Origin of the sequence: Aeromonas sp. QDB39 (assembly GCF_027707585.1) — a bacterium.
GTDB classification, from domain to species: domain Bacteria; phylum Pseudomonadota; class Gammaproteobacteria; order Enterobacterales; family Aeromonadaceae; genus Aeromonas; species Aeromonas hydrophila.
The window spans coordinates 1-115,343 of record NZ_JAPCIV010000015.1; the positions used below are offsets into that span (position 1 = coordinate 1).

Consider the following 115,343-nt stretch of genomic DNA (forward strand, 5'->3'; position numbering starts at 1 on the left):
TAGCGACTAATCAGATCGCACAAACTGGACTGAGTTCCCTTCCTCCGGTGATCTACTATTCGGAACAGCTATTTAGAATCCTCCCGTCTGAATCATCAAGCCGATTTATTTCTCCCTTATCCGTTTGCACGCGCCGGCGGCACCGGCACAAGGCTTTACACAGTAATGACCATGGTCCCTTGCCCCGTCGCCCTGCGGCGGGAATGGGCAACTGTTGCCGCCATCATGGGGATCGCCCTGCGTGACGCATTCGGCCAGGGAAGATCAACGCGGCCTGACCCTACATCAAAAACGAAAAAGGAGTATCGCCATGAGTGGTACCATCATCAAGTCAGCCAGAAATACCGCCAATGCACCGCAGGATCTGAGCCCCAGCACCCAGAGCGTGGCGTTTTCCCACTACAACAATATCTCCGCCCAGCTGCCGGTCGACCCGAAAACGGGCGCGCTGGTCGCAGGGGATATCAAGGCGCAGGCCAGACAGTGCCTCACCAATATCAAGGCCATCGTCGAGAGCATCGATCATGTGATGGATGACGTGGTCAAAATCACGGTATTTCTCAAAGAGATTGCCGATCTCGACGCGGTCAACGCCGTCTATGGCGAGTTCTTCCCCCACCTGCTGCCGACCCGCACCGTGCTGGCGGTGGCTGGTCTGCCGCTCGGCGCCGCCGTGCAGATGGACGCGCTCATCTCCAACGGTGAAGGCACCTTCCCGCAGGCCCCCTGCCCGCTGCTGAAGCTCTCTCGCAACAGCGACAAGGCGCCGCAGGATCCGCTCTCGACCCATACCGTCGCCTTCTCCCACTACAACAATATCGGTGCCCAGCTGCCGGTCGATGCCGCGTCGGGCCAGCTGGTCGCCGGTGGCATCCAGCAGCAGGCTGGCCAGTGCCTGCGCAACATCAAGCACGTGCTGGAGAGCATCGATGTACCGTTTGACGATATCGTCAAGGTCACCGTCTATCTGACCAGCCTGGCCGATCTGGACGCCGTCAACGAGGTCTACACCACCTTCTTCCCGGACTCCGCCATTGCCCGTGCCGTCGCCTACCTGCCGGCGCGCAGCGTGATCGTGGCCTCCGCCCTGCCGCTCGGCGCCCGGGTGCAGATGGATGCGGTCATCTCCCACGGTGACGGCACCCCGCCGCAGCTGGTGGAAGACAGACACAATCTGGTGATCAGCGCCCGCAATACCGACAAGGCACCGCGCAGCCCGCTGCACACCCAGACCGTCGCCTTCTCCCACTACAACCACATCGCCGGCCAGCTGCCGGTTGATCTGGCCACCGGCAAGATCCTGACCGGTTGTGTCAAGGAGCAGACCGCCCAGTGCCTCGGCCATATCAAGACCATCGTCGAAAGCATCGGCCACGTGATGGACGATATCGTCAAGGTCAATATCCAGGTGAAGAACATCGCGGATCTGGCGGAGGTGGATGCCATCTACACCAAATACTTCCCGGCCTACCTGCCCGCCCGCACCGTGATTGGCGTGAGCGAGCTGCCCGCCGGCGCCCTGGTGCAGATTGATGCGGTGATGTCCAACGCAGAAAGCACCCCGCCGCAGGCATAAGACATGCCCTGAATAATAAAAAGAGACCGGCTAATGGCCGGTCTCTTTTTTGGTAACAGGAAGGGATATTATTTTTATGGCATCGACGCAGATGCGCCAACGTTCGATGACGCTTCGCTAATCGAACCTGCGGGCCAATAACACGCTATCGAATATGTTGCTTCAGTTCAGCTTCCCACTGTTTGAACAATGTAAAGTCACCCTCGGCTCGACTCTTGGCAGCCGTGAACCATTGCACCCCAACCTCATCAGAATGCCTGAACTCCAACCGAAACTCATACTTGGTACTTATCACCAGTGCCAGACATGCACCAATCAAAAATGCGATAGCAGGAAGAATCCACGTAATAACCTGACCTTGTGCATCCGTTGGCACAAATATGAACAGTAGACTGGAAGCAATGGCCCCCAACATAATCATATTGAGTATTTTGTCTTTCCAGGAAAGGACCCGAACCTGTACGTTCGATATTCTTCCCAGATCGTAGCTGTCCTTATTTACTTGTAGTTTCTGTGCTGACTGATTGATGACAATGGAACAAGACATGGGAAACTCCATTTCAGATATACGTCACATGACATTTTTATAATCAAGAACTCTTCATGAAAAACTGACCACCATCCCGACAACCCTGCTGCATGACACCAAGCAGCCAGCAACCATCAAATAGCCCGACGTTGCCAACCAGGCTTGTTCAATGGACGCTACCGAATATTGGTTTATGCCTTGTAATGACAGGGGTAAGCCGCCCAGCATGGTATCGTATGACGCCAAACTTGAAAGCAAATTCAAAAGAAAAAGCGAGATTGATCAAGTAATCGATCTGAATACCTCCCGTATCGGCTCACACGCTATTTCGTCATACCCAAGCAGCCATAAAAAACGCCCTCCATCTTGCGATGGAGGGCGTTTTGTTGTTCCGACTATTGGGCCAGAGTGGCCCAATGATCAGCTATTACAGGGATTCAGCAGTCTCAACCACGTTTTCCACGGTAAAGCCGAATTCCTTGAACAGCAGCTCGGCCGGTGCAGACTCACCGAAGGTGGTCATACCGATGATCTTGCCGCCAAAGCCCACGTACTTGTACCAGTAGTCGGCGATGCCGGCTTCGATGGCCACACGCTTGGTGACGGAGGCCGGCAGGACGGACTCTTTGTACTCGGCAGACTGGGCGTCGAACACGTCGGTGGCCGGCATGGAGACCACGCGCACGGCACGGCCCTTGGCAGTCAGCTGCTCATAGGCGGCCACGGCCAGTTCCACTTCGGAACCGGTGGCGATCAGGATCAGCTCAGGCTTGCCAGCGCAATCCTTCAGCACATAGCCACCCTTGGCGGTATCGGCCAGTTGTTGGGCGCTGCGGTCCATCTGGGCCAGGTTCTGACGAGAGAAGATCAGCGCAGTCGGGCCGTCGGTACGCTCGATGGCGTGCTTCCAGGCGATGGCGGATTCAACCTGGTCACACGGGCGCCAAGTGCTCATGTTCGGGGTCAGACGCAGGGAAGCGATCTGCTCGACCGGCTGGTGAGTCGGGCCATCTTCACCCAGACCGATGGAGTCGTGGGTATAAACGAAGATGGCGCGCTGCTTCATCAGGGCGGCCATGCGCAGGGCATTGCGGGCGTATTCCATAAACATCAGGAAGGTGGCGCCGTAGGGGATGAAACCACCGTGCAGGGCGATACCGTTCATGATGGCGGACATGCCGAACTCGCGTACACCGTAGTGGATGTAGTTGCCGGAGGCATCGTCGTTGGTCAGGGACTTGGAACCGGACCACATGGTCAGGTTGGACGGCGCCAGGTCGGCAGAACCACCCATGAACTCCGGCAGCAGCTTGCCAAAGGCTTCCAGCGAGTTCTGGGAGGCTTTGCGGGTCGCGATCTTGGCCGGGTTGGCTTGCAGGGTTTCGATGATCTTGGCGGATTCAGCGGCCCAGTTGGCCGGCAGTTCGCCAGCGGTACGGCGCTTGAATTCGGCAGCCAGGGTCGGGTGAGCGGCTTCATAGGCGGCGAACTTGGCAGCCCAGTCGGCTTCCAGTTTGGCGCCCTTCTCCTGACCGTTCCACTCGGCAGCGATGTCGGACGGGATAACGAACGGCGCGTGGTCCCACTTCAGGAAGGCACGGGCGGCGGCGATCTCGTCATTGCCCAGCGGTGAGCCGTGGCAGTCGTGGGAGCCGGACTTGTTCGGGGAACCGTAACCGATGATGGTGCGGCAGCAGATCAGGGTCGGCTTGCCGGTCTCGGCCTTGGCGGCTTCGATGGCAGCGTTGATCGCTTCCGGGCTGTGGCCGTCAACGGCGGCAATCACGTGCCAGCCGTAGGCTTCGAAGCGCTTGACGGTGTCATCGGTGAACCAGCCTTCCACGTGACCGTCGATGGAGATGCCGTTGTCATCCCAGAACGCGATCAGTTTGCCCAGTTGCAGGGTACCGGCCAGGGAGCAGGCTTCGTGGGAGATACCTTCCATCAGGCAGCCGTCGCCCATGAAGGCGTAGGTGTAGTGGTCGACGATGTCGTGACCCGGCTGGTTGAACTGCTCGGCCATGGCCTTCTCGGCGATCGCCATGCCGACGGCATTGGTGATGCCCTGACCCAGCGGACCGGTCGTGGTTTCAACGCCCGGCGCGTAACCGTACTCCGGGTGACCCGGGGTGCGAGAGTGCAGCTGGCGGAAGTTTTTCAGATCATCGATGGAGAGGTCATAACCGGAGAGGTGCAGCAGGGAGTACAGCAGCATGGAGCCGTGGCCGTTGGAGAGAATGAAACGGTCGCGGTCGGCCCACTTGGGGTTGTTCGGGTTATGTTTGAGGTGGCTGCGCCACAACACTTCGGCGATATCCGCCATTCCCATGGGGGCGCCCGGGTGACCGGAGTTGGCTTTTTGAACGGCATCCATACTCAATGCGCGAATGGCATTGGCAAGCTCTTTACGAGAAGGCATCTGTATCTCCTGCGATTGCTTCATTTGATGGCCAAGATTAAGGCGCGTTATTGTCCCAGCAGGGGGCGCGGCGTGCAAATATTATCTGGGCGAATAAAGTGGCTTTGGGAGCTCAATCGCTTTTCTTGACAGGGCAAACGATTGAGCCGTAACCGCTTTACACCCCAAATGGGGTAAAGCGCGGATCTTGTTCGGCCAGGGGGCGGTAAAACCAAAATAGTGCTGGCAATCGAGGGGGGCGCTAACTAAAATGGACGTCCAGATGTAGATACCTCTACAATCATCCTATCATCACCCGGTTATTGCTGCGGCGATAACCCCAGACAAGCTGAGAATCCCATCATGGCAAAGCTGTTTACTTCCGAGTCGGTCTCCGAAGGCCATCCCGACAAGATTGCGGACCAGATCTCCGATGCGGTCCTGGACGCCATCCTCAAGCAAGACACCAAGGCCCGTGTCGCCTGCGAGACCCTGGTCAAGACCGGCATGGTCATGGTGGCCGGTGAAGTAACCACCACCGCCTGGGTAGACATCGAGCAGATCGTGCGCGACACCGTGCGCGACATCGGCTACACCCACTCCGACATGGGCTTCGACGCCGACTCCTGCGCCGTGCTGAACGCCATCGGCAAGCAGTCCCCGGACATCAACCAGGGCGTTGACCGCAGCGATCCGCTGGAACAGGGCGCGGGCGACCAGGGCCTGATGTTCGGCTACGCCACCAACGAAACCGACGTGCTGATGCCGGCCCCCATCACCTACTCTCACCTGCTGGTGAAGCGTCAGGCTGAAGTGCGCAAGAACGGCACCCTGCCGTGGCTGCGTCCGGATGCCAAGAGCCAGCTGACCTTCGCCTACGACGACGCCGGCAAGATCATCGGTGTGGACGCCGTGGTGCTCTCTACCCAGCACGCCGAATCCATCAGCCACAAGGATCTGGTGGAAGCGGTGCGCGAAGAGATCATCAAGCCGGTACTGCCGGCCGAGTGGGTCAACAAGGACACCAAATACTTCATCAACCCGACCGGCCGTTTCGTCATCGGCGGCCCGATGGGTGACTGCGGTCTGACCGGTCGCAAGATCATCGTCGACACCTACGGCGGCATGGCCCGTCACGGTGGTGGCGCCTTCTCCGGCAAGGATCCGTCCAAGGTTGACCGCTCCGCTGCCTACGCCGCCCGCTACGTGGCCAAGAACATCGTCGCCGCCGGTCTGGCCGATCGCTGTGAAATCCAGATCTCCTACGCCATCGGCGTGGCCGAACCGACCTCCATCAGCGTCGAAACCTTCGGCACTGCCAAGGTTGCCGAGGATCTGCTGGTCAAGCTGGTACGCGAGCACTTCGAGCTGCGTCCGTACGGCCTGATCCAGATGCTGGATCTGAAGCGCCCGATCTACCAGGCCACTGCCGCCTACGGTCACTTCGGTCGCAACGAGTTCCCGTGGGAGCAGACCGACAAGGCCGAACAGCTGCGTTCCGCCGCCGGTCTGTAAGCGTCACGCTTGTGGTATAAAGGGGAGCCGGGCTCCCCTTTTGCTTGTCCGCCATTTGCCGAGAACCCGATGTCCCTCACCGCCACCCGCCTCGATCCCGCCCTGCACCAGCAGTTGCTCGCCCGTGTCGACGCCTGTTTTGTGCAGGCCGAAGCGCGCCTTGGCCGCCCCTTTCCCCGCCCGCAAGTTCATTGCAACATGCGCGGTCGGGCGGCGGGATCGGCGCGGCTGCAAACCTGGGAGCTGCGCTTCAACCCGGCCCTCTACCAGGCCAACCAGCAGGCGTTTCTGGTCGAGGTGGTGCCCCACGAGGTGGCCCACCTGCTGGTTTATGCCCTGTGGGGCGAAGGGCGTGGCAGATCGCGGGTGCTGCCCCACGGCCGCCAGTGGCAATCGGTGATGCGGGAGGTGTTCGGCCTTGAGCCCAGAACCACCCACAGCTTCGATCTGGCGGTCCTGGCGCAGCCGACCATCCCCTATCGCTGCCTCTGCCAGCAGCATCAGCTGTCGGTGCGTCGCCACAACAAGGTGGTGCGCGGCGAGGCCCGCTACCACTGCCGCCGCTGCAAGCAACCGCTGGAGCGGGTTGGCTCGTCGCAGTAAGCCAGCCGGTGTCGCGCCCCTGTGCTAGGGTGCCTCTCTGATTTTTCCGCCAACCATCTCATTGCCAAGGATCACCATGTTTCGTCCCCTGCTCTCTCTCGCCCTGACCCTGCTGGTCAGTCTGCCCCTGCATGCCCAGACCTTTCGCGCCGCCAAACAGGATCTGAACCGCCTCTATCAGGATCACCCGGTCACCTTCTATTGCGGCTGCAAGATTGACTATCAGGGCAAGAAAATGAGCCCGGATCTGGCCAGCTGCGGCTATGAGCCGCGCAAGCAGCCCAAGCGCGCCGCCCGCATCGAGTGGGAGCACGTGGTGCCGGCCTGGGAGTTCGGCCACCAGCTGCAGTGCTGGCAGCAGGGCGGTCGCAAGAATTGCGGCAAGAGCGACGAGTTCAACCAGATGGAAGGGGACATGCACAACCTCTTCCCCGCCATCGGCGAGGTGAACGGCGATCGCGCCAACTTCCGCTTCTCCGACTGGAATGGCACCCCGGATCAGTACGGCCAGTGCCGGATGCTGGTGGACTTCAAAAATCGCCAGGTGCAGCCGCCCAAGGGGCTGGTACGCGGCCAGATCGCCCGCGCCTACCTCTACATGAGCCAGCAGTATGGGCTGCGTCTGGCGGCGCAACAGCGTAAACTGTTCGAAGCCTGGGACAGGCAGTACCCGGCCGACGGCTGGGAGTGCGAGCGCAACCGCCGCATTGGCAAGCTGCAGGGCAATACCAACCCCTTTATTGAAAAGCAGTGCCGATAACCCCATCTATGGGCACAAGGGATTTAAACCCCCTCTTCTTGAACCAGAGACTGACACTGAGCCATGCGCATTCCACGTATCTATGAACCGGCCGCCCTGCAGGTGGGCCAGACCCTCGCCCTGTCGGAAGACGGTGCCAACCACATCGGCCGGGTGCTGCGCATGCAGCCGGGTCAGCAGCTCGAGCTGTTCAACGGCGACGGCAACCAGTACCCCGCCACCATCGCCAATGTGGGCAAGAAGTCGGTGGAAGTGACCATCGACAGTTGCGACACCCGCTCGGTGGAATCCCCGCTGGCCATCCACCTCGGTCAGGTGATCAGCCGCGGCGACAAGATGGACTTCACTATCCAGAAATCGGTGGAGCTGGGCGTCACCTGCATCACCCCGCTCTTCTCCGAGCGCTGCGGCGTCAAGCTGCCGGCCGATCGGCTGGAGAAAAAACGCGAGCAGTGGCAGAAGGTGGTGATCAGCGCCTGCGAGCAGTGCGGCCGCAATACCGTGCCCGAGGTGCGCATGCCGATGGAGCTCGACGCCTGGCTGGCGGAAGAGACCAACGAACTCAAGCTCAACCTGCACCCGCGCGCCCCTTACAGCATCAACACCCTGCCCATCCCTGAGCACGGCGTGCGCCTGCTGATCGGCCCGGAAGGGGGCTTGTCGAGCGACGAGATCGCCCGTACCGTGCAGGAAGATTTCAAAGAGATGCTGCTGGGGCCGCGGGTGCTGCGCACCGAAACCGCCGCCCTGACGGCGATTACTGCGCTGCAGTGCCGCTTTGGCGATCTCGCTTGATACCATGGGCCGCATCGAGCAGCCGCACGGCAACCTCGATGCAGCCGCAAGCGGCCGATTACGCTGCGCTAATCGACCCTACAACCCCCTCGAGCCATTAAGAAGGAACAGCGGATGACCATTAAACTCGGCATCGTGATGGACCCCATCTCGGCCATCAACATCAAGAAGGACTCCAGCTTCGCCATGCTCGAAGAGGCGCAAAAGCGCGGCTACGAGCTGTTCTATCTGGAGATGAAAGACCTCTACATGGAGGCCGGTCGTGCCTTCGGCACCATGCGTCCGCTCACCGTCAAATATGACTATGCCGACTGGTACACGCTGGGCGAGGTGGTGGATCAGCCGCTCTCCAGCCTGGACGTGATCCTGATGCGCAAGGATCCCCCCTTCGACACCGAGTTCATCTACGCCACCTATATGCTGGAGCGGGCCGAGGATGAAGGCTGCCTCATCGTCAACAAGCCGCAGAGCCTGCGCGACGCCAACGAGAAGCTCTACACCGCCTGGTTTGCCGAGCACACTCCGACCACGCTCGTCACTCGCAGAGCCGACAAGCTGCGCGCCTTCCACGCCAAGCACAAGGACGTGATCCTCAAGCCGCTGGACGGCATGGGCGGCGCCTCCATCTTCCGCATGAAGGAGGATGACGCCAACGTCGGCGTCATCATCGAGACCCTCACCGAGCACGGCAGCCAGTACTGCATGGCGCAGACCTATCTGCCCGCCATCAAGGATGGTGACAAGCGGGTGCTGGTGGTAGACGGTGAGCCGGTGCCCTACTGCCTGGCTCGCATCCCGGCCCAGGGGGAGACCCGTGGCAACCTGGCGGCCGGTGGCCGTGGCGAAGCGCGTCCCTTGAGCGAAGCCGACTGGGCCATCGCCCGCGCGGTGGGCCCGACGCTGAAAGAGAAGGGGCTTATCTTCGTCGGCCTCGACATCATCGGTGATCGGCTGACCGAGATTAACGTCACCAGCCCGACCTGCATCCGCGAGATTGAAGCGGCCTTCGACGTGCATATCACCGGCATGCTGATGGATGCCATCGAGCGCCGGCTGGCCAAGGCTTGAGCGGCCCCAGCCCTGCTACGACCACAGGCGATAAACAACAGAGGCGGCCCCGGGGCCGCCTCTTTTCTATCCTGTTTTTTTCCATCCTGCCTTTGCTCTTTCCTGCCTCTCCCCGTCAGCAGCGGAACTGCCCCACCTTCACCTTGAGTTCGCTGGAGAGCTGTTCCAGCTCGTGGCAACTCTGGTTCAACTGGGAGGCGGCCTGTGTCGATTCGCTGGCGATGTGGGCGATATTGACCACATTGCGGCTGATGTCCTCGGCCACCTTGCTCTGCTCCTCCGCCGCCGTGGCGATGTGGGTATTCATCTCGTTGATCACGTTGACCGAACTGACTATCTCGCCAAGCGCCTGACCGCAGGCCAGCACGGTGCGGTTGGACTGTTCCACCTGATCCAGTCCCAGCTCCATGCTGGACGCCGCCTGAGTGGCCCCCTGCTGCAACTTGACGATGGTCTTGCCGATCTCCTCGGTGGAGCGCTGGGTACGCTGGGCCAGGGTGCGCACCTCGTCGGCCACCACCGCAAACCCCCGCCCCTGATCGCCAGCCCGCGCCGCCTCGATGGCGGCGTTGAGCGCCAGCAGGTTGGTCTGCTCGGCGATGCCGCGAATGGCATCCATCACGCTGCTGATATTGCGGCTGTCATCGGCCAGCTGGGTGATCATGGCGGCGGTGTTCTGGATCTGGGACGACAGCCCCGACATGCACTGGATGGCGTCCGCCACTATCTGGTGACCGTGACGGGCACTCCCGTCGGCATGGCGCGCCGCATCGGCAGCGTTGTTGGAGCTGTTGGCCACTTCCGCCACGGTCGCGCTCATCTGGTTCATGGCGGTCGCGGTCTGATCGGTCTCGGCCTGCTGCTGGGCGAAGCGCTGGCGGCTCTCGACGCCGATATGAGCCAGCTGGGCCGACTCCCTAGCGAGCTGCTCCGCCATGCCGTTGATCTGGGTGATGAGCTCGCGAAAATGGCAGATCACGTCGTTGAGGGAGTGGGCCAGCCCGCCCATCTCGTCCTTGCGCAGCACAGGTGCCAGCTTGCTCAGATCGAGATCCGTCTGCATGCCACGCAAGATCCCGCCCATGGCAGCCAGGGGCTGGCTGACGCTGCGCCCGGCCCACACCCCGAAGAACAGGATGCAGGCGCTGCCGACCACCAGCAGCAAGATAAACAGCCGGTTGAGCTGCACCCTGAGCCCGTTGAGCTCGGTCATGTTCTTCTCGGCCTCCTTCAGCTGGTACTCCACCAGGGCGCTGATCCCGTCGCTGACCGGGTCGATCACCCGATAGAGCGGCATGATATGGGCGGCCAGCTGACCCTGATTGCTCCCCTGCATGTCGGCCAGGATCTGCATCACCGTCTCAATCTCCCGGTCTGCCGCCGCAAACAGCCCCTGCATCTGGTCGGCTTCCCGCTGCTCCGTCTGGCTCATCGGCTGACTGCGGTAGCCCTGCCAGATGCGCTTGATCTCCTGCTGGGCGGCGCTCATGTCCGCGCGCGATCTGGCGGGGTCGAAGCCCCCCACATTGGCCTTGTTGGCTGCATCGATCACCTTGACCGCGTAGAGATCGGCGATCTGCTTGAGTTCCTTGAGCTGCACCACCTCCCCCTGATACATGCTGTTCATGCCAGCCATCAGCTGGGACATTGCCTGGACAGCCCCGATCACCAGCAGCACCAATGCCAGCAGGGGTACCACACAGCCCAGGATCAACTTCTGTCTGATCGAAATACCTTCCATGGTGTTATCTCCATCCTGACTGCGGCGGGGAACCGGCCCGCAAGCGGTAAAAAGCGGTTTTGCCCGCCTCGGCGAACTGCCATAATTGACCCAAATACCTTTGCAATATTTGGCCCATATGCAAACACTGCAAAATCACTTCCTGCTCGCCATGCCGAGCCTCTCCGATCCTTATTTCGAGCGTTCGCTGGTCTACCTGTGCGAACACAGCGAAGAGGGTGCCATGGGGCTGGTGGTCAACATCCCGGTGGACATGTCGCTGGATGCCATGCTGACCCAGCTCAAACTGGCGCCGCCCCCCAGCCCCGAGCTCAAGCAGCCGGTGCTGCAGGGAGGGCCGGTGCACGCCGACCGCGGCTTCGTGCTGCACAGCTTCCGACCCGGCTTCAATTCCACTCTGCAGGTGGGAGACGAGCTCATGGTCACCACTTCCAAGGATATATTGGAAACCCTCGGTACCGAGGAGGCCCCCGCCCACTGGCTGGTGGCACTCGGGTATGCCGGCTGGAGCGCCGGCCAGCTGGAGCAGGAGCTGGTCGACGGTGCCTGGCTGGTGATCCCGCCCAATCCGGATCTGGTGTTCAAGACCCCGATCCATCAGCGTTGGCAGCAGGCCGCCGCCAGCATAGGGGTCAACCCCATCCATCTATCCAGCGACATCGGCCACAGCTGATGCCGTTTGCCACGCATTTCGCGAGGCATTTTGAGGAATCAATGCAATGTCATCACGCAGTATCATGGGCTTTGACTACGGCACCAAAAGCATAGGGGTGGCCATCGGTCAGGAGCTTACCGGCACGGCCCAACCCCTGCGCGCCATCAAGGCCAACGACGGCATCCCCAACTGGGACGACATCGACAAGCTGCTCAAGGAGTGGCAACCGGATCTGCTGGTTGTCGGCCTGCCGCTCAACATGGACGGCACCGAACAGGAGATCACGGTACGGGCCCGCAAATTCGGCAACCGGCTGCACGGCCGCTTCGGCAAGCAGGTGGAGTTCAAGGACGAGCGGCTCACCACCACGGATGCGCGGGCGCGTCTGTTCGAGCGGGGGGGTTATCGGGCGCTGGAGAAAGGCAGCGTGGACGGAGTCTCCGCCCAGCTCATTCTGGAAGCCTGGATGGAAGAGCAGTACGGTTGACAGACGGGGGAGAGGCAGGTCAATCCTGCCCCTCCCCCATGCCTGCATCAGGCCTTGGCCTGTTGCGAGAGCAGATCCCCCCCTTCTTCACCCTGACCGGCATGCATCATGCGGTTGAGCCAGGGCACCATCAGCGCCATCACCACCGCCACCAGCAGGGTCACCAGCCCAATCTTGCCAAACACGTCCGTGTAGATGGGCAGGGTCTGCAGCGGATCGGTCACCCCTTGCGGCACGGCGGTAAAGGTCGCCACATAGCCCCCCAGCAAAGAGGCCATCGCCTGGGTCAGGAACCACATCCCGAGGATGAAGCCCATCAGCCGCTGCGGCACCAATGCCGCCACCATGGCCAGCCCCAGGGCGCTGATCATCAGCTCTCCCAGACTCTGGAACAGATAAATGAGCACCATGAACCAGGGTGAGGTGAGCCCCTGTGCATCGGCAAACCAGATGCCGGACGCCGCCGCGGTGAGAAAGCCGAGGGAGCAGAACAGCATGCCCAGGGTGAACTTGAGGGGCATGGTGAGATCCCGCCCCTTGCTGCCCAGCCGGGTATAGATCATCGCCAGCACCGGGCTGCCGACCACCACCCAGAAGGGGTTGAGCGCCTGGAAGCTGATGGGGTTGACGCTCATCCCCAGCATCTCGTGATGCATGTTGTTGATGGCAAAGAAGTTGAGCGAGGTCGGCATCTGGGCGTAGAGCACGTAGAACACCACGGCTTCCAGCATCAGCACGAAGGCCACGTACATCTTGTTGCGAGCCACCGCATCGAGCTTGAAGGCCTCGCGAAAGAAGAAGATCACCACGGCCAGGGTCACCGTCATCAGCACCATGTTGGCGATCACCACGTGGTGCATCAGCCAGGCGCAGAAGAAGACCAACGCCACCGACCCCAGCAAGACCAGCAGCAGCTTGCCGTAATCGAGCGGTAGATGGTCGGGTTCGGAGCCGATGTCCCTGACCATGTGACGACAGGCGAAGAAGGTCAGCAGCGCGATGACCAGACCCACCCCGCACAGGTTGTAGGTCACCGTATAGCCGTAGTGATCGGCGATGACCGGTGCCAGCGACAGCGAGATGAGCGAGCCGATGTTGATCGACATGTAGAACAGGGTGAAGGCCCCATCTAGCCGGGGATCGCCGCGCTCATAGCACTTGGCGAGCAGGCTGGCGGGGTTGGCCTTGAACAGGCAGTTGCCGACCGCGATGGTACCCAGTGCATAGAAGATGAGGTCGGGATTGTAGATGGACATGCCGGTCATGAAATAGCCGATGACCAACACGATGGCCCCCAGCACCATGGTGCGCTTGGTGCCCAGCACATGGTCGCCCACATAGCCGCCCACCGAGATGAGGCCATATACCAGTGCCGAGAAGGCACCGAAGGTGATGAACGACTGCTCCTGTGAGAATCCCAGTTGCTGGACGAAGAACACCGCCAGGATCCCCTGGACGCCGTAATAACCGAAGCGCTCCCAGAGTTCGACGAAGAAGATCATGAAAAAGGGTTTGGGCTGTTGCAACAACCCGGTCGGGGCCGATGGACGCATGCTAACCTACCTGTCTTGGTGTTTTTTATTGGTGTGATATGGGGCCGCCGCACGGATAAGTGTGCGCGGGCACCTCTGTCTGTGGTGATCACCACTGTGCTCGCAGCGGCGGATGGTCAGCTGGCAGGGCTGGGAATAAGCCGGATGGCTCCTGACACGATAAGGTGGGGATCGCACAATATTCCGCAGGCGTTTGGCAACGGGCTGGCAGCCGTTTGCACCCGTCATCGCACACCGGACACTCTCGCGACAATTGTAAAAGCCGAAAAATCGACAGATGGCATGATAAGACACTGCTATTAACGCAAACCAATAGCCGATCACACTTCACTTGTTGCAATAGGTGAAGTTTTCTAATGAAACCACATTAGTTTTATTGGTGCAAACGGATCTGTTTTCCCCGCGACCAACCCTGTGCATAAAAAAACGCCGGACTGGCCGGCGTTTTTCAACATGGTGTTGGCGACCCGTGGGCCATCCGCCAAGTGCGGCGGATCAGGGTGCCAGCTGGCTCAAAATGGCATGGGCCGCGCTGATCCTGGCCTCGTTGGGGTAGTTACGGTTGGCCAGCATGACGATGCCGATCCCTTTGGCGGGCACGAAGGCCACGTAGGCACCAAAGCCGTTGGTCGAGCCGGTCTTGTTGTAGAGTCGCGCCCCCCCCGTCTCTTGGGACGCGGCAACAGGTTTGACCGGGTTGGCATTGTAAATCACCGCCGAGGAGTTGCCCGCCAGCAGCGTCTGCTCGCTGACGGGATAGGCATAACTCTCCCAGCCCAGTCCCTGGGTCATCTCGCCGACCGAGTAGCGCCCTTGGTGGGTCAGAGAGATGGCCTGCTGCAACGCCTTGTCATCAACCCCGCTGATATTGGCCTTCACGAAGGCGAGCAGATCCGCCGAGCTGGTCTTGATGCCGTAGGCCTCGTCGGCCAGCATGCCGGGATTGACCCTGATGGGCTTGTCCTCTTTCGAATAGCCATAGGCATAACTCGCCATGGCCTGCTTCGGCACATCGAGATAGGTGTGGTGCATACCCAGTCCGGGTAGCAGGGTCTGCTCCATCAACTGGGCAAACGGCTGCTGCAGGCTGCTCGCCGCCAGATAGCCGAACAGACCGATACTGGGGTTGGAGTACTGGCGATGGCTGCCCGGCTGATAGGCCGGCGTCCACTGGCGATAGTAAGCCTGCATCTGTTCGACCGATTCCACCTCGTCGGGGAATTGCAGCGGCAGCCCGCCGGCACTGTAGGTGGCGAGCTCGGCCATGGTGATGCCATCAAAGGCGGAGCCCTTGAGCCAGGGCGCGTGCCGGCTCACCTTGTCATCCAGCCCAATCGCCCCCTTGACCACTGCGTAGGCACCAAGGGTGGCGGTATAGGTCTTGCTGACCGAGCCAATCTCGAACAGGGTCTGCTCGCTGACCTTCTTCCCGGCCGCCATATCGGCCAGCCCGTAGTTGAAGTAGTGGGCCTGCCCCCCCTTCAGCACGGCGACCGCCATGCCCGGGATCCTGTGCTGCTTGAGCATGGGGCGGATGGCGTCATCCACCACAGCGTTCAGCGGATCGACGGGGGCCGCCAGGGCGAGCGGGGCAAGCAGCAGGGTGCCGAGGGCCAGCAGTGGCAGGGATCTGGTCTGTTTCATGGCAAAAATCTCAGTATGTTCAGGAGCCGTCAGCCTAACCGACCTGCGTGTGCCGAGCATGAGCCTGGGTGAAGTCTGTGTGAAGTCGCCCACCAAATCATCCAGATTCAATGAGTTATCCATGACTTGCCCCTCTTGCCCGGCCACGGGCGTATAAGCTGTAGGGGCAGCATCACACAGGGAGGCGCACGTGCAGACACAACCACAGATAACCCGGCTGCTGACGGCACTGGAGCAGGTGATCCTCGGCAAGCCGTTGCAGCTCAAGATAGCGCTGGTGACCCTGCTGGCCCGCGGCCACCTGCTGATCGAGGATCTGCCCGGCATGGGCAAGACCACCCTGGCCCACGCCTTGGCGCAGGTGCTGGGGCTCGACTGCCGGCGGGTGCAGTTCACTGCCGATCTGCTGCCGGCCGACCTGCTGGGGCTGCAGATCTTTGACCCCCACCAGCAGCAGTTTCGCTTTCACCCGGGCCCCGTCTTTGCCCAGGTGCTGCTGGCGGACGAGATCAACCGTGCCAGCCCCAAGGTGCAGAGCGCCCTGCTGGAAGCCATGGCCGAGGGCAAGGTGAGCATAGAGGGAGAGAGCCACCCGCTGCCCTCCCCCTTCTTCGTCATCGCCACCCAGAACCCGGCGGATCAGGCGGGCACCTACCCCCTGCCGGAATCCCAGCTCGATCGCTTCGCGGTGCGCCTCTCCCTCGGTTTTCCCACGCAAGAAGCAGAGCGTCGACTGCTGCGCGGGGCCAGCCAGAGCGCGCCCCTCGAGCGGCAGCTGGACGCCGCCGAGCTGGCCGCCCTGCAGGCCGAGGCGGCGCAGATCCACCTCTCCGATGCCAGCCTCGACTACTTGCTGGCGCTGGTGCAGCAGAGCCGCTTCGACGCCGACCTGCCGCAACCGCTCTCGCCCCGCGCCGCCCAGACTCTGCTGGCGGTGAGCCGGGCCTGGGCGCTGGTGGCGGGCCGCCGCTTCGTCAGCGTGGAGGATGTGCAGGCTGTCTTCCCCTACGTGGCCGAGCACAGGCTCAGGGGGAGCTTTGGGGTGCAGCGCGGTGAAGCCTGCCCGCTGAGCCAGCGCCTGCTGGCCCGGGTCGATCCGGATCGCCCCTGATGAACTGGCGCCAGCACAGGGCCAGGTGGCAACAAGGCTGGCTGGCCCGGCGCATCCCGCCGGCCCGCCAGATCACCCTGCTGGGGCGCAGCCTGTTCATCCTGCCCACCCGGCTCGGCCTCTGGTATCTGCTGGTGATGCTGGCCATCTATCTGCTCGGCACCAACTACCAGAACAACCTGGTGTTGCTGGTGGCCTACGGCCTCGGCAGCCTGTTCATGGTCACCATGTGGCTCACCCACCGCAACCTGCTGGGGTTGTCTCTGCTGGGGGGGCCGGCCGTGCTGGGAGAGGCGGGCAGCACCCTGCCCATGCCCATCACGGTGCGCAGCGAACGGCCGCTGCAGGCTCTGCAATTCTCCCTCAATGAAGGGCGGCTCTGGCTGGCGCAGGTGGATGCGGTGCCGCAACCCCTGCTCCTGCCGGTGCTGGGCCCCCGGCGCGGACGCCTGCCGCTGGAGAGGCTGCGGGTGGAGAGTCGCTACCCCCTCGGCCTGTTTCGCTGCTGGACGCTGCTGGACCTGCAACTGGAGGGCTGGCTCGCGCCGGCCCCCGAGTACGGTCCCCTGTGCGGGGAGGCCGCGACCGATGCGGCGGGCAGCCGGGGGCAGCCCACCCCGGCCTCGATGGGGGACTTCGACATGCTGCGAGCCCACCAGAGCGGGGAGCCGCTGAGCCGGGTCGCCTGGAAGCAGCTCGCCCAGGGACGCGGCCTGCTGGTGAAGCAGTTCTGCGAGCCGGGGCAGGATGATACCCACCTCAGCCCACAGCGGGTCGGCGGCCGGGATCTGGAGCAGCGGCTGGCGGTGCTCGCCTGGTGGTGTGACGACTACGCCAAGCGGGGCATTCCCTTCAGCCTGACGCTGGCGGGCCAGACGCTCGGGCCGGACAGCGGGGCTAACTTTTTGCAGCGCTGCCGGCTGGCGCTGGCCCGCGTCGATGCCGTGGAGTCGCCGCAGGAGGTCAACCTCGATGCTGCTCGATAACCGGCGTCTGCTGCCGCTGCTCGCCCTGCTGCAACTACTGCTGATCCCGGCTCTCTGGCCCCAGCTGCAACTCTGGGTGGTGGCCGTTTCACTGCTCACCCTGGGCGTGCGGGCCATGATGCTGTGGCGGGGCTGGCGTCCGCCGCCCGCCGCCGCGCTGGCACTGCTGGCCATGCTGGGCGTGGCGCTGCTTGGCTGGCAGTGGCGCCAGCTCGGCACCCTGCCGGCCCTCATCAATCTGCTCTGGCTCGGCTACGGCCTCAAGCTCATCGAGGTCCGGCGAGAGCGGGATGTGGAGCAGGTGCTGCTGCTCGCCTTCTTTCTCGTCGCGCTGGCGCTGGTGCAACGGCAAAGCATGGGGTGGGCCTTGGCGATGATGGCTGCACTCTGGCTGGCGGTCACCACCCTGCTGGCAGCGGTGCAGCCCCTCGGCCAGCGGCTGTGGCGCCGTGCCGGGCTCATCCTGCTGCTGGCCATCCCCCTGCTGCTCACCCTGTTTCTGCTGCTGCCAAGGCTGGCACCGCTGTGGCAGATGCCGAGCAGCAGCCGCACCCTCTCCGGCCTCTCGGAAGAGGTGGCCCCCGGCGACATCAGCGAGCTGGTCAACTCCTCCGAGCTGGCCTTTCGCATCACCTTCGCCGCCGCGCCGCCCCCGCCGAAGGAGCGCTACTTCCCGCTGATGCGCCAGGAGCTGTTCGATGGCCGGCGCTGGTTGCTCAGCGAGCAGGTGCGCCGCTGGCAACAATCCCAATCCGTGCAGATGCTGCCGGCGGCCACCCCGGCGACCCCGCTGCCGGCCGGCAGCTATCAGGTGATCGCCGAGCCCCAACGCCTGCGCTGGACCCTGGCCCAGGCCAACCCCGAAGTGTTGAGCGGCCCGGTCACCTTGAGTCCCCTCACCACCCTCTATCGCCAGGATCGGGGGGATGGCCGCGTCAGCTACCGGGTCAGCACGGCCGCCATGACGCCACCTGCCGATGACGCTGCCCGTCACCTCAACCTGCAGCTGCCCACGGGCGGCAACCCCAAGGCCCGGGCCCATGCCCTGGTGCTCAAGGCTCGCCATCCGACGCCAGAGGCGCTGGCCACCGCCCTGCTGGACGAGTTTCGCCATGGCGACTTCTACTACACCCTGCAGCCGCCGCGGCTCGGACAAGAGGGGGTGGATGACTTTCTGTTCGAGAGCCGGCGCGGCTTTTGTGGTCACTACGCCACGGCCACCGCCTTCGTGCTGCGGGCGGCTGGCATCCCGGCCCGGCTGGTGACCGGCTACCTCGGTGGCGAGTGGAATCCGAGGGGCAACTACCTGGAGGTGCATCAGTTTGATGCCCACGCCTGGGTGGAGTATCTGGATGAGCAGAACCGCTGGCAGCGGCTCGATCCCACCGCCGCGGTGGCCCCTCAGCGTATCGAAGGGGGCATGCCGGCGGCCCTTGGCGGCGAGTTCGCCGCCGCTGACCCGCTCTCCCTGCAGCGCTATCGCAACTGGGCCCTGCTCAACCAGCTGCGCTGGTGGGGGGCCAATCTCGATTACCAATGGACCCGCTGGGTACTCAACTATGATGCCGCCAGCCTGTGGCAGCAGCTGGGACAACGCTGGCCGGTGCTGGCCGGCCATGCCCACTGGCTGATCCTGGCCGCCCTGCTGGGGGTGGCCAGCCTGGTGGGTGGCCTGCTGATCTGGCGCGGCCCTGCTCCGCTGCCCCTGCGGCTATGGCAGCCCCTGCGCCGGCGCGCCGCCCACCATGGCTGGCAGCCCTTGGCGGGGGAGAGTCTGGCCAGCTGGTGCGAGCGCCTCGCCGGCCTCAGACCTGCCTTGGCGCGGCCGCTGCAACAGGGTGCCTGGCTCTACCGGCGCTGGCGTTATGCCCCCTTGTCGACGGCGCAGCGCCAACGTACCTTGCGCCAGCTGCGGCGACGGCTGCGCCAGATCTGCCGGCACTGGGATGCCCGCCAGTGACGGCAGTGCAGCGGCGGCGCCAGATCTGCCAGCGCTGGGATGCCCACAGCTGACGGCGGTGCAAACAACGCCCAAACGAAAGGGGAGCCCGTGGCTCCCCTTGTTGTCAGACAACGGCGACAGCGAGGCTTATGCCTGCTTACTGTTTTGCGCCGGATTGTCCCAGATCCCCTCTTCCAGCTGGCTGCGGATCTCGGGGTACTTGTTGGCGTCGAAGGTGGGCACCTTGCCCAGCTTGAGCTGGTCGTTGTAGTCCCGCGCCAGCTTGATGGCCACCCCGGAGAGCAGCAGAATCGCCACCAGGTTGACGATGGCCATCAGCCCCATGGAGACGTCCGCCATGGCCCACACGGTCGGCAGCTCGCCCACCGAACCGAACATCACCATGCCCAGCACGAACATCCGGAACAGCATCAGGCCGCCCTTGTGGTTGTGCTCGAGGAACACCAGGTTGGTCTCGGCGTAGGAGTAGTTCGCCACGATGGAGGTGAAGGCGAAGAAGAAGATGGCCGCCGCGATGAAGATGTTGCCAGCGCCACCGATCTGGGAGGAGAGCGCCCGCTGGGTCAGCTCCACCCCGGTGATGCCGGAGCCCGGTTCAAACTGGCCGGACATCAGGATGATGGCGGCGGTACAGGTACAGATGACGATGGTGTCGAGGAACACCCCCAGCATCTGCACATAACCCTGGGAGGCCGGGTGCGGCGGATAGGGCGTCGCGGTCGCGGCGGCGTTGGGAGCGGAGCCCATACCGGCTTCGTTGGAGAAGAGGCCGCGCTTGATGCCGTTGATCATCGCCTGGGAGATGGCGTAGCCCAGCGCACCGGAACCGGCCTGCTCAAGACCGAAGGCAGACTTGATGATGAGGCTGAATACCCCCGGCAGCTCGCTGATGTTCATGGCCACCACGAACAGCGCCATCAGGATGTAGGCCAGCGCCATAAAGGGCACGACCAGCTCGGCGAAACGGGCGATGCCGCGAATGCCGCCGAAGATGATGAGGCCGGAGAGCACCACCAGCGCGAGACCGCTGACCCAGTCGGGGATGCCGAAGGCCACGTTCATCGCCAGGCTGATGGAGTTGGCTTGTACCGCGTTGAACACCAGACCGAACGCCAGGATCAGGCAGAGCGAGAACAACACCCCCATCCAGCGCATGCCGAGCCCCTTCTCCATGTAGTAGGCGGGGCCGCCACGGTAGTTGCCGTCCTCATCCTTGACCTTGTAGAGCTGGGCCAGGGTGCTCTCGACGAAGGCGGTCGCCATGCCGATGAAAGCGATCAGCCACATCCAGAAGATGGCACCCGGGCCACCCAGATAGATGGCCACCGCCACCCCGGCCAGATTGCCGGTACCCACACGGGCGGCAAGGCTGGTACAGAGGGCCTGGAAGGAGGAGATGCCGGCGTTGTCTGATTTGCGGCTGTTGCGCAAGACGGAGAACATGTGGCCGAAGTGGCGGATCTGGATAAAACCCAGGCGGAAGGTGAAGAAGATGCCGACGCCGATGAGCAGGTAGATGAGCACGGCTCCCCACATCAGGTCGTTAATCATTGCGATCAAGGTGTCCATATTTCTCTCGTTGTTATCACATCCATGGTCAGTCTGCGCTGACCCCTTGCTGTCTGTTTCTGAATTTGCGGTTCACTAAAGGGGCGGAATCTAGCATAGCGAGGGAGTTCAGAATAGTGATCGGGATCACTGCGGAAACAAAAAACGAGCGATCCAGTGCATTAAAGCTTCATTTAACTCGCAAAATTTCAACAAAACTGAGAATCCAATCAATCAGCCGACAAATTAGACCCAAAAGAGCACTTTTTGGCAATTATCTATATAGAGGTAGAGCAAGCAGAGAAGGGGGCAAACCATTACGCAAGCGTTTACCCATCCGGGCAACCAAAACCCCTTTGTTTCGCCAAACGTTTTACACGTAATAAAATTTCAAGAGGCTGATCGGACAATTTGTGTGATCGATGCCACAAAACCGATAATCAACCAAAAAAGTTGTTTTTGGCGGCCGCTAAATCCACTCCGGCAAAAAGGATAAAAGTCGTTTTTTATCAAACACTTTTTGCCACTCTTTCCCACTGCGGCCAGGGAGTGGCTGATAAGCATACAGCCCCCCCTATTGCAGGATGAGCCACATCCGTATTAATTAGGCAGGTAATGACGATGGGGCATACCCATCGCGCTTTTCTGAGCCTGAGTCGCCGGGATTTTGTAATTTTATTTCAGAACTGTCGTCTCACGCCCGCCACCCCCGAGCCAGCACCCTCCGCAGGAGAGTGCGCCCTCATAAAGAGATGATATTTGCCATGGCCGATAAATTAACCCAGCTGAAAGCCCTGACCACAGTTGTCGCCGACACCGGTGATATCGAAGCCATCAAGCGCTACCAGCCCATCGATGCCACCACCAACCCCTCTCTGGTGTTGAAGGCATCCGAGATCCCCGAATACGCAGCGCTGATCGAAGACGCCATCAACTGGGCCAAAGCCCAGAGCCAGGACAAGGCACAGCAAATCATCGACGCGGGCGACAAGCTGGCAGTCAACATTGGCCTGGAAGTGCTGAAAATCGTCCCGGGCCGCATCTCCACCGAAGTGGATGCCCGTCTCTCCTTCGATACCCAGGCCAGCATCGCCAAGGCCCGCAAACTGATCCGTCTCTACAACGAAGCCGGTATCAGCAACGATCGCATCCTGATCAAGCTGGCCTCCACCTGGGAAGGGATCCGTGCCGCCGAGGTGCTGGAGAAAGAGGGCATCCAGTGCAACCTGACCCTGCTGTTCTCCTTCGCCCAGGCCCGTGCCTGTGCCGAAGCCGGCGCCTTCCTGATCTCCCCGTTCGTCGGTCGCATCCTCGACTGGTACAAGGCCAAGCACAACCGTGACTACACCGCCAGCGAAGATCCGGGCGTGGTTTCCGTCACCTCCATCTATGACTACTACAAACAGCACGACTACCCGACCGTGGTCATGGGCGCCAGCTTCCGCAACACCGGCGAGATCCTGGAACTGGCCGGCTGCGACCGTCTGACCATTGGCCCGGCCCTGCTGGAAGAGCTGAGCAAAACCGAAGGCGCCGTGGTACGCAAGCTGAACTACACCGGCGAGCGCAAAGCCAAACCGGCTCCGATGACCGAAGCCGAATTCCGCTGGGAACTGAACCAGGACGCCATGGCCCACGAGAAGCTGGGCGAAGGCATCCGCACGTTTGCCATCGACCAGGGCAAGCTGGAAACCATGCTGGCCAGCCGCCTCTGATGAGAGCCGTCATGAGCCGATGAAAACCGGGTTCCCGCAAGGGAACCCGGTTTTTTTATGGGCGCCGGACCCTTGTCATGTGTTCGTCACGAAAACGTTTTATTTTCAATGCCGTTATGTTATACGGATGGTGAAAACGAGAATAACCAAGGAGGGAGCCATGGAAATGTTCAACTTCGAATATGACGATGTAGTTGAGCTCGGTTCACGTAGCCGCGGGACAACGGGAAAGAAACGTAAATGGCGTGAGATTGAGGCGTTGAAAGACAAGCACCGCCTGCAGAAGGAGCTGCAATCCATCGACATCGCCTACGAAGGTCTCTCAGACGAGATCGAACTGTAAAAACAAGGCCCCGGTTAACCGGGGCCTTGTTTTTTAAGAGAGTGTTTCCCCTCAGGAAGAGAGCGGCAGCGACAGGCGCTTGGCCAGTGCCTGAAAGTGCTGGCTGATCTCGGGCCCGAACAGCGGATCCCCGATGGCGCGGTTCTGCCAGATCTGTTCGAGGTGACGCCAGTCATCCTCGGTCAGCGAGTCGCGCAGATGGGGGAAGATGACCCCCTCCTCGTAGTTCATGTGCGCCTCCTGCAGCGCCACGAACTGCTCCAGCTTGGCGGTAAACTGATCGAGCGGGATCACCGCATCCATCAGGATCATCTCCACCATCTCCTTGAGTTCGGCACCGGCTTCCAGCAACTTGGCATGCTCGGCCTGCAGCCGGTTGGCGACGTCCCCCTCCACTACCCGGTACTTGAGGTAGTAGTCATAAATGATGTCTTCCTTCGGATGGTGATACTTGTCCGACACCTCCCTCAGGTAATCCACCACATCGCGGATCAGGAAATAGCTGACCCGCTGTTCGTCGCGAATGGCGGCGAGCTTGTGTTTGAGCAGATCCAGCAACCTGGCGATGTTGAGATGGTCCTTGTGCAGACTGGCTAGCATGGGCACTCCTTGCGCTGAAATGAGACGATCCTGTTTCGAGTATACGGTCATTTATCGCGCCAACTTTGCACTCAATCAAGTCATCTGCAGACAAAACAGCGGGTAACGCACAATGCCGCCCCCTGTTCATGCCCCCGCTCGTCAGCCACCGGGCCCCTCACTCGCAGACCGAGTGCCAGTTGATGGGGCTCATCCCCTGCTGACTCAGCAGCCGGTTGGTTTCGGAAAAGTGGCCGCAGCCGATGAAGCCGCGATGAGCAGAGAGCGGGCTGGGGTGCGGCGCGCTCAGCACATGATGACGCTGCCTGTCGATGAAGCGCCCCTTCTTCTGGGCATGGGCCCCCCACAGCAGGAAGACCACCCCCTGACAGCTGGCATTGATCTGCTCGATGACCCGGTCGGTGAAGGTCTCCCAGCCCAGATGGGCATGGGAGTGGGCCTGGCCCGCCTGGACCGTCAGCACGGTATTGAGCAGCAGCACCCCCTGCTTGGCCCAGGACTCCAGAAAGCCGTGACTGGGTGTGACAAAACCCGGCAGGTCCCGCTGCATCTCCTTGTAGATGTTGACCAGCGAGGGGGGCGTGCGCACCCCCGGCAACACCGAGAAGCAGAGACCGTGCGCCTGATTGGGGCCGTGATAGGGGTCCTGACCCAGGATCACCACCTTGACCTGATCCAGCTCGGTCAGCTTGAAGGCATTAAACACGTCGGTCGCCGGCGGATAGATCACCTTGCCCGCCTCCCGCTCACTCCTGACGGTCGCCAGGGTCGCCTTGAAATAGTCCTGCTCCTTCTCGGAGCCAATTACATCAGTCCAGGTCTGCACCCCAATCTCCTCATTGAATCTGTCCGGATGGACGCCCTGTAACCCTGTGCAGGGTCACACCGCCTGATGCGGGTCGGCGCGCCACCATCCTCGATGAATACGGCGGGTTTTGCGGCATGCGGCTTGGCCCATGCCGGGCCATGCGAGCCAGCACGCCACCATCCTCGCTGAATGCGGCAAGACATGGTGCTGGGCCAGTGCTGGCATCACCATGCCCTCATTAATGCGGCAAGGGGCTCAGGATAGGGGGCCAGCCCTCGGGACGCAACCTTGGTACCCTCTTCCGAGTCCCCTCGTCTCTATATGGCAACCGCATGGCAACGGTATGACAACCTCCCGCGCACCCAGCGCTCCCGGCCACTGTGGGCTGCGGGGTCACACTGACCGTGGCAATCGGCGGCTCGGCTGAGACAGCCTTATGCCAAGGCAACCTTGTATAGATGTGTGAGCAGCAGAGAGAGGGCAAACCTGGCCCCGCCACCTTCACCGCAGGCTTGGCCCTGATGCCCCCACAGAGAAGATGAGGTCGGCTCATGCATAGCACAAACCTTAAAACATGTAGTTAAATTACTAGATTTAATTAATAGAAGATGCATAATTTAGATATCTTACATAATCAGAAAAATGACCTCTTTTTGATTAATCTCAATAATTTAATCCCTTCCAGCTCGCGCAAACCGCGTATTTTTTGATTTAGATCAATTTTCGTAATATTACCATCGTGGTATATATGACCCAACAAAGTAAAGGTGTAAGGCAAGGGCCCTTTAAATCATCCCGGTGGTTTAAATACATCAGGGTAATTTCCTTACAGTTGAATCCGCTTTCCTATGAGGAGTCATACCATGATCAAGGGCATCCAAATCACCCAGTCTGCCAACGCCGCTCTGCTGAACTCGTTCTGGCTGCTGGACGAAGAGAAGCAACAGGCTCGTTGCATCTGCGCCAAAGGCGACACCTTCGCCGCCGATCAGGAAGTCAGCGTCTCTGACCTGGGCCAGTTCGAATACCGTGAACTGCCGGTACAAGCCGAGCCGGCTGTCGAAGGTGGCCAGCACCTGAACGTCAACGTCCTGCGTCGCGAGACCCTGGAAGACGCCATCGCCAACCCGGAAAAGTACCCGCAGCTGACCATCCGTGTCTCCGGTTACGCCGTGCGCTTCAACGCACTGACCCCGGAACAGCAGCGTGACGTGGTGACCCGTACCTTCACCCAGAGCCTGTAAGTCGCTCTGCAGCAACCGGTATCATGAAAAACGGCCCAAACGGGCCGTTTTTTTATGGCTTGCATTCACCCACCCGTGCTCGCCACCCGTGCTCGCCGCCCTTGCTCGACGGGCTGTCAGCGCACGGTGCGGGCATCGGCGGCTCAATGCTGATCCAGCTTGACGGCTTGTGGCGGGTTGCTCAGCGCCTCGTGCATCTGCTGCTCATCGAGCTGATCGCAGTAACGGGCCACCACCAGGGTTGCCACCCCGTTGCCGATGAGGTTGGTCAGGGCGCGGGCCTCCGACATGAAGCGATCGATGCCGAGGATCAACGCCAGCCCGGCCAACGGCAGGTGGCCCACCGCCGAGATGGTGGCCGCCAGCACGATGAAGCCACTGCCGGTCACCCCGGCGGCCCCCTTCGAGGAGATGAGCAGCACCACCAGCAAGGTGATCTGCTGGAACAGATCGAGCGGGGTGTTGGTGGCCTGGGCGATGAAGATAGCCGCCATGGTCAGATAGATGGAGGTGCCGTCCAGGTTGAAGGAGTAACCGGTCGGGATCACCAGCCCCACCACCGACTTCTTGCAGCCGAGCGCCTCCATCTTCACCAGCATGCGCGGCAATACGGATTCAGAAGAGGAAGTTCCCAGCACGATCAGCAGCTCTTCCCGGATATAGGAAATAAAGCGCAGGATGCTGAAGCCATTCGCTCTGGCAATACTGCCCAGCACCAGAAAAATAAACAGCAGGCAGGTCATATAGAAGCAGGCAATTAATTGTCCGAGCTGAACCAGCGAGCCAATACCATATTTTCCGATGGTAAAGGCCATCGCACCAAATGCTCCAACCGGTGCCAGCCGCATGATCATGTTGATGATCCCGAAAATAACCTGGGAGAAGCTGTCAATGACATTGAATATCACTTTTCCCTTCTCGCCGATATGGTGCAGGGAGAAGCCAAACAGCACCGCAAATAACAGCACTTGCAGAATATTGCCGCTGGCGAAGGCGCCGATCACGCTGCCCGGGATCACGTCCAGCAGGAAGGGGATGATGCCCTGTGCCTTGGCCTGCTCGGCATAGGCCGAGATGGCGCTGGCGTCCAGCGTGGCGGGGTCGACGTTCATGCCCACCCCCGGTTGCAGCAGGTTGACCACGCACAGCCCGATGATGAGGGCGATGGTGCTGACCACTTCAAAATAGAGCAGCGCGATGGCGCCGGTTTTACCCACCGCTTTCATGCTCTCCATGCCGGCAATACCGGTCACCACGGTGCAGAATATAACCGGGGCGATGATCATTTTGATTAATTTAACGAAACCATCCCCCAGCGGTTTCATGTCCGCACCGAGGTCGGGATATATATGCCCCAGAATGACCCCGAGGGTGATCGCTAACAACACCTGAAAATACAGGCTGCTGACTATTCTTTTCTGCATTCTTAACGTCCTGTCAATTTAATGAGATGTGTCATGGCAGAAATACGCATGCAGCAATCCGTGACGAAATAGTGTTATTTCGCCCGGTTCGTGCCGTTCCCTCATCACAACAGGGGCTACTTTCTCATGTTAAAAAAAGCAATTAATAGATATCAATCACACAACAGATTTAACAACATTAACACCACGGAAACCTGGCTGTATTTATTCTGTGATTGATTTATGCTGGTCAGAGAAATAAAAACAGGCCGCAAACAAAAATGCCCCGCAGTGCGGGGCATTTTTATTGGGCAAGCAAAGCCGGACTTAGATGGAAGTATCGAGCGGCTCGAAACCCTTGATGAGATCGTCGATGGCCTTCATCTGCTTGAGGAAGCCTTCCAGCTTCTCCAGCGGCAGCGCGCTCGGGCCGTCACAACGGGCAATCTTGGGGTCCGGGTGAGATTCAATGAACAGACCGGCCAGACCGACCGCCATGCCGGCACGGGCCAGCTCGGTCACCTGCTCGCGGCGGCCACCGGAGGCAGCGCCCATGGGGTCGCGGCACTGCAGGGAGTGGGTCACGTCGAAGATGACCGGATAGCCGCCGGTGCTCTTCTTCATCACGCCCAGCCCCAGCATGTCCACCACCAGGTTGTCATACCCGAAGTTGGCACCGCGTTCGCACAGGATCAGACGGTCGTTGCCGCACTCCTCGAACTTGTCGGTGATGTTCTTCATCTGGCTTGGGCTCAGGAACTGCGGCTTCTTGATGTTGATGACGTTGCCGGTGCGGGCCATGGCCTCCACCAGATCGGTCTGGCGCGCCAGGAAGGCGGGCAGCTGGATGACGTCAACCACCTCGGCCACCGGTTTGGCCTGATGGGGCTCGTGCAGATCGGAGATGACCGGCATGCCGAAGGTCGCTTTCAGCTCCTGGAAGATCTTCATCCCCTCTTCCAGACCCGGGCCGCGATAGGAGTGGATGGAGGAGCGGTTGGCCTTGTCCCAGCTCGCCTTGAACACGAACGGGATACCCAGCTTGGAGGTCACTTCCACGTACTTTTCGCACACAGCCATCGCCATGTCGCGCGATTCCAGCACGTTCATGCCGCCGAACAACACGAACGGTTTGTCGTTGGCGACGTCGATGCCATTGACCTTGATATTCTTCTGTTCCATCTCAGGCTTCCTTAGGTAAAAGGGCTTGCAGGGCTTGAATCCACATCCGGCCGCGCTGCCCAGGGCTGCGCGGCCTCGATACTCGTCAGTTGCATCTCCCAGGCCTTGCATGCAACGGCATGGGACTCTTCATTCGGCCCGGGCCTCGCCATGCAGCGGGGCCGTTGCCCGCCTCTCAGTGGAGGGGCTTGGGGCTCAGATCCAGCGCGGCCAGCTGGGCCTTGAGCACGTCGGCCACCGGATCGTCCGGGCACTGTTCAATAAAGTATTCAAAATCGTCGGCGGCAAAGCGCGGGCAGTCGAGCTGCTCGTAGATGAAGCCGCGATCCCGCGTCTCCAGCGGGTCGCCGGGCTTCATCCGCAGCAGCAGTTCGCTGCAGCGCAGCGCCTCGGTCATCCGGTCTTCCCGCAGCAGGGCGCCCTTGCTGACGTTGAGCAGTCGCTCGATGATCTCCCACTGGCCGGCAGGCTGCAGGTGATCCGAGCTGAGGGTAGCCAGATTGCCGAGGGCCCCGCGCAGCAGCAGCTCGATGTGGTGCAGGCTCAGCTCGTCACCGGTGAAGGGGTCCACATAAACCTCCCCCTCGCTGCCGGCAAAGCTCACCAGGAAGTGGCCGGGGAAGCAGATCCCCTCCACGTCCAGCCCGAGCTTGCGCCCCAGCTGAATGATGAGGATGCCAAGGCTGACCGGGATGCCCTGCTTGCGGGCCAGAACCTCGGCCAGATCGCAGTTGGCCACCGAGAAGTAGTCCTGCCAGTCGCCGTGAAACCCTAAGGTCTGGTAGAAGCCCTGCAGCAGCTGGCGGCGCACCTGGTCGCAATCCCCTTCCTCGATGGCCTCGTCCAGCCAGGCGTCGAGCCGGGCCAGCTCAGCCGTCCCGCGGCCGCTGATGCCATGGATCTCGTCACTCACCGACAGCGCCAGCTCGGCGATGTCATGGGCTTCGAAATCGGTCCATTCGTCTACGCGTATCATCGTCATCATCCTTAACCGAACAGGCTGGCCTGCTTGTAGACGGCCAGCTTGGCGATGAAGAAGACCCAGCCGAGGGCTCCCAGAAACGCAAACCAGCGGATGCCGTTACTGCGGGCCAGGCGCAGTGCCATCATGGCCAGAAAGGCCACCACCAGGATGGCGGTCAGCTTTTCGCTGAGCCAGGGGGTGGCGTTGTTGAGCGGGTTGAGATCCAGCACCATGCACAGCAGCACGCCGGAGAGCACCACCAGGCCGTTGAGCCAGCCGCTCAACCTGAGGGTGCGGGCGCTGGCGGCGCGGTTCGAGCCGGTCTGCAGCCAATAGAAGCGCAACATGAACATCAGCACGGCCAAGCCTATCAGCAGCAGGTGCAGATGTTTGATAGCAAAATACATAACGTGTCCTTGAACAAAGGCAGGCCCGGCCTGCCCGTCATCATCACTGAGCCAGCCGCCCCAGGGTCACCCGCTCGTTATCGCCGTAATCGCGCACGGTTTCCACCTGAAGGTAGCCCTGTTGCAGCAGGAGTTGACGCACCGCCTCTCCCTGTTGCCAGCCATGCTCCAGCAACAGCCAGCCACCCGGCAGCAGATGGGCCGGCGCGCCCGCCACGATCAGCCGGATATCCGCCAGTCCCTGCTCGTCCGCCACCAGGGCGGAGCGGGGTTCGAAGCGCACGTCCCCCTCATCGAGGTGCGGATCCGCCCCGTCGATGTAGGGTGGGTTGGAGACGATCATCGCAAAGCGCGGCGCCTTGCTTGACGAGGACGCGACCAGCGGCTCAAACCAGCTGCCGTCGCGCACCTCGATGGGCAGACCAAGGGCGGCGCTGTTGGCACGGGCCAGGGCTGCCGCTGCCGGCATCCTGTCCACCGCCCATACATCGGCATCCGGTCGCTCCGACTTGAGCGCCAGTGCAATGGCGCCGGTGCCAGTGCCCAGATCCAGCACGGCGCAGGGGCCTGCAGGCAGCCGCGCCAGCGCCTGCTCGACCAGCACCTCGGTGTCGGGGCGCGGGATCAGGGTCGCCGGACTCACCTTGAGCGGCAGCGACCAGAACTCCCGCTCGCCGATCAGGTGGGCGATGGGTTCGCCATTGAGACGGCGTTCGAGCCAGCCCTGCAGGGTCGCCTGCTGGGCGGCATCGAGCTCGCGCTCCGGCCAGGTCATCAGGTAGCTGCGCCGGCACTCCAGCAGATGGCAGAGCAGCGCATCGGCATCGGCGCGGGGGGATTCCCCCCCTGCCAGGGTCGCCATGATGTGGGCGCGAGCCTGCTGGATCTGCATCAGTTGCTCTCGGCCAGGGAGGCGAGCTGATCGGCCTGGTACTCCTGGATCATCGGGCTGATGACGCAGTCCAGGTCCCCTTCCATGATCTCGCCGAGGCGATAGAGGGTGAGGTTGATGCGGTGCTCGGAGAGACGCCCCTGCGGGTAGTTGTAGGTGCGGATACGCTCGGAGCGATCCCCCGACCCCACCAGGTTGCGGCGGGTGCTCTGCTCGGCGGCGCGGTGGCGCTCATCCTCGGCCGCCTGCAGACGGGCGGAGAGCACCGACATCGCCTTGGCGCGGTTCTTGTGCTGGGAGCGCTCATCCTGGCACTCCACCACCAGGCCGGTGGGCAGGTGGGTGATGCGGATGGCGGAGTCGGTCTTGTTGACGTGCTGACCACCGGCCCCGGAGGCGCGGAAAGTGTCGATCTTCAGCTCCGAAGGGTTGATCTCTATCTGCTCGGCTTCCGGCACTTCCGGCAGCACGGCAACGGTACAGGCGGAGGTGTGCACCCGGCCCTGGGATTCGGTTTCCGGCACCCGCTGCACCCGGTGACCACCGGATTCAAACTTGAGGCGACCGTAGACGTGCTCGCCCTCCACCTTGGCGATCACCTCCTTGTAGCCGCCATGCTCGCCGTCGTTGCAGCTGACGATGGAAACCCGCCAGCCCTGGCGCTCGGCGTAGCGCGAATACATGCGAAACAGATCGCCCGCAAAGATCGCCGCCTCGTCACCGCCGGCACCGGCGCGGATCTCCAGGTAGCAGTTGTTGTCATCCTTGGGGTCGCGCGGCAGCAGCATCACCTGCAGCGCCTGCTCCTGCTCCTCGAAGGTCGCCTTGGCCAGCGGCAGCTCCTCCTGCGCCATCTCGCGCAGGTCGGCATCATCCTCTTCCAGCATCTGGCGGGTGGCGTCCAGGTTCTCTTCGGCCTGGCGGAATTGCTGGAAAGCGTGAACGATATCTTCCAGCTGGGCATATTCCCGGGTCAGGGCGCGGTAGCGATCCTGATCCGCGGCCACGTCCGGCTCGCCGAGCATGGCCTGTACTTCTTCGTGGCGCTCGATGAGGCCTTCCAGCTTTCTGATCAGTGACGGGTTCATAAATCTTGTGTTCTCGATGGAGGACGGGACGACCGGCTGGTCGCCCCAAAACTATGACTCTTGTGACAACCCCAGCACCTGACGCAACTGGGCCAGCTGGTGGTGATCCCCCTGGGCGGCGGCATGGCGCAGGGCCTGGGTCGGTGCGTGGATCAACTTGTTGGTGAGGCGGTGGGCCAGCGCCTTGAGCGCCTGCTCGGCATTCTCGCCCTGCTGCAGGGCCAGCAAGGCGCGCTGCAGCTCTTCGTCGGCCACCTGTTGAGACTGGTGGCGGTAATCGCGGATGAGATCCACCGAGTGCTGGCTGCGATACCAGCCCATGAAGTCGTCGCGCTCTTCCTGCACGATGAGCTCGGCCTCGGCGGCGGCCCGTTTGCGGGTCTCGAGATTCTGCTCGATGATGCCCTGCAGGTCGTCCACCGTATAGAGATAGGCGTCCGACAGCTCGTCCACCTCAGCCTCGATGTCGCGGGGCACGGCGATGTCCACCAGGAACATGGGCTTGAAGCGGCGAGCCTTGAGCGCGCGCTCCACCATGCCCTTGCCGATGATGGGCAGGGGACTCGCGGTAGAGCTGATGACGATGTCCGCCTCGTGCAGGTAGTCCGGGATCTCTTCGAGCGTCATCACCTGGGCGCCGAACTCCTCGGCCAGCAGCTGGGCCCGCTGCAGGGTGCGGTTGGCCACCATCATCTGGGTGACGTTCTGCTCGCGCAGGTGACGGGCCACCAGTTCGATGGTCTCGCCGGCGCCGACCAGCAGCACCTTGGTCTGGGAGAGATCGGAGAAGATCCGCCGCCCCAGGCTCACTGCGGCAAAGGCCACCGACACGGCGCTGGCGCCGATCTCGGTATCGGTACGCACCCGCTTGGCCACCGAGAAGGATTTCTGGAACAGCCGCTCCAGCGACCCCTTCACCGCCTCGGACTGCTGGGCATGGGCATAGGATTGCTTGATCTGTCCCAGGATCTGCGGCTCTCCCAGCACCAGGGAGTCGAGCCCGCAGGCCACCCGCATCAGGTGACGGACCGCCTCCTCGTCCTGATGCTGGTAGATGGCGGAGACCACCTCGGCCGCATCCAGACCGTGGAAACGCTGCAGCCACTGCAACACCTGCTCGCCCTGCCCCTGCGCCAGGCTGCAGTAAAGCTCGGTGCGGTTGCAGGTCGAGACGATCACCGCCTCGCTTACACCGGGTTGGGCGACCAGCTCACGCAAGGCGCGATCGATGCAGTCCGGGCCGAAGGCGACCCGCTCCCGCAAGGCGACACTGGCGGTGTTGTGGTTGATTCCGAGGGCAAGCAAACTCATGAGTGGGCGTGGATCGTATCTGTGCGCTGGGAGTAAAGGCTGCCAATTGTACGAGAAAGGGTAAGTCTTTAAAAGCAATACGGCCGCCCCGTATACTGTGGCAAATCACCTTTTCTGGAGCATGACCTTGTTGTTGCGTCTTTTCACCCTTGGCTGCCTGCTGTTGCTGGCCGGTTGCGCCACTACCCAACCCCAGCGTGATCAGGTCAACTGGCAGCAGGAACGAACCCGCCTCGAGCAGCTCAGCCACTGGCAGCTGTCGGGCAAGATGGCCATCATCACTGCCCAGCAAAAGGGCAGCGCCCGGGTCAACTGGCAGCAGGATGGCGACGACTACCGCCTCAACCTCACCAGCCTGATCGGCACTCACATCCTCGAGCTCTCCCGCAGCAAGGGCGAGATCACCCTGATCGACAACGAGGGCAACCCGCACCAGAGCCAGGATGCCGAGACGCTCATCTATCAGCTCACCGGCTGGAACATTCCGGTGGCCGGGCTGCCGGAATGGATCAAGGGCCTGCCGGGTCAGGCCGAATTCGAGCTCAACCCCGACCGCAGTCTGGCCAGCGTGCGGGACGGTCAGTGGCAGATCGTCTATGGCGACTACCGGGATCAGGACGGCTACCGCCTGCCGCACCTGCTCACCATGACCGGCCAGGACAGTCGCCTCAAGCTGCAGATCAACCAGTGGACCATAACCCGCTGATGGCGGCCATCGACAAGGACTCCCCCATGAGCGCCATGCGCTGGCCGGCTCCGGCCAAACTGAATCTCTTTTTGCACGTCAACGGCCGTCGCCCGGACGGCTACCACGAGCTGCAGACCCTGTTCATCTTCCTCAACCACGGCGACTGGCTCGAGTTCGATGTGATCCCAGGAAGCGACAAGCTCACGTTGAGCCCGGCCATTCCCGGCGTGCCCGACGAACAGAACCTGATCATCCGCGCCGCCCGCCTGCTGCAGGCAAAACTGCCAAGCCCGCAGGGAGCCCATATCCGGCTGGAGAAGGTACTGCCCATGGGCGGCGGCATCGGCGGCGGTTCGTCGGACGCCGCCACTACCCTGGTCGCCCTCAACCACCTGTGGCGGGCCGGCTTGAGTGAAGACGAGCTGGCCGAGCTCGGTGTGCAGCTGGGCGCCGACGTGCCGGTATTCGTGCGCGGCAAGGCCGCCTTTGCCGAGGGGGTCGGTGAACGGTTGCAGCCGGTCGAGCTGCCGAGTGCCTGGTATCTGGTGCTCAAGCCCGATTGCCATGTGGCGACCGCCGCCGTGTTCCAGGATCCGGACCTGCCCAGAGATACCCCGAAAATGGCATTGCACAATCTGCTGGAAGGGGAGTGGAAAAACGATTGCGAATTGCTGGTGAAAAAGCGCCACCCCGAGGTTGCCAATGCGCTCGGCTGGTTGCTAGAATACGCGCCGTCAAGAATGACGGGCACAGGAGCCTGCGTCTTTGCTCAGTTTGAAGACGAAGTGGCTGCTCGGGAAGTGTTGGCAAAAGTGCCGAAAGGATGGGATGGGTTTGTCGCCAAGGGCGAGAACATATCACCACTCTTCGCTGCATTGCAACAAGTCAGTGATTGGGGTATCGCCAAGCGGTAAGGCAGCGGGTTTTGATCTCGCCATTCCTAGGTTCGAATCCTAGTACCCCAGCCATCTCCTGAACATCGAACAGGGTATATCGATTCACCTGCCGCAGCAGTCTTGCCGGGAGTGCACACTCCCCCTCGCCGGTTGCAGCACCCATCGTTACCCTCTCGTTGTCGGGAGGTCACTGGTCATCATGGATGACGGGGCGTCGACCAGCACGACGCTCAACCGACTTGCCGCATGCAACGTGGGCACCTGGCCTGAAAGCAGCCTATAGTGGTCTGACCCGTCAACTTGATAAATCGTTTGCCCCAAAACGATAAGGGTCTGAATAAGACTCCCCACATACTGGATGCAACCCCGAGGTTTCAAACCGTGCCTGACATGAAGCTGTTTGCTGGTAACGCAACGCCGGAACTAGCCCAGAAGATCGCAGATCGCCTGTTTATCAAACTCGGCAATGCTGCCGTAGGTCGCTTTAGCGACGGCGAGATCAGCGTACAGATCAACGAGAATGTACGTGGTGGCGATATCTTCATCATTCAATCCACCTGTGCCCCGACCAACGACAATTTGATGGAATTGATCGTGATGGTGGATGCTCTGCGTCGTGCTTCAGCTGGCCGTATTACTGCCGTTATCCCCTACTTTGGTTATGCCCGTCAGGACCGCCGCGTCCGCTCCGCCCGTGTTCCCATCACCGCCAAGGTCGTCGCCGACTTCCTCTCCAGCGTCGGTGTGGATCGCGTGCTGACCGTTGACCTGCATGCCGAACAAATCCAGGGCTTCTTCGACGTCCCGGTCGACAACGTGTTCGGCAGCCCGGTGCTGCTGGAAGACATGAAGTCCAAGAACCTCGAATCCCCCGTGGTCGTGTCGCCGGACATCGGCGGCGTGGTACGTGCCCGTGCCATCGCCAAGCTGCTGGACGATACCGACATCGCCATCATCGACAAGCGTCGTCCCCGCCCGAACGTCTCCCAGGTCATGCACCTGATCGGTGACGTGGCCGGCCGCGACTGCATCATCGTCGACGACATGATCGACACCGGCGGCACCCTGTGCAAAGCCGCAGAAGCCCTCAAGGAGCGCGGCGCCAAGCGTGTATTCGCCTACGCCACTCACCCGGTCTTCTCCGGTTCCGCCGTGGAGAACATCAAGAACTCCGTGATCGACGAACTGATCATCACCGACTCCATCCCGCTCACCGCGGAGATGAAGGCGGTCGACAAGGTCAAGCAGCTGACGCTCTCTTCCGTGCTGGCCGAAGCCATTCGCCGCATCAGCAACGAAGAGTCCATCTCTGCCATGTTTGAGCATTGATAGACCCTGTTGTGACAAAAACCGCCAGCTGGCGGTTTTTGTCTTTTTAGTCCCAGTTACACCCGGTACTGCCCTGCCCCGTCGCAGGTTAAGGATTGTTCCATGAATCGCTTGCGCCCGCTGCTGCTCCTTGCCTTCTGCAGCTTCCTGTTCGCCTGTCAGCCCGGCAATGAAGGCCAGCCCTTCGTGCTGACCCTGGCTCACATGAACGACACTCACTCCCAGTTTGACCCGGTCAACGCCGAGCTGAAGGGGCCCATCTTTGGCAAGCAGGGGGAAACCGACACCCTCTACACTCGCTTTGGCGGCTATCCGCGTCTGCTCACCATGGCGAAATCCTTCCAGGCCGATGCGCTGGCCAAGAACCAGCCGATCCTGCTGCTGCACGGCGGCGATGCCTGGCAGGGCAGCGGCTACTTCAAGCTCAACGAGGGGATGGCCAACGCCGAGCTGCTGAGCCAGTTCGGCCTCGACGCCATGGCTCTCGGCAACCACGAATTCGATCTCGACAACCAGAAGCTCGCCCGCTTCATCCAGGGGGTCAACTTCCCGGTGCTGGCCGCCAACCTGGATACCCGCGACGATCCGGATCTGCGCCATGCCGCCAATCTCAAGCCGTTCGTCATCTACGCCTTCGACGGCAACCAGAAGAGCCCGGTCAGCGATCTCAACAACCTGCCCCAGGGCAAACAGCTGGTCGCCGTGATGGGGCTGGTGCTGGAGGACATGGCCAACATCTCCCCCAACGTCGGCAAGCTACGCTTTGGCAACGAAATCACCTCGGCCCAGGCGACGGTGGACCTGCTGCGCCAGCACGGCATCAACCAGATCGTGGCGCTCACCCACATCGGCAACCAGCGGGATCTGGCGCTGGCCGCCAAGGTGAACGGCATTGACGCCATCGTCGGCGGTCACTCCCACAGCCTGCTCGGCGATTTTCGCAACATCGGCTGGGGCAACACCGGCGAGTACGCGGCGCTTGTCACCAACCCGGACGGGGTCGGCATGACCTGCGTGGTGCAGGCCGGCTCCTATGCCCAGGCCATCGGACTGGCTCAGGTGAGCTTCGATGCCCAGGGCCGGGTCATCGCCTGCAAGGGCCAGAACCAGCTGCTGGCCAGCCGCGACTTCTTCGCCGATCCCGCTCGCAAGCAGGCACTGGACGAACCCCGCAGCAAGCAGGCAGCCAAGTTCATCGACGCCCAGCCCAACCTGGTGACCGTGGATGAGGATCCCCGCCTGCGCGGCATCATCGACAGCCACTACAAGCCCGCCCTCGAGCAGGCCTTCGGCCCCGTCATCGCCACCCTGCCAGCCGCCCTGCAAAATGCCCGTCGTCCCGGCGACAACGGCAGCGACAGCCATGGCTCCGACGTCGCCCCGCTGGTGGCCGAGGGTCAGTACTACTGGGCCAATACCCCGGCGGTGCAGGCGCTGACCGGCGGCTCGGTCCACTTCGCCCTGCTGGCGGTGGGCGGCGTACGCGCCGATCTGCCGGCCGGCGAGCTGCGCGAAGGGGATGCGGCGCTCACCCTGCTGCCGTTCAAGAACCAGCTTTCGGTGCTCACTCTGACCGGCGCCGACGTGCGCGCCCTGTTGACCGAGACCATCACCGCCACCCTGCCCGCCAGCGCCCACGCCGGCAAGTTCCCCTACGGCGGTCACCTGCGCTACACCTTCACCGAGACCACGCCGGGCAAGCGCGGCGCCCTGACCCAGCTGCAGTGGCAGGACGCTGACGGCCAGTGGCAGGATCTAGTGGATGCGACGCGCTACCGGGTGGTGATGAACGCCTACAGCGCCAACGGCAACGACGGCTGGCAGGCGCTGGCCCGCGCCCAGGCACAGCACGCCGAGCGCCAGGATCTCGCCTGGCAGGATGGCAAATTGACGGCGTTCCCGGTCGAGCGGGTGGAGCAGAGCGGCGATCAGCTCAGCGCCCGCTATGCCGCCGGCCATCAGCTTGACTGCAAGGCAAGCGGCATGGATTGCGGCACCGACGCCGCCTCCTTCGTGCAGTATGTGCGCGAACAGCGCCCGACCCTGACGGCGCTGGCGGAAGAGACGGTCACCCTGGTGCGGGCCGCCCAGTAAGTCGGCTCTGCCACCGGCAAGCCACACCACGGGCCCCACGCAGGGGCCCGTTTTGCTGCCGTTGGCCACCGGTTCTCCCGCTTTTCCCCGGCACTGGCCGAGCTTTGGTTGAGTGATCGCCAGTCGGCGGCTAGAATATTGCGTCCCATTGCCCTGGGCAGTCGGCCCATTGCAAGCAGCGAGTGAAGAAATCAAGCGTGACAAGCCAAATCAAACTGATCGTGGGTCTGGGCAATCCCGGCCCGGAATATGCCAAGACCCGCCACAACGCCGGGGCCTGGTATGTGGAGCAACTGGCACGCTGGCACAACGTCAGCCTGCGCGAAGAGCCCAAGTTCTTCGGCCACACCGCCCGCATCCAGGTGGATGGCCAGGATGTGCGCCTGCTCATCCCGAGCACCTACATGAACCTCTCCGGCAAGGCGGTGGCCGCGCTGGCCCGCTTCTACCAGATCGAGCCGGAAGCCATGCTGGTGGCCCACGATGAGCTGGACCTGCCCCCCGGCATCGCCAAATTCAAGCAGGGCGGCGGCCACGGTGGCCACAACGGCCTCAAGGACATCATTGCCAGGATGGGCAACAACAATAATTTCTTCCGGCTGCGGCTGGGGATAGGTCACCCGGGCGCCAAGGAGCTGGTCGCCGGTTTCGTGCTGACCAAGGCCCCCAGCAGCGAACAGAACCTGATCGACGCCGCACTGGACGAGTCCCTGCGCGCCACCGACATTCTGTTCAAGCAGGACATGACCAAGGCCATGAATCGTTTACATAGCTTCAAGGCCGAGAAAGTCTGAATACAGATGCCTGACACGCGTCAGGATCGAACAATATGACGGGTTCGCTCAAGAACCTGTTCATGCTCTGTAACGAGAGGTTGTCAGCAAGGTAAAGCGCAGCGCAGGAACCGGAGCGTATAGTCATACGTGAGCGCTCTTGGTTTCACATAAGCGAGCAGCACATGAGCCTTGATCACAGCCTCGCAGCAAGAGCGTGGACAGGTTCTGCGGCCCTCACACAGCATCCATCAAGTAAGGTAACAATCCATGGGTTTTAAATGCGGTATCGTGGGCCTGCCCAATGTAGGCAAATCCACCCTGTTCAACGCGCTGACCAAGGCCGGCATCGAAGCCGCCAACTTCCCGTTCTGCACCATCGAGCCGAACACCGGCGTGGTACCGATGCCGGATCCCCGCCTCGATCAGCTGGCGGCCATCATCAATCCGCAGCGCGTTGTGCCGACCACCATGGAATTCGTGGACATCGCCGGCCTGGTGGCCGGTGCCTCCAAGGGCGAAGGCCTGGGCAACCAGTTCCTGGCCAACATCCGTGAAACCGAGGCTATCGGTCACGTGGTGCGCTGCTTTGATGACGAGAACATCGTCCACGTCGCCGGCAAGGTCTCCCCGGCCGACGACATCGAGGTGATCAACACCGAGCTGGCCCTCTCCGACCTGGATGCCTGCGAGCGCGCCATCAACCGCCAGTCCAAGCGCGCCAAGGGCGGCGACAAGGATGCCAAGCTGGAAGTGGAAGTGCTGGAGAAGATCAAGGTGGCGCTGGAAAACGGCCAGATGATCCGCGGCATGAAGCTGGACAAGGATGAGCTGGCCGCCGTCAGCCACCTCAACTTCTTGACCCTGAAACCCACCATGTACATCGCCAACGTGGCGGAAGATGGCTTCGAGAACAACCCCTACCTCGACAAGGTGCGCGAAATCGCCGCCGCCGAGAACGCGGTTGTGGTGGTCGTCTGCTGCGCCATCGAGGCTGACATCGCCGAGCTGGACGATGCCGACCGCGCCGAGTTCATGGCTGACCTTGGCATCGAAGAGCCGGGCCTGAACCGGGTGATCCGCTCAGGCTACGAGCTGCTCAAGCTGCAGACCTACTTCACCGCCGGTGTGAAAGAGGTGCGTGCCTGGACCATCCCGGTCGGCGCCACCGCTCCGCAGGCGGCCGGCAAGATCCACACCGACTTCGAAAAAGGCTTTATTCGTGCCCAAACCATCGCCTTCGAAGACTTTATCACCTACAAGGGTGAGCAAGGTGCCAAGGAAGCGGGCAAGATGCGCGCCGAAGGGAAAGAGTACATCGTCAAAGACGGCGATATCATGAACTTCCTGTTCAACGTCTAATCCCATGAGAGGCCAGCATTTGCTGGCCTCTTTTTTAACTGGCCAAGGCTCGTATCTGCTGGCAAATGTCGTAAAAAAAACCAGATTGTTGGGCTTTTGCACGACAGCGACCAATAACTCGCCAAACGCACCCAAATTCGGTTTTTCAAACAAAAAAAGGGTTGACGCCCCAGAGCCAGATACGCATAATTCGGCCCGCACAGTGACGAGGCAACGAGGCACTGGAAGCAAGGTTGGCTATGTAGCTCAGTTGGTTAGAGCATCGCACTCATAATGCGGGGGTCACAGGTTCGAATCCCGTCATAGCCACCATCTCTAGTTGGGGTATCGCCAAGCGGTAAGGCAGCGGGTTTTGATCTCGCCATCCCTAGGTTCGAATCCTAGTACCCCAGCCATTATTTCAGTTGTCGGCATTCAAGTGTCGGTGACAGGTCAAGGGAAGCAGTGATGGGTGTTGAACTCGTCAGTGTGCCCAGGTTCAAATCCTGGTATCCCGGCCACTGTTAAAAGATGTTTGATAGACTCTGTCAGGCATCGCAGTTGGGGCATCGCCAAGCGGTAAGGCAGCGGGTTTTGATCTCGCCATACCTAGGTTCGAATCCTAGTGCCCCAGCCATTTTTAAAAAGATGTTTGATAGACTCTGTCAGGCATCGCTGTTGGGGTATCGCCAAGCGGTAAGGCAGCGGGTTTTGATCTCGCCATCCCTAGGTTCGAATCCTAGTACCCCAGCCATTATTCTGTTCTCTTCCACATCGTGGTTGACAACAAACGGCTATGTAGCTCAGTTGGTTAGAGCATCGCACTCATAATGCGGGGGTCACAGGTTCGAATCCCGTCATAGCCACCATTTTTGAAAACGTTCCTTCAATCATCTGATTGCAAAGAACACTGTTGGGGCATCGCCAAGCGGTAAGGCAGCGGGTTTTGATCTCGCCATACCTAGGTTCGAATCCTAGTGCCCCAGCCATTTTTGCTTGTATTCGACGCGAGTCGTGCACAAGACGGCTATGTAGCTCAGTTGGTTAGAGCATCGCACTCATAATGCGGGGGTCACAGGTTCGAATCCCGTCATAGCCACCATTACTCCTGCGGAAGTGGCGAAATTGGTAGACGCACCAGATTTAGGTTCTGGCGCCCTAGGCGTGAGAGTTCGAGTCTCTCCTTCCGCACCATCAAAAGCAGTACCAAACAGACCAGCTCAGGCTGGTTTTTTTGTATTCGGCGTTTACCGTTTTCCTCCCCCTCTCCATCTCATCGCTCACCTGCACCCCTGCCATGTATCAACGGCTGCGCCTTGTGCTCTCCTCTACGACGGCGCTGATGCCCGGCTCCCGGTTTATACATCCCTTTTCATGTCAGAGCACAGCGGGCAATAAAAAGGCGGCCCGCAGGCCGCCATGTCGTTTGCTGTCGTCAGAACGGGAAGAACCAGGGAATGGTGATGACGCTCACCACCATCACCAGCAGGGTGAATGGCACGCCGATGCGCACGAAGTCCACGAACCGGTAGTTGCCGGGGCCCAGCACCAGGGTGTTGACCGGCGAGGAGACGGGCGTCATGAAGGCCGCCGAGGCGGCGATGGCGATGGTCATGGCGAACGGATAGGGGGAGATCCCCATCTGCTGCGCCGTACCCAGCGCAATCGGCGCCATCAGCACCGCCGTCGCAGTGTTGGAGATGAACAGCCCAATGATGGCGCACAGAGCGAACAGACTGGCCAGCATCACCCGTGGCCCCATCTCCCCTACCGCCGAGATCAGCGCGCCGACGATGAGATCCACCCCGCCGGTCTTTTGCAGCGCCAGCGCGAAGGGCAGCATGCCGACGATGAGGATCAGGGTCGGCCAGTGGATGGACTTGTAGGCGCTCTCCATGTCGATACAGCGGAATTTGCCCATCAGCAGGCAGGCGATCAGCGCCGCGATCACGTTGGGCACCGGATCGGTCACCATCAGGGCGATCATCACCCCGAGGCAGATGAGGGCGTGAATGGCCTGGCTGCGGGCCGGCGCCATCTCGTCCACCTCGGCCGGCAGCCCCAGCAGCAGGAAGTCGCGGCTGTGGGTCTGCAGCAGGCGGATCAGGCTCCAGTTGCCCACCACCAGCAGGGTATCCCCCAACTGCAGCGCCTCGTCCACCAGCTTGCCGCCAAGCGCCTCGCCGGTGCGGCGAATGCCCACCACGTTGAGGCCATAGTGGGAGCGAAACGCCACCTCACGGATGCTCTTGCCGAGCAGGCGGGATTCGGGGATGAGCGACACCTCCGCCATGCCCACCTCCCGCGCTTGGTCGGAGAAGTATTCGCCGCGCAGGATCATGGGCTCGAGTCGCGCCTCGCTGCAGAACTCGCGCACGTCCACCTCGGGGTCGGACATGTCGATGAGCAGCACGTCCTTGGCCTGGAACTCGGTCACCCCGGAGACGGTGACCATCACCCGCCGGAATTTACGCCAGCGCTCCACCCCGATGACGTTGGCACCGTAGCGGGCCCGCAGTTGCAGCTCGTCCAGGGTCTGGCCGATCAGCGGTGAATCGGGCCGGATCGCCAGCCGGCGCGCCCGGCCGGCCAGCCGATAGTCGCGAATGAGATCGCGCATGGTGCTGCGGCCGATCTGCTTGCTCTTGCCCTCCTCCCCGTCACGCACCAGGGAGGTGCGCATCAGCAGCATGTAGAGGATCCCCATCCCCAGGATGATGACCCCCATGGGGGTGAAGCCGAAGAAGCCGAAGCCGTGGATGTTGTGGCGCATCAGCTCGCTGTTGACCACCATGTTGGGCGGCGTCGCCACCAGCGTCATCATGCCGCTGATGAGGCCGGCAAAGCCGAGCGGCATCATCAGCCGGCCGGCCGGGATCCCCATCCGGTTCGCCACGCTCAGCACCACCGGGATGAAGATGGCCACCACCCCGGTGCTGCTCATCACGGCCCCGAGCAGGGCGACCGCCACCATCAGCAGCACCAGCAGGCGAGTCTCGCTGCTGCCGGCCACCTTCACCAGCGCATCCCCCACCTGATAGGCGATACCGGTGCGCACCAGCCCCTCTCCCACCACGAACAGGGCGGCAATCAGGATGACGTTGGGATCGCTGAACCCCGCCAGCGCCTCCGGCAGGGTCAGGGTGCCGCTCAGCACGAACAATATGATGATCAGCAAGGCAACCACGTCCATGCGGACCTTGTTGCTCACAAACAGATAAATGGCGCCCACTAGCATGCAGAGGACCCAGACCAACTCGGAATTCACACTTACTCCTTTTGTTCAGCTCCACCCCGGTCGGAGCGGATTCCATCAGACCACAGCTCATTTCTCCCCGATTTGTTACATATCAATAAAGGGGCAGGGCATCATCGCATATCAGGGCGCCATCGGGGGCCTAAAGTTGCCCCTGCTGTTTGCCCATTCTTTGAGGTGGCTCGGCCCGGGTCGGACAAAAGTCCTGCCAGCCTCCCCCCGTCGCCCCTAGAATAGGCCCGGTTCACGCCCCCAATTTTCAAAGGAAACGAAAATGAGCATATTCGAGTGGTTCAGCATCAATCACACCCTGGTGACCATACCGCTGGGCGGTGGTTACGCCATGTCGTGGATTGAAGCCGTCGGCACCCTGTTCGGACTGGCCTGCATCTGGTGCGCCAGTCAGGAGAAGACCATCAACTACCTGTTCGGGCTCATCAACGTCAGCCTGTTCGCCATCATCTTCTTCCAGATCCAGCTTTACGGCCTGTTGATGCTGCAGCTGTTCTTCTTCTGCGCCAACCTCTATGGCTGGTACGCCTGGACCCGGCCGGCCAACGCCCAGGGGGATACCCTGCAGATCCGCTGGCTCAGCAAGTCCAAGCTCATCGCCACCGCCGCCGTGAGCGTGCTGGCCATCGCCCTGCTGACCCTCTATATCGACCCGGTGTTCGCCGCCCTGGCCCGTACCTCGGTCGCCCTGCTCAATCTGTTTGGCGCCAATCTCGCCACCCCTGAGCCCTCCCCCGATGCCTTCCCCTTCTGGGATGCCAGCATGACGGTGCTCTCCGTGGTGGCCCAGATCCTGATGACCCGCAAGTACGTGGAGAACTGGATCCTCTGGGTGGTCATCAACATCATCAGCATCGGCGTCTATGCTGCCCAGGGGGTCTATGCCATGTCCCTTGAGTACCTGATCCTGCTGTTTATCGCCGCCAACGGCACGCGCCTGTGGATGGTCAGCGCCAAACGCCCGCAACAGGAAGTGATCGCATGAGCCTGCTGCCCCATCTGCAATGTCGCCCGGACCAGATCGCCGAACGGGTGGTGCTGTGCGGCGACCCGGCCCGGGTCGACCGCATCGCCGGCCAGCTCGATGAGTGTGACGTGCTGGGCCAGCACCGGGAGTTTCGCCTGATCAACGGCCGCTACCGGGGGCTGCCCGTCACGGTGTGCAGCACCGGCATCGGCGGCGCCTCCGCCGTCATCGCGCTGGAGGAGCTGGTGCAGGCGGGCGCCCGCGCGCTCATCCGGGTCGGCTCTGCCGGCGCCCTGCAGCATGAGATCGCGCTGGGGGATCTCATCGTGGTGGAGGGAGCGGTACGCAGCGAAGGCGCCTCGCAGGCCTACCTGCCCCCCGAGTACCCCGCCTGCGCCGACATCCGCCTGCAGGCCGCCCTGCTCGCCCATCTCGGCGCCAGCGGCCAGCCTCATTGGCACGGGTTGGTGCGCTCCCACGACAGCTTCTACCGGGATGACGAGCAGGAAGTCTGTCGCTACTGGCACGCCCGTGGCGTGCTCGGGGCGGACATGGAGACCGCCTCCCTGCTCGCTGTGGGGCGCCTGCGCAAGGTGCGGGTGGCCGCCGTGCTCTGCAACGTGGTGGCCTTCGAGCAGGACGTGCAAGCGGGGGTGAGCGACTACGCAGCCAGCGAAGCCGCCATGATGACCGGCGAGCGGTTGGCCATCGCCGCCGCCCTCCACGCCCTGACGCAATAGACCGGGTTTGCCGGGGCCGCAGCGGCCCCGGCAAAACGTTAAGCCCGGCACATTCAGAGGCGCCAACGCTGGCATCCCGCCTGCGCTCTTGCTAGCCTCATGGCCCTCGTCAAGCCGGGCCTTCACCATGCAGCAACAACCCTATCCGCTCGGTCGCTTTCACACCGAGCTTGCCGCACTCGAACCGCGCTTTGCCGCGGCACTGGCAGACTGCACCCTGTTTTCGCGCCGCTACCTGCCCGGTGAACCCATCATGCGCCAAGGGGAGTTGTGCGAGCAGCTCTATCTGGTGGCCCAGGGCCGGATTTCCCTCAACAGCGCGGTGCACTCAGGGCGGTTGTTTCAGCTCGGCGAAATCGAGTGCCATAGCCAGATCTTCGGCGAGATGGAGTTCTTCAGCGCCACCCCGGTGCAGTGGAGCGTGGTGGCCGAGACCGAGCTGGACGCCGCCGTCATCTGCGCCGACAAGCTGGCCAAACGGCTGCTGGCCGAGCCCGAGCTGACCCTCTTCTTCGCCGCGGCGCTCGCCAGTGACTATCTCGATACCCTGGACATCACCACCAGCCGGTTGCTGCACCCCATCGCCTACAACATCGCCTTCGAGCTGTGGCGCGAGCGCCAGCGCACCCCCATGCTCGGCTCGCGCAAGCGGGCCCACGAGGCGGCGCGCTTTGGTACCACCGAGCGGGTCTATCGGCGCGCCCTCAAGGAGCTGATCGAACAGGGCATCGTCGCCGATGGCAGCGACGGCCCGGTCATCGCCGATCTGGCCAGGCTGCGCGCCTACCTCGACCTTTGATTTCCATTCACCCTGTCAGGAGAGTGCCATGTCAACCTATCCCGAGTTCACCTTCTTCAGCCGCTTCGTCGCCGACATCCAGGCCGGCCGCAAGACCATCACCATCCGCGATGAGAGCGAGGCCAACTGGCAGCCCGGCCAGCGACTGGCCCTGTTCACCAACCCGGAGCACCAGCCCTTTGGCACCATAGAGGTACTCTCGGTCAAGGCAGTCGCCTTCGATGAGCTCAATGATGAACACGCCCGCCAGGAGAACATGACCCTCCCCGAGCTCAAACAGGTGATCCGCGACATCTACCCCGCCCTGCCGCCGTTCTATGTCATTGAATTCAAACTGCTTGATTGAGCCGGATTTGGTCTTTGCCGAGCGATGTGTTAATAGTGTCCTCTTTTGAATCAGGGAGGTGACCCGAGTGTTTGAGATAGCGAGCCTAAGAGAAGGGATGATGCACGGGGTCGAGCTGTTCCAGCTGCTGCTGGAGATCATCTCCATCGCCTGCGTGGTGATTGGGCTGGGCAAGACCCTCTGGCTGGCGGCGCGGGTGCGGGATCACGAGCCCGGCTTTCCCCATATCCGGCTCTGTTTCGGCAGCTGGCTCATTCTGGCGCTGGAGTTCCAGCTCGCCGCCGACATCCTGGCCACCACGGTGGCACCGAGCAAGGAGGAGCTGATCCGCCTCGCCATCATCGCGGTGATCCGTACCTTCCTGAACTACTTCCTCGGCAAGGAGCTGGAAGCACAAGCGGAACGCCAGCAAGACAAAGCAGAGCGCCAGCAGGAGCTGCGCAGCGAGCAGGCCAAGGCGGCTCAATAGCCCGTTACCTTGCGCTGCATCATCGCTGAGTGCCGTGCCATCCCGACCACCGCAGTGGCTCGGGATGGCCCAGTTGTGAGCCTCCCCTCACTTTTGGCAATCAGTCAACTATGGAACCCTTTTCAAGGTTTCCCCTGCCCTGTCGAGGACCCGCTCATCTGCGTAAGATAAACCATCGCTTCCCCCAACCGGCCCAGCTGATGAACAGAGACCCGCTCCACCTCGACCAGTGCGTCATCTACCAGATCTACCCCATGAGCTTTCAGGACAGCGATGGCGACGGCATGGGCGACATCAACGGCATTCGTCAGCGTCTCGGTTATCTGGCCACCCTGGGGGTCGATATGCTCTGGCTCACCCCCCTCTATCGCTCCCCCAAACGGGACAACGGTTACGACGTGGCGGACTACCGCACCATCGATCCCGCCTTCGGCACCCTGGCCGAGATGGAGCAGCTGGTAGCCGAGGCGGCCGCTCACGGCATCGGCATCATGATGGATATCGTCGCCAACCACACCTCCACCGAGCATGAGTGGTTTGTGCAGGCGCTGGCCGGCGATCCCCGCTATCAGGGCTATTACGTGTTTCGCGACCAAGCCTTTGTAGATGCCCATCCGGTTACCTCCATCTTCGGTGGCAGCGGCTGGCAGTACGTGCCGGCGCTTGATCGCTACTACCTGCACAACTTCGATGCGAGTCAGGCCGATCTGGACTGGGACAACCCGGCGGTGCGCGCCGAAATGGCAGAGGTGATCAACTTCTGGCTGGGCAAAGGGATCAAGGGATTTCGCTTCGATGTGATCGACATGGTGAGCAAGGAGTGGGACCGGCTTGCCATGAGCAATGGTCCGCGCCTGCACGACTATATCCGCGAGCTCAATGCCGCGAGCTTCGGCGGCAAGGGGATTATCACGGTGGGGGAGACCTGGGGAGCGGATCTCGCCCATATGCAGTGCTACTCAGCCCCTGATGGCAGCGAGTTCAGCATGGTGTTCAACTTCGAACATCTGGGGCTGGGCAGTGACAAGTGGACCTCCCGCTTCGACCCCCTCGCCTTCAAACGGGCCATGGCCCGCCACCAGCAGGGGCTGCACGGGCAGGGCTGGAACAGCCTGTTTCTAAATAACCACGACCTACCCCGCGCCGTCTCCCGTTTTGGCGATGACAGACCCAAGTGGCGTGAAACCAGCGCCAAGCTGTGGGCCATGGTGCTGCACCTGATGCAGGGCACTCCCTTCATCTATCAGGGGGAGGAGCTGGCCATGACCAACCGCCACTGGCAGCCGGACGAGCTGCGCGACGTGGAGGCGATCAACTACTGCGCCAGCCAGGCGGAGCTGGCGCCTGCCGAGCTGAGTCAGCGGCTCGATGCCATCGGCCGCGACAACGCCCGCACCCCGATGCAGTGGGACGCCGGCCCCCACGCCGGATTCAGCACGGCCACCCCCTGGATTACCCTCAACGCCAACCACATTGAAGTCAACGCCGCCGAGCAACTGGCCCGCCCCGACTCGCCGTTTCACTGCTATCGCCAGCTGATCGCCCTGCGCAAGGCCCATCCCGTCATTCGCCACGGCGACTTCGAGCTGCTGGATGGGGACGCCCCCGATCGCATCGGCTATCGCCGCCACTGGCAGGATCCAGCAAGCGCAGAGCGGCACACCCTACTGCTGCTAGCCAACCTCACAGCGCACCCTCTGGTCATGCCGCACCTTGACCAGGTGAAGGCCGGTGCCATCCTGCTGATGAACAACTACCCGGGGCAGCCCACCGCCACCTTTGCCTCCTATCAGGCGGCCGCCTGGCTGCTGCCAGCAAGAGAGTAACGGGAAGCGCCATCCTCCGCCACGGGGGGCCCCTGCCCCCTGATGCTCTCCCTTCCCTCGGCGGTCGATACGCCCCGGCGATTTACTCACTTAAAAACTTCGCGTTTTCAGGCCCGCACCGCCTTGCCAGGCAATATCCAGTCACGGCTCGCTATCGACAATTGAAATAGTTCAACACCCTGTTTTTATTGGTAATAAACCCCATCAGAAACGACATCTTTATCATCAGGTGGCGATATTAAACGCTGTTTAGTCAGGGTTAAAAGTCAATTCAGATTTGCGCCCTTGTGGTTCTTGGCGAGCTCCTTATGGTTTCCATCCGAAGCGTGCGGCACGGTGCCGCACGCCGAGGTTCAGGCTCGCGGGCACTCTCCCGCCATAACAACAGGAAATCATCATGCGCAAAACCGGCGTGGCACTCGCCCTCTCCACCCTCTTCTGGTTCCACTCGGCCATGGCGGCCCCTCTGATCTTCCCGGACGATCCGACCCTCACCGACGGCCAACACTCCCCCGCCCTCGCTCGCAGCTTCCAGCTGGCCCAGGACGATCTGGGCAACCGGATCCACCAGCTTCACCTGCCCCTCCAGACCGAACCGGAACTGGTGGCGGAGCTGGAGCAGATCGGCAGGGAGCAGGGGTTCTCGGTCAGCACCCACGCTGACATGTACACCTGGACCGAGGACAACATGTGGCTGTCGCGCGATGGCGCCCTCATCTTCCGCCCCCGGGCGCCGCTGGCCAACAAGGGGCGCTACCACGCCTTCGTCACCGCCCTGACCGAGCAGAGCCCGGAGGCCGAGCAGGAGGGGCACCACAGCCTCGGTAGCCAGGATTCCCAGGGGCTGGATGATTACATGCTCTCCCAGGCCAATACCTTCGCCGAGGCGCAGGGGCGCGAGCTCATCCCCACCTTCTCCATCATCGATGGCGGCAACATGCTGACCGGCCAGCGGGCCGACGGTACGCCCTATGCACTGATCGGCCGCGATGCCCTGCTGCAGACCACCCTGCACCACAGCCGGCTGGACAGTGAGCGCATCGCCGCCTTGCAGGAGAAGATGGAGCGCGACGGCGAGTTTCGGCTGCAACTCAGCGAAGAGGAGTGGCTGGGCAGCCCCTATACCTTCCAGAAGGGTCATGACACCGAGGTGGACCTCATCCTGCTGGAGGCCGCCAACCTGCTGCCGCAGGGGCTGGATGAGCCGCAGCGCCACGCCTTTGCCAGAACCGCGCGCGCCAAGGCCGAGCTCGCCAAGTACGAAGTGGATGGGTCAACCCGGGAGGCGGCGGAGCAGCGGATGTTTCTGAGCCCGCAGCAAGGGGAGCGGATTGCCGAACGCTATCGCGCCATCCATGGCCAACCGCTGCCGGCCTCCTTCGATCTGCTGACCCGCCTCAAGCAGGAGTACGCCAGCCTGGTGGTGACTGCCGAGCTTCACTCCGAGTTCAATGATGAGCAGATAGCCCAGACGCTGCCGACGCTGGCGGCCGATGCCGCCACCCTGGCCCGGCTGGGCCGCATGTTGCAGGCCGGCGGCTACCAGCGAACAGGGCTGGCTGGCGCCGAGCAAGATCATCAGACCCGCCGCTTCCTCGCCATGATGGCCATCAGCCAGCGCCTGATGGCGCAGGAGCTCAAGGTGGCCGAGCGGGATCTGGTGATCCTGGCCCAGCCCGGTTTTCACCTCGACATGGCCATGCGCCCGCTGGCCGATGGTCGCATCCTGCTGAACGATCATGCAGCCAGCGCAGCGCTGATCGAGCAGGTGCTGGCCAGCGATGCCACCCTGAGCGAGAGCGAACAGCAAGAACTTCGCCAGAGCGTGACCAACCTGCGCCAGCAGAGCGAGCGCTGGCACAAGATCCACGCTCTCATCCGCCAGCAGTTGATCGATGCCGGCCTGACCCCCATCGCCACCCCGGGCGTGTTCAGCGTGGGCAAGCGGCCGGTGAACTGGATGAACGGCATCATGGGCACCCGCCAGCAGCCCTTCTATATCACCAATGCCGCCAGCATCGCCCCCCTCAATCAGGCCTTCGCCGCCTGGCTGCAACGCGAGGTAGCCGGGCTCACCCCCTATTTCGTGGGTCAGGCTGCCAGCAACAAACGGGAGGAGTTCAACCAGGCGGAAGCCCTGCTGCGCGGCAGCGGCGGGCTGGATTGCATCACCCTGCACCACGAGTAGGGCAACCCCCTCGCACGGGCCGGCAATGCATCAGGCGGGTCCGTTCCCCGCCGCCAGGTGCAAGGGGAATAGTGGTGGCAGAGAGCCGCCAAGATGATTCAAAAGGGCTCCTTTGGGAGCCCTTTTTATGGCTGATGTGAAAGGCCCTCCCGCACCATGCCCCTGTCATCCCGGCCATGAAACACTCTCGCGGCGCTCGACGGCCCAAATTTATTTGCTGCTTGATTATTTATTGACGGGGCCGGATCGACCCGTTTTGCGCACGATTCAGTTAATCGAATTACCCTCAACAACCATCCCGCCCGACCCTCTGCCGACTTGCCCCCGTCACCGGTGGTAGGCCGCCATCCCGCGCCGCCGCTGACTTCGGCCTGATTATTTATCCCGTTTGTTCCGCGTTAATTTCCACTCTTACTATGACGACGACCTATCCATGGCCGGCTGATCGCAGCCGTCATTCAAACTGGCATAGCAAGTGGGCAATTCATGATCACCACAGACGGAAACAACGCGGTCGCCTCGGTGGCCTACCGCACCAGCGAAGTCATCGCCATCTATCCCATCACCCCCAGCTCCAGCATGGCGGAGCAGGCGTCGGCCTGGTCGAGCGAGCGGGGCCTGAACCTGTGGGGCGACGTGCCGCGCGTGGTCGAGATGCAGTCGGAGGGGGGCGCCATCGCCGCCGTCCACGGCGCGCTGCAGACCGGCGCACTGGCGACTTCGTTTACCTCGTCCCAGGGCCTGCTGCTGATGATCCCCAACCTCTACAAGTTGGCGGGTCAGCTCATTCCCTTCGTACTCCATGTGGCGGCGCGCACGGTGGCGACCCATGCCTTGTCGATTTTCGGCGATCACTCGGACGTGATGGCGGTGCGCCAGACCGGCTGTGCCCTGCTCTGCGCCAGCAATGTGCAAGAAGCCCAGGACTTTGCCCTGATCGCCCAGGTGGCCAGCCTCAACAGCCGGCTGCCCTTCATCCACTTCTTCGACGGCTTTCGCACCTCCCACGAGATCACCAAGATAGTGCCGCTCGATGACGACACCCTGCGCGCCCTGCTGCCGGCCGAGGCGATCCGTGCCCATCGGGAGCGGGCGCTGACCCCCGACAAACCGGTCATTCGCGGCACCGCCGCCAACCCGGACACCTATTTCCAGTGCCGGGAGGCCACCAACCCCTGGTATGACGATGCGTATCGCCATGTGAGCGAGGCGATGGACGCCTTTGGTGAACGTACTGGCCGCCACTACCGACCGTTCGAATACGTGGGTCACCCACAGGCCAAGCGGGTATTGGTGCTGATGGGTTCCGCCATCGGCACCTGCGAGGAGGTGATCACGCGGCTGATTGAACAGGGCGAGAAGGTGGGGCTGGTGAAGGTACGGCTCTATCGCCCCTTCTCGGCCGCGCACCTGCTGGCGGTCATTCCGCAGAGCGTCCGCAAGATTGCGGTGCTGGATCGCACCAAGGAGCCGGGCGCCCTGGCCGAGCCGCTCTATCTGGATGTGATGAGCGCGCTGGCCGAGGCGGTCAGCCAAGGGGATCGTGCCAGCCTGCCACGGGTCATCGGCGGGCGCTACGGCCTCTCCTCCAAGGAGTTCAACCCGGCCTGCGTGCAGGCCATCTTCGATGAGCTGGCGCTGGATAACCCACGCCCGCGCTTCACCGTCGGCATCTTCGACGACGTCACCGGCCTCTCCCTGCCGCTGCCGACGTTGGATCCAGGCATTGGCAACCAGCACAAGCTGGAGGCACTGTTCTACGGCCTTGGCAGCGACGGCACCGTCTCGGCGGCCAAGAACAGCATCAAGATCCTCGGCAACCACACCGACCTCTACCCCCAGGGCTACTTCGTCTACGACTCCAAGAAGGCGGGCGGCCTCACCGTCTCCCACCTGCGGGTCGGCGAGCGGCCGCTGCAATCGGCCTACCTGGTGGACGAGGCGGACTTCATCGGCTGCCACCAGTGGCAGTTCATCGACATGTACCAGATGGCGGAGCGGCTGAGGTCAGATGGCATCTTCCTGCTTAACAGTCCCTACGACGCCGATCAGATCTGGCAGCGACTGCCCCAAGAGGTGCAACAGGCCCTGCTCCAGAAGCGTGCGCGCCTCTACACCATCAATGCCGCCAAGATTGCCCGCGAGTGCCAGCTCGGCAACCGCATCAATACCGTGATGCAGATGGCCTTCTTCCAGCTGACCGCCATCATACCGCCGGCAGAGGCGACCGAGCTGCTGCGCCAAACCATCGCAGCTAGCTATGGCAGCAAGGGGCAGACACTGGTGGAGCGCAACTGGCAGGCCCTGGCCGCTACCTGCGAGGCACTCGTTCAGGTGCCGCTGCAAGCGCTTGACCCCGCCAGCCACCAGCGCCCACCCGTCGTATCGGCCAAGGCCCCCGACTTCGTGCAGACCGTCACCGCCGCGATGCTGGCAGGGCTGGGTGACAGCCTGCCGGTCTCCGCCTTCCCGCCGGACGGCACCTGGCCGGTGGGCACTACCCGCTGGGAGAAGCGCAACATCGCCAAGGAGGTGCCCATCTGGCAGGCAGACCTCTGCACCCAGTGCAACTACTGCGTGGCCGCCTGTCCCCACTCCGCCATCCGCGCCAAGGTGGTGGACAAGGATGCGCTGGAGGGTGCCCCCGTCACCCTGGACGCCCTCGATGTGAAGGCTCGCGACATGCGTGGCCAGCAATACGTGCTGCAGGTAGCGCCTGAGGATTGCACCGGCTGCAACCTCTGCGTCGAGGTGTGCCCGGCCAAGGATCGCACCGAACCGAGCCGCAAGGCGATCAACATGGAGTCCAGGCTGGATCACCTCGAGGCCCAGAAGGCCAACTACGACTTCTTCCTGGACTTGCCCGAGCGCACCGCCGAGCAGCTGGAGCGCATCGACATCCGCACCTCCCAGCTCATCTCGCCGCTGTTTGAATACTCGGGTGCCTGCTCCGGCTGCGGCGAGACCCCCTACATCAAGCTGCTGACCCAGCTCTACGGGGACCGGCTGCTGATTGCCAACGCCACCGGCTGCTCCTCCATCTATGGCGGCAACCTGCCCAGCACCCCCTACACCACCAATGCGGACGGGCGCGGGCCGGCCTGGGCCAACTCCTTGTTCGAGGACAACGCCGAGTTTGGCTTGGGCTTTCGGCTCACCGTGGATCAGCATCGCGAGCGGGTACGCCGCCTGCTGGCGAGCCTGGGGGACGCCGTCCCGGCCGGGCTGCAACAGGGGCTGCAAGACACCAGCCTGCCGGTCTCCGAGCAGCACGCCCATATCGAGCAGCTGCGCGCTCTGCTGCAGGGGCACACCGACGCCGCGGCCCAGGAGCTGGCCCGTGATGCGGACTACCTGGTGGAGAAATCGGTCTGGCTCATCGGCGGCGACGGCTGGGCCTACGACATCGGCTACGGCGGGCTGGATCACGTGCTGAGCCTGGGGGAGAACATCAACGTGCTGGTGCTCGACACCCAGTGCTACTCCAACACCGGCGGCCAGCAGTCCAAGGCGACGCCGCTCGGCGCCATCACCAAGTTTGGCGAGCAGGGCAAGCGCAAGGCGCGCAAGGATCTTGGCGCCAGCGTCATGATGTATGGCCACGTCTATGTGGCACAGATCTCACTCGGCGCCCAGATGAACCAGACGGTGAAAGCCATTCAGGAGGCCGAAGCCTACCCGGGCCCGTCCCTCATCATCGCCTACAGCCCCTGCGAGGAGCACGGCTACGATCTGGCCCAGAGCCACGAGCAGATGAAGCAGCTGACCGCCACCGGCTTCTGGCCGCTCTACCGCTACGACCCGCGCCGCAGCGAGGAGGGCAAGGCGCCGCTGGCACTGGACTCCCGGGCCCCCAGCGCATCGCTGGCCGAGACCCTGCAGCAGGAGCCCCGCTTCAAGCGCCTCGAGCGCCAGTTGCCGGAGATTGCCAGCCAGCTCTATCGGGAGGCGGAGCTGGACGCCAACCGCCGCTTCGCCTGGCTGAGCCAGCTGGCGGGCAAGGAGGCGCCAGCCCAGGAGTAGCAACGCAGACCCACCAACAAACAGGGCTCCCCATGGGGAGCCCTGTTGCTATGTCGCCGTCACGCCATCAAGCGTGGATGCTGGCCAGCTCGTGGCGTTTCAACGCCAGCAGGGTGATGAGCAGCGCGGCGGTGGCGATCAGTGCCATGCCGATATAGGTGGCGCTGAAGCCAGGTGCCAGCTCGGCCGGGCTCAGGCTGGCCAGGTTGTGGCTGCTGCCCGCCGGCAGGGCGGAGTGGAACAGCACGGAGCAGATGGCCACCCCCACTGCGCCCCCCAGCTCCCGGCCGAAGTTGAACAGCGACATGCCGATGCCGCGATCTTCCCGTGGCAGGGCGTTTTGCACCACCACCGACAGCGCCGGCAGCACCAGACCCAGCCCCAATCCGGCAAACCCCAGTCCCAGTCTGGCCCAGAGGTCGAAGTGGATTTGCCACAGCGCCAGCGCCGACAGGGCGAAGCCCACCACCACGAAACGCCGGTAGTAACCGGTGCGGCCGATCAGCTTGCCGCCGACGAAGGCCCCCGCCGTGATGCAGACCATGAAGATCACCATGTAGAGCCCGCTCTCGCTGGCCCCCATTCCCTTCTGCCACTGCATCTGCAGCGGCAGATAGACCAGCACCGCGAACATCAACAGTTGCGAGGCCAGCGCCAGCAGCACGCTCACCAGATAACCGGGCAGCCGGGCCAGATGGGCCGGCAGTATAGGATCATGGGCGCGCCGCTCCACCAGAATGAGCAGCAGCAGGGCCAGCGCCAGTCCCGCCGCCAGACAGATGGCGGGCAGGGCCGTCTCCGGCGAGAGCAGCAGCAGGCTCAGGGTGGTGACCGTGATCAGCAGCGCCGCCCCCTTCCAGTCGAAGCGACTGTGACGGCGCACATTGAGGTGACCCAGGTTGCGGTTCACCAGCCAGAGCGCGAGCGCCCCGAGCGGCAGGTTGATCCAGAAGATCCAGCGCCAGCTGAGCTGTTCGGTGAAGTAGCCGCCGAGCAGGGGCCCGGCGATGCTGGAGACCGCATAGACCGCCGAGATGTAGCCCTGATACTTGCCCACCTCCCGCGGCGGTATGCTGTCGGCAATGACTGTGAAGGCGAGCGCGATCAGGCCGCCGCCCCCCAGCCCCTGCAGCACGCGGGCAGCCAGCAGGGTTGGCAGATCCTGGGCCAGGCCGCAGGCCACGGATCCGGCCAGAAACAGGCCGATGCCGATGTTGAGCATGCGCACCCGGCCAAACATGTCACTCAGCTTGCCGTAGATGGGCAGGGCGGCGGTGGCCGCCAGCAGGTAGGCAGTGACCACCCAGGTGAGGGCGGCGCCGGCGTTCAGCTCGGCCCCTATGATGGGCAAGGGGGTGGTGACTATGCTCTTTTCCAGTGACCCCAGGGCGATCACCAGGGCCACGCTCGAGAAGATGGTTTTTGGGGACATATGACGGGCTCGCTCATTTGAAAATGCCGGGATCTGCAACGCAGAACTTATTATTGTCTCATAAATCATCAGCCGATGGCCAAAACCGCCCCTGAGCGGCAAGCATGACCCCGGTCGCGGCATTGCCTCCTGCATTCTGATAGGCTGGCTGTTCACCCCCCAAGAGGAAGCAGCCCCATGTCCGAGCAGTTCCGGTTTGAGCAATACGATGCCCTGATTTTCGATATGGACGGCACCCTGGTCGACTCCATGCCCCTGCATCTGGATGCCTGGGAGGAGACCAGCGCCGAGTTCGGCCTGCCCTTCGATCGTGCCCAGCTCAATGAATTCGGCGGCATTCCCACCCGCAAGATAGTCGCCATCCTGGCCGAGCAGCATGGGCTGGATATCGATGTGGACGCCTTCACCCGGCGCAAGGTGGCGCTCTATCTTGAGCATATCGACAAGGTCAGTGTGTTTCCCGCCATGTGGGAGCTGGTCAAGCGCTGCCACGGCAAGGTTCCGATGGGCATAGGAACGGGCTCATCGCGCGAGCACGCCCTGCACATCCTGAAAAACACCGGTCTGGATGCCTATATTCCCGTACTGGTCAGTGCCGATGACATCGACAACCACAAGCCCCACCCCGACACCTTCCTGAAAGTGGCCGAGTTGCTCGGCGCCAATCCCGCCAACTGCCTGGTGTTCGAAGATACCCAGATCGGCCTGCAGGCCGGCCGCGCCGCCGGGATGGAGACGGTGCTGGCACTGGAGGGGGAGCTCTACCAGCGCTAGGCCACACTGCCCCTGCCGCCAATGAAAACGCCTCCGCAAGGGAGGCGTTTTGCATGCAGCAGTGCCGGGATGACCCGGCCCCGCTTTACATGGCGTTGGTGGATTCGAAGATCTTGTCGGCCGAGGCTTCGACGAAGCCCGGGTAGAGCACGCCGTCGGCCTGCGGGTAACGCAGGGCAAACTCGTAGAAGCAGCTCGGGATGGTGCGCACGCCGTCGGTGAAGGCCACGTCCGCCTTGTCGGCCATGGTGGACGATTGCTCCAGCATCACCTGCGGGTCACCTTTCACCTCGCCACCCACGCCATTGAGCACGAAGCCCGCGGCCTTGAGGGCGGCGTTGACTTGCTGGATGGTGTCAAAGTCCTTCAGGCGGTTGATGTTGACGGTGAAGTGGTTGGCACGATAACCCCATGCTGCCATCCAGGCCGCATACTCGCTCTCCGCCAGCAGGGTCTGGTAATCGGCCCAGGAGACCTGCCAGGGGGCGCCGGCATAGAGGAAGGCCTGGGTGTCGGTCAGGTGATCGGGCACCTGAGCCGCCAGCCTGTGGATGATGGCCTGGGCCGCGTCGGAGAGCTCTTCCACCTTCAGCTCGCTGATGAACACCTTGGGCGCGTCCGGGTCTTTATGCTCGAAGTGCTTGGCGTAGAGCTTCTTGGCCTTGAACACGTACTCGCCTTTCTGCTCGTAGCCGAGCGCCAGGAAGTGGGCGGCCAGCTTCTCCAGCCCCAGCTTGGGCAGGTTGTAGGTGCGAAACGCCACGTGGTCGTTGACGATGGGCTCGCCGCCGCCCAGCAGTTGATGAACCTTGTTGGCACTCGGGGTGACTTGAATGTAGTTATCCCACAAATGACCGAACAGGGTGTCGATATCCTTTTGCATCTCTCTTTCCTTTGATTGCGGGTACAGACAAGGGCACCAGTTCAGTGCCCCTTTTATTGTCGTGGTCGGGCGCTGGCTCCAACACAGAGAGCGCCCGCCTTTGTCTTGCTTAGAACGTCAGGCCGGGAGACAGCTGATCCGGCATGGCGGCCTTGCTGTCTTCGACGGAAGCCACCGGATACGCACAGTAGTCGGCGGCGTAGTAGGCGCTCGCCCTGTGGTTGCCGGAGGCGCCGATGCCGCCGAACGGCGCGGCACTGGAGGCGCCGGTGATGGGCTTGTTCCAGTTGACGATGCCGGCGCGAATGCGCTTGAAGAAGTGGTTCCAGTCCGCCTCGTTGTCACCGAGCAAGCCGGCCGAGAGGCCGAAGCTGGTGGCATTCGCCTTCTCGATGGCGGCATCAAAGTCGTCGTAGCGAATGAGTTGCAGCAGCGGGCCGAAGTACTCTTCGTCCGGCAGCGCGCTGACAGCGGTCACGTCAATGATGCCCGGGGAGACGAAGCCGGTGCCCGCTTCCAGGTGCGTGAGGGTGAGCAGACTCTCGCCACCGAGGCGCTGCAGGTTGGCTTGCGCCTCGACCATGCCGAGCGCTGCTCGCTCGCTTATCATGGCGCCCATGAACGGCTGCTCGGCGGCGTCATAGAGGCCGACCTTGATCTGGCCGACCACCTCCACCAGCCGCTTGACCAGGGCATCGCCACGCTCGCCGCGCTCGACAAACAGGCGACGCGAGCAGGTGCAGCGCTGGCCTGAGGTGATGAAGGCGGACTGCACGATGGCATGGACGGCGCCGTCGATGTCGCTCACGTCTTTCACGATCAGCGGGTTGTTGCCGCCCATCTCCAGGGCCAGGATCTTGCCCGGTTGGCCGGCAAACTGCTGATGCAGGAAGTGGCCGGTACGGGACGAACCGGTGAAGAAGAGGCCGTCGATGTCCGGATTGCCCGCCAGCGCCTTGCCGGTGTCGACCTCGCCCTGCACCAGGTTGAGCACGCCCTTGGGCAGCCCCGCCTCCTGCCAGATCTTCAACATGGCCTCGGCCACCATGGGGGTCAGCTCGGAGGGCTTGAACACCACGGTATTGCCGGCGATCAGTGCCGGTACAATATGGCCGTTGGGCAGGTGGCCCGGGAAGTTGTAGGGACCGAACACGGCCACGACGCCGTGGGGCTTGTGGCGCACGAACGCCTTGGCGCCCGGCATGGGGTTCTCCACCGTGCCGGTGCGCTCGTCATGGGCGCGGATGGATATGGCGATCTTGCCCTGCATGGCGGCCACTTCGGTGCGGGTCTCCCACAGCGGCTTGCCGGTTTCGCGGGCGATGGTCAGCGCCAGCGCCTCCTTGTGCTCGCCGAGCAGGTCGGCATAGCGGCGCACGATGGCCAGACGATCGTCGAGGGCCAGATCGGACCAATGATAGAAGGCATGGCGGGCAGCCTTGACGGCGGCCTCCACCTGGGCGGCGCTGGCGGCCTCCCCTTGCCAGATCACCTGATTCTTGGCCGGATCCTTTGACTCGAACGGCTTGCCTGCACCGGCCAGCCACTGGCCGTCAATAAACTGAACTAACTGGCTCATCCTTCACTCCCTGTGGTTCGCAGGCAGCCTTGGCTGCCTGTTTCATATGCGGTTTTACTGCTGATATGGCTCAATCGAGATCAACGGCGCGCACCATGTCGCCATCCTGCACCTTGAGTGCGGCCGCCATCTTGGGCGGGATGATGGCTTCATGCTTGTCCAGATCGACCCGGATGTTGCCGTAGCAGGCGCGGTAGTGCTCGTAGCGGGTATTGCAGACCAGATGGGTCTTGCCGCCGATGGGCTCCCCCACCAGCACCCGCAGCTTCTGGCTGCGGCGCACACTGCGAATGTTCTTCACGTCGCACTCGACGGTGGGGCCGGCATCGAAGATGTCGACATAGCCGCGATTCACGAATCCTTCGTCCTGCAGCATCTTGATGGCCGGGCGGGTCTTCTCGTGGGTCTGACCGATGACGGCGCGCGCCTCGTTGCTCAGCAGATTGACGTAGATGGGGTACTTGGGCATCAGCTCGGCGATGAAGCGCTTCTTGCCGATGCCGGTGAGATAGTCGACGGTGGGAAAATCCATCGAGAAGAAATGCTTTTGCAGCCACTCGTAGAAGGGGCTGTGACCATCGGCATCGGAGACGCCACGCATCTCGGCGAAGACGGTCTCGTCAAACAGCTCGGGGTGTTCGGCCATGAACAGAAAGCGGTGCTTGGAGAGCAGACGGCCGTTGAGCCCCTCGCGGGCGCATTCGCGCAGAAACAGGGTGCAGAGCTCGGAATTGCCGGTGTAGTCGTTGGAGAGGGTGAGGGTTTCCACGACGTTGTAGATGCCGAGCTTGGGGGAAGAGTGCACCACCTTGCCGATGTGATAGTTGTAGAACGGCTGGGACAGGCCCACGGCCGCATCGATGGCGCAGGTACCGACCATTTCGCCGGTCTCCAGATCCTCGGCGACGAAGAAATAGAGGCAGTCACCCTTGCCCGCAGGCTTGTCCGAAAAGGTCTGGGTGGAAGCGTCTATCTTGCGCTGCAGCAGTTCATCGTTGACGGGCAACGAAGTCATGCCGGTGCCGGATTCGATGGCACAGGTCTTGAGACCGGCAAAATCTTTTTGCTCGATGGGACGGATAACCAACATAAATGACAACTCCCTTTCATTGACGACAGGTGGGGTCCCGGCTCCTGCCGGGAGGGCTCCCCACCTCAATTTGGATCAGGCGTTAACCACCTGGGCAACCGCTTTCTCGAACCGTACCAGCCCTTCCTTGATGTCCGCTTCCGGAATAACCAGGGACGGCGCGAAACGCACCACGTTGGTGCCGGCGACCAGCGCCATCAGACCCTGGTCGATGGAGGCCAGCAGGAAGTCGCGCGAGCGGCCCTTGTAGTCGTCGTTGAGCACGGCGCCCAGCAGCAGACCCTTGCCGCGCACTTCACTGAAGCAGTGGTACTTGGCGTTGATGGCCTCGATCCCTTCGCGGAACAGCTGTTCGCGCTGCTTGATGCCATTGAGCACTTCCGGGGTGTTGACCACGTCGATCACCGCCTCGGCCACCGCGCAGGCCAGCGGGTTGCCGCCGTAGGTGGAACCGTGAGTGCCCACTTTCAGGTGGGAGGCGATGTCGGTGGTAGTCAGCATGGCGCCGATGGGAAAGCCGCCGCCCAGTGCCTTGGCGCTGGTGAGGATGTCAGGCGTGACGCCCAGACCCATGTAGGCAAACAGATCGCCGGTACGACCGACGCCGGATTGCACTTCGTCATAGATCAGCAGGGCGTTGTGCTTGTCGCACAGCTCGCGCACCCCTTTGGCAAACTCGTCGGTGGGACGAATGATGCCGCCCTCGCCCTGCAGCGGTTCCATCACCACGGCGCAGGTATTGTCGGAGATGACGGCAGCCAGCTCCGCCAGATCGTTGTAGGCCACGTGGGTGATGTCCGCGGGCTTGGGACCAAAACCATCAGAGTAGGCAGCCTGGCCGCCGACGCTGACGGTAAAGAAGGTACGACCGTGGAAGCCCTGGTGGAAGGCGATGATCTGGGTCTTGTGGGCACCGAACTTCTCGATGGCGTAGCGACGGGCCAGCTTGAGAGCGGCTTCGTTGGCTTCGGCACCGGAGTTGCAGAAATAGACCTTGTCGGCGAAGGTAGCGGCGACCAGTTTCTTGGCCAGGCGCAGGGCCGGCTCGTTGGTCATCACGTTGGAGAGGTGCCACAGCTTCTCGCCCTGGGTTTTCAGGGCCTCGACCAGCTTGGGATGGCAATGGCCCAGGCCATTGACAGCGATCCCGCCGGCGAAATCCACATACTCACGGCCTTCCTGATCCCAGACACGTGACCCTTCACCACGCACCGGGATGATCTTGGCGGGCGCATAGTTGGGAACCATCACTTCATCAAACACTTCACGTGTCACTGCCAACAACTCTGACATATTGCTCTCCTTCGATCTGGCGACAGAATAATCCACCGCCCAAAAGTTAAATCCATGTAAACACATCGGCATTGTCACAGAAAAAAAGCTAAAAGTCTGCAACAAAGCGCGTTACAGGGAACAATGTTCGACTGCCCGTGAGATTTTAGGCAACCGCATTGCATAACGGCTCAGGGGGTGTTGGCAAGAGATAATTTGGACAGGGAGGGAGGTGAATAAAGTGTCAGGGAAAATATTTTTGGCCTCCTTTCAATTCTGGGAGGCCGATCACAACTATTCAGGGATTAGCCAAAAAATTGGCCAGCAACTGATGACCCTGCTCGCTCAGAATGCTCTCCGGATGGAACTGAACACCCTCTATATTCAACTGCTTATGGCGCAGTCCCATGATCTCGTCCGGGCTGCCATCGGCATGTTCGCTCCAGGCGGTGATCTCGAGACAATCGGGCAAGGTGTCGCGCTCCACGATGAGCGAATGGTAACGAGTGACCCGCAGCGGATCGTTGAGCCCCTTGAATACCCCCTCGCCGCGATGGCGAATGAGCGAGGTCTTGCCGTGCATCATCTGGCGCGCACGTACAACCTGAGCGCCGAAGGCCTGCGCCAGCGACTGGTGGCCGAGACAGACGCCGAGAATGGGGAGCTGGCCGGCAAAACGGGAGATGGCCGCCAGCGAAATACCCGCCTCATTGGGGGTGCAGGGACCGGGAGAAATCACCAGATAACGGGGAGAGAGCCGGGCAATGGCGTCCAGCGTCAGCTCGTCATTGCGCTTCACCACTACCTCCTGTCCCAGGGCGCCAAAATATTGCACCAGATTCCAGGTAAAGGAGTCGTAGTTATCGATCAACAACAGCATGGGTCAACCAGGGCAGAGAATTAACGATCCAGATAGCGACCCTGTTCCATTTCACGCTCGCGCTGGCACTCGGCCAGGTAGATGGCGGCGGCGATGGCAGGGGTTTTGTGGTGCTTGTCGATGGCATTGGAGACCATCAGTTGCAGGGTATTGAGGTTTTTGGCCTTGCGAAACTTGCGCAGCCAGTGACCCTTGTCACCCAACTCTTCAATCGTGGTATTTGATTCGACAGACATGCTAACTCTTGGGGCAGACGCCCGCGTTTGAAATTGGAAGATGAAATAACGAATAGCAGGTCGGGTAAAACAAAGAAAGCCAGGCAAATACCCAGCTCTCTTCTACTACACCTTCCCAGTATGTCAGGCTCGAGGAACGAAGCCGACTACATCATATACGCTGGCCAGGGTTTTTTCAGCCCTTTCCCGCGCCTTTTGTGCACCGGCCGCCAAAATGGCCTGCAGATGAGCCTCATCCTGACGCAGCTCGTGGAAGCGGGCCTGAATCGGCTCCAGCAGGGCAACCACTGCCTCGGCGGTTTCGGTCTTGAGGTGACCGTACATCTTGCCTTCGAAATGCTGCTCCAGCTCGGGGATGGAACGGCCGGTCACCCCGGACATCAGGGTCAGCAGGTTGGAGACCCCCGGTTTGTTCTCCGGATCGAAACGCACCACCGCCGGCTCGTCGGAGTCGGTCACCGCGCGCTTGATCTTCTTGACGATCTGCTTGGGATCTTCCAGCAGGCCGATGAAGTTGGCCTCATTGTCGTCCGACTTGGACATCTTCTTGGTCGGATCCTGCAGGCTCATCACCCGGGCGCCCTCGGTCGGAATGAAGGGCTCCGGCAGGGTGAACACCTCACCGTAGAGGTTGTTGAAGCGGGTGCAGATGTCGCGGGTCAGCTCCAGATGCTGCTTCTGATCGTTGCCCACCGGCACCTGATTGGCCTGATAGAGCAGGATGTCGGCCGCCATCAGCACCGGATAACCGAACAGGCCGACGTTGACGTTGTTCTCGAAGCGAGCGGACTTGTCCTTGAACTGGGTCATGCGCGACAGCTCGCCCATCTGGGTGTAGCAGTTCAGGATCCAGCCAAGCTCGGCATGCTGCGGTACGTGGGACTGGATGAACACGGTGCTCTTGGCCGGATCGATGCCGACCGCCAGATAGAGGGCAGCGGCGTCCAGGCAGGCCTTGCGCAGGGCGGCCGGCTCCTGGCGGGTGGTGATGGCGTGCAGATCGACGATGCAGTAGAGGCAGTCGAAGTCATCCTGCATGTTGACCCACTGACGCAGGGCCCCCATGTAGTTGCCGATGGTCAGCTGGCCCGACGGTTGGGCCCCGCTCAATACGATAGGTTTAGTCATCAGAGTGTTGATCCTTGTTATTCGGCCTGCCTGGCCAGCTTATTCGGCCAGCAGCGCGTCGAGCTGGGCAAACTGTTCACATACCCAGTCCGGGCGGGAATCTGCGATGGGACGGCCGTAGTTGTAGCCATAGGTCAGTCCCACCACCTTCATGCCGGCAGCCTGGGCGGCCAGCACGTCATTTTCGGAGTCGCCCACCATCAGGGTGCGCGACGGGCTGACGCCCAGCTCGTGGCAGGCCAGCAGCAGCGGCTCCGGGCTCGGTTTCTTGACGGGCACACAGTTGCCCCCCAGCCAGAGTGCGAAACAGTCGCCGATGCCGAGGGCATCGAGGATCGGCTGCACGAAGTGGCTCGGCTTGTTGGTCACGATCCCCTGCTGGTAACCCAGCGCCTGCAGGCGACGCAGGCTCTGTTCGACCCCGTCATACATGGCCAGCCCTTCCAGCAGGCAGGCCTGATAGTGGCGGTCAAACAGCGGACGGGCGCTGGCAAACAGCTCAGGCGCCGCGCGATAGTCCAGCGCACGCTGGATCAGCTTGTCGGCACCGTTGCCAACCCAGGTCCGCACCACGGCCTCGTCGGCCTCGGCCAGCCCGAGTTCGGTCAGCGTACGATTGACCGCCAGCGCCAGTTGCGGGGCACTGTCGATCAGGGTGCCGTCCAGATCGAACAGCACCAGATCAAAATCACGTTCAGCGTTTGACATGAGAGAGCTCCGCCCGCATCTCGTCGATCACCGCCTTGTAGTCCGGACGACTGAAGATGGCCGAGCCGGCCACGAACATGTCGGCGCCAGCCTGGGCAATTTCGCGAATGTTGTCGACCTTGACCCCACCGTCGATCTCGAGGCGAATGTCGCGGCCGCTCTCGTCGATCAGACGGCGCACCTGGCGCAGCTTGTCGAGGGTGCCGGGGATGAAGCTCTGGCCACCAAAGCCCGGGTTGACCGACATCAGCAGGATCACGTCCAGCTTGTCCATCACGTACTCCAGGCAGGTGAGCGGCGTGGCCGGGTTCAGCACCAGACCGGCCTGGCAGCCCTGCTCCTTGATGAGGCCCAGGGAGCGGTCAACGTGGTCGGACGCTTCCGGGTGGAAGGTGATGAGGGAGGCACCCGCCTTGGCAAAATCGGGAATGATGCGATCCACCGGCTTGACCATCAGGTGCACGTCGATGGGGGCTTCGATACCGTAGTCACGCAGGGCCTGGCAGACCATGGGGCCTATGGTCAGGTTGGGCACATAATGGTTGTCCATCACGTCGAAATGGACCACGTCGGCACCGGCGGCCAGCACCTTGGCGACATCGTCCCCCAGACGGGCAAAGTCGGCGGAGAGGATCGAGGGGGCAATCAGAAAGTCTTTCATCAGCGTCATCCATTGGCAGCGTGGCAGAAAAAGCGGCGCAATTTTACCGCAAATGGATGCTGAAAACGACCCGCACACGGTACGGAAAAAGCGAACACCATCATCACCGCAAATGGATGCTGAAAACGACCCGCACAGGGTACGGAAAAAGCGAACACCATCATCACCGCAAACGGACGCTGAAAACGACCCGCACACGGTACGGAAAAAGCGAACACCATCATCACCGCAAACAGGCGCTGAAAACGACCCGCACACGGTACGGAAAAACCGAACGCCATCGTCACCGCAAACGGGCGCTGAAAACGACCCGCACACGGTACGGAAAAAGCGAACGTCATCATCACCGCAAACGGACGCTGAAAACGACTCGCACACGGTACGGAAAAAGCGAACGCCATCATCACCGCAAACGGACGCTGAAAACGACCCGCACACGGTACGGAAAAAGCGAACGCCACCATTGGCCGCAGCAGACATAAAAAACGGCACCCCGAGGTGCCGTCTGTGTCAGCCGAGTGGCGCCAGTTCGGTGTCGCTCGGGTAGTAGCCCTGCTCCGGCTCGATGCCAGGCGGATAGAGCGCCAGCAACTCGGCCACCTTGTTGCGGGTGCCGCCGTTGCGGCTGATGGTGCGCTTGACCAGGATTTCGTCGAGGCGGGCACCGCGATAGAGCTCGCGGGTCAGCTCGATGTCATGGTTGCTGATGAGCACGGGCACCCCTTTGCGAGCCGCGGTGTGGCGAGCCAGCCTGGCCAGCACGGCCTGATCGTCCAGGGTGAAACCCCCGGCCGAATAGGTGGTGAAGCTCGCGGTAGTGGAGAGCGGGGCATAGGGGGGATCGCAATAGATCACCCAATCCTCTTCGGCGCGCTGAATGGCATCGGCATAGCTTTCACAGATGAAGGTCGCCTTCTGCGCCTTCTCGGCGAAGGCCCACAGCTCTTTTTCCGGGAAATAGGGCTTCTTGTAAGAACCGAACGGGACGTTGAAGCCCCCCTTCTTGTTGTACCGGCACAGGCCGTTGAAACCGTGTCGATTCAGAAACAGGAATAGCAGGGCGCGCTCGAAGCTGGTGTCGGTCTGGTTGAACTGGGTGCGCAGCCGGTAGTAGGCCGCCTTGTGGTTGTGCTCGGTCACGAACAGCTTGCGCGACTCAGCGATGAACCGATCCGGCGTCAACTTGAGATGATTGTAAAGACCGATCAGATCCGGATTGATGTCGTTGAGCACATAGGCGTCGTAGTCGGTGTTGAGAAACACGGACCCGGCCCCGACGAAGGGCTCCAGCAACACACGCCCGGCCGGCAAACGCTCGGCAATCTCTTCAACCAGGGAGTATTTTCCCCCGGCCCATTTTAAAAAAGCGCGTGTTTTTTTCATGGAAATCCGGTGTTAAGAAGGCATCGACCAAAAAAGGGGGACGATTCTACCCCCTTCCCGGTCAAAATGGCTATTGCTTCAACTCTTTTTGTACCTGCGCAAACGACTTGGGCCAGGGTTGACCCTTCAGCAAGGCGGGCGACAGCTTGCGAATGGCGGCCTTGGCCTGGTTGCTGCTGGCATAGTCCCCTTGCAGCACCACGTACCAGGGGCTGCCGCGGAACTTGGTCTGATAGACCCAGATCTTGCCGGCCAGACCATTTTCGGCCACGAACTTGTCGACCGCCTTGGTGTTGCTCGCCCCCATCAGCTGGATGCTGTAGTGGTTTCTGGGCTTCTTGTTCAGAGTGGCAGCGGGGGTCAGCGCCACCTTGGGAGCAGGTGCCGCCACCGGTTCAACCGCGACTGGCTTGGCCACCGGCTTGCTGGCCGCTGGCGTGACTTGGGCCTTGGCGGTGTTTGCCGGCTGGGCAGCCTGAGCGGTGGCATTGGGTGTAACAGTCTTCTCGGCAGAGGTCCCCTGAGTGGCCGCTGCTTGCGAATCGGCGCCGGTCAGCTCATCCACCACCGCAGTGGGCAGGGCGCCGCTGACGTTGGGCTGCTTCATCAGCTTCTCGACCACCTCGTCGGAGATCACCACCCGGCGTCCTTCGTAGTTGGTCGATTCGGTGGTCACGGTGTCGCTCTCCACCGCCTTGGGCAATACCTTGGCATCCGGCTGCCAGTCACGTACCACGCCGCTGGGATTGCTGGCGGCGCCATCACTGGCCGCATTCTGGCTGCCGTTCTGGCTGGTGTTGCTGCCGCCGATGGTCAGCGGATCGCCACCCGAGACGGGGATGGGCAACGCCGTGGTTTGGGTGGGCTCGGGGGCGGTGCTCTTGCTGTCGCCGCCAAACAGGGCCGGCAGCAGATAACTCAGCGCCAGCAGACCGCCGGCCAACAGGGCCAGCAGGGTCGCAATCTTCTTGACGGGCAACTCGGCCTGACGTTTCTTGGGCCTTCTGTCGGTCATGATATCCTCCAGTAACTGCATGATGGCGGACGGATGTCCATTTGCCACTTTCAGGATCTCTTCCACTTTCGGCTTGGGCAAGAGGGCTGTCGGGATCTTGAGCTCTTTGGCCTTCTCATACAAGAAGATGCGTTGTTCGGGTGCGCCAAGTGGCGTGACTTCCAGCTCCAGCGCGGGCATGGCCCGCCCTTTCAGCTGCGCCTTCTGATTGCGACACCAGACGTCACTGCCGGAGAGCACGATGGCCAACTGATGGGGGATCTTCAGGGTATCGTTGTGACGACACAGGCTCCACAGCTCGCCGACCAGCTCGGCAGGCAGCTCGTCAGCCCGCTCGATCAGCAGCAACAGGGTGGCGGGTTTGCCTTCCAGCATGCGGAAAAAGCTGTCTGCCAGCGCATCCTGCGGGTTGAACAACGGCCGGGCCACTACCTGGGGCAGCAACAGCTGGCGCACGTCCACCATCTTCATGGCGGGGCTGCCAATCAGGCTGACGACCCGCACTTTTTCCGGCAGCGCTCCCAGCAGGGATTCGCACAACGTGCCGCGACCACTGCCGGGTTTGCCGGAAAGAAAGATAAAAGGATGATTGAATTCAATCAGATGCAGCAGCCGGTCAACCAGCTGCCGCTGGGAGGGAAATTTCAGCAGTTTATTCGTCACGACCAGACTCGATCACCGCCAGCAGTTCAGCATCGGAGACATCGGCCACCACCTGGGCATGACCTATGCCGACCGGCAGCACCAGACGCAATTTGCCTTCCAGCACCTTCTTGTCGCGGCGCATGTGACGAATGAAGGCCGCAAAATCCATCTCTGGCGGCGCCTGCACCGGCAGATTGGCCGCCAGCAGCAAGGCCCGGATACGGTCTACCTGTTGCTCGGTCACGTCACCACGGGCCAGGGCGGTATTGGCGGCCAGCATGGTGCCTGCCGCCACGGCTTCGCCGTGCAGCCAGTTGCCATAGCCCTTCTCGGCTTCAATGGCATGGCCAAAGGTGTGGCCCAGGTTAAGCAGGGCACGCACACCGTGTTCGGTCTCGTCCTGGCCAACCACATCGGCCTTGATCTCGCAGCAGCGGCGGATGGCGTAGGCCAGCGCGGCCGGCTCCTGCGCCTGCAGACGGGACATGTTGGCTTCGAGCCAGCAGAAGAATTCGACATCCCAGATGATGCCGTATTTGATCACCTCGGCCATGCCGGCGGCAAATTCGCGGGTAGGCAGGGTCTGGAGGCACTCGGTATCGATCACGACGTGTCTGGGCTGATAGAAGGCCCCGATCATGTTCTTGCCGAGGGGATGGTTGACGGCAGTCTTGCCACCAACGGAGGAATCAACCTGGGAAAGCAGTGTGGTAGGCACTTGAATGAACGGAATGCCACGTTGATAGCTTGCAGCAGCGAAGCCGACAACGTCCCCTATCACACCGCCACCCAGGGCAATCAGAGTGGTATCACGACCATGGTTGGTTTCCAGCAGAGCGGACATGATCCGCTCAAAGGTAGCCAGGGTCTTGTAGGCCTCGCCATCCGGCAGGATCAGGTGTTCAACTTGATAGCCCGACAGCAACTGGGCAATCCGCTCAAGATACAAGGGCGCAACCACTGTGTTGGTCACAATCATGACCCGCTTGCCCTTGATGGTTTGCGTCAGCACCTCTGCGTGCTGCAACAGACCTGCGGCTATCTCGATGGGATAGCTGCGTTCACCCAGTTCGACCTTCAACCTTTCCATGGACGTCCTCTATATTACATGCCGATCAACTTAACAATTTGATTGGCAACAACTTTAGCGCTCTGGTCATCAGTCTGGATGACAAAGTCAGCCACTTCTTCATACAGGGCGTTGCGTTCTTGTGCCAGACGCTCGAGTACTTCGCGCGGCGGCTCTTCGGTTTGCAGCAAGGGGCGACGCTTGTCTCTTTGCGTACGTGCCAGTTGCTTCTCAATGGTGGTTTCGAGGTACACCACGATGCCACGAGCAGAGAGCTTGTTGCGTGTTTCACGGCTCTTGATGGCACCGCCACCCGTCGCCAGCACGATACCCTGCTGTTCGGAAAGGTCACCGATGACCTTCTCTTCGCGGATCCGGAAACCCTCTTCGCCTTCAACATCGAACACCCAGCCGATATCGGCACCACTGCGGCGCTCAATCTCATGATCTGAGTCGAAAAACTCCATATGCAGTTGTTCTGCCAGATGTCTACCTATGGTGCTCTTGCCCGCACCCATGGGACCTATCAGGAAAATATTGCGTTTCTCAGCCATGTCTTTTCGTTAGTAATTACAAACTGTACGACCCCGACAAACTCTCGATCGGGGTACCTATGAACCTTATCTTGCGATGGATCAGGAGGGGGATTATCTCAATAGAAATCAGGACTGGCAACCGCAGCCCTTACGCCCCAGCCTCATTGGGGCGTAAGGTTATATGTGTTTTACCTTCACATGTAAAGTCTTCAGAAGGCGTCGGTGACTATCTTCGGCGTCACGAAAATCAGCAGCTCGCGCTTTTTGTTCTCGCTGGTTGTCTTGCGAAACAACACGCCCAGACCCGGGATGTCCCCCAGCAAGGGTACCTTGCTGACGTCGCTCTTGATGGTCTGTTGATAGATGCCACCAAGCACCAGGGTCTCGCCATTGTTGACCAGCACCTGGGTGGTGATGGACTGGGCGTTGATGGAGACGGCATCACCGGTACCGGTCGGCACGGTTTCACCCTTGGTATCCTGAGTCACGGTCAAATCCAGGATCACCCTGTTGTCGGGAGTGATCTGCGGCGTCACCTTGAGGCTCAGCACCGCCTTCTTGAAGGTGACCGAGGTTGCCCCGCTGGAAGAGGACTCCACATAGGGGATCTCGGTACCCTGTTCGATCAGCGCCGGCTTCTGGTTGGCCGTGGTGACCCGGGGACTGGCTATGATCTCGGCTTTGCTCTCTTTCTCCAGTGCCGACAGCTCGAGATCCAGCAAGGTACCATCCGCCAGCCGCGCCACCTGGAAGGCCAGGGTGCCGGCCGCATTGGTCACCGGCAGATTGACGTTAAGCCGATCGTCCACCCCTGGTCGGGTGATGGTCGAGCCTCCATTGTTGTTGCCGGAACCATCATTGCCTTCGATGGTGCCCGAGGTACTGTTGCCGTGACCGTCATTCTTGGTTACCCCCCAACGCACCCCTAGCGCCTCGTCAAAGCCGTCATCAATGGTCACCATGCGCGCCTCGATCACCACCTGCTTGACCGGAATATCCAGGATATCCAGCATGCGCTTGATGTTGCTGATAACGTCGGCAGTGTCCTTGACCACCAGCACGTTGGTCCGCTCATCAACACTCACCGCCCCCTTGGAAGAGAGCAGCTTGGTGCTCTCGGACGAGAGCAGCGCCGCTACTTCGGATGCCTTGGCATAGTTGATTTGCAGATACTCGGTATAAAGCGGGGCCAGATCGGCGACCTGGTTGCGGCTCTCCAGCTGCTGTTTCTCGCGAGCGGCAATCTCTTCGGCTGGCGCGACCAGCAGGATGTTGTTATCCAGCCGCTTGTCGAGCCCCCGCACCTTCAAGATGATGTCGAGTGCCTGCTCCCAGGGCACCCCGTCCAGCCGCAGGGTGATGTTGCCCGACACCGAATCCGTGGTCACCAGATTGAGGTTGTTGAAATCCGCGATGAGCTGCAGCACGGTTCTCACCGGAATATCCTGGAAGTTGAGAGAGATGGGTTTGCCCTGATACAGCTTGCCGGCAGTCGCCGCGGTGCGCTTTTTCACCTCGACGATGAACATCTTGTCCGCCTGATCATAACGGTAGTCAAACTGCCCGTTGACCGAGAGTTCGAACAGGGTGTCGTTACCCCGGCGAAACACCTCAACCTGAGAGACAGGGGTCGCAAAATCCTGCACGTTGATCAGATTAAGCAAATCGTCCGGTACCCGGGTGCCGTGAAACTTGGCAAGCACCGTCTGACCACGGCTGCTGACGTCAACGGCGGCGGAGCTGTTGTCCAGCGTCACCAGAAATTCCCCCTGCCCGTCCTTGCCGCGCCGGAAGTCGACCCCCTTCACGGAATTGAAGTAGGCACCACTGGCCGCCGTCTGTGGTGATGGCAAGACAGGCTTGCTGGCCACGGGCGCTGCCACTGGAGCGCTCTGGCGAGCAAGCAGCTGACTGTTGATCAGGGCGGACGAGGCTGCCGGCTGGGTATTGATAAGTGCAGACGAGGTCGGCTGGGGGGCCACCAGCCCGGAGGATGCTGTGGTGGCTGGCAGCGGCATGGCTGCTTTTTCTCCCAGTGCCACCAACAACTTGTTGCCCTGCTGATGCACCTGATAGGGGGTCAGTTGATCGAGGGCGATCTTGATATCGAGACCTGCTCCCTTGCCCTCAACCTTGAGGTTGTCCACCCCTTGCTGCTTGATGGGCAACGGGTTCACGTTGAGCGCACCCACCGCCCCCGGCACATGCAGCAGCAGTTGGTTGGGTTCATAGGAGAGACGATCGGTAAATCCGCTGACCGGTTCACTGAAACTCAACTCCAGCAACAGCTGGTCCGCCATCAGCGGATTGACCTTGACCTCCTGCAGGGTTGCCACGGCCCAGGCCTGGCTCCATGCTCCGGCGCAAAACAGCAGGGTAACTCGGGCTACCATACCTATTGTTGTTTTCATCGCATCATCCCTGATTATCGTTTTGCTTCAAGATTGGCCATGCCCAGCTGAGTTTCTCGGGTCACCCAGCATCCTTTGCCATCCGGTATAGTCTCAATCAAATCCACATAGGTGTCAGTGATCCTGATCACCCGTCCCTGATCCAGTCCCATGTGTTGATTGAGACCCACCCGGATGGATTGACCATCAGGAGTCCTGATCAAGGCCCACAACTGTCCCTGCTTGCCAAGTGAGCCCTGCATGCTCAGGCTGGCCAATGAATAGCGCTCCAGTACTTCTTTCTCCCTGTTGGCCACGATCTGGGCGCAATCCGGCTTCACCTTGGCATCCACCTTGGCACTGCTGGTTTCAGGCTGGGGGGCGATGAAGGGGCTGCGCTGATCGCTGAGGTGATAAGCCATAGGGGAAAAGGGCTTGATTTCGGGAAGAGGCTCGATGGGTACTGGTTTTCTGGCCTTGGTTGCGGCCACATAGTTGTCCATGTCGTCCTGCCCACCGCAGGCGGTCAACAACAGGGCAGGCAACAGCACGCAGAGTAGCTTCATTTGGTCTGCCCCACGGTTTTGCCATTGTATTTGTAGGTTTTGGCCAGCATCGACATGGCAATCATGTCACCCTGCTCCTTGCCCTGTCCCGGCGTGAACGATTCCAGGATGACGATACGCGGCAAGGCCGCCATGTCGGCCGTGAACTTGCCTATCTCATGATAAGTGCCCACCACTTCGATTCGCATGGGCAGCTCGGTGGAGAACTCGTGTTTGATCTCGGGTTCCCAATTGATGCGATTCAATTTGAGCCCATTGTCGGTAGCAATGAAACTGATGTCATCCAGCAATCCGGCCACTTCGTGAGTATTCGGCAACTGCTTGAGCTGGGTATCAACCAACTGTTCGAGCTGCACCATCTGCGTCTTGTAGGCACCGAGGTTGGCAGCCAGCATCGCCTTGCTCTCGAACTGCGCCTTGAGCTCGGCCTCCTTGTTGGTCTCCTGGGTCAACAGGGTCAGTGAGTTGGCAATCACGTAGTAATAGATGGCTCCCCCCAGCAAGGCACAGAAGAACAGGATAAAAATCCCCTTGGCCAGCTTGGGCCAACTGGCAATGTTGTTGAGATCCAGTTCGTTGAGCTGTTGTAGATTCATTGCTGCCCCTTAGCCACATCGACCGTGGCACCTGCCGCACCCGCGACCTGGAACATCATGGAGAACTGGCTGAGCGAAACGGGCGCCACATCGGCCGCAAAAATCGTGCTGATCTGCGACTGCCCCAGCCAGCCGGAGCCGTCGATGCGACGCATCATGCTGGCTACCCTGCCATAGGCCTCGGTCTTGCCATTCACATCTATTTGGTTGTTCTGCAAGGCAAGCGTATTGAGGTAAACCCCGTTGGGAACCAGCGAAGGCAACTGGTTGAACAGGCGAACCGGCAGATTGCGGCGCATCTGCAGGTGTTCGATCAATTGCATGCGATCGATCAACTCCTTGCGTCGCTCCTTGAGCAGGCGGATCTCGCCAAGCTGGGCATCGAGGATGGTCATCTCCTGCAGCAAACGCTGGTTGCGTTGCTGCTGATGGCCTATCTGCTGCTCCACCAGCCAGTCGGCGGCAAAACCGAGGGAAGCCGTGATGGCCATGAAGATGCCCAGCATGACCCCGAATTGCTTCTTCTGCCGCTGGGCCCTGGCCTCACGCCAGGGCAGGAGGTTTATATTTGACATGGCGTGAAGCTCCTCAATGCCAGACCCAACGCCGTCATGAACTTGGCACCGTGGACCGCTCCCTCTCCTTTCGGCTTGCCGAACAGGGCAAAGGGATCAGGATGCAATACCTCACAGTTCAACTCGCTGCCGACCTGGGCCGCCAGCCCGGGCAGCAGACTGCCACCGCCGGTGAGCACCAGTCTGGAAAGCTCTCTGTGCCCGGAAGAGCTGCAAAACAGCTGCACGTTCCGCCTGACTTGCTGCAGCAGAGCATTCATATGGGGCAGCAACACATCCAATTCGTGATCAACTGGCAGCTTGCCTTGCAACTTGGCCTGCTCGGCATCATCCAGCGACAGGTTGTAGAAAGAGGCCAGCGCCTGACTATATTGATCGCCACCGAAGTTTTGCAGACGTGAGTAGATAACTTCTCCCTTTACCAGTGCAGCAAAGGTCATGGCGCTCGCTCCGATGTCGATCACGCCGACCGGTTTCTCCCACTCCTGCAGCTCCGGCAAACAGGCAAGCACGGCACGGCCCAGTGCGTGGGCGCCCACATCCACCACCTTGGTGGTCATGTCGGCTTCCGCCAGCGCAGTCACCCGCCCGCTCACGCTCTCGGTGCGGGCCGCACTCAGCAACACTTCGCGGCGCTCCTGATCGTTTACCTTGCCCAGAATTTCAAAATCCAGGCTCACTTCATCAAGGGGAAAGGGAATAAGTTGCTCGGCCTCAAGCTGAACCTGATTCTCCAGCTCGTTTTCACCCAGCGCGGCATCCACCTGAATGACTTTGGTGATCACGTTGGAACCGGTGACGGCAGTCGCAACATACTGGCTGCTACCCGAGATGAGGCGCTTGAGAGCCTTGAGAGACTGGCTGACCCGTTCGATATCCTGCAACTGATAATCGACCAGAGTGCCTTTGGGAGTGGCAACTTCGGCCACCGATTCGAGATGGAGCTTGCCGGGACGACCGGTAATGGTCACGGCCTTGATGGTCTGGCTGCCAAAATCAATACCCGCCAGAGGAAGCAGAGAACCTTTGTTGAATAGCCCAAACATATACACATCCATGCGTTATTGGGTTTTAGGATTGATTGTAGGACAGCTAATCAGAAGATGATGACTTAACTCATCCTAAATGCTCTATCTATCAATGTCATAAAGTTTATGCCGAAAAGTGATACAACTCGCTTTCCGGCTGCCCCTCACCTCCCCTTGGTTATTGAGCCACAGAATGCTAACCTCCCGCCTCTTCTCGAGGAGCCGGGCAGCCGTCAGGAAAACCTCGAATTTCCAGAGGCAAAAGGGCTATACTCTGCGCCCGTTGGCTAATTTTAAGACGATTGGTAGTTCTTCCATGCTGAAATGGCTCGTACGCCTGTTTATTGTCATGATGCTGGGTGCTGTGCTGGGTGTTGCCAGCCTCATCGGTATCTACTTCTACATCAAGCCCCAGTTGCCGGATGTGACCGCGCTGCGCGACGTCAAGCTGGCCACCCCGATGAAGGTGTACAGCCGGGATGGGGAATTGATCTCCCAATTTGGCGAAATTCGTCGCATCCCGCTGCATCTGGATGAAATCCCCCAGTCGATGATCGATGCGGTACTTGCGACCGAAGATGCCCGTTTCTATGAGCACCCGGGGATTGACCCCATCGGCATCATTCGTGCAGCCACCGTCTGGGCTGTCTCCGGTCAGGCTCGCCAGGGTGCCAGTACCATCACCCAGCAGGTTGCCCGCAACTTCTTCCTGAGCAATGAAAAGACGCTGGTGCGCAAGATAAAAGAGGTCTTCTTGGCCTGGCGCATCGAGCAGAATCTCTCCAAGGACGAGATCCTGCAGCTCTATCTCAACAAGATCCCGCTCGGCTACCGGGCATTCGGGGTCGGTGCCGCCGCCCAGGTTTATTTTGGCAAGGAGGTCAAGGACCTGACGCTGGACGAGATCGCCATCATCGCCGGTCTGCCCAAGGCGCCGTCCATGCTGAACCCGATCCGCTCGCCGGAGCGTGCCTTTGCCCGTCGCAACGTGGTACTTGGCCGCATGCTGGAAACCGGCAAGATCACCCAGGCCCAGTTTGACGAAGCGTCCAAGATGCCGGTCAAGGCCCGCTATCACGGTGCCGAGATCACCCTGAATGCCCCTTATCTGGGGGAGATGGTGCGCCAGAAGATGGTGGAGCAGTTTGGTGAAGATGCCTACACCATGGGTCTGCACGTCTACACCACCGTCACCGCCAAGCGCCAGCGCGCCGCCCGGCTGGCCTTGCTCGACGGCGTGTTCGACTACGACACCCGCCATGGCTACAAGGGCGTGACCGCCCAGCTGTGGAAAGCGGGCGAATCCGATTGGGATTATGACAAGATCATGGCCCATCTGGCCAAGCAGCCCACCTATGAGCCGCTGATGGCCGCCGTCGTGACCAAGCTGGCTGACAAGAGTGCGACCATAGTACTGAAAAACGGCAAGCAGGCTGAGCTTGGCTGGAACGGCATCAAGTGGGCACGCGCCTTCATCACCGATGATCGCCAGGGCTTTGCGCCCCGCTCGGCCCGCGACATGCTGAAAGTGGGCGCCCAGATCTGGGTACGGGAAAAGGGTGAAGAGCTGCTGCTCTCCCAGATCCCCGAGGTCAACGCCGCTCTGGTGGCCATGAACCCGCAGGATGGTGCCATCGAGGCGCTGGTCGGCGGTTTCAGCTTTGAGCTCTCCAAGTTCAACCGGGTCGATCAGGCACGCCGCCAGATAGGCTCCAACATCAAGCCCTTCCTCTATGCCACCGCGCTGGAACAGGGCTACACCCTGGCCTCCCTCATCAACGATGCGCCGATCAACCAGTGGGACCCCTCCAAGGGCCCCATGTGGCAGCCCAAGAACTCCCCGGCCATCTATGAAGGCCCCACCTCCCTGCGCCTCGGCCTCGCCAAGTCGAAGAACGTGATGTCGGTGCGCCTGATGCGCGCCATCGGGCTGGATACCTACATCGACGGCCTTACCCGCTTCGGCTTTGCTCGCGATACCATCTCGCCCAACGAATCGCTGGCCCTGGGTGCTGCCGAGTTCACCCCGCTGGAAGTGGTGCGCGGCTACTCAGTCATGGCCAACGGCGGCTTCCAGGTCACCCCTTACTTCATCACCGAAGTCACCGACAGCTTCGGCGCGCCTCTCTATCAGGCCAACCCGGCCGCTGCCTGCCGTGATTGTGGCGTGCTGGCCGCCGCCGGTCTCGACAGTGCGGATGCCTATGCCAATACGGCGCCGGACTGGAAAGCCCAGTGCCCCATCGATCCGGTCGTTCCCGGCAACATGGCACCGCAGACCATCAGTGCCCAGAGCACCTTCCTGGTGACTGATACCCTGACCACCGCCATCTGGGGTGGCAATGGCTGGCGCGGTACCGGCTGGCGGGCAGCGCGCGACCTCAAGCGCCACGATATCTCCGGCAAGACCGGGACCACCAACGAATCCCGTGATGCCTGGTTCTCCGGCTATACCCCGAATCTGGTCGCCACCTCCTGGATCGGTTTTGACAACCACCAGCGTGGTCTGGGCCGGGCCGAATTTGGCGGTGGTGCCGCACAGCCCATCTGGATCGACTTCATGAAGACGGCGCTCAAGCAGGTGCCTGAGCGCAAGATGCCGGTACCGGAAGGGATCATCACGGTGCGGATCGATCGTGAGACCGGCCTGTTGACCAATCGGACCGACGGCAGCAGCACGGAAGAGTTCTTCAAGGAAGGCACCGAGCCGACCCGCTACGCGACACAGAGCTCGGATGGCAATCAGGTGTACGGCGGTGAGGGTTCGCCCACTGATGGCCCCGTCTCCACCGACGATATCTTCTAAACCACCGCAGAAGATAAAAAAACCGGCGCAATGCGCCGGTTTTCTTTTTTGTGTCCCTGCATTGAAGATGCGCAGTTAGCCAAGCAGGCTCTGCATCAAGCGCGAGATACGAGCGGCCAACTCGTTGAAGCAGGGACGGCGCACCGAGTAGTGGCGATAGAGCAGCGCTATGGTACGTCCAGGCACGGGGTCTATCACAGGTCGATAGCTGACGCCGCCCTCTTCGGCATTGGCAGGCACGGCGAGCCTGGGTACCAGCGTCATGCCGCTGCCGGCGGCCACCATGTTGCGCAACGTCTCCAAACTGGTGCCCTTGAAGCGCTGATCCTCGCCGATACCGGCGGCGAAGCAGAATCCCATCGCCTGATCCCGCAGACAGTGACCATCGGCCAGCATCAGCAACTTCTTGCCCTTGAGATTGCTGAGCGGCACCGCCTTGGCCTTGGCCTCCGGGTGCTGCTGGGGCACCGCCAGCCACATGGGTTCCTGATAGAGCGGGATCGAACCAAACCCGTCCATGCCCTCCAGCTCGGCCAGGATCAGGCAATCCAGCTCCCCCTCTTCCAGCCGCTTGAGCAACACCTGGGTCTGCTCTTCATAGAGGTAGAACTCCAGCTTGGGAAAGTGCTCGCGCAGATCCTGAATGATGTGAGGCAGCAGGTAGGGGCCGACGGTAGGAATGAAGCCGATGTGGATTTCACCGGACATGGGCTCGGCAAAGTGCTGGCCGATGCTCTTGAGCTCACGCACCTCTTTAAGCACCTTGCGGGCCTGCTGGGCCATGGCATCACCAGCCGGGGTAAACAACACCTTGCGCGAGGTACGCTCGATCAGGATCACCCCGAGTTCATCCTCCAGCTTGCGCAGCTGGCCGCTCAGGGTCGGCTGACTGACGAAGCAGCGCTCCGCCGCCTTGCGAAAGTGCTTCTCCTCTTCCAGCGCCACCAAATACTCGAGATCGCGAAGGTTCATACATCCAGAATCCTGCCAACCAATGGGGCCATTAGCATGCCCAAGAACGGCGGAGCGAACAAGGGATGGTACAAGAGGGAAAGTCGACAGGCCGATAAAACAAGGAGGGCCCGGATCCAGGATCCAGGATCCGGGCCCGCAGCAGCGAGCATCCAACCCGCCTTACACCCGGAAACGGCGTACCATCTCCTGCAACTGGGTCGCCAGGTGATTGAGGTCGTTACAGGCCTGTGCCATCTGGGTTGCACCGGCGGCCACTTCCTCGGAGGCATGACTGATATTGACCACGTTGCGGTTGAGCTCTTCACTCACCGCACCCTGCTCTTCGGTGGCGGTCGCAATCTGGATATTCATGTGGGAGATGCTCTCCACCGAGCCGCTGATCTCGGAGATGGATGCCCCCGCCTCCCGCGCCGTGCTCACGGTGGAATTCATCATGTCCTGGCTTTGCTGCATGGTGGTGCCGGCCTGCTCGGCCCGCTGCTGCAGTTCGGCGATGATGGTGTTGATCTGGGAGGTGGAATCTTGAGTCCGCTTCGCCAGGGTGCGCACCTCGTCGGCCACCACCGCAAAGCCGCGCCCCTGCTCGCCGGCCCGGGCCGCCTCGATGGCGGCGTTGAGCGCCAGCAGGTTGGTCTGCTCGGCGATCCCGCGGATCACCTCCAGCACCATGCCGATGTTGCGGCTGTCGTCGCCAAGCTGACGGATCACCACGGCGGTGCTCTCGATGGCGCCGGCAACCTGTTCAATACGTTTGATGGAGTCGTTGACGGTGCGAGCCCCCAGTTCGGCGGTGCTGCTGGCGGCACTGGCTGCGCTGGCGGCATCGCTGGTGTTGCGGGACACCTCCTGCACCGTGGCTTGCATCTCGTTCATGGCGGTGGCCAGCTGGTTCAGCTCGTGCTGCTGGCTGTTCATGTTGTTGGCGGACTGGCGCGCCACCGCGCTGATCTCTTCGGCTGCCGAGCTCAGTTGCACCACGGAGCCGGAGACTTCACTGACCAGGGTACGCAGGTTCTTCTGCATCTCGCCAAAGCCCTTGGCCAACTGCCCCAGCTCGTCGTTGTTGAACTGGCTGGCGTCAAGATGGGCCGCCAGATCGCCAGCAGAAACCTTGCGGGTCTGCTCCAGCAGCGCCATCACCGGATTGCGGATCTGGCCGGTCAGCAGCCAGGCCACCACCACCACGAACAGCACTGTGATGAGGCTCACCACGATACTCATGGTGCGCGAGCTGCTGTAAAGGTCGGCCACCGACTTCACCATGCCATCGGCAATCTCGTTGTTGATCTCACGCAGGCGGTAGGATTTGGTACCCACTTCTTCCAGGGCAATCCGGGTCTCGTTCTTGCGCAGGCTCTTCACTTTTTCCAGATCGCCGCTGGCAAAGGCGGCTACCAGCTGCTCGTGCACCGAGAAGTACTTGGCGCCAGCAGCCACCAGCTGTTCATAAGTCTGCTTCTCTTCATCGGTGCTGAAGGGCAACGAGCCGTACTTTTGCGCCGCCGCGTCAAACTCCTGCTTGGCCTTGTTGAAGGTGACGGTACGTTCGCTTACCTCCTGGGCATCCTTGTTGAGGCCGCCAATCACCTGCGCCAGTTCGGAGCGACGGGCATCGAGAATGGCCACGTGCATCTGGCTGGCATAGCGGGTCGACGGCAACAGGTTGCCCGAAATGGTGGCGGTATCGGCATAAAGACGGGACAGCTGAGTGATGGAGAACCACGCCAGCCCCACCACTAGCAGGGCCAATACGGCAAAACCGGCGCTCAACTTCTGACCTATAGACATATTTTTGAACATGATTGGTATCCTTGGCGGCTAGACGCAAGCCTGCGGAGCCGAGCTCCCAGGCTATCCCCATAGAGCATAGCGCGATGATCGCAAGCGGATGATTTTCAAACTGTCCGCTACTGAATATATCGTCTCGCCTGGGGATAGCATGAGCGCCGGACAGGTAGGAAAAATCTGCAACGAGCACCTCGGGCGCTGCACATCCGCCACCGGATACGACCTGCTGTTCGCTCAACGATTCATCATGAGCTGGATCTGGCGAGCAAACGCCTCTGGTTCACCCAGGAAGGAGGAGGCGGACAAGGGGGTGACTTTGTCGCCTTGCACCAATCCCAGGGTCGGGTAGCCCTGTCCGCCGAGAAGGCGCATCCAGCGCTGACTGTCGGCCAGATGGCTCGCCAGGTCGGCCTGCTGGTAGGCCTTCACAAAATCATCCGCGCCAATGTTCTGCTCCGCCGCCAGGCTGGTCAGATGATCGAGAGAACCGATCCAAATGCCATCGCAATAGTGGGATTGCTGGATGCGGTGCAACAGGCTCAGGCCGTTGCCACCCAGAGCCGTCACCGCCAGGATGGCGCGGATGGGCTGTTCCGAATCGAGCAGCAGACCATCGCGCAGCAGCAGCTCGTTGAAATAGCGCTCGCCGAAAGGCTGGCCGGTCAGCGCCTGGATCCGCTCGTCATGGGGACGGACGTAATCGCGCAGCGCCTGGCCCATCGCCTGCCTGCGCCCGCCAAGCCAGAGACCACCGGCGTGCAGCTCGATGCGCAGTTCCGGGATGGCAGCCGCAGCCTCCAACAGCGGAGCGGCGCCGTAGCACCAGCCACAGAGGGGGTCGTATACATAATGCAGAGTCGTTTCGTTCATGTGATTCACTCGTTCATTCGGCTAAAAAAACCGGGCCCTCGGGCCCGGTAAAAAAACACAGGGAAGTAGGCGTCAGGGGTTTACCACTTCATCTCGCCGGTGTTGACCTTGGCACCGATGGCCAGACCATCGTCGACCGGCAGGGACGGGTAAGCCTTCTTCAGTGCTTCAATCAGCTGGCCGGAGTTCTTGGCTTTGGCCAGCTCCTGCTCAAAGCGCTCTACGTAGTCACGGGTGAAGGTCACGGCGGCGCTGCCTTTGGGAGCAGTCCCCAGGAAGTGACCCGGCACCACGCGCTCGGGCTTCAGCGCCAGCAGATTGTTCAATGCCTTGACCCAGTTGCTGCGAGCAGCCTTGGTCTGGCTGTCAGCCATCCACACGTGCACGCCGCTGTAGACCGGTACGCCACCAAACGCCGTCTTGATGGACGGAGCCCACAGGTAGGCATTCGGGGTGTTCATCTCTTTGATCTCGATCTTCTCGCCATCCAGTGTCAGATGGCTGGCCGTCATCACTTGCGGCACGGTCAGGCTCTTCGGTGCCCCCTTGCCGAGGATGGGGCTCCAATAGCTCAGCTTGGCGTCCTTGGTCTGGTTGATATGGTCGACCACATGCTGGTCCGCCAGCACCTTGACGTCCGGGAAGGCTGCCTTGATGGGCTCCAGACCAAAGTAGAAGTCGGGGTCACCGGCACTGATATAGACGGTGGTCAGCTTCTTGCCGCTCTTCTTGATCATGTCCACCAGCGCCTGGCCGTTTTGTACGTCGAACTGGGCATCGATCAGAATCGCTTCTTTGTCGCCGGTCACCAGGGAGGAGGAGACCGGGAAGATTGCCTTCTCGCCCGGGTTGTAGACGGTCACGGTGAGCGGGGCGGCCATGGCGGCACCGCTCAGCAGGGTGGTGGCCAGGGTCAGGTTGCGGATCAGGGTGTTGTTCATCGGGTATTCCTCATCAAGTCATCAGGGGTTCATCAGATGGACACAGTTTATTGGATCAATTCCGGTACAAATACAGCATAATAAGCGCATCACTGTTGCATTAATCGAGCATATAGAGAGCCTAAAATGGATCGACTGACCGCATTGCGGGTCTTTGTCAGCGTAGTCGAACAGGGCAGCCTGAGCGGCGCCGGGGAGAAACTGGAGATGTCGCGCGCCATGGTGACGCGCTACCTGGCGGAGCTGGAGCAGTGGATGGGGGCACGGCTGCTGCACCGCACCACCCGCCGGCTGAGCCTGACCGGCCCTGGGGAAGAGGCGCTGAACCGGGCCCGTGCCATGCTGGCACTGGGGGAAGAGATGGAGCAGATCGCCGTGCGCGGCGACGAGGCCCCCAAGGGGCAACTGCGCATCACCAGCAGCTATTCACTCTCGGAAGCCTTGCTGGTAGGCGCCGCCAACGACTACCTGGCGCGCTATGCGGGCACCGCCATCGACATCCTGCTGCTGGACCGCACCGTCAATCTGGTAGAGGAGCGGATCGATCTCGCCGTTCGCATCACCAATGACCTCGACCCCAACCTGGTGGCCCGCCGGCTTGGCACCTGTCACTCCGTGGTCTGCGCCAGCCCGGCCTATCTGGCCAGACACCCGACCCCGCACAAGGTGCAGGATCTCGCCCTGCACAACTGCCTCACCTACACCTATTTCGGCAAGAGCCTGTGGGAATTTCAGGGACCGGACGGGCCCGAATCGGTGCCGGTGAGCGGCAACCTCAGCGCCAACATATCCAACCTGCTGCTGGAGGCGACGCTGGAGGGCGCCGGCATCAGCCTGCAGCCCCGCTACTCGGTCCAACCCCACCTCGACACCGGCACCCTGGTGCCGCTGCTGGCGCAGTGGCAGCCCAAGCGACTCGGCGTCTACGCCGTCTACGGCACCCGCAAGCAGATGTCACCGCTGCTACGCAGCTTCCTCGACTTTCTGGTGGAACGCATGGCCGTCGACCCCATGTGGCGAGAGTAGTGGCGGGAACAAGAGACAACGCAAACATGCGAAAGGGGCCAGCAGGCCCCTTTCGCGCATATGTCACACCAATTCGTTGGCGTCAGGCTTCGAAGCCGGTCAGCGGGGCTTCGGCAGGCGTCTCCTGCGTCACGTCCAGATAGATATCCCGGTAGGCCACATAGATGGAGTAGTTGAGCGCCGGGATCACCACCAGCAGACCCACCAGCATCAGCGCCGCGCCGAACAACATCAGGATGGCGGCAATCAACCCCCACCAGAGGAAGGGCCACATGTTGGTCAGGCAGCCTTTGAAACTCAGTTTGGCGGCCTGCAGGATCCCCACATCGTGGAAATAGATGAGGGCGGGAGCGAAGGTGATGGCCATCAGCACCGGGATCAGCAGTGCCAGCCCCAGCAGCAGACAGAGCAGCAGCCCCTGGGCCTGGGCCGCCGTCACTACCAGAGATTCGGGATCCTGGGTCAGCAGGGAGGTGAGCCCCCACATGGAGAGCAGGCCCAGGCAGATGAGGCCGATCAGGCTGAACAGGGCCAGCACCAGCAGCCCCCCCAGCATCAGCGGGGTCAGCTTGTGGCGAAAACCGGAGAAGAAGTCGGCGAAGCGCAGCGGGTTGCCTTCATAACCGTGACGGGCCACCGCCACCCAGCCGGCCCCCCAGACCATGTAAAGCAGCTGGGAGATGAGGCTGCCCGCCGGCAGACGCTCCAGCAGCAGGCCGACCGCAAACCAGATGAGGACCATGGCAACACTGACCCCCATCCCCTTGTTGAAGACATCGAAACCGGATCGCACCCAGACCCAGCCACGCCCGATGGGGTGACGAGCAGGTTCTGCGCGCAGGGGGAACAATCCATTCATAACATTTCCTCGGTTCAAAACGGCTGGTTGCCGATTCTAGAGCCATGGGCCGACCGACTCAATGGCGGGTCACCGCCGAGGCCGGTTTTGCACGTCATGGCTGCTTGTATCAGACGTTACGGTTATCATAAGAGACCCCTTTGCAAGGGGCATTCACTTATTCAAGAGAATCCAAGATGCGTACATCTCACCTGGCGCCAATTCTGCTGGCCTCCCTGTTGCTCAACCTCTGGCAGTGGCAGGCCGACCCTGTCAAACCTCAGCCGGGATCCGACACCGCCAGCCCCGCCAACAACCCGTCGCAATGCGATTCGGCCACCAGCCAGAGCAGCGGCCAGAGCACCGGGCAGAGCCTGCTGGCCAAGCTGCCCGGCAAGGGAAGCCAGAGCGAGCCCGCCCCCGCCCAGGAGGTGCTGCCTCCCAACCCCGAGCTGGAAGCCGCCATCAGCCAGTGGAGCCAGTCGAGCGAAGGATCCGTGCTGATCGAGCGGCTCTATGACGCCGAACAGGGCAGCCAGCTCACCACCGTCTTCGACCGGCTCGACATAGTGGAAGACGTGCGCGGCCAGGTCCAGGAGCAACTGCGCGAGCTCTATCGCCTCGGTTTCGACCATCCCGATGCCTACGAGCAGGAGAGCCAGCGCATCTGGGGCAACCTCAGCAACCTGCTGGGGGAGGATACCCGCACCCGGCTCGAACAGGAGATCTACTCGGGCGATACCAACCGCCTGCTGGAGATCCAGGGTCGCCTGGCCGAGCACGGCGAACTGCTGGCACCGGCCCAGCGCCAATCCCTGACGCGTCTGCTGAGCGAGGCGAACCAGCAGCTGGCCCAGCAAGAGAGCGGTGATGCCGGCACCTATCTGGAGAACCAGCGCGCCTATACCCAGCGGGTACTGGAGAGCAGTCGCAGCTTCCTCAATCCGGATCAGCTCAAGGTGGTACAAGACATGCTGGAGCTGGACCTGGTGCGCCAGGAGGTGTCGGTCCAGATGGAAGCCATCTACCAGCGCTTCCAGCCAGCGTCCTGATTTCGTTACCGTTTCGTTTTAGTCAACCCAGCCTGGAATCATCATGAGAGTCGTTTGTTGTCTATTGTTGCTGCTGGCCAGCCAGTCCGCCCTCGCCGAGGGCTTCATCAGTCGCCTGCTCAACCACCCGGTGCCGGGGGGCGTCGCCGTGGTGGCGCTGGGCAGCGAGGCGCAGGCCCCGACCGCCCGCTATCAGGGCAAGCCGGTGCTGGTGGTGCGTGAAGAGGGCAAGCGCTGGATTGCCATCGTCGGCATCCCCCTCAAGAGCCAGCCCGGCCCGCACCAGTTGCAGGTGAGCGATGGCCGCACCCTCGGCTTCACGGTCGGCACCAAGCACTACAGGGAGCAGCACATCAAGCTCAAGAACAGCCGTCAGGTCAACCCGCTGGCCGAAGACATGACCCGCATCAACCGCGAACTGGCGGAACAGACCCGCGCCTACCAGACCTTCAGCCCGGCTCAGCCGAGCAACCTGCTGTTCGACAAGCCGGTGGACGGGCCGCTCTCCAGCCCATTCGGGCTGCGCCGCTTCTTCAACGGCGAGGAGCGCAACCCCCACTCCGGTCTCGACTTCGCGGTCGGTGCCGGCACTCCCATCAAGTCGCCGGCAGCGGGCAAAGTCATCCTGATCGGCAACTACTTCTTCAACGGCAATACGGTGTTCGTCAATCACGGTCAGGGTCTCATCAGCATGTTCTGCCACATGTCGAAGGTTGACGTGAAACTGGGCCAGAGCCTGCCCCGCGGCGGCATCGTCGGCCGGGTCGGCGCCACCGGCCGTGCCACCGGTCCCCACATGCACTGGAATGTCAGTCTCAACGACGCCCGTGTCGACCCCGCCATCTTCATCGGCGCCTTCAAGCCCTGAGGTCGGTGACCTGTCAGGGGCGCTCAAAACGAAAAAGGCAGCCTAGGCTGCCTTTTTGATGGCCGAATGACCACATATCAGGCGGCGGTGTGCTGGCGCGCCTCCTTGCCCATGGCTCGCCACATCACCAGGACCAGCAGGGTGCTGCAGGTGGGCAATGCCAGCCAGACGCCGGATACCCCCCACAGGGAAGAGAAGCCCCACAGAAAGCCGCCAATCAGCACCAGCTTGCCGCCGGTGAGCAGGGAGGCGATGCGGGCCCGGTTGATGGCCTGGAAGTAGGTGGCCCCCACCAGCAGCAGACCTTCCATCGGCAAGCCCCAGAAGTAGAGCCAGATGCCGAGGCTGGCCACCGGCAAGAGGGCCGCGTTGTCCCCGGCAAACAGGTAGACCACCCCCTCCGGCCACAGATAGAGCGGCAGCATGCCGCACAGGGCCACCAGCAGCGTCACCCCCAGCGCCAGGTTGCGCACCCGCAGCACCCGCGCCCAGTTGCCCGCCCCGGCGTTGAAGCTGGCGATGGGCTGGATGCCCATGGCGATCCCCTCGAAGATGAGATAGAAGAAGGCCTCGCTGTAGCTGATGACGCCGTAGGCCGCCACGTGCAGCGAGGTGCCCACCGCCAGCAGCGCCTTGTTGTGCAGTGCCAGCACCACCGACAGGTAGAGGTACATCAGAAAGCTCGACACCCCGAGTCGCAGCGTCTCCCCCATCAACCGCCAGTCGGGTCGCAGGGTGTCCCAGCCAATGCGCAGCTGGCTGCGCGGGGTGAAGAAGTGCCACAGACAGAGGCCGCCGGTCACCGCCTGGGAGAGCATGGTTGCAATGGCGGCACCCGCCAGCCCCCAAGGGATCACCGCCATCAGCAGGTAATCGAGCAGCACGTTGAGCACGCCGCCCCCCACCAGGATCCAGGTGGTGAGGCCGGGTCGCCCGTCGTTGCGCAGCAGGGCGGTAAACGCCATGGAGAGCACCGCAAACACTCCGAGCCAGGCATACCACTGCAGATAGGCGAAGCCGGCGTCAAAGATCACCCCTTCCGCCCCCATCCAGATCAGCATGGCCTCACCGTAACGAATGCCGATGAAGGCGAGCAACCCAGAAGCGATGAGTACCATCACCAGCGCATTGCCGACGATGTGACGGGCCCTCGCCTGCTCCCCCTTGCCCAGATAAAACGAGGCGAGCGCCGAGGAGCCCATGCCGATCAACGCCCCCACCGCATAGAGCACGGCGCAGATGGGGTACGCCAGCATCATGCCGGCCAGCCCGTCCTGACCCAGAATATGGCCGACGAAGATGCCGTCTATGGTGACATAGATGCCGGTGACCAGCATGGCGGCCACGGTCGGGGTGACGTAGCGCCAGAACAGGCGGGAAAGAGGGGCCGTGCCCAGATCGACTGCGGACATAAAATGCTCAACGGAGGGAAAAACGGCCAGAATGATAGCCAAAGCGGGCCGGGAACGCCCGTTATTTATGTTACAAATCATTAATATGGAAAACTTTACCCGCCCCGGTCCCTGCTTTAGGCTAGGGCGACCTCACCTGAACGGAAACGTGCGCCATGTTGCAACGCCTGCTCTGCCTGCTGCTCTCTCTTACTCTCCTCACTCCCCTTGCCCAGGCCGATGACGCCATCACCCAGGTGGAAGAGCTGCTGCAGAGCGTGCCCAAGACCGACACCCCGGAAAACCAGAAGTTGCGGGAAAGTTACCAGCAGGCGCTGCAGTTTGCCCGGGAGGCCCAGCGTTATCGCGAGCAGGGCAAGGCCTATCAGCAGATCCTCATCGACTATCCCAAGGAGTCGGCCCGCCTCAAGGAGAGCCTGCACAACTACCAGCCCCAGCCTCGCCCGGCCCTCTCCTCCCTGAAGGAGGAGGCGCTGCGCCAGGCCATCGGCCTGAGCAGCAACCGCCAGCTCAACCTGCGCAAGGAGCGCCAGGGGGTGATGGACAGCCTCAACCAGCTGGAGAGCACCGGCCAGGAGTATCACCTGCGGGTCGACGAGCTGCGCAAGCAGTTGCAGCAGACCCGCGCCCTGCTCGACCGGCTCAGCTTCAGCAGTGAATCGGATCGCCTGCAGGATGCCCAGCAGCTGGTCACCCGCCTCAAGGAGCAGAGCCTGTCGGACCGGATCCAGATGCTGGAGCTGGAGCAGCTCTCCGCCCAGCAGCGCAACGATCTCGGCAAGCTCAGGCTGCAGGAGCTCAACCTCGCCATCACCGACGAGGATGAGTGGCAGACCAGCCTGCTCAACCAGCAGAACCAGCTGCGCCGCGACAAGACCGAGCAGGCGCTGGCGGAGAGCGAGCGGCTGCGCAAGCAGCTCACCTCCGACATGCCGTTGCTGCTGGAGCAGCAACAGCAGAACCAGGCGCTCTCCATCCAGCTCGGCGCGCTGGAGGATCAGATAGAGCGGGTACAGGATGAGCAGCGGGTGATCGACAAGAACCTGTCGAGCCTGAACGACCTGGTCAACTCGGTGCGGGAGCAATTGGAGTGGCTGCAGATCAGCAACGCCTACGGCGAGAACCTGCGCAGCAAACTCTCGGATCTGCCCGCCTACTTCCCTCTCGACAAGCTGGAGTCGGCCATCGTCAACGCCCGCATGGCCAAGTACCAGTACGAGACCGAGCAGGACGCACTCAAGGACCCGCGCCAGATGCGCGATCAGCTGCTGGCCACCGACGAGGTAGCCCTCGATCGCGCCCAGCAGGCGGTGCTCGACAATCTGCTCAAGGCCCGTCGCCAGCTGCTGACCCGGCTCAACGACGCCTCCGACAGCCTCATTCAGGAGCAGACCCGGCTCAAGCTGCTCTACAGCCGCCAGAACAGCAAGATCGACGAGATCCGCGAGCTCAGCGCCAGCCACCTGTTCTGGATGCCGGACGTGCGCCCACTCACCCCGGCCGTGCTGCTCGGGGTGCCGGCGGCCCTCGGCCTCGCCCTCAACCCGGTCAACTGGCTGCAACTGCCCCAGGCCATCGCCGAGAACAACCCCATCACCCTCACCTTCGCCGGCATCGGCATCCTGGTGCTGGCCTGGTGCTGGTTCAAACTGGCTCGCCACCTGACCCACTACAGCCAGCACATAGCGCCCCGCATCGGCAAGGTGACCCAGGACAAGTTCAGCCTCACCAGCCGGCTGCTGATGCGCTCTCTGCTGGCCTCCCTGCCACTGCCGGCCATGGTGCTGATGGTGCGCGGCCTGCTCGACGGCGCCTGGCAATATCCGTTCGCGGTGGCGGTGGCCCGTGGCCTCGGCGAGATCTGGTTCCTGCTGCTGGCACTCTTGATGGCCCGTCACCTGACGCTGGAGAAGGGGATCCTGATCCTCCATTTCCGCTGGCAGAAGGAGCGGGTGCAGAAGGTGTGGAGCCAGTTCCGCACCCTCTTGCTGGTGATCATCCCGAGCTTCTTTGTGCAGGGCATGGCCAACAGCTATCAGGAACACGCCTTTTACGACTCCCTCGGCCGGCTGGCCTTCATCGTCGGCGCCCTCTGGCTGCTGCTGTTCTTCGCCCGCCTCAACCGGGAGCGGCTGCCGCTCACCTGGGGCCAGGCCGACATGACCAAGCCGCACCTGCTGCACCACTTCATCTGGAACAGCCTGATGCTGGCCCCCTTGCTGGCGGTGATCGGCTCCCTGCTCGGCTACTTCTATACCTCCCGCATCCTGCTGCGCCAGCTGGAGCTGAGCCTGCTGATGGGGCTGGGCTGCCTGCTCGTCTACTATCTGGCGCACCGCTGGATGCTGATCCAGCGCCGTCGCCTCGCCTTCGAGCGGGCCAAGAGCAAACGGGCCGAGATCCTGGCCCAGCGCGGCCGGGAAGAGGGGCATGACGAGCTCAGCTCCGAGATCCCGGACGTGGTGGAAGATACCGAGCTGGATCTGGATACCATCAGCGCCCAGTCGCTCGGGCTGGTGCGCACCCTGCTGATGCTGGGCTTCACCATGCTGGTGGTAGTGCAGTGGTCCGAACTCAACTCGGCGTTCAGCTTCCTGCGCAGCATCGAGGTGTGGCAGGTGAGCAGCAAGATTGGCGGCATCGAACAGCTCTCCGCCATCACCTTGCAGGATCTGATGCTGACGGTGTTTACCTTCATCCTGACCGTGGTCACCGCCCGCAACCTGCCGGGCCTGATGGAGCTGACCCTGCTCCAGCACCTGAGCCTCTCCCCCGGCACCGGCTTTGCCATCACCACGGTGACCAAGTACATAGTGCTGGTGGTAGGGGCGCTGACCGGCTTCTCCATCCTCGGCATCGACTGGTCCAAGGCGCAGTGGATGGTGGCGGCCCTCTCCCTGGGCCTGGGTTTCGGACTGCAGGAAATCTTCGCCAACTTCGTGTCGGGCCTCATCATCCTGTTCGAGAAACCGATCCGGCTCGGCGACACCGTCACCATTCGCGAGCTGACCGGCACCGTCACCAAGATCAAGACCCGCGCCACCACCATAGTGGATTGGGACAGGAAGGAGATCATCGTCCCCAACAAGGCCTTCATTACCGAGCAGTTCATCAACTGGTCGCTGTCAGACGCCATCACCAGGGTGCGGCTGCGCATCCGCATCGGCCTGACCCAGGAGCCCAGAAAGATACAGACCATTCTGGAAGAGTCGATCCGGGCCTCGACCCTGGTGCTGGAGACCCCCTCCCCCGAGGTGTTCCTGATCGAATTTACCGACTCGGCGCTGATCTACGAGATCCGGCTCTATGTGAACAGCATGGATCACCGCATGCCCATCACCCACGAGGTCCACTCGCTGGTACTGGAGAAATTGCAGCAACAGGGGCTGGGGCTGCCGCACCAGCAGATCGACATTCGTCTGAGCCGGGCCTGAGCAGGCACCACAGGAGTACATCATGCAGATCATTGCCCATCGCGGCGCCAGCGGACTGGCGCCGGAAAATACCCTCAAGGCCATCCGGCTGGCACTGGCGCTGGGCGCCGGGGCCATCGAGATCGACGTACAGCTGGCCGACGGCGAGTTGTGGGTGTTCCACGACCGGCGGCTGGAGCGCTGCACCGACGGCAGCGGCGCGTTGACGGCCCAGTCGCACGCCTATCTGGCGAGCCTGAATGCCGGTGAGGGAGAAGGGATCCCGACCCTGTGGCAGGTGATGGAGGCGGTTGCCGGCCAGGCCGAGCTGCATATCGAGCTGAAAGGAGCACAAACAGCCGACGAGGTGGCCCGACTGACCCGGCGTGCCGAGGCCGAGCTTGGTTTCGCGCCCACGCAGTGGGTCGTCTCCTCCTTCCATCACCCGGAGCTCGCCCGCTTTGCCGCCCTGCGCCCCGACATCCGGCTGGGGGCACTGACTTCCACCATTCCCCTCACCCTCGCCAAGTTTGCAGCCGAGCTGGGGGCCTGGTCGCTCAACTGCGATGTGGATTTTGTCGATCAGGTTCTGGTGCAGGATGCCCACAAGCGCGGGCTCAAGGTGCTGGTCTATACGGTCGATGAACCCGCCGATCAGGCGATGCTGGCCGCCATCGGCGTCGATGGCATCTTTACCAACCGGCCGGACCGCTTCCTGCCACCGACCAAAAACGGACTCATTGTGCCAGGGGGAGATCGATAACCGCTGATTTAAGCTATAAATTTAAAGGCGCACCGGGATACAAAAAGTTCTACTTTGGCCGATACAGTGTTGGCCCATAACAATAAAACCACACATCGCAGACTGACGCTCACAAGGATGTAAACATGAACTTATCCATCAAGAACAAGCTTGTCCTCGCCATCGGGGTCATTATCCTGGTCATCACCGGCCTGCAGGTCTGGTACAACACCACCCAACTGAGAAGCGAAACCCAGCGCCTGATCTGGAGCTTCATCGACGACAGCTCGGCTGCCAATGTGAAAGGCATCTCCCGCTGGCTGGACGCCCGCATCAGCATGGTCACCTCCACCAAGGAGGCCTTCGCCAAGGAGGACGAACCCATCAGCCATCTGGCCCAATCCATGAATGCCGGCAACTTTGACCTAGTCTACGTCGGCACCAAGGATGGCAAGATGATCCAGAGCAAGCCGACCGACCTGCCGGCCGGCTATGACCCTCGTCAGCGCCCCTGGTACAAGGACGCCATGGCCGCCGGCAAGCTGGTCATCACGGCCCCCTACGCCGACATCACCACCGGCCAGCTGATCATCACCATCGCCGAGCCCTTCACCCGGGGCAATACCCAGGGGGTCATCGCCGGTGACGTCTCCATCGACGCCCTGGTGCGCGATGTGCTGGCCATCAACTCGGAAGGGACCTACGCCATCCTGGTGGACAGCAATGGCACCATCATTGCCCACCCGGACAAGGATCTGACCCTCAAACAGGCGACCGCCATCTCCCCCGAGCTGACCGCCGCCAAGGTCAACGAGCTGGCCCATGACAACACCATCTCCGAGATGGATATCAGCGGCAAACCCAGCGTGTTCGACCTGACCGAGATCCCCAACACCAACTGGTATTTCGGCATAGTGGTGGATGAAGCAGTCGCCTATCAGTCCGTTTCCCGCATGGTGACCTCCGCCCTGCTGCAAGGTCTGCTCACCATCCTTATCGTCGCCGGCTTCTCCTATGTCGCCATCAACGGCTCGCTGGCCCCGCTGAAAACCCTGGGCGAAGCGATTGCCGATCTCTCCCGCGGCAACGGTGACCTGACCCGCCGCGTCAAGATCGAGCGTGAAGACGAAGTGGGTATCGTCGCCAAGCACGTCAACACCTTCATCGACCGGATCCACGTGATGGTGCAGGACATCTCCAACTCCTCCGGCCAACTGAACCAGCAAGCCAAGTCGTCCCACAACATGGCGGAAAAATCGAGCCAGGGTCTGGCTCGCCAGCAAAACGAGATCTCCCAGATCGCCACCGCGGTGCACGAGATGTCCGCCACGGCTGTAGAAGTAGCCAGCAACGCCGAGCAGACCGCCGATGCGGCCCGCAGCTCTTCCAGCAGCTGCGAGCACGGCAAACAGGTGATCGCCCGCAACCAGCGCTCCATTACGGATCTGGCCACTCAGGTCAAGCAGGCTTCCGGCATCATTCAGGAATTGGAAAAGAACGCCCAGGAGATCAACACCATCCTCTCCACCATTCAGGGCATCGCCGAGCAGACCAACCTGCTGGCGCTGAACGCCGCCATCGAAGCGGCCCGGGCCGGTGAACAGGGTCGCGGCTTTGCGGTGGTGGCCGACGAGGTGCGGGTGCTGTCCCAGCGTACCCACAGCTCCACCGTCGAGATCCGCAGCATGATCGAAACCCTGCAGCGCAACACCCAGGGTGCCGTCAGCACCATGCACGAGGGTCAGTTGCTGGCCCAGAACAGCGTGGAAGATGCCAACGATGCCACCCAGGCACTGGAGCAGATCACCGCCTCCATCAACCAGATCTCCGACATGGCCACCCAGATCTCCAGCGCCGCCGAGGAGCAACGGGCGGTGACCGACGAGGTCAGCCGCAACATCCAGGCGGTCAAGGATGTCTCGGACGAGCTGGCGGTCGATGCCGACAGTTCGCGCCATCTGTCTGAACAACTTAAAAATATTTCAGGTGAACTGAGCAATCAGGTTGGCATGTTCCGGATCTGATCAACCGAAATCAAAGGGGCCACTCAGGCCCCTTTTTTTATGAAAAAATGCTTTTGTTTCAATAGTTATTACCACATCAACCATCAGGACTATGGGGATGAAAATCCCCATACGAAGCGCTATCTCGTCATAAAGCAACGCATCAAGGTCGACATTCGGATTAGTTTTTTGAACTCAAGCACAGTATTGTTCTATCCGTGAATAATTCTTATTAAATATTTTTGATAAAAAACTTAAAAACTTTATGGGTAATACCTAAAAAGAGAGGTGTTTCTCATTTTTTTGAAAGAAAACTACGTATAATCCTGAGCTTAAAATAACCATAGCAATGACAGCGGCTGATACCGATAACTGAAGGATGGCGATAATTACGGCGTTTTCATCCAAGGAATGGGGTGATTTTGATAAAAGTCACCATTGCCAAGCACTAAAACAAACCAGTTTGACTTGCATCAAGCCTGAATTTTTTTCATAGAGCAAAATCGTGCCCAGCAAATCTATCCCTAAGGAGGCAGATGTGGATATTATCAAGACCGATGTCGCCATCATCGGTGCTGGTGGCGGTGGCCTGCGTGCCGCAATCGCCATAGCAGAAGCCCACCCGGAGCTGGAGATCGCCCTGATCTCCAAGGTCTACCCGATGCGCAGCCACACAGTGGCCGCAGAAGGCGGTGCCGCCGGTGTCGTCCGTGATGATGACTCCCTCGAAAACCACTTCAACGACACCGTATCCGGTGGCGACTGGTTGTGTGAGCAGGACGTGGTCGACTACTTCGTCAACAATGCCACCAACGAGATGATCCAGCTGGAGCACTGGGGTTGCCCCTGGAGCCGCAAGCCGGACGGCAAGGCCAACGTGCGTCGTTTCGGCGGGATGAAGATCCCCCGCACCTGGTTCGCGGCAGACAAATCCGGTTTCCACATTCTGCACACCCTGTTCCAGACCTCCATCAAGTACCCGACCATCAAGCGCTTTGACGAGCACTTCTGCATGGATCTCATCGTGGAAGATGGCCGCGTCCAGGGCGTATTGACCTTCGACATCCAGAACGGCATCACCCGCTTCATCCAGGCCAAATCCGTCATTCTGGCCACCGGTGGCGCCGGCCGTGTCTATCGCTACAACACCAACGGCGGCATCGTCACCGGTGACGGCATGGCGCTGGCCTACCGCCACGGCGTGCCGCTGCGCGACATGGAATTCGTGCAGTACCACCCGACCGGCCTGCCGGGTACCGGCATCCTGATGACCGAAGGCTGTCGTGGTGAAGGCGGCATCCTGCTCAACAAGGATGGCTACCGCTACCTGCAAGACTACGGTCTGGGCCCGGAAACCCCGGTCGGCCAGCCGAAGAACAAGCACATGGAGCTGGGCCCGCGCGACCGTCTCTCCCAGGCCTTCTGGCAGGAGCAGCAGAAAGGCCGCGTGATCCAGGGCCCGATGGGCGATGTGGTTCACCTCGACCTGCGCCACCTCGGCGAGAAGTACCTCAAAGAGCGTCTGCCCTTCATCTGCGAACTGGCCAAGGCCTACGTGGGTGTGGATCCAGTGAAGGAGCCGATCCCGGTACGTCCGACTGCCCACTACACCATGGGCGGCATCGAGACCAACGGTCAGTGCGCCACCCGCATGCCGGGTCTGTACGCCCTGGGCGAGTGTGCCTCCGTCGGTCTGCACGGCGCCAACCGTCTGGGTTCCAACTCCCTGTCCGAGATCGTGGTATTCGGCAAGGTAGCCGGCGAGCACGCCGGTGAGTTTGCCAAGACCCAGCAACACGGCAACACCCAGGCGCTGGCCGCCAAGGCCGAGGCGCTGATCAAGCAGCACCTCTCCCTGCTCGATATCGACGGCACCGAAAACCCGGCCGATATCCGCAACGAGTTGGGCATGTCCATGGAAGCCGGGGTCGGTATCTACCGTACCGAAGAGCTGATGCAGGGCACCATCGACAAGATCAACGAGCTGAAAGCCCGTTACAAGAAGATCAAGATCAACGACAAGTCCTCGGTCTTCAACACCGACCTGCTGTACGCCATCGAACTGGGCTACATGCTGGACGTGGCCGAAGCCATGGCGCACTCCGCCCTCAACCGGAAAGAGTCCCGCGGTTCCCACCAGCGTCTGGACGGTTACGAAGAGCGTGATGACGTGAACTTCCTCAAGCACACTCTCTCCTTCTACAACGGCGAAGGGGCCCCGACCATCGATTACTCCGATGTGAAGATCACTAAATCCCAACCGGCGAAACGCGTATACGGTTCCGAGGGTGAGAAACAAGACGAGGCTAAGAAGAATGGCTGAGATGATCGAAATTGAAATCCTGCGCTACCGTCCCGAGCAGGATAACGAGCCCTGGATGCAGACCTTCCAGGTGCCCTACCTCAAAGAGATGTCCCTGCTGGATGCGCTGCAATACATCAAGGATCATCTGGACTCTACCCTGAGCTTCCGCTGGTCCTGCCGGATGGCGATCTGCGGCTCCTGCGGCATGATGGTCAACGGTATTCCCAAGCTGGGCTGCAAGACCTTCCTGCGCGACTACCTGCCGGGCAAGATGACCATAGAGCCGCTCAACAACTTTCCGATCGAGCGCGATCTGGTGGTCGACATGTCCGACTTCATCGAGAAGCTGGAGAGCATCAAGCCGTACATCATCCCGGCCGAGCCGCGCAGCCTGTGCGACGGCGAGTATACCCAGACCCCGGCTGACATGGCGAAGTATCACCAGTTCTCCATGTGCATCAACTGCGGTCTGTGCTATGCGGCCTGCCCGCAATATGGCATCAACAAGAAGTTCACCGGTCCGGCAGCACTGGCGCTGGCCTATCGCTACAACGCCGACAACCGCGACAGCGCGTCCAGAGAGCGGATGAAGATCATCAGCCAGGACGAGGGCGTCTGGGGTTGTACCTTCGTGGGCTACTGCTCCGAAGTGTGCCCGAAAGGCGTGGATCCGGCGGCGGCCATCCAGCTTGGCAAGGTCGAGAGCGCCAAGGACTACATGATCGCCATGTTCAAGCCAGATTGAGATCAGGAATGAGACCATGAACAACACCAATAGCAAACGTAAGCCTTACGTCCGCGAAATGAAGAAAGACTGGTGGCTGAAGAATGCCTTCTACACCGGTTACATGATCCGCGAAGGCACCAGCATCTTCGTCTCCATCTACGCCGTCGTGCTGATGTGGGGTCTGTTGCGGCTGGTACAGGGTCAAGAGGCGTTCAACGGCTGGCTGGAATCTCTGCAAAGCCCGATCGCCATCCTGTTCCATGTCATCGCCCTGGCAGCCTGCCTGTTCCACGCCAAGACCTGGTTCGCACTGGCCCCGAAAGCCATGCGCATCTTCCGTGGCGAAGACCTGGTACCGGAGAAGCCGATCGTCATCGCCCAGTATGTGGCGCTGGCGGTGGTATCCCTGCTTGTCCTGATCATCGTGGCCTGAGGAGAAAACCATGAGACGTTCTGACGAACCCAGTTATTGGTGCCTGTTTGGTGCCGGGCTGTCACTCAGAAACGTCGGCCACGATCTCTCAATCATGATTTGAGGAAAAAATATGAGACGTTCTGACGAGCCTATATATTGGGGACTGTTTGGTGCCGGTGGCATGGTGGTTGCCATGCTGCTGCCGGTCATTGTCCTCATCACCGGTCTGCTGGTGCCCATGGGCATCATGGACGTGGAGACCATGAGCTACGAACGCGCACTCGAGTTCGCCAGCTCCTGGTGGGGTGCCTGCATCCTGCTGGTGATCATCGCCCTGCCCATCTGGCACGGCATGCACCGCATCTACCACGGCCTGCATGATCTGGGGATCCACACCACCAAGCTGCACCACTATGTGTTCTATGGCTTCGCCTTCCTGGTGTCCGCCATCACTCTGGGTCTGCTGATGGTACTGGTATTCCAGTAAGCGCATCCTGACGCAATGACAAACCGGGCCAAGTGCCCGGTTTTTTTATGGCCCCTCGGCGGCTCAGACCGCAGCCCGATAGCGGGCATACTCCCTGGATGTACCAAGGCACTCAGCAACGTTCAATGCCAACTGTCAGCTCCATCACCAGAGCGTCGGCGCCAGCTCACGGCCGTTTTCCGCGTAGTAGAGCGACGGCAGAAACTGCGCCAGATAGCTGAACTCGCTGTAGCAGTGGCGCATCAGGTTGAAGCCTACCTCGTCCGGCACCTCGTCAAACGGATTGGCGCAGGCCTTGCCCAGCAGGAAGCGGCTGCGCAGCACACAGCCATAGGAAGTATCGCGCGCCAGGTGCAGCATCTCGCCATCCAGCGGCGCCCCCTGCTCATCCAGCGCCACCTCGTCGCCAAAGCCGATACGGGCGCAGATGGCGGCAGAAAGAGCCTGCGTCTCCCGCGCCTCCTGCAGCGCCTGCGACGCGAACACCTCTTCGGCGCCATGAAACTTGAGGCGGGCCGCCACCGGTGGCAGCTCGGCAAGCCACTCCACCGCCGCTATGCTGGCCCCCACGTAGCGCTCCCCTTTTTTCCAGTGATGATCCCAGCCCCGGTGCTCGACGTGGTCGTGCGGGTGCCACCACCTGATGTGCTGGGTCGTTTCGAAGAAGGTGAACCACCAATCTAGCATGCGCCCCTTGCAGCCGTGCAGATCGGTGCGGATGGCGACCGTCAGCAGGCCGTCGGTGCTGCGAGTCAGGCCCATTTCCAGGCGCAGCGGCTGCGGCCTGAGCAACTCGTTGATGTCATTGACGCCCCAGGGGGCAAACAACGGGGAAGTATCCATGATGAGACTCCAATAAATTAGGAAACGAATTTCGTTTCTTAATTTAAGCTATGCCTGTATGCTGGGTCTGTCAATGCTTTCCAGGAGCCCATCATGTCACAGCAAACCGATGAAGAGACACGCTCACGAGGCCGCCCGCTCACCCCGGAAGCTGACCTGCGCGCCGCCCTGGCCGAGGCGACGCTGACCTTGTTGCTCAAAGGGGGCTACGGCGCCGCGACCGTGGATGCGGTGGCCAAACAGGCGGGGGTCGCCAAGAAGACCCTCTACCGCTTTGCCGCCAACCGCGACGAGCTGGTGGCGCAGGCGGTGCGCAGCTGGACCGATGCCTTTCAACCGGCATTCGAGCAGGATGCAACCCACCCTGCGGCACTGGGGGAGATGCTGGAACAGGGCTTGCAGGCCATTGCCAGCCAGGTGTTGAGCGCGCAGGCGGTCGGCATGTTCCGGCTGCTGCAGCATGAATTCGCGGGGCGCGATGCCCTGCTGGCGGCCTATCAGGAGAACGGCATTGCCCGCGGCAGGGCGACCCTGGCAGCGTGGTTGCAGCGCCAGCAACAACTGGGCTGGCTGCGCGAGCTGGACACCGCCCAAACCAGCGATCTGCTGCTGGCGATGACCATGGCGGAGCCGCTGCGCCAGATGGCGCTCGGCTTGCTGGCGCCGGGCAGCGACATCCGCGCGCGCATCGCCGCCGCCGTAGCCCTGGTCCTACCCGGTCTGGTGCGAGAGTAAAGCCCCCTTGGCAAGGAGGCTGCGCCACGGCAACAGGCGAGATGACATCCGAGCGCGGAACCCGCCAAAGAGCCACCGCCAGCCAGCCCCATCACCGCCATAAAAAAACCGGACGCCAGGCCCGGTTGTTGATGGTGGTCACTCTGTCGGTGGCAAAAAGCGGCGCATCACCTCGTCGCTGTAACCGCTGTCCTGAAACTCGATGAACACCTGGTTGAGGCGGGTCACCAGCTCATAGGCCCGTGGCGATCCCTTGCTCACCAGCAGATAGAAGCCCTTGCGGCTGGGCAGGGCGAGGTTGAGCAGCCCGCTCTCGCTCTGGTAGATGCCAAGGCCGATGCCGCTCATCAGCGGCTCAATCTCGCTGGGCAGGAAGTCGCAACGATCACGCCCCAGCATGTCCAGCGCCTGCTGCAGCTGCTTGACCCGGCGCGGCTCCAGCGCCAGTCCGTAAGGGGCATAGTTGTAGCCGATCACCCCACACACCCGGGAGCGATTGACCGTCTGCAGATCGGGCGCCTCGGGGAAGCGCCGCTTGAGGTAGAAAAATCCGAGGTGGGTGTAGTAGAGCGGCACGCTGTAGAAGGCATATTCCGCCCGCTCCGGCTTGTAGCTGGCATCCCAGGTCAGCTCACACAAGCGGTTCTGGCGATAATCGGCCAGCTCCTGCTGCACCCGCGCCCAGGGCAGATAACGGATCTTGTAGGGCAACCCGAGCTTTTTCAGGGCTTCGAGCACCTGGGTCGTGGCGGAGCCGGTGAGACGGCGGGTGTCGGGCACGCCATCCTTGCGCTCCCAGTAGGTGAAGGGGGCCCACTCGTTGCCCTCCCCCAGACAGATCTGCACCTCGGGCTGGGCCGCCTCCACCAGCCCGGCCAAGCCCCATCCCAGCAGCAACAACATGAATCGTGTCATCGTCTCCCTCCTTCGCTTCCCTTGCAGCTTAGTTCAGGTGGGCATGACGCTCCCCGTCAGGGTGCCCCCTCCTGCCACAGAGCCAGCAGGGGCGCGGGGATGGCGCCGTAGCGCAAGGTCGGGGTCTGATGCCAGTCGGCCAGGCGCTGCAGCGCTTTGGCCAGATCCTGCGCCAGGGTCCGGGTCACCCTGACCCCTGCCTCCAGATAGAGGCTCTTGATCTCGAAGATCCCCTGCTGGCGATGGGCCTTGGCATCCATTCTGCCCACCAGCTTGCCGCGATGCAGCAGCGGCAGCACGAAGTAGCCGTACTGGCGCTTGGGTGCCGGGGTGTAGCACTCGATGCGATAGTCGAACTGGAACAACTCGCTGGCCCGCTTGCGATCCCAGACCAGCGGGTCAAACGGCGACAGCGCCGTGGTGTGGCTGGCCTTGAGAGTGCCGGACTGGGCCTGGGCCAGCTCGTCTGCCAGCGAAGCGTGCACGAAGGCGCCGTGCTGCCACCCCTCCACCCGCACCGGCAGCAGCTCTCCCTCGTCCGCCAGCTGATGAAGCAGGGCATCGTATTTGCCGCGCCGCAACCGATAGTAGTCGGCCACCCAGCCGGTCTTGACCAGCCCCAGCGCCCGGCAACTGGCTCGCACCATGTCTCTCTGCGCCTGTTCCGGGCTCGGCAGATCCCGCTCGTCGCGCCACTCGGGCATCACCCGCTCGGCCAGATCGTAAACCCGCTGGAAATTGCGCCGCTCGCGCACCATCAGCTGGCCCGCGGTAAACAGCACCTCCAGATGGCGCTTCTCCGGCTTCCAGTCCCACCAGCCGTTGCCCTTTCCCCCCTTGCGTTCAAAATCCGCCGCCCGCACCGGGCCGTACTGGCGAATGCGCTCGATGATTTCGCCAATCTCCTGTTGGTGGGTGGCAAGCCAGTTGGCCGAAAACTTCCAGCCCATGGCGGCGGGATCCAGCATGCGATGGCGCAGCAGGCGGTAATCCTCGCGTGGAACGAAGCAGGCCTCGTGCGCCCAGTATTCGAAGATCTCGCCATCGGCCAGCAACTGCTCCAGCCAGCGCGGATCGTACTGCCCCAGCCGGCTGAACAGCACCAGATAGGGGCTGCGGGCCACCACCGAGATGGTGTCTATCTGCAGCAGCGCCATGCGACGGATGGTGGCCAGCAGGTCGGCCGCGCGCGCCTTGCCACGGCGCGGCGTCAGCAGGCCCTGGGCCGCCAGTTGCAGATGGCGGGCATCCTGCAGTGAAAGATGGGGAATCGACATGACAAACCACTCCTTGGTGTCGGGGAACGGGCGGCTTGCGGCGCCAGGGACTCAATGCAGGGAAACAGGCAAGCGGCCCCCGCCAATCAGGCCATCAGCATGCCCAAGCCGCCGCCAAATGAAAATGCCTCGTTCAGGGTTTGGTGATGACCGCCACATCCGCGTGGGGAAACTCGACCTGCGCCTGCCAACGGGCCGCCAGGGCACGAAAGGAGGCCTCGGCGAAGAAGACGATGTGGGTCGGATCGTGGCGATAGCGCCACTGCCGGAAGCGCTCGTCCCCCAGTACCCGCTGGGTCTGCAGCACCAGCAGGCCACCGGGCTTGAGGCAGCCCCACAGCCCGTCCAGCACGGCGCGCGGGGTGGCGATGTGCTCGATCACCTCGGTGCTGGTGATGAAGTCATACTGCTGCGCCAGCAGCTCGGGCTCATCGGCATAGAACTTGTCGTAGCCCGCCATCTGGTAGCCCGCCTCGCGCCCCATGGCGATGAGCGCCGGGCCCGGGCCGCAGCCAAAATCGAGGCCGCTGGCCGGCGGGGGCAGGCGGCGCTGCACCTCGCCGAAGGCCCGCAGCAGAAACTGGCGATAGCGGGGATCATCCACCTGGTTGTCGTGGCCGTCATAGACCGCCTTCTCACGCGCGGGATCCAGGTGCTCGGCAGCATCCAGCCAGACCAGCTCGCAGGCCCGGCAGCGATGGTACAGCTTGCCGGCCACCGGCAGCTCATAGGCATCGGCGGCGCAGCAGAGCGGGCAGGATAAGGGGGGCATGGCATCTCCTCTCGAAAGCGGGGCGGTCAAAAGTGGCCGCAGCTTGCCTGCCCGTCTGGCGGCTGACAAGGTTTTTGTCCGGCTGCTCCGTGTTCGGGTCGCAGCTTTACCTCTCTTTTCAACCAGTTGCCTCTGTGTGAAACAGATTTTTTACCTCTTAAGGGTTTCTTAAGTTTGCCCCTTTAGTCTGATGACAATCGACAAGAAGGAGCCATCCATGACCACCGACATTCAAGCCCCCTATCGGCTGACGCTGGCCGATACCCCGCAACAGGTCATGGCACTGCAAGGCTACATCCAGGCCGCCTACAGCCAGGAGTTCAACGCCCGCATTCCCCATTTTCTGCCCTGCCTGCTCGGCCTCTACCGGGCCGACGGCCTGCTGGTCGGCGCCTGCGGTCTCAAGCTGGCCGGCAGCGAGCGCCTCTATCTGGAGCAGTATCTGGAGCAGCCCATCGAGGCCGCCATCGAAACCCAGCTCGGCGCCCCCGCCCGGCGGGATCGCATCGTCGAGGTGGGCAACCTCGCCTGCAGCGAGCCCGGCAACGCCCGCCTGATGTTTGCGGCGCTCTGCCGCCTGCTGTGCGACAACGACCTCGATTATGTTGTATTCACCGGCACCGCCAAGCTGCGCAACAGCTTTCACCGCCTCCACCTCACCCCGGTCGAGCTGGCCCCCGCCCAGGCCGACAAGGTGGGTGACGACGCCAGCGCCTGGGGCGCCTATTACCACTGCCAGCCCAAGGTGATGGTCGGCGATCTCGGCCTCGGACGGCAGGCACTGGTTCAGGGCAGCCTGCTGCTCTCCCTGCTGGCGCCCATGCCGTCCCTGTTCAACTGCCCGCATCGGAGCGCCTTATGATGCTGTTTGACCAAATCGCCTACTTTGCCCGCCAGACGCCCCACAGCCCGGCCCTCGCCAGCAGCCAGCACAGCCTCAGTTACGAGGCACTGTGGCAGCAGTTGCCAGCGCTGGCCGACCGTCTGCAGATGGCCGGGATCAGCCGGCTGGCGCTGCAGCTGGACAACGGCCTGCCCTGGGCGCTCATCGATCTTGCCTGCACCATGGCCGGCATCGTGGTGATCCCGATCCCCCACTTCTTCAGCCTGGAGCAGCAGGAGTGGCTGCTGGAGAGCAGCGGCGCTGACGCCCTGATCGGCCCCCACCATCCCGGCTGGCAGGCCAGCGATCCGCTGCAACTGGCGGTCGGCGAGCTGCCGCTGTGGCGCCGCACTCCTGCCCGGTTGCCGCCTCTGCCGGCCGGCACCGCCAAGATCACCTATACCTCCGGCACCACGGGTCAGCCCAAAGGCGTCTGCCTGTCGCTGGCCCAGATGATGGCGGTCTGCGCCTCGCTGGCAGAGCGGGTCGCCCCGGCCAACGTCGAGAAGCACCTGACCCTGCTGCCGCTCACCACTCTGCTGGAAAACCTGACCGGCCTCTACGTGCCGCTGCTCACCGGCGCCTGCAGCCGCATCCCTTCGCTGGCTGAGCTCGGCTTTGCCGGCTCCAGCAAGCTGGACCCGGCCACCCTGGCCCAGGCCCTGCTGCGCTGGCCAACCCACAGTCTGGTGCTGGTGCCCGAGCTGCTACGCCTGCTGCTGGCCCTGTGCAGCGCCAACCCGGCGCTGGCCGAGCAGCTGGCTGGCCTGCGCTTCGTCGCGGTGGGCGGCGGCAAGGTCTCGCCCGAGCTCATCAGCCGGGCCCGCAAGCTGGGGCTGCCGGTCTACGAGGGATACGGCCTGTCGGAGTGCGGCTCCGTCGTGGCCCTCAACGGCCCCGACGGCCACAGCTTGGGCAGCGTCGGCCAGCCACTGCCCCACTGCCAGGTATCGATCGCTGCCGACGGCGAGATCCTGGTGGAGGGAGCCGCCATGCTCGGCTATCTGGGCAGCGACGAACCGACGCCAGCACGGGTCGCCACCGGCGATCTTGGCCACCTGGATGATGAGGGCTATCTGCACATCACCGGGCGCAAGAAGAACGTCCAGATCACCGCCTTTGGCCGCAACTTCTCCCCCGAGTGGGTCGAGGCGGAAGCCCAGCTCTGCCCGGCCATCGCCCGCATCGTGATCTTCGGCGACGGCCAGCCGGCCAACGTCGCCCTGATCCAGCCACTGCCCGGCGCCGACGCCCAGCTGGCCCAGCAGATCGAGCAGCTTAATCACCGCCTGCCCGACTATGCCCGCATCCATCACTGGCTGCCGGTGGCGCTGGATCAACATCCGGAGTTGCTGACCGCCAACGGTCGCCCCCGTCGCGAACGGATTTATCACCACTTTTCCCGGCAGATCAGCCAATGCCTTACAGGAGAGACCTCATGAGCTTCTATCAGACTCTGCAACAAGCCACTGCCAGTGAGCGCGAGCATCTGTTCAACGCCCCCATCATAGAGGCGTGCCGCAAGGGGGAGATCTCCCGCGACATCTACTTGCGCTTCCTCTCCCAGGCCTTCTATCACGTGCGCCACACGGTACCGCTGCTCATGGCCACCGGCGGCAAGCTGGGTCAGGAGTATGAGTGGGTGCGCGGCGCCATCGCCGAGTACATCGACGAGGAGTACGGCCATCAGGAGTGGATCCTGAGCGATATCCGCGCCTGTGGCGGCGATGCCGAGGCGGTGCGCCACGGCCAGCCTGAGCTGCCCATCGAGCTGATGGTGGCCTTCCTCTACGACCAGGTACAACGCGGCAACCCCATGGGTTTCTTCGGCATGGTCCAGGTGCTGGAAGGCACCAGCGTCGCCATCGCCCTGACCGTGGCCGATCAGCTCAAGGCGGGTCTCGGCCTACCCCCCCAGGCCATGAGCTATCTGAGCTCCCACGGCGCGCTGGATCAGGAGCACCTCAAGTTCTTCGAGTCCTTGATGAACCGGGTAGAAGCCCCGGCCGATCAGGCGGCCATCATTCACTCGGCCAAGGTGGTCTACCGCCTCTACGCCGACATGCTCTATCAACTGACGGAAAACCAGACATCATGAAGCTTGAAGGAAAACTCGTGCTGCTCACGGGCGCCAGCGGCGGGATCGGCGAAGCGCTGGCCCAGGAGCTGGCGGCCCAGGGGGCACACCTGTTGCTGCACGGACGCAGGGCCAGTGCGCTGGAGCGGCTTCGCAAGGAGCTGCCGCACCCGGAGCGCCACCAGATGGTGATCGCCGATCTCGGCTCGCCCCAGGAGCGGGCCAAACTGCTGCAGCACCCGGCGCTGGACAAGGGGCTGGACGTGCTGATCAACAACGCCGGCTGCAACCAGTTTGCCTGGCTGGAGGATCAGAGCAGCGAGCAGGTCGAGCGCCAGCTGCTGCTCAACGTCGAGGCACCGATCCAGCTCACCCGCATGTTGCTGCCCCGCCTGCGCAAACCGGCGGTGATCATGAACGTCGGCTCCAGCTTCGGCGCCATCGGCTACGCCGGCTACAGCGTCTACTGCGCCAGCAAGTTCGCCCTGCGCGGCTTCAGCGAGGCGCTCGGCCGCGAGCTGGAGGGCACCGGCATCCAGGTGCTGCACTTTGCTCCCCGCGCCACCCGTACCCGTCTCAACTCGGAGGCGGCCTACGAGATGAATGCCGAGCTCGGCACCCACACCGACAGCCCGCAGGACGTGGCCGAGGAGGCCGTCATCGCCCTGTGCAACGAAACCCGCCGCAGCTGGCTAGGCTGGCCGGAAAAGCTGTTCGTGCGGCTCAACGGCCTGCTGCCCGGCCTGGTCGACCGGGCGCTGGCCAAACAAAAACCCATCATAGAGCGCTATGCCCGCCACGCGGCGCCCGCTGCCGGCAATTCGGGGCACACCACTTCCGTCATGACAGAGAAGGAACGTTAAGATGAAGCACGCTACTTTCCGCCCCCGTTTCACCCACGGCGCCCTCCTGCTGCTCATGCTGGGCTCGGGGATGGCTCAGGCCGCCGACACCCTGCCCGTCATCCAGCAGCAGTGGGCCGTCTGTCAGTATCAGCAGACCGGCAAGGCCAAGGAGAGCTGTCTCGAACAGCTGAGCAGCCAGGCCGATCAGGCCAGCGCCAAGGAAGCCTTTCGCACCGACCTGCTGATCTGGTCGGCCATCGTCAAGAGCACCTGGGCCGGCGCCAAGGGTGGGCTGGGGGCGCTCGGTCTGGTCAAGGAGGCCAAGGCCAAGCTGGAGATCGCCCTCAAGCAGGACCCCAAGGCACTGGACGGCTCCGCCTACACCAGCCTGGGCTCGCTTTACTATCAGGTGCCGGGCTGGCCGGTGGGCTTTGGCGATGACGAGAAGGCCGAGCAGCTGCTCAAGCAGGCGCTGGCCATCAACCCGACCGGCATCGACCCCAACTTCTTCTACGGCGACTTTCTGCTGGATCAGGGCCGCAAGGCCGAGGCCAAGAGCTATCTGGAGAAGGCGCTGAGCGCCCCGCACCGGCCGGGTCGCGAGCTGGCGGATCAGGGTCGACGCATCGAGATCCGCGATCGCCTCGACAAGCTGTAAACCCAAGTCGGATCAGAGCGCTATTTAAACTCTGCCCACCAGCTTGCATACTGGTGGGCAGCGTCTTTTGAGGGGAATAACAATGCGGATCCTGTTGGTGGAAGATGATGTGATGCTGGGTGACGGCATGGTGGATGCCCTGCGCAGCAGCGGCTACACGGTGGACTGGCTGCAGCAGGGGCTGCCCGCCTTGTCGGTGCTCAAGAGCGAGGAGTTTGCCGCGCTCATTCTGGATCTCAACCTGCCGGACATTGACGGCATCAGCCTGCTGCGCAAGCTGCGCCGGGAAGGCCAGACGCTGCCGGTGCTGATCCTCACCGCCCGTGACGCCCTGGACGACCGGGTGCTGGGACTGGATGCGGGCTCCGACGACTACATGGTCAAGCCGTTCGCCCTGCAGGAGCTCAACGCCCGCCTGCGCGCCTTGGTGCGGCGCAGCAAGGGCCAGGCCCAGGCGGTGCTCGAATACGGCGAACTGCAGCTCTATCCCGAGTCTCAGCAGGTCACCTATCGGGGCGAGCCGGTCAAACTCACCCCCCACGAATACAAGCTGCTGCAGGAGCTCATCACCCAGAGCGGCCGGGTGCTGAGCAAGGATCAGCTGCAGCAGAGCCTCTACGGCTGGGACGAGGGGGCCGAGAGCAACGCGGTGGAGGTGCACATTCACCACCTGCGCAAGAAGTTCTACAGCGACCTCATCCGCAATATCCGCGGGGTCGGCTACATAGTCCCCCAGCTTGAACAGGCCCAGCGCCGGGACCACCGGGCATGACGCGTCCCCGCTCCATCCGCCGCTTCCTGCTCTCCGGCATCCTGGCGTTGGTCAGCGCCAGCTTGGCCATCAGCGCCCTCATCGGTTATCTGGAGGCCAACCACGAGATGGAAGAGCTGTTCGATGCCCGTCTCGCCCAGTCCTCCCGCATCACCAACCAGCTGCTCAGCCGCTATCTGGAACAAAATGGCGAACTGCCCGCCAACGGCACCGTCTATCAGGATTGGGAGCAGCACAACCCGGATCAGTGGCAGAAGGACACCAGCTTCAACCTGCGAGGGGAGGACAGGGAGCTCACCCCCTTCGGCCACGAATTCGAGCGCAATCTCTACTTCCAGCTGCTGAGCGAGCAAGGCCACATACTACTGCGCTCCCCCAGCGCCCCCAGCCAGCCCCTCGGCGCCCTGGCCCCCGGCTTCAACAACGTCACCAAGGACAACCACGAGTGGCGCACCTTCACCCTCTACAACCAGGATGAGCACACCTGGCTCATCGTGGCGGAGCGGGATGACGAGCGCAGCGAGCTGGCCAGCAAGATGGCCACCCTGGCCATGCTGCCACTGCTCATCACCCTGCCCTTCCTGCTCGGCCTGCTGTGGTGGCTCATCTCCCGCGGGCTGGCGCCGCTGCGGCAGCTGGCCCAGGCTATCGGTGAACGCCACCCCGCCAACCTGAGCCCGCTCACCCTGAAGATCCGGGCCCAGGAGCTGACCCCGCTCACCAACGAGATCAACCGGTTGATGCATGCGCTGGCCGATACCATAGAGCGGGAGAAGCAGTTCACCAACGAGGCGGCCCACGAGCTGCGTACCCCGCTGGCGGTGCTGCGCATCCACAGCGAGAACGCGCTGGCCGCCGAGGATGCCGAGAGCCGTCAGCACTCCCTGCAGAAGATGCTGCTGGCGCTCGATCGAAGCGATCGGCTGCTGCGCCAGCTGCTGACCCAGGCCCGCATCGACAACCAGCAGGGGCTGGAGCTGACCGAGCTCAACCTGAACCAGCTGTTGCAGGGCACCCTGGCCACCCTGGCCCCCATCGCCCTGAAAAAGGATCAGCAGCTGTCGCTGGAAGGTACCGAACAGCTGACGGTGATGGGGCAGGCCACCCTGCTGGAGCTGATGTTCAGCAACCTCATCGACAACGCGCTGCGCTACACCCAGGCGCAGGGCGAGATCGCGGTCGAGGCGCGCCAGGAGGGGCACAGGGTCAGGGTCGACATTCGCGACAACGGCCCCGGTATCCCCACCGCCGCCCTGTCGCGCCTGTGCGAGCGCTTCTTTCGGGTCAATCCCCAGCAGGGGGACGGGGTCGGCCTCGGCATGGCCATCGTCTCGCGCATCGCCCAGTTGCACGGCGCCGATCTCGATATCCACAACCGGCCGGAAGGGGGGCTGGAGGTGAGCGTGCTGCTGCCCGCCCCCTCCCGCCCAGCCTGATCATCACCATAAAAAACGGGGGCCAGGCCCCCGTTTTTTTATATCGTTCACTTCCCTCAGCGACAGCTCGGCTGCACCGTGAAGGTGCGGCTCGAATCCACTGCGCCGAGATCCGCCAGCAGGCGGCGCCCCAGCAGCACCGGATAGATCATCTTGCTGCGATCCCGCAGGGTGAACCACTCCTCATACACCTTGTCACCCAGGCAGATGGACATGGTGACCGTGGGGCGCTGCTCCATGCCGCCGGCGCCACGCACCGTCACCATGTGCTCCACCGGTCGCTCCAGGGTCTGGCTCACCTGCCGGTCGGTGTTGGCATCGGTCACCTGCAGGGTGAAACGCACCCAGGGCTTGCCGTCACGCTTGAAATGGCGCAGATCCCGCGCATCAAGCGAGGAGGTGAGCGCCCCGGTATCCAGCTTCATCTTCACCGCCACCCCGCTCGGCATGATGAGCCCCTTCTCAATCCAGCCATAAACGGCGGGATCGGAGGCAGCCCGCGCCGCTCCCGGCAGGGCGAGACCGACCAGCAACAGCAGCGGCATCATCCGCAATCCGAACATCTTCACTCCTTGTCAGGGCAGGGCCGACGCTGGCCCGAGCAGCCCAGAGTGGGGATGGAAAAGGCGGCTGTCAACTGGTGAACGTGGCCGCCTCACCGCCGCCAGCGCAGACATGACGCGTGGCGTCAGGATCACGCAGATGTTTGCCAAACAGGATTCAATCAGGAGCTTTCAAGTGGAGGAACAGGGAGGCATGAGCGGGGCTGGATGAAACCCAAGGCTGCGCTCAGGTTGTGACGCCAAAGGCTACCACAACGCTGAGTGAATTATCAGTCTTGTTCCGACGGGATTTTTGCCTACACTGTTGTAAACCGGAGGGCCTGAAAACCACCGGTTTTTTTGCGCCTGCCGAAAAGTTGCCACTGCAAAGTGACCTATCACACAAGGCTCAATAAGGAATTCGTAATGCGTATCGAAGAAGACTTGAAGCTCGGTTTCAAGGATGTCCTGTTCCGCCCCAAGCGCTCTACTCTCAAGAGCCGTTCCCAAGTCAGCCTGACCCGTCAGTTCACCTTCAAGCACACCCAGACCCAATGGCAAGGGGTGCCCGTCATCGCCGCCAACATGGATACCGTCGGCAGCTTCGCCATGGCGCGTACCCTGGCCAGCTTCGAGATGATGACCGCAGTCCACAAGCACTACAGCCTTGCGCAGTGGCAAACCTTCGTGAGCGAAACCGACCCGGCGCTGCTGGGTCATGTGATGGTCTCTACCGGCACCTCCGAGGATGACTTCACCAAGACCCGCCAGATCCTGGCCATGTCCAGCGCCCTGCGCTTCATCTGTGTCGACGTGGCCAACGGCTACTCCCAGCACTTCGTCGAGTTTCTGCGCAAGATCCGCGAGGCCTGCCCGAACCACGTCATCCTGGCGGGCAACGTGGTCACCGGCGAGATGGTCGAAGAGCTGATCCTCTCCGGCGCCGACATCGTCAAGGTCGGCATAGGCCCGGGCTCGGTCTGCACCACCCGGGTCAAGACCGGCGTCGGCTACCCGCAGCTCTCCGCCATCATCGAGTGTGCCGATGCGGCTCACGGTCTGGGCGGCCAGATCGTCGGTGACGGCGGCTGCACCTGCCCGGGGGATGTGGCCAAGGCGTTTGGCGGTGGCGCCGACTTCGTGATGCTGGGCGGCATGCTGGCAGCCCACGAGGAGTGCGGCGGCGAAATCGTCGACGTGGATGGCGAACCCTTCATGAAGTTCTACGGCATGAGCTCCTCAAGCGCCATGGACAAGCACGCCGGCGGCGTCGCCGAATACCGCGCCTCCGAGGGCAAAACCGTGCTGCTGCCCTATCGCGGCCCGGTCGAAAACACGGTGCGCGACATCCTGGGCGGGGTGCGCTCCACCTGCACCTACGTCGGTGCCAGCCAGCTGAAAGAATTGACCAAGCGCACCACCTTTATCCGGGTGCGCGAGCAAGAGAACAACGTCTACGGCAAGGAGTAACCTGCCGCAGCGACCGTCACGCGCTGACGGTTAGAAGCCAGCCAACCGGTGTGCTACCCTGCGCACCGGTTTTTTTGTATCTGGATGCCCTGACATGACCAGCCCCCTCCCCCCGTTTGACTGGGATATCTTCTGCTGCGTAGTGGACAACTTCGGCGACATCGGCGTCACCTGGCGGCTGGCCCGCCAGCTGAAACAGGAAGGCGCGCTCCCGACCCACGGCAATGAGGTGCAGGTGCGGCTCTGGGTGGACGATCTGACAAGCTTCGCCCGCATCTGTCCGGGGCTCGACCCCGCGCTGGATAGCCAGTGGGTCGATGGCATCCATATCCAGCACTGGCATGACACCCTGCCAGCCGACACCACCCCGGCCCGGGTGGTGATCGAGGCCTTTGCCTGCCAGCTGCCCGCCCCCTTCATTGAACGAATGGCCGAGCAGATGGCGAGCCAGCCCAAGCCCCCCTGCTGGATCAACCTCGAGTACCTCTCGGCTGAATCCTGGGTCGAGGATTGCCACGCCCTCGCCTCGCCCCAGCGGGTCGGCAACCAGAGCCTCAACAAATACTTCTTCTTCCCGGGCTTCACGGCCAGAACCGGCGGCCTCCTGTGCGAGCGCGGCCTCATCGTCGAGCGCGAGCGCTGGCAACAGGATGAAGCCGGGCTTGCCGCCTACTGGGCCAGCCTCGGCCTGCCGCCCAAGCAAGAACACGAGCTGCGGGTCAGCCTCTTCACCTACGAGAGCCCCGCCCTGACCAGCCTGGTCGAGAGCTGGTGCCAGAGCGCCACGCCCGTCACCCTGCTGCTGCCGCTCGGACGCTCCCTCAACGACGTGCTCACCGGCGCCGGGCTGGCAGCGGCCATTCCGACGGCCAAGGCAGGCGCACTGCTGCAGGCGGGCAACCTCACCATCAAGCTGCTGCCGATGACCGATCAGGCCGGTTACGATCGGCTGCTGTGGAGCTGTGATCTCAATCTGGTGCGCGGGGAGGACTCCTTCGTGCGGGCCCAGTGGGCCGCCCGCCCCTTCCTGTGGCACATCTATCCGCAGGAAGAGCAGGCCCACATGGTCAAGCTGGACGGCTTTCTCGACCACTATGTGGCCAAGCTGCCCACCGCCACCGGCCAGTGGCTGCGCGGTTTCAGCCACGCCCTCAATCAGGGGGAAAACTGTCGCGATTGGTGGGCGCAATGGCCGGAACACGCCGCGATATGGCTGCAACATGGGCGACCTTGGTCACAGAAGCAGCTCAGGGATGGGGATCTCGTCACTCGGCTGGTGAAATTTTTAGAAAGCCGTATATAATCTGGCAGTTTTTATCTGCCCGTATACGAACAGGAATTTTTACATGAAAACCGCACAGGAAATCCGCGCTGGTAACGTCGTCATGATCGGTACCGAGCCGATGGTGGTCCAGAAAGCCGAATTCAACAAATCCGGCCGTAACTCCGCCGTGGTCAAGATGAAGCTGAAAGGCCTGCTGAACGGCAGCGCCACCGAGACCGTATTCAAGGCCGACGACAAGCTGGAAGTTGTTCAGCTGGAACGTAAAGAGTGCACCTACTCCTACTTCTCCGACCCCCTGTATGTCTTCATGGACACCGAGTACAACCAGTACGACGTCGAGAAAGACAACCTGGGTGATGCCCTGAACTACATGGTTGACGGCATGGAAGACATCTGCGAAGTGACTTTCTACAACGAGAAAGCCATCTCCGTAGAACTGCCGACCACCATCGTTCGCGAAGTCGAGTACACCGAGCCGGCCGCCCGTGGCGACACCTCCGGTAAAGTGACCAAGCCGGCCCGTCTGAAGGGCACCACCTACGAGCTGGCCGTTGCTGCCTTCGTAGAGATCGGCGACAAGATCGAAATCGATACCCGCACCGGTGAGTTCAAGCGTCGCGTCAACTAAGTTGACCCCTTGAATCCATGGTGAAAAAGCGAGCCTTCGGCTCGCTTTTTTTATGGGTGCACGACGCCGCCCGGCTGTATTCGAAACGCAAACATGGCTAAATGGGCAAGCTGGTTTGTGCCATCCTCCGGAGCGCCCCATGACATCTCTGCATAAAGGTCTGTTGCTGCTGTTGACCCTGGTACTGCTGATCCTCTCCGGCTGGCAACCCTATGACAGGGCGACCTGGCTGATGGAGGTCGCCCCCGTACTCATCGCCATGCCGCTGCTTGCCCTGACACACCGCCATTTTCCGCTCACCAGCCTGCTCTATCTGTGTATCGCCCTGCACGCCATGGTGCTGATGCTGGGCGGCGCCTATACCTACGCCCGCGTCCCGCTGGGATTCGAACTGCAGCAGTGGTTCGAGCTAATCCGCAACCCCTATGACAAGATTGGCCACTTCTTTCAGGGCTTCGTGCCCGCCCTGGTGTGCCGGGAGATCCTGCTGCGCGGAGGCTATGTGCAGGGCCGGCGCATGCTGGCGTTTCTGGTGGTCTGCGTGGTGCTCGCCATCAGCGCCACCTACGAGTTCATCGAGTGGGGGGCCGCCCTCGCGCTCGGTCAGGGAGCGGATGAGTTTCTCGGCACCCAGGGCGACCCCTGGGATACCCAGTCCGACATGTTCTTCGCCCTGATTGGCGCCGTCACTGCTCTGCTGCTGCTCTCGCCCCTGCACGACCGCCAGCTGGCCGGGCTCGCCAGCACCGACCGGCCGTTACCCTAGCACTGCCACTTCCCCCTTCAGAAAACCGGCCTGGTGCCGCTAACCCGAATAACCGGGGGAGCGCACTATGGCCAGATTGTTCTTATCACTGCTGTTACTGACCCTGCTGGCAAGCAACCCCTTGCAGGCCAGCGAGGGCACACCGCTGACGCCGCTCGACTACTGGCAGAACAACGACTGGCAGGGGCTGCCCAACAGCACCCAGATCGACAAGCAGACAGTGCTGTTCGCCAAACACGACAGCGACAGCTATGTGGGGCTGGCCATCCTCTTGCCCGACTGGCAGCGCAGCGGCCAGCTGTGGCAGCTGACCCGGGCCCTCGGCCGACTCGGCTTCGATACTTTGTTGCTGCTCCCCTCGCCCCAACAGACCGAACTGGACCCTGCCGCCGAGAAAAAGCAGCAGGCCATCGACGACTTTCGCAAGCAGTTCGCCACCCGCATCAGCAAGCTGGGGGATGCCAAGCTGCAGGAGGGGGGCTTCAAGCTGATACTGGCGCAGGGCACCGGCGCCGCCTGGGCCACCAACCTCATCGCCAGTGAACAGTTGCCCGCCCCCGATGCGCTGGTGCTGCTCGACGGCTTCTTCCCCGACCAGCAGAGCAACCAGATCTTCGCCAAGGAGATCGCCCAGGCCACCATGCCGACCCTCGACCTCTATCAGGAGGATGGCGGACGCTGGCCGCTGCTGGCCGCCGAGGCGCGCAGAAGCGAGAGCCGCCGCAGCCACAAGCTCAACTACCGCCCCTACGCCCTGCTGGAGCTGGATGAAACGCCGACCCGGATCCAGGGCTGGCTCACCCACCTCGGCTGGCTCTGACCCCAAAAATGCCGCCTGCCTCACATCCGGCGCGATTGCCAAGCCGTTGATGCGCGGCAAACTGGCCCTCGGTCGCCGATGTTTGGCATCATGAGCGCCTCAACGGCAGGAGGCTCCATGCAGCAAATTGTGTTTCTCGACAGCGATACCCTGGATACCGGCATCACCCTGCGCCACCCCGACTTTCCCCATCACTGGCAGAGCTACCCGAGCACGGCCCCCGAGCTGGTGGTGGAGCGACTCAAAGACGCCAGCATCGCCATTATCAACAAGGTGCGCATCGGCGCCGCCGAGCTGGCCCGGCTGCCGGACCTGAAACTCATCGCGCTGGCCGCCACCGGCAGCGACAACGTAGATCTGGAGGCGTGCCGCGCCGCCAATGTCGGTGTCTGCAACATCCGCAACTACTCGGGCCCCTCGGTGCCGGAACACGCCATGGCGCTGATGCTGGCCCTGGCGCGCAACCTCTTCTGCTGGCGCCAGTCACTGCTGGAGGGGCGCTGGCAGCAGAGCGGCCAGTTCTGCTTCTTCGATCACCACATCACGGATCTGCACGGCAAGCGGCTCGGCATCATCGGCAAGGGGACGCTCGGTCAGGCCCTCGGCGAGCGGGCCAGGGGGATCGGCATGGAGGTGCGCTACGCCCAGAGCCAGGTCGGCGCCAGCCACGACGAGGATCGGCTGCCGCTGGACGAGCTGCTGCAAAGCGCCGACGTCATCAGCCTGCACTGCCCGCTCACCCCCTATACCCGCAACCTGATTGGCGAGCGGGAGCTCGAGCTGATGAAGCCGGGCGCCTTGCTGATCAACGTCGGCCGCGGCGGTCTGGTGGACGAGGAAGCCCTGCTGCGGGCACTGGCCAACGGCCG

Annotated in this window: 101 protein-coding genes and 9 tRNA genes (1 of these 110 running past the window's edge); 63 read left to right on the forward strand and 47 right to left on the reverse strand. The window is 62.0% G+C overall.

Going from position 1 to position 115,343, the window contains the following annotated elements:
• The first annotated feature begins 310 nt into the window (after positions 1–310).
• A complete protein-coding gene (locus tag PG899_RS10445; protein WP_190283955.1) occupies positions 311–1,576 on the forward strand; it encodes a RidA family protein in 1,266 nt (421 codons plus the stop codon).
• Positions 1,577–1,721: 145 nt separating this feature from the next.
• Here the strand turns inward: PG899_RS10445 and PG899_RS10450 are convergent, their stop codons facing one another.
• Complete coding sequence (locus PG899_RS10450) at positions 1,722–2,123, reverse strand: hypothetical protein (protein WP_190283954.1); 402 nt, start codon at positions 2,121–2,123, stop codon at positions 1,722–1,724.
• Between the two features lie 409 nt (positions 2,124–2,532).
• Positions 2,533–4,524 carry a transketolase gene (tkt, locus tag PG899_RS10455; protein WP_190283953.1) on the reverse strand — a complete coding sequence of 664 codons (1,992 nt, stop codon included), beginning with the start codon at positions 4,522–4,524 and terminating at the stop codon, positions 2,533–2,535.
• Positions 4,525–4,866: 342 nt separating this feature from the next.
• Between tkt and metK the strand changes: the two genes are divergently transcribed.
• From metK to gshB, 5 genes are all read left to right on the forward strand, one after another.
• A complete protein-coding gene (gene metK, locus PG899_RS10460) occupies positions 4,867–6,018 on the forward strand; it encodes a methionine adenosyltransferase (protein ID WP_043160024.1) in 1,152 nt (383 codons plus the stop codon).
• Positions 6,019–6,087: 69 nt separating this feature from the next.
• Complete coding sequence (locus tag PG899_RS10465; RefSeq protein WP_190283952.1) at positions 6,088–6,621, forward strand: SprT family zinc-dependent metalloprotease; 534 nt, start codon at positions 6,088–6,090, stop codon at positions 6,619–6,621.
• A gap of 76 nt (positions 6,622–6,697) precedes the next feature.
• On the forward strand, positions 6,698–7,381 hold the full coding sequence (locus tag PG899_RS10470; RefSeq protein ID WP_016351587.1) for an endonuclease: 684 nt from the start codon (positions 6,698–6,700) through the stop codon (positions 7,379–7,381).
• A gap of 63 nt (positions 7,382–7,444) precedes the next feature.
• Positions 7,445–8,176, forward strand: coding sequence for a 16S rRNA (uracil(1498)-N(3))-methyltransferase (gene rsmE / locus PG899_RS10475; protein WP_041216407.1), 732 nt, complete (start codon positions 7,445–7,447; stop codon positions 8,174–8,176).
• Positions 8,177–8,290: 114 nt separating this feature from the next.
• The gene (gene gshB / locus PG899_RS10480) at positions 8,291–9,244 is read left to right on the forward strand and encodes a glutathione synthase (RefSeq protein WP_017409164.1); all 954 of its coding nucleotides are present in this window, start codon (positions 8,291–8,293) and stop codon (positions 9,242–9,244) included.
• Between the two features lie 115 nt (positions 9,245–9,359).
• Here the strand turns inward: gshB and PG899_RS10485 are convergent, their stop codons facing one another.
• Positions 9,360–10,985 (reverse strand): methyl-accepting chemotaxis protein, encoded by a 1,626-nt coding sequence (locus tag PG899_RS10485; RefSeq protein ID WP_270697357.1) that lies wholly within the window; start codon positions 10,983–10,985, stop codon positions 9,360–9,362.
• A gap of 118 nt (positions 10,986–11,103) precedes the next feature.
• On the opposite strand from PG899_RS10485, the gene PG899_RS10490 reads away from it, so the two are divergent.
• Both PG899_RS10490 and ruvX read left to right on the forward strand, forming a co-directional pair.
• Positions 11,104–11,658, forward strand: a complete 555-nt coding sequence (locus tag PG899_RS10490; RefSeq protein ID WP_016351591.1) for a YqgE/AlgH family protein — start codon at positions 11,104–11,106, stop codon at positions 11,656–11,658.
• Between the two features lie 46 nt (positions 11,659–11,704).
• Positions 11,705–12,127: a Holliday junction resolvase RuvX gene (ruvX, locus tag PG899_RS10495; protein ID WP_011706917.1), complete on the forward strand. Its 423-nt coding sequence runs from the start codon at positions 11,705–11,707 to the stop codon at positions 12,125–12,127.
• 47 nt (positions 12,128–12,174) lie between these two features.
• On the opposite strand, the gene dtpB is transcribed toward ruvX, so the two are convergent.
• Positions 12,175–13,680, reverse strand: a complete 1,506-nt coding sequence (gene dtpB, locus PG899_RS10500) for a dipeptide/tripeptide permease DtpB (protein WP_029299394.1) — start codon at positions 13,678–13,680, stop codon at positions 12,175–12,177.
• A 495-nt stretch (positions 13,681–14,175) separates the two neighbouring features.
• Positions 14,176–15,324 carry an FOX/MOX family class C beta-lactamase gene (gene ampC / locus PG899_RS10505; protein WP_106553110.1) on the reverse strand — a complete coding sequence of 383 codons (1,149 nt, stop codon included), beginning with the start codon at positions 15,322–15,324 and terminating at the stop codon, positions 14,176–14,178.
• 190 nt (positions 15,325–15,514) lie between these two features.
• Here ampC and PG899_RS10510 point away from each other — a divergent pair, with 190 nt between their 5' ends.
• The 3 genes from PG899_RS10510 to PG899_RS10520 are packed head-to-tail and all read left to right on the forward strand — an operon-like array spanning position 15,515 to position 19,381.
• The gene (locus tag PG899_RS10510; protein WP_190283950.1) at positions 15,515–16,435 is read left to right on the forward strand and encodes an AAA family ATPase; all 921 of its coding nucleotides are present in this window, start codon (positions 15,515–15,517) and stop codon (positions 16,433–16,435) included.
• The gene (locus PG899_RS10515; protein WP_190283949.1) at positions 16,435–17,421 is read left to right on the forward strand and encodes a DUF58 domain-containing protein; all 987 of its coding nucleotides are present in this window, start codon (positions 16,435–16,437) and stop codon (positions 17,419–17,421) included. Before PG899_RS10510 ends, PG899_RS10515 begins: the two co-directional genes overlap by 1 nt.
• The gene (locus tag PG899_RS10520; RefSeq protein WP_190283948.1) at positions 17,408–19,381 is read left to right on the forward strand and encodes a transglutaminase TgpA family protein; all 1,974 of its coding nucleotides are present in this window, start codon (positions 17,408–17,410) and stop codon (positions 19,379–19,381) included. Before PG899_RS10515 ends, PG899_RS10520 begins: the two co-directional genes overlap by 14 nt.
• A 129-nt stretch (positions 19,382–19,510) precedes the next feature.
• Here the strand turns inward: PG899_RS10520 and PG899_RS10525 are convergent, their stop codons facing one another.
• Complete coding sequence (locus PG899_RS10525) at positions 19,511–20,953, reverse strand: alanine/glycine:cation symporter family protein (RefSeq protein ID WP_270697358.1); 1,443 nt, start codon at positions 20,951–20,953, stop codon at positions 19,511–19,513.
• Between the two features lie 743 nt (positions 20,954–21,696).
• Between PG899_RS10525 and tal the strand changes: the two genes are divergently transcribed.
• Positions 21,697–22,647, forward strand: a complete 951-nt coding sequence (gene tal / locus PG899_RS10530) for a transaldolase (RefSeq protein ID WP_190283947.1) — start codon at positions 21,697–21,699, stop codon at positions 22,645–22,647.
• A 160-nt stretch (positions 22,648–22,807) separates the two neighbouring features.
• The gene (locus PG899_RS10535; protein WP_016351599.1) at positions 22,808–22,990 is read left to right on the forward strand and encodes a DUF3545 family protein; all 183 of its coding nucleotides are present in this window, start codon (positions 22,808–22,810) and stop codon (positions 22,988–22,990) included.
• 51 nt (positions 22,991–23,041) lie between these two features.
• Here PG899_RS10535 and PG899_RS10540 read toward each other — a convergent pair whose 3' ends face one another.
• Both PG899_RS10540 and ung read right to left on the reverse strand, forming a co-directional pair.
• Positions 23,042–23,590 (reverse strand): hemerythrin domain-containing protein, encoded by a 549-nt coding sequence (locus tag PG899_RS10540; RefSeq protein ID WP_011706927.1) that lies wholly within the window; start codon positions 23,588–23,590, stop codon positions 23,042–23,044.
• A gap of 157 nt (positions 23,591–23,747) precedes the next feature.
• Entirely contained in the window at positions 23,748–24,416 is a 669-nt protein-coding gene (ung, locus tag PG899_RS10545; protein WP_011706928.1) for a uracil-DNA glycosylase, read from the reverse strand.
• An 845-nt stretch (positions 24,417–25,261) separates the two neighbouring features.
• On the opposite strand from ung, the gene grcA reads away from it, so the two are divergent.
• On the forward strand, positions 25,262–25,642 hold the full coding sequence (gene grcA, locus PG899_RS10550; RefSeq protein ID WP_011706929.1) for an autonomous glycyl radical cofactor GrcA: 381 nt from the start codon (positions 25,262–25,264) through the stop codon (positions 25,640–25,642).
• 143 nt (positions 25,643–25,785) lie between these two features.
• On the opposite strand, the gene PG899_RS10555 is transcribed toward grcA, so the two are convergent.
• The 7 genes from PG899_RS10555 to hemA form a co-directional block, all read right to left on the reverse strand.
• The gene (locus PG899_RS10555; protein ID WP_190283946.1) at positions 25,786–27,066 is read right to left on the reverse strand and encodes a dicarboxylate/amino acid:cation symporter; all 1,281 of its coding nucleotides are present in this window, start codon (positions 27,064–27,066) and stop codon (positions 25,786–25,788) included.
• Positions 27,067–27,372: 306 nt separating this feature from the next.
• The gene (kdsA, locus tag PG899_RS10560) at positions 27,373–28,227 is read right to left on the reverse strand and encodes a 3-deoxy-8-phosphooctulonate synthase (RefSeq protein WP_011706931.1); all 855 of its coding nucleotides are present in this window, start codon (positions 28,225–28,227) and stop codon (positions 27,373–27,375) included.
• A 175-nt stretch (positions 28,228–28,402) separates the two neighbouring features.
• A complete protein-coding gene (locus PG899_RS10565) occupies positions 28,403–29,203 on the reverse strand; it encodes a SirB1 family protein (RefSeq protein WP_011706932.1) in 801 nt (266 codons plus the stop codon).
• A gap of 11 nt (positions 29,204–29,214) precedes the next feature.
• Positions 29,215–29,598 (reverse strand): SirB2 family protein, encoded by a 384-nt coding sequence (locus tag PG899_RS10570; RefSeq protein ID WP_016351602.1) that lies wholly within the window; start codon positions 29,596–29,598, stop codon positions 29,215–29,217.
• Positions 29,599–29,641: 43 nt separating this feature from the next.
• Positions 29,642–30,490, reverse strand: a complete 849-nt coding sequence (prmC, locus tag PG899_RS10575) for a peptide chain release factor N(5)-glutamine methyltransferase (protein ID WP_190283945.1) — start codon at positions 30,488–30,490, stop codon at positions 29,642–29,644.
• Entirely contained in the window at positions 30,490–31,578 is a 1,089-nt protein-coding gene (prfA, locus tag PG899_RS10580) for a peptide chain release factor 1 (protein ID WP_011706935.1), read from the reverse strand. The genes prmC and prfA overlap by 1 nt, the downstream gene beginning before the upstream one ends.
• A gap of 51 nt (positions 31,579–31,629) precedes the next feature.
• On the reverse strand, positions 31,630–32,889 hold the full coding sequence (hemA, locus tag PG899_RS10585) for a glutamyl-tRNA reductase (protein ID WP_016351604.1): 1,260 nt from the start codon (positions 32,887–32,889) through the stop codon (positions 31,630–31,632).
• A gap of 121 nt (positions 32,890–33,010) precedes the next feature.
• Between hemA and lolB the strand changes: the two genes are divergently transcribed.
• From lolB to PG899_RS10660, 15 genes are all read left to right on the forward strand, one after another.
• Positions 33,011–33,595: a lipoprotein insertase outer membrane protein LolB gene (lolB, locus tag PG899_RS10590; protein WP_190283944.1), complete on the forward strand. Its 585-nt coding sequence runs from the start codon at positions 33,011–33,013 to the stop codon at positions 33,593–33,595.
• Between the two features lie 26 nt (positions 33,596–33,621).
• Positions 33,622–34,491, forward strand: coding sequence for a 4-(cytidine 5'-diphospho)-2-C-methyl-D-erythritol kinase (ispE, locus tag PG899_RS10595; RefSeq protein WP_190284310.1), 870 nt, complete (start codon positions 33,622–33,624; stop codon positions 34,489–34,491).
• A tRNA-Gln gene (locus tag PG899_RS10600) sits at positions 34,471–34,545 on the forward strand. The genes ispE and PG899_RS10600 overlap by 21 nt, the downstream gene beginning before the upstream one ends.
• 309 nt (positions 34,546–34,854) lie before the next feature.
• Positions 34,855–35,802, forward strand: coding sequence for a ribose-phosphate pyrophosphokinase (locus tag PG899_RS10605; protein ID WP_005298464.1), 948 nt, complete (start codon positions 34,855–34,857; stop codon positions 35,800–35,802).
• A 102-nt stretch (positions 35,803–35,904) separates the two neighbouring features.
• Positions 35,905–37,896, forward strand: a complete 1,992-nt coding sequence (locus tag PG899_RS10610; RefSeq protein ID WP_190283943.1) for a bifunctional metallophosphatase/5'-nucleotidase — start codon at positions 35,905–35,907, stop codon at positions 37,894–37,896.
• 197 nt (positions 37,897–38,093) lie between these two features.
• Positions 38,094–38,690, forward strand: coding sequence for an aminoacyl-tRNA hydrolase (pth, locus tag PG899_RS10615; RefSeq protein ID WP_077096060.1), 597 nt, complete (start codon positions 38,094–38,096; stop codon positions 38,688–38,690).
• A gap of 249 nt (positions 38,691–38,939) precedes the next feature.
• On the forward strand, positions 38,940–40,031 hold the full coding sequence (ychF, locus tag PG899_RS10620; RefSeq protein WP_016351608.1) for a redox-regulated ATPase YchF: 1,092 nt from the start codon (positions 38,940–38,942) through the stop codon (positions 40,029–40,031).
• Positions 40,032–40,266: 235 nt separating this feature from the next.
• A tRNA-Met gene (locus tag PG899_RS10625) sits at positions 40,267–40,343 on the forward strand.
• 8 nt (positions 40,344–40,351) lie between these two features.
• Positions 40,352–40,426: transfer RNA gene (locus PG899_RS10630), tRNA-Gln, on the forward strand.
• A 146-nt stretch (positions 40,427–40,572) separates the two neighbouring features.
• Positions 40,573–40,647, forward strand: a tRNA-Gln gene (locus PG899_RS10635).
• Between the two features lie 42 nt (positions 40,648–40,689).
• Positions 40,690–40,764, forward strand: a tRNA-Gln gene (locus PG899_RS10640).
• Between the two features lie 38 nt (positions 40,765–40,802).
• Positions 40,803–40,879 (forward strand) — tRNA-Met (locus tag PG899_RS10645).
• Positions 40,880–40,924: 45 nt separating this feature from the next.
• Positions 40,925–40,999 (forward strand) — tRNA-Gln (locus tag PG899_RS10650).
• Positions 41,000–41,035: 36 nt separating this feature from the next.
• Positions 41,036–41,112: transfer RNA gene (locus PG899_RS10655), tRNA-Met, on the forward strand.
• 8 nt (positions 41,113–41,120) lie between these two features.
• Positions 41,121–41,204 (forward strand) — tRNA-Leu (locus PG899_RS10660).
• Positions 41,205–41,445: 241 nt separating this feature from the next.
• On the opposite strand, the gene PG899_RS10665 is transcribed toward PG899_RS10660, so the two are convergent.
• The gene (locus PG899_RS10665) at positions 41,446–43,278 is read right to left on the reverse strand and encodes an SLC13 family permease (protein ID WP_190283942.1); all 1,833 of its coding nucleotides are present in this window, start codon (positions 43,276–43,278) and stop codon (positions 41,446–41,448) included.
• Between the two features lie 262 nt (positions 43,279–43,540).
• On the opposite strand from PG899_RS10665, the gene pnuC reads away from it, so the two are divergent.
• The 8 genes from pnuC (at position 43,541) to nifJ (ending at position 54,636) form a co-directional block, all read left to right on the forward strand.
• The gene (gene pnuC, locus PG899_RS10670; protein ID WP_190283941.1) at positions 43,541–44,263 is read left to right on the forward strand and encodes a nicotinamide riboside transporter PnuC; all 723 of its coding nucleotides are present in this window, start codon (positions 43,541–43,543) and stop codon (positions 44,261–44,263) included.
• Positions 44,260–44,985 (forward strand): nucleoside phosphorylase, encoded by a 726-nt coding sequence (locus PG899_RS10675; protein WP_190283940.1) that lies wholly within the window; start codon positions 44,260–44,262, stop codon positions 44,983–44,985. Before pnuC ends, PG899_RS10675 begins: the two co-directional genes overlap by 4 nt.
• A gap of 127 nt (positions 44,986–45,112) precedes the next feature.
• Positions 45,113–45,784, forward strand: a complete 672-nt coding sequence (locus PG899_RS10680; RefSeq protein WP_190283939.1) for a Crp/Fnr family transcriptional regulator — start codon at positions 45,113–45,115, stop codon at positions 45,782–45,784.
• 28 nt (positions 45,785–45,812) lie between these two features.
• On the forward strand, positions 45,813–46,130 hold the full coding sequence (yqfB, locus tag PG899_RS10685) for a N(4)-acetylcytidine aminohydrolase (RefSeq protein WP_190283938.1): 318 nt from the start codon (positions 45,813–45,815) through the stop codon (positions 46,128–46,130).
• Between the two features lie 67 nt (positions 46,131–46,197).
• Complete coding sequence (locus PG899_RS10690) at positions 46,198–46,599, forward strand: DUF1622 domain-containing protein (protein WP_041218660.1); 402 nt, start codon at positions 46,198–46,200, stop codon at positions 46,597–46,599.
• A 200-nt stretch (positions 46,600–46,799) separates the two neighbouring features.
• A complete protein-coding gene (locus PG899_RS10695) occupies positions 46,800–48,425 on the forward strand; it encodes an alpha-glucosidase (RefSeq protein ID WP_190283937.1) in 1,626 nt (541 codons plus the stop codon).
• Between the two features lie 397 nt (positions 48,426–48,822).
• On the forward strand, positions 48,823–50,613 hold the full coding sequence (locus PG899_RS10700) for a hypothetical protein (protein WP_190283936.1): 1,791 nt from the start codon (positions 48,823–48,825) through the stop codon (positions 50,611–50,613).
• A gap of 486 nt (positions 50,614–51,099) precedes the next feature.
• A complete protein-coding gene (nifJ, locus tag PG899_RS10705) occupies positions 51,100–54,636 on the forward strand; it encodes a pyruvate:ferredoxin (flavodoxin) oxidoreductase (protein ID WP_270697359.1) in 3,537 nt (1,178 codons plus the stop codon).
• 67 nt (positions 54,637–54,703) lie between these two features.
• On the opposite strand, the gene PG899_RS10710 is transcribed toward nifJ, so the two are convergent.
• Complete coding sequence (locus PG899_RS10710) at positions 54,704–56,068, reverse strand: MDR family MFS transporter (protein ID WP_190283934.1); 1,365 nt, start codon at positions 56,066–56,068, stop codon at positions 54,704–54,706.
• 177 nt (positions 56,069–56,245) lie between these two features.
• Here PG899_RS10710 and PG899_RS10715 point away from each other — a divergent pair, with 177 nt between their 5' ends.
• Positions 56,246–56,842, forward strand: a complete 597-nt coding sequence (locus PG899_RS10715; RefSeq protein WP_011706953.1) for an HAD family hydrolase — start codon at positions 56,246–56,248, stop codon at positions 56,840–56,842.
• An 85-nt stretch (positions 56,843–56,927) separates the two neighbouring features.
• Here the strand turns inward: PG899_RS10715 and PG899_RS10720 are convergent, their stop codons facing one another.
• The 19 genes from PG899_RS10720 to tapM all read right to left on the reverse strand — a co-directional run bounded on the left by PG899_RS10720 (position 56,928) and on the right by tapM (position 75,112).
• Positions 56,928–57,725 (reverse strand): DUF1338 domain-containing protein, encoded by a 798-nt coding sequence (locus PG899_RS10720; RefSeq protein WP_190283933.1) that lies wholly within the window; start codon positions 57,723–57,725, stop codon positions 56,928–56,930.
• A gap of 109 nt (positions 57,726–57,834) precedes the next feature.
• Positions 57,835–59,304 carry a succinylglutamate-semialdehyde dehydrogenase gene (gene astD / locus PG899_RS10725; protein ID WP_190283932.1) on the reverse strand — a complete coding sequence of 490 codons (1,470 nt, stop codon included), beginning with the start codon at positions 59,302–59,304 and terminating at the stop codon, positions 57,835–57,837.
• Between the two features lie 70 nt (positions 59,305–59,374).
• On the reverse strand, positions 59,375–60,394 hold the full coding sequence (astA, locus tag PG899_RS10730; protein ID WP_011706956.1) for an arginine N-succinyltransferase: 1,020 nt from the start codon (positions 60,392–60,394) through the stop codon (positions 59,375–59,377).
• 75 nt (positions 60,395–60,469) lie between these two features.
• Entirely contained in the window at positions 60,470–61,687 is a 1,218-nt protein-coding gene (locus tag PG899_RS10735) for an aspartate aminotransferase family protein (protein ID WP_011706957.1), read from the reverse strand.
• A 277-nt stretch (positions 61,688–61,964) separates the two neighbouring features.
• Positions 61,965–62,546 (reverse strand): aminodeoxychorismate synthase component II, encoded by a 582-nt coding sequence (locus PG899_RS10740; RefSeq protein WP_016351623.1) that lies wholly within the window; start codon positions 62,544–62,546, stop codon positions 61,965–61,967.
• Positions 62,547–62,566: 20 nt separating this feature from the next.
• Positions 62,567–62,782, reverse strand: a complete 216-nt coding sequence (locus tag PG899_RS10745) for a hypothetical protein (RefSeq protein ID WP_011706959.1) — start codon at positions 62,780–62,782, stop codon at positions 62,567–62,569.
• Between the two features lie 123 nt (positions 62,783–62,905).
• The gene (gene trpS, locus PG899_RS10750) at positions 62,906–63,910 is read right to left on the reverse strand and encodes a tryptophan--tRNA ligase (RefSeq protein WP_043165435.1); all 1,005 of its coding nucleotides are present in this window, start codon (positions 63,908–63,910) and stop codon (positions 62,906–62,908) included.
• Between the two features lie 39 nt (positions 63,911–63,949).
• The gene (locus tag PG899_RS10755; protein WP_017409198.1) at positions 63,950–64,618 is read right to left on the reverse strand and encodes a phosphoglycolate phosphatase; all 669 of its coding nucleotides are present in this window, start codon (positions 64,616–64,618) and stop codon (positions 63,950–63,952) included.
• Positions 64,605–65,279 (reverse strand): ribulose-phosphate 3-epimerase, encoded by a 675-nt coding sequence (rpe, locus tag PG899_RS10760; protein WP_016351625.1) that lies wholly within the window; start codon positions 65,277–65,279, stop codon positions 64,605–64,607. Before rpe ends, PG899_RS10755 begins: the two co-directional genes overlap by 14 nt.
• Positions 65,280–65,284: 5 nt before the next feature.
• Positions 65,285–65,743, reverse strand: a complete 459-nt coding sequence (locus tag PG899_RS10765; protein ID WP_270697360.1) for a hypothetical protein — start codon at positions 65,741–65,743, stop codon at positions 65,285–65,287.
• A 46-nt stretch (positions 65,744–65,789) separates the two neighbouring features.
• Positions 65,790–66,662 carry a Dam family site-specific DNA-(adenine-N6)-methyltransferase gene (locus PG899_RS10770; protein ID WP_190283930.1) on the reverse strand — a complete coding sequence of 291 codons (873 nt, stop codon included), beginning with the start codon at positions 66,660–66,662 and terminating at the stop codon, positions 65,790–65,792.
• Positions 66,663–66,732: 70 nt separating this feature from the next.
• On the reverse strand, positions 66,733–68,340 hold the full coding sequence (locus PG899_RS10775) for an SPOR domain-containing protein (protein WP_190283929.1): 1,608 nt from the start codon (positions 68,338–68,340) through the stop codon (positions 66,733–66,735).
• A complete protein-coding gene (gene aroB, locus PG899_RS10780) occupies positions 68,330–69,412 on the reverse strand; it encodes a 3-dehydroquinate synthase (protein ID WP_190283928.1) in 1,083 nt (360 codons plus the stop codon). The genes PG899_RS10775 and aroB overlap by 11 nt, the downstream gene beginning before the upstream one ends.
• A 14-nt stretch (positions 69,413–69,426) precedes the next feature.
• Positions 69,427–69,945, reverse strand: coding sequence for a shikimate kinase AroK (aroK, locus tag PG899_RS10785; protein ID WP_005298388.1), 519 nt, complete (start codon positions 69,943–69,945; stop codon positions 69,427–69,429).
• A gap of 191 nt (positions 69,946–70,136) precedes the next feature.
• Entirely contained in the window at positions 70,137–72,338 is a 2,202-nt protein-coding gene (locus PG899_RS10790; protein WP_190283927.1) for a type IV pilus secretin PilQ, read from the reverse strand.
• Positions 72,339–72,352: 14 nt separating this feature from the next.
• A complete protein-coding gene (locus tag PG899_RS10795) occupies positions 72,353–72,883 on the reverse strand; it encodes a pilus assembly protein PilP (protein ID WP_011706967.1) in 531 nt (176 codons plus the stop codon).
• A complete protein-coding gene (tapO, locus tag PG899_RS10800; protein WP_270697361.1) occupies positions 72,880–73,479 on the reverse strand; it encodes a PilO family type IV pilus biogenesis protein TapO in 600 nt (199 codons plus the stop codon). Before tapO ends, PG899_RS10795 begins: the two co-directional genes overlap by 4 nt.
• On the reverse strand, positions 73,476–74,054 hold the full coding sequence (gene tapN / locus PG899_RS10805; protein ID WP_041218444.1) for a PilN family type IV pilus biogenesis protein TapN: 579 nt from the start codon (positions 74,052–74,054) through the stop codon (positions 73,476–73,478). Before tapN ends, tapO begins: the two co-directional genes overlap by 4 nt.
• Positions 74,042–75,112: a PilM family type IVa pilus assembly protein TapM gene (tapM, locus tag PG899_RS10810; protein WP_024945912.1), complete on the reverse strand. Its 1,071-nt coding sequence runs from the start codon at positions 75,110–75,112 to the stop codon at positions 74,042–74,044. Before tapM ends, tapN begins: the two co-directional genes overlap by 13 nt.
• Positions 75,113–75,398: 286 nt before the next feature.
• Between tapM and PG899_RS10815 the strand changes: the two genes are divergently transcribed.
• Positions 75,399–77,888, forward strand: coding sequence for a penicillin-binding protein 1A (locus tag PG899_RS10815; RefSeq protein ID WP_190283926.1), 2,490 nt, complete (start codon positions 75,399–75,401; stop codon positions 77,886–77,888).
• Positions 77,889–77,963: 75 nt separating this feature from the next.
• Here the strand turns inward: PG899_RS10815 and oxyR are convergent, their stop codons facing one another.
• The 4 genes from oxyR to PG899_RS10835 all read right to left on the reverse strand — a co-directional run bounded on the left by oxyR (position 77,964) and on the right by PG899_RS10835 (position 82,462).
• Positions 77,964–78,860 carry a DNA-binding transcriptional regulator OxyR gene (gene oxyR / locus PG899_RS10820; protein ID WP_017409206.1) on the reverse strand — a complete coding sequence of 299 codons (897 nt, stop codon included), beginning with the start codon at positions 78,858–78,860 and terminating at the stop codon, positions 77,964–77,966.
• 162 nt (positions 78,861–79,022) lie between these two features.
• Positions 79,023–80,663, reverse strand: a complete 1,641-nt coding sequence (locus PG899_RS10825; RefSeq protein ID WP_190283925.1) for a methyl-accepting chemotaxis protein — start codon at positions 80,661–80,663, stop codon at positions 79,023–79,025.
• 222 nt (positions 80,664–80,885) lie between these two features.
• Positions 80,886–81,521, reverse strand: coding sequence for a DsbA family protein (locus PG899_RS10830; RefSeq protein ID WP_190283924.1), 636 nt, complete (start codon positions 81,519–81,521; stop codon positions 80,886–80,888).
• 80 nt (positions 81,522–81,601) lie between these two features.
• Positions 81,602–82,462: a Vmh family MBL fold metallo-hydrolase gene (locus tag PG899_RS10835; protein WP_016351638.1), complete on the reverse strand. Its 861-nt coding sequence runs from the start codon at positions 82,460–82,462 to the stop codon at positions 81,602–81,604.
• A 126-nt stretch (positions 82,463–82,588) separates the two neighbouring features.
• Between PG899_RS10835 and PG899_RS10840 the strand changes: the two genes are divergently transcribed.
• Entirely contained in the window at positions 82,589–83,488 is a 900-nt protein-coding gene (locus PG899_RS10840; protein ID WP_016351639.1) for a LysR family transcriptional regulator, read from the forward strand.
• An 82-nt stretch (positions 83,489–83,570) separates the two neighbouring features.
• On the opposite strand, the gene PG899_RS10845 is transcribed toward PG899_RS10840, so the two are convergent.
• On the reverse strand, positions 83,571–84,347 hold the full coding sequence (locus PG899_RS10845) for a BPSS1780 family membrane protein (protein ID WP_270697362.1): 777 nt from the start codon (positions 84,345–84,347) through the stop codon (positions 83,571–83,573).
• A gap of 176 nt (positions 84,348–84,523) precedes the next feature.
• On the opposite strand from PG899_RS10845, the gene PG899_RS10850 reads away from it, so the two are divergent.
• On the forward strand, positions 84,524–85,378 hold the full coding sequence (locus PG899_RS10850) for a hypothetical protein (RefSeq protein ID WP_190283923.1): 855 nt from the start codon (positions 84,524–84,526) through the stop codon (positions 85,376–85,378).
• Between the two features lie 43 nt (positions 85,379–85,421).
• The gene (locus PG899_RS10855; RefSeq protein WP_190283922.1) at positions 85,422–86,246 is read left to right on the forward strand and encodes a M23 family metallopeptidase; all 825 of its coding nucleotides are present in this window, start codon (positions 85,422–85,424) and stop codon (positions 86,244–86,246) included.
• A 77-nt stretch (positions 86,247–86,323) separates the two neighbouring features.
• Here PG899_RS10855 and PG899_RS10860 read toward each other — a convergent pair whose 3' ends face one another.
• Entirely contained in the window at positions 86,324–87,658 is a 1,335-nt protein-coding gene (locus tag PG899_RS10860; protein ID WP_042862742.1) for an MATE family efflux transporter, read from the reverse strand.
• A 155-nt stretch (positions 87,659–87,813) separates the two neighbouring features.
• On the opposite strand from PG899_RS10860, the gene mscM reads away from it, so the two are divergent.
• The 7 genes from mscM to frdD all read left to right on the forward strand — a co-directional run bounded on the left by mscM (position 87,814) and on the right by frdD (position 97,750).
• Positions 87,814–91,092, forward strand: a complete 3,279-nt coding sequence (mscM, locus tag PG899_RS10865; protein ID WP_017409215.1) for a miniconductance mechanosensitive channel MscM — start codon at positions 87,814–87,816, stop codon at positions 91,090–91,092.
• Positions 91,093–91,114: 22 nt separating this feature from the next.
• Positions 91,115–91,834 (forward strand): glycerophosphodiester phosphodiesterase, encoded by a 720-nt coding sequence (locus PG899_RS10870; RefSeq protein ID WP_190283921.1) that lies wholly within the window; start codon positions 91,115–91,117, stop codon positions 91,832–91,834.
• 125 nt (positions 91,835–91,959) lie between these two features.
• Positions 91,960–93,837 carry a methyl-accepting chemotaxis protein gene (locus PG899_RS10875; RefSeq protein WP_270697363.1) on the forward strand — a complete coding sequence of 626 codons (1,878 nt, stop codon included), beginning with the start codon at positions 91,960–91,962 and terminating at the stop codon, positions 93,835–93,837.
• Between the two features lie 517 nt (positions 93,838–94,354).
• Positions 94,355–96,139 (forward strand): fumarate reductase (quinol) flavoprotein subunit, encoded by a 1,785-nt coding sequence (gene frdA / locus PG899_RS10880; RefSeq protein WP_011706984.1) that lies wholly within the window; start codon positions 94,355–94,357, stop codon positions 96,137–96,139.
• On the forward strand, positions 96,132–96,866 hold the full coding sequence (locus PG899_RS10885; RefSeq protein WP_011706985.1) for a succinate dehydrogenase/fumarate reductase iron-sulfur subunit: 735 nt from the start codon (positions 96,132–96,134) through the stop codon (positions 96,864–96,866). The genes frdA and PG899_RS10885 overlap by 8 nt, the downstream gene beginning before the upstream one ends.
• 16 nt (positions 96,867–96,882) lie before the next feature.
• Positions 96,883–97,281, forward strand: coding sequence for a fumarate reductase subunit C (locus PG899_RS10890; protein ID WP_005298336.1), 399 nt, complete (start codon positions 96,883–96,885; stop codon positions 97,279–97,281).
• Positions 97,282–97,393: 112 nt separating this feature from the next.
• Positions 97,394–97,750, forward strand: coding sequence for a fumarate reductase subunit FrdD (gene frdD / locus PG899_RS10895; RefSeq protein ID WP_011706986.1), 357 nt, complete (start codon positions 97,394–97,396; stop codon positions 97,748–97,750).
• 144 nt (positions 97,751–97,894) lie between these two features.
• Here frdD and PG899_RS10900 read toward each other — a convergent pair whose 3' ends face one another.
• Positions 97,895–98,593, reverse strand: a complete 699-nt coding sequence (locus tag PG899_RS10900; protein ID WP_190283919.1) for a DAPG hydrolase family protein — start codon at positions 98,591–98,593, stop codon at positions 97,895–97,897.
• A gap of 93 nt (positions 98,594–98,686) precedes the next feature.
• Here PG899_RS10900 and PG899_RS10905 point away from each other — a divergent pair, with 93 nt between their 5' ends.
• On the forward strand, positions 98,687–99,328 hold the full coding sequence (locus tag PG899_RS10905; protein WP_190283918.1) for a TetR/AcrR family transcriptional regulator: 642 nt from the start codon (positions 98,687–98,689) through the stop codon (positions 99,326–99,328).
• A 138-nt stretch (positions 99,329–99,466) separates the two neighbouring features.
• On the opposite strand, the gene PG899_RS10910 is transcribed toward PG899_RS10905, so the two are convergent.
• The 3 genes from PG899_RS10910 to PG899_RS10920 all read right to left on the reverse strand — a co-directional run bounded on the left by PG899_RS10910 (position 99,467) and on the right by PG899_RS10920 (position 102,292).
• The gene (locus PG899_RS10910; RefSeq protein ID WP_190283917.1) at positions 99,467–100,243 is read right to left on the reverse strand and encodes a substrate-binding periplasmic protein; all 777 of its coding nucleotides are present in this window, start codon (positions 100,241–100,243) and stop codon (positions 99,467–99,469) included.
• A gap of 56 nt (positions 100,244–100,299) precedes the next feature.
• On the reverse strand, positions 100,300–101,520 hold the full coding sequence (locus PG899_RS10915) for a winged helix-turn-helix domain-containing protein (RefSeq protein ID WP_190283916.1): 1,221 nt from the start codon (positions 101,518–101,520) through the stop codon (positions 100,300–100,302).
• Positions 101,521–101,653: 133 nt separating this feature from the next.
• Positions 101,654–102,292, reverse strand: coding sequence for a class I SAM-dependent methyltransferase (locus PG899_RS10920; protein ID WP_190283915.1), 639 nt, complete (start codon positions 102,290–102,292; stop codon positions 101,654–101,656).
• Positions 102,293–102,509: 217 nt separating this feature from the next.
• Between PG899_RS10920 and PG899_RS10925 the strand changes: the two genes are divergently transcribed.
• The 7 genes from PG899_RS10925 to PG899_RS10955 all read left to right on the forward strand — a co-directional run bounded on the left by PG899_RS10925 (position 102,510) and on the right by PG899_RS10955 (position 108,963).
• On the forward strand, positions 102,510–103,154 hold the full coding sequence (locus PG899_RS10925) for a thermostable hemolysin (RefSeq protein ID WP_190283914.1): 645 nt from the start codon (positions 102,510–102,512) through the stop codon (positions 103,152–103,154).
• Positions 103,151–104,617, forward strand: coding sequence for an AMP-dependent synthetase/ligase (locus tag PG899_RS10930; RefSeq protein WP_190283913.1), 1,467 nt, complete (start codon positions 103,151–103,153; stop codon positions 104,615–104,617). The genes PG899_RS10925 and PG899_RS10930 overlap by 4 nt, the downstream gene beginning before the upstream one ends.
• Positions 104,614–105,273, forward strand: coding sequence for a TenA family transcriptional regulator (locus PG899_RS10935; protein ID WP_130631861.1), 660 nt, complete (start codon positions 104,614–104,616; stop codon positions 105,271–105,273). Before PG899_RS10930 ends, PG899_RS10935 begins: the two co-directional genes overlap by 4 nt.
• On the forward strand, positions 105,270–106,115 hold the full coding sequence (locus PG899_RS10940) for an SDR family oxidoreductase (RefSeq protein WP_190283912.1): 846 nt from the start codon (positions 105,270–105,272) through the stop codon (positions 106,113–106,115). Before PG899_RS10935 ends, PG899_RS10940 begins: the two co-directional genes overlap by 4 nt.
• A gap of 1 nt (position 106,116) precedes the next feature.
• The gene (locus PG899_RS10945) at positions 106,117–106,755 is read left to right on the forward strand and encodes a tetratricopeptide repeat protein (protein ID WP_190283911.1); all 639 of its coding nucleotides are present in this window, start codon (positions 106,117–106,119) and stop codon (positions 106,753–106,755) included.
• An 82-nt stretch (positions 106,756–106,837) separates the two neighbouring features.
• Entirely contained in the window at positions 106,838–107,527 is a 690-nt protein-coding gene (locus tag PG899_RS10950) for a response regulator (protein WP_011706997.1), read from the forward strand.
• Positions 107,524–108,963 (forward strand): ATP-binding protein, encoded by a 1,440-nt coding sequence (locus tag PG899_RS10955; RefSeq protein ID WP_049048249.1) that lies wholly within the window; start codon positions 107,524–107,526, stop codon positions 108,961–108,963. The genes PG899_RS10950 and PG899_RS10955 overlap by 4 nt, the downstream gene beginning before the upstream one ends.
• A gap of 56 nt (positions 108,964–109,019) precedes the next feature.
• On the opposite strand, the gene rloA3 is transcribed toward PG899_RS10955, so the two are convergent.
• Entirely contained in the window at positions 109,020–109,526 is a 507-nt protein-coding gene (gene rloA3, locus PG899_RS10960; protein WP_190283910.1) for a retropepsin-like aspartic peptidase RloA3, read from the reverse strand.
• Positions 109,527–109,931: 405 nt separating this feature from the next.
• Here rloA3 and PG899_RS10965 point away from each other — a divergent pair, with 405 nt between their 5' ends.
• From PG899_RS10965 to PG899_RS10990, 6 genes are all read left to right on the forward strand, one after another.
• Positions 109,932–110,975 carry a GMP reductase gene (locus tag PG899_RS10965; RefSeq protein ID WP_011707000.1) on the forward strand — a complete coding sequence of 348 codons (1,044 nt, stop codon included), beginning with the start codon at positions 109,932–109,934 and terminating at the stop codon, positions 110,973–110,975.
• A 94-nt stretch (positions 110,976–111,069) separates the two neighbouring features.
• On the forward strand, positions 111,070–112,278 hold the full coding sequence (gene earP / locus PG899_RS10970; protein WP_190283909.1) for an elongation factor P maturation arginine rhamnosyltransferase EarP: 1,209 nt from the start codon (positions 111,070–111,072) through the stop codon (positions 112,276–112,278).
• 43 nt (positions 112,279–112,321) lie between these two features.
• Positions 112,322–112,888 carry an elongation factor P gene (efp, locus tag PG899_RS10975; protein ID WP_011707002.1) on the forward strand — a complete coding sequence of 189 codons (567 nt, stop codon included), beginning with the start codon at positions 112,322–112,324 and terminating at the stop codon, positions 112,886–112,888.
• Positions 112,889–113,027: 139 nt separating this feature from the next.
• Positions 113,028–113,654 carry a DUF2238 domain-containing protein gene (locus PG899_RS10980; RefSeq protein ID WP_190283908.1) on the forward strand — a complete coding sequence of 209 codons (627 nt, stop codon included), beginning with the start codon at positions 113,028–113,030 and terminating at the stop codon, positions 113,652–113,654.
• A gap of 67 nt (positions 113,655–113,721) precedes the next feature.
• Complete coding sequence (locus PG899_RS10985; protein ID WP_011707004.1) at positions 113,722–114,474, forward strand: DUF3530 family protein; 753 nt, start codon at positions 113,722–113,724, stop codon at positions 114,472–114,474.
• A gap of 117 nt (positions 114,475–114,591) precedes the next feature.
• Positions 114,592–115,343: the 5' portion of a D-2-hydroxyacid dehydrogenase gene (locus PG899_RS10990; RefSeq protein WP_190283907.1), read on the forward strand. 205 nt of this gene lie beyond the right edge of the window; only the first 752 of its 957 coding nucleotides appear in the window; it begins with the start codon at positions 114,592–114,594; its stop codon lies beyond the right edge, outside the window.

Coding starts and splice junctions, on each gene's coding strand:
- ychF (WP_016351608.1), top strand. CDS start 38,940: ATGGGTTTTAAATGCGGTATCGTGGGCCTGCCCAATGTAGGCAAATCC.
- PG899_RS10950 (WP_011706997.1), top strand. CDS start 106,838: ATGCGGATCCTGTTGGTGGAAGATGATGTGATGCTGGGTGACGGCATG.
- trpS (WP_043165435.1), bottom strand. CDS start 63,910: ATGACTAAACCTATCGTATTGAGCGGGGCCCAACCGTCGGGCCAGCTG.
- PG899_RS10925 (WP_190283914.1), top strand. CDS start 102,510: ATGACCACCGACATTCAAGCCCCCTATCGGCTGACGCTGGCCGATACC.
- PG899_RS10770 (WP_190283930.1), bottom strand. CDS start 66,662: ATGAAAAAAACACGCGCTTTTTTAAAATGGGCCGGGGGAAAATACTCC.
- nifJ (WP_270697359.1), top strand. CDS start 51,100: ATGATCACCACAGACGGAAACAACGCGGTCGCCTCGGTGGCCTACCGC.
- PG899_RS10565 (WP_011706932.1), bottom strand. CDS start 29,203: ATGATACGCGTAGACGAATGGACCGATTTCGAAGCCCATGACATCGCC.
- aroK (WP_005298388.1), bottom strand. CDS start 69,945: ATGGCTGAGAAACGCAATATTTTCCTGATAGGTCCCATGGGTGCGGGC.
- tal (WP_190283947.1), top strand. CDS start 21,697: ATGGCCGATAAATTAACCCAGCTGAAAGCCCTGACCACAGTTGTCGCC.
- PG899_RS10715 (WP_011706953.1), top strand. CDS start 56,246: ATGTCCGAGCAGTTCCGGTTTGAGCAATACGATGCCCTGATTTTCGAT.
- PG899_RS10915 (WP_190283916.1), bottom strand. CDS start 101,520: ATGTCGATTCCCCATCTTTCACTGCAGGATGCCCGCCATCTGCAACTG.
- rpe (WP_016351625.1), bottom strand. CDS start 65,279: ATGAAAGACTTTCTGATTGCCCCCTCGATCCTCTCCGCCGACTTTGCC.
- PG899_RS10465 (WP_190283952.1), top strand. CDS start 6,088: ATGTCCCTCACCGCCACCCGCCTCGATCCCGCCCTGCACCAGCAGTTG.
- efp (WP_011707002.1), top strand. CDS start 112,322: ATGAAAACCGCACAGGAAATCCGCGCTGGTAACGTCGTCATGATCGGT.
- PG899_RS10520 (WP_190283948.1), top strand. CDS start 17,408: ATGCTGCTCGATAACCGGCGTCTGCTGCCGCTGCTCGCCCTGCTGCAA.
- ampC (WP_106553110.1), bottom strand. CDS start 15,324: ATGAAACAGACCAGATCCCTGCCACTGCTGGCCCTCGGCACCCTGCTG.
- PG899_RS10985 (WP_011707004.1), top strand. CDS start 113,722: ATGGCCAGATTGTTCTTATCACTGCTGTTACTGACCCTGCTGGCAAGC.
- PG899_RS10855 (WP_190283922.1), top strand. CDS start 85,422: ATGAGAGTCGTTTGTTGTCTATTGTTGCTGCTGGCCAGCCAGTCCGCC.
- PG899_RS10735 (WP_011706957.1), bottom strand. CDS start 61,687: ATGTCAGAGTTGTTGGCAGTGACACGTGAAGTGTTTGATGAAGTGATG.
- PG899_RS10490 (WP_016351591.1), top strand. CDS start 11,104: ATGCAAACACTGCAAAATCACTTCCTGCTCGCCATGCCGAGCCTCTCC.
- mscM (WP_017409215.1), top strand. CDS start 87,814: ATGTTGCAACGCCTGCTCTGCCTGCTGCTCTCTCTTACTCTCCTCACT.
- tapO (WP_270697361.1), bottom strand. CDS start 73,479: ATGAATCTACAACAGCTCAACGAACTGGATCTCAACAACATTGCCAGT.
- PG899_RS10875 (WP_270697363.1), top strand. CDS start 91,960: ATGAACTTATCCATCAAGAACAAGCTTGTCCTCGCCATCGGGGTCATT.
- PG899_RS10450 (WP_190283954.1), bottom strand. CDS start 2,123: ATGTCTTGTTCCATTGTCATCAATCAGTCAGCACAGAAACTACAAGTA.
- PG899_RS10955 (WP_049048249.1), top strand. CDS start 107,524: ATGACGCGTCCCCGCTCCATCCGCCGCTTCCTGCTCTCCGGCATCCTG.
- PG899_RS10940 (WP_190283912.1), top strand. CDS start 105,270: ATGAAGCTTGAAGGAAAACTCGTGCTGCTCACGGGCGCCAGCGGCGGG.
- metK (WP_043160024.1), top strand. CDS start 4,867: ATGGCAAAGCTGTTTACTTCCGAGTCGGTCTCCGAAGGCCATCCCGAC.
- PG899_RS10720 (WP_190283933.1), bottom strand. CDS start 57,725: ATGCAAAAGGATATCGACACCCTGTTCGGTCATTTGTGGGATAACTAC.
- kdsA (WP_011706931.1), bottom strand. CDS start 28,227: ATGGAACAGAAGAATATCAAGGTCAATGGCATCGACGTCGCCAACGAC.
- PG899_RS10700 (WP_190283936.1), top strand. CDS start 48,823: ATGCGCAAAACCGGCGTGGCACTCGCCCTCTCCACCCTCTTCTGGTTC.
- rsmE (WP_041216407.1), top strand. CDS start 7,445: ATGCGCATTCCACGTATCTATGAACCGGCCGCCCTGCAGGTGGGCCAG.
- gshB (WP_017409164.1), top strand. CDS start 8,291: ATGACCATTAAACTCGGCATCGTGATGGACCCCATCTCGGCCATCAAC.
- PG899_RS10570 (WP_016351602.1), bottom strand. CDS start 29,598: ATGTATTTTGCTATCAAACATCTGCACCTGCTGCTGATAGGCTTGGCC.
- tapM (WP_024945912.1), bottom strand. CDS start 75,112: ATGGATGTGTATATGTTTGGGCTATTCAACAAAGGTTCTCTGCTTCCT.
- oxyR (WP_017409206.1), bottom strand. CDS start 78,860: ATGAACCTTCGCGATCTCGAGTATTTGGTGGCGCTGGAAGAGGAGAAG.
- PG899_RS10765 (WP_270697360.1), bottom strand. CDS start 65,743: ATGGTGGCGTTCGCTTTTTCCGTACCGTGTGCGGGTCGTTTTCAGCGT.
- PG899_RS10905 (WP_190283918.1), top strand. CDS start 98,687: ATGTCACAGCAAACCGATGAAGAGACACGCTCACGAGGCCGCCCGCTC.
- PG899_RS10515 (WP_190283949.1), top strand. CDS start 16,435: ATGAACTGGCGCCAGCACAGGGCCAGGTGGCAACAAGGCTGGCTGGCC.
- PG899_RS10555 (WP_190283946.1), bottom strand. CDS start 27,066: ATGCAGAAAAGAATAGTCAGCAGCCTGTATTTTCAGGTGTTGTTAGCG.
- PG899_RS10535 (WP_016351599.1), top strand. CDS start 22,808: ATGGAAATGTTCAACTTCGAATATGACGATGTAGTTGAGCTCGGTTCA.
- PG899_RS10795 (WP_011706967.1), bottom strand. CDS start 72,883: ATGAAGCTACTCTGCGTGCTGTTGCCTGCCCTGTTGTTGACCGCCTGC.
- dtpB (WP_029299394.1), bottom strand. CDS start 13,680: ATGCGTCCATCGGCCCCGACCGGGTTGTTGCAACAGCCCAAACCCTTT.
- PG899_RS10890 (WP_005298336.1), top strand. CDS start 96,883: ATGAACAACACCAATAGCAAACGTAAGCCTTACGTCCGCGAAATGAAG.
- PG899_RS10675 (WP_190283940.1), top strand. CDS start 44,260: ATGAGCCTGCTGCCCCATCTGCAATGTCGCCCGGACCAGATCGCCGAA.
- rloA3 (WP_190283910.1), bottom strand. CDS start 109,526: ATGTTCGGATTGCGGATGATGCCGCTGCTGTTGCTGGTCGGTCTCGCC.
- PG899_RS10825 (WP_190283925.1), bottom strand. CDS start 80,663: ATGTTCAAAAATATGTCTATAGGTCAGAAGTTGAGCGCCGGTTTTGCC.
- PG899_RS10525 (WP_270697358.1), bottom strand. CDS start 20,953: ATGGACACCTTGATCGCAATGATTAACGACCTGATGTGGGGAGCCGTG.
- prmC (WP_190283945.1), bottom strand. CDS start 30,490: ATGCAGATCCAGCAGGCTCGCGCCCACATCATGGCGACCCTGGCAGGG.
- astD (WP_190283932.1), bottom strand. CDS start 59,304: ATGAGCCAGTTAGTTCAGTTTATTGACGGCCAGTGGCTGGCCGGTGCA.
- PG899_RS10790 (WP_190283927.1), bottom strand. CDS start 72,338: ATGAAAACAACAATAGGTATGGTAGCCCGAGTTACCCTGCTGTTTTGC.
- lolB (WP_190283944.1), top strand. CDS start 33,011: ATGACCTTGTTGTTGCGTCTTTTCACCCTTGGCTGCCTGCTGTTGCTG.
- PG899_RS10540 (WP_011706927.1), bottom strand. CDS start 23,590: ATGCTAGCCAGTCTGCACAAGGACCATCTCAACATCGCCAGGTTGCTG.
- ruvX (WP_011706917.1), top strand. CDS start 11,705: ATGTCATCACGCAGTATCATGGGCTTTGACTACGGCACCAAAAGCATA.
- PG899_RS10910 (WP_190283917.1), bottom strand. CDS start 100,243: ATGACACGATTCATGTTGTTGCTGCTGGGATGGGGCTTGGCCGGGCTG.
- PG899_RS10485 (WP_270697357.1), bottom strand. CDS start 10,985: ATGGAAGGTATTTCGATCAGACAGAAGTTGATCCTGGGCTGTGTGGTA.
- PG899_RS10695 (WP_190283937.1), top strand. CDS start 46,800: ATGAACAGAGACCCGCTCCACCTCGACCAGTGCGTCATCTACCAGATC.
- PG899_RS10920 (WP_190283915.1), bottom strand. CDS start 102,292: ATGCCCCCCTTATCCTGCCCGCTCTGCTGCGCCGCCGATGCCTATGAG.
- PG899_RS10830 (WP_190283924.1), bottom strand. CDS start 81,521: ATGAACGAAACGACTCTGCATTATGTATACGACCCCCTCTGTGGCTGG.
- earP (WP_190283909.1), top strand. CDS start 111,070: ATGACCAGCCCCCTCCCCCCGTTTGACTGGGATATCTTCTGCTGCGTA.
- frdD (WP_011706986.1), top strand. CDS start 97,394: ATGAGACGTTCTGACGAGCCTATATATTGGGGACTGTTTGGTGCCGGT.
- PG899_RS10610 (WP_190283943.1), top strand. CDS start 35,905: ATGAATCGCTTGCGCCCGCTGCTGCTCCTTGCCTTCTGCAGCTTCCTG.
- PG899_RS10755 (WP_017409198.1), bottom strand. CDS start 64,618: ATGTCAAACGCTGAACGTGATTTTGATCTGGTGCTGTTCGATCTGGAC.
- yqfB (WP_190283938.1), top strand. CDS start 45,813: ATGTCAACCTATCCCGAGTTCACCTTCTTCAGCCGCTTCGTCGCCGAC.
- PG899_RS10740 (WP_016351623.1), bottom strand. CDS start 62,546: ATGCTGTTGTTGATCGATAACTACGACTCCTTTACCTGGAATCTGGTG.
- PG899_RS10980 (WP_190283908.1), top strand. CDS start 113,028: ATGACATCTCTGCATAAAGGTCTGTTGCTGCTGTTGACCCTGGTACTG.
- PG899_RS10680 (WP_190283939.1), top strand. CDS start 45,113: ATGCAGCAACAACCCTATCCGCTCGGTCGCTTTCACACCGAGCTTGCC.
- PG899_RS10840 (WP_016351639.1), top strand. CDS start 82,589: ATGGATCGACTGACCGCATTGCGGGTCTTTGTCAGCGTAGTCGAACAG.
- tkt (WP_190283953.1), bottom strand. CDS start 4,524: ATGCCTTCTCGTAAAGAGCTTGCCAATGCCATTCGCGCATTGAGTATG.
- PG899_RS10870 (WP_190283921.1), top strand. CDS start 91,115: ATGCAGATCATTGCCCATCGCGGCGCCAGCGGACTGGCGCCGGAAAAT.
- PG899_RS10945 (WP_190283911.1), top strand. CDS start 106,117: ATGAAGCACGCTACTTTCCGCCCCCGTTTCACCCACGGCGCCCTCCTG.
- PG899_RS10710 (WP_190283934.1), bottom strand. CDS start 56,068: ATGTCCCCAAAAACCATCTTCTCGAGCGTGGCCCTGGTGATCGCCCTG.
- PG899_RS10835 (WP_016351638.1), bottom strand. CDS start 82,462: ATGAACAACACCCTGATCCGCAACCTGACCCTGGCCACCACCCTGCTG.
- PG899_RS10445 (WP_190283955.1), top strand. CDS start 311: ATGAGTGGTACCATCATCAAGTCAGCCAGAAATACCGCCAATGCACCG.
- PG899_RS10470 (WP_016351587.1), top strand. CDS start 6,698: ATGTTTCGTCCCCTGCTCTCTCTCGCCCTGACCCTGCTGGTCAGTCTG.
- PG899_RS10965 (WP_011707000.1), top strand. CDS start 109,932: ATGCGTATCGAAGAAGACTTGAAGCTCGGTTTCAAGGATGTCCTGTTC.
- grcA (WP_011706929.1), top strand. CDS start 25,262: ATGATCAAGGGCATCCAAATCACCCAGTCTGCCAACGCCGCTCTGCTG.
- ispE (WP_190284310.1), top strand. CDS start 33,622: ATGAGCGCCATGCGCTGGCCGGCTCCGGCCAAACTGAATCTCTTTTTG.
- PG899_RS10900 (WP_190283919.1), bottom strand. CDS start 98,593: ATGGATACTTCCCCGTTGTTTGCCCCCTGGGGCGTCAATGACATCAAC.
- PG899_RS10935 (WP_130631861.1), top strand. CDS start 104,614: ATGAGCTTCTATCAGACTCTGCAACAAGCCACTGCCAGTGAGCGCGAG.
- PG899_RS10860 (WP_042862742.1), bottom strand. CDS start 87,658: ATGTCCGCAGTCGATCTGGGCACGGCCCCTCTTTCCCGCCTGTTCTGG.
- astA (WP_011706956.1), bottom strand. CDS start 60,394: ATGTTGGTTATCCGTCCCATCGAGCAAAAAGATTTTGCCGGTCTCAAG.
- pnuC (WP_190283941.1), top strand. CDS start 43,541: ATGAGCATATTCGAGTGGTTCAGCATCAATCACACCCTGGTGACCATA.
- prfA (WP_011706935.1), bottom strand. CDS start 31,578: ATGAACCCGTCACTGATCAGAAAGCTGGAAGGCCTCATCGAGCGCCAC.
- PG899_RS10815 (WP_190283926.1), top strand. CDS start 75,399: ATGCTGAAATGGCTCGTACGCCTGTTTATTGTCATGATGCTGGGTGCT.
- PG899_RS10850 (WP_190283923.1), top strand. CDS start 84,524: ATGCGTACATCTCACCTGGCGCCAATTCTGCTGGCCTCCCTGTTGCTC.
- PG899_RS10845 (WP_270697362.1), bottom strand. CDS start 84,347: ATGAATGGATTGTTCCCCCTGCGCGCAGAACCTGCTCGTCACCCCATC.
- PG899_RS10930 (WP_190283913.1), top strand. CDS start 103,151: ATGATGCTGTTTGACCAAATCGCCTACTTTGCCCGCCAGACGCCCCAC.
- hemA (WP_016351604.1), bottom strand. CDS start 32,889: ATGAGTTTGCTTGCCCTCGGAATCAACCACAACACCGCCAGTGTCGCC.
- tapN (WP_041218444.1), bottom strand. CDS start 74,054: ATGTCAAATATAAACCTCCTGCCCTGGCGTGAGGCCAGGGCCCAGCGG.
- aroB (WP_190283928.1), bottom strand. CDS start 69,412: ATGGAAAGGTTGAAGGTCGAACTGGGTGAACGCAGCTATCCCATCGAG.
- PG899_RS10745 (WP_011706959.1), bottom strand. CDS start 62,782: ATGTCTGTCGAATCAAATACCACGATTGAAGAGTTGGGTGACAAGGGT.
- PG899_RS10885 (WP_011706985.1), top strand. CDS start 96,132: ATGGCTGAGATGATCGAAATTGAAATCCTGCGCTACCGTCCCGAGCAG.